Origin of the sequence: Paenibacillus sp. FSL R5-0490 (assembly GCF_001956215.1) — a bacterium.
Taxonomy (GTDB): Bacteria; Bacillota; Bacilli; order Bacillales; family Cytobacillaceae; genus Cytobacillus.
Window position 1 is genome coordinate 115,344 of the sequence record NZ_MRTQ01000006.1, and the last position, 91,660, is coordinate 207,003.

Here is a 91,660-nt window from a genome sequence, read left to right on the forward strand (position 1 = left end):
ACTTACCATATGAACGGTTGCCCGTCAGCTTTTTAAACAGAGTTAGCACCGGCTTATACTGAACATGGACAATGCCAATGATTTCAGCAAATACTTCTGTAACTACAAGCAGGCCGAAGATGATAAAGACAGATCCCCATAAAGTGGACTCTGACAGGATAACAGCACTAATACTGAACATAATCCCAAAGGCATATATCGCTAATACGGTATTCCTGTGGGAAAATCCAAGCGCAAGAAGTCTATGGTGCAAATGCGATTTATCAGGTGCCGAAATCGGCTTTTTATTGACAATCCGCCTGATAATGGCAAATGTCGTATCAAAGACCGGCACACCCAATATAATAATCGGTACAAGAAAACTGAACAGGGTTACACTTTTATATAGCCCCAGCAGAGAAAGAATGGAGATTGAATACCCAAGGAACAGAGCACCTGTATCTCCCATGAATATTTTCGCCGGGTGGAAATTGTAAAATAAAAACCCGATAATACTTCCCAGCAAAATAACTGAAATCATTAAAATCAGCATTTTGCCATTTAATCCAGCCATGATGGCAATAGTTGCAATTCCAATAGCTGAAATTCCGGCTGAAAGACCATCCAGGCCATCAATCAGATTGATTGCATTGGTAATCGCCACAATCCAGAACACTGTAATAGGATAGCTCCACATTCCAAGCTCAAAGTTTCCTATATAAGGGATCGAAAGCAAATCGATTGTTAGACCGCTGGCAACAATTAAACCGGCCACAACTAATTGTCCGGCGAATTTCACCTTTGCGGATAATTCATATTTGTCATCCAGAATCCCGATTGCAACAATCAAAAGAGCACCAACGCTAATGGCTGTGACCTTCTGGTCGTATAACCCGCCCGCAAAATAACCGGCGACGACTCCGATGAAAATCGCAAGACCACCCAATCGGGGCATCACATTTTTATGAACCTTTCTGTGGTTCGGTTTATCAATCGCACCGATTTTTATGGCGAACTTTATGACAAGCGGCGTAATGACTAAGACAGTTACAAGAGATACTAGAAAAGCTATAGCAGCTTGAATATACATTCATCATCACCTTTTGCAGAGGTTAGTTTTATTGTTAGCTTAATCATGAATATCGTAACACATATCTTTAAATACGCAATGTTTTTTTAATTGGAAGGTATATTTCATACCTTTAAAGGAAAGAATATTAATTTGATTCGCATTCCCTCTATTCCCGATTTGCCAGTTATTACTCCACCTTCCTTTCCACATAATAAACAGACGTGTCTATTTACAGGAAAGTTACAAAGACTGTCCTATTATTCTACAATTATACTAGAAATTTCTTCCACTTCAACAAAAATATGCCCAATATGATATAATTCGACTAGGTCAATTTTTACTGGAAATAGAGGCGAAAAGTATGCTAACAAAGGTTAAAATGATGCTCAGTGACTCCACCCGCGAAATTAAAAGGCTGTCAAAATTATCCGATGCTGTAAACAGTAGGGAAAAAGAGATCCAAAAGCTATCCGACGGTGAACTAAGGCAAAAGACTGCCATGTTCATGGAAGATATTAAGCAGGGCAAATCACTTGAAGACATAAAGATAGAAGCATTCAGTGTTGTCAGAGAGGCAGCAATACGTGTATTGGGACTTAGGCATTATGATGTTCAGCTGATTGGCGGTTTTGTCCTTCATGAAGGAAGCATTGCCGAAATGCAGACAGGAGAAGGGAAAACACTGGTGTCCACTCTTCCAAGCTACCTTCATGCTCTGGAAGGCAAAGGAGTTCATATTATTACTGCCAATGAATACCTGGCAAAACGTGATTTTGAGCAAATGGGAAGGGTACATGAATTCCTCGGACTCAAAGTCGGTTTGAACATCTCGCAAATGTCTCCTGAAGAAAAGAAAGAAGCCTACTCTGCTCACATTACATATGGAACCGGAAATGAATTTGGCTTTGATTATCTCAGAGATAATATGGTTTATGACATCAATCAAAAAGTGCAAAGAAAGCTTCATTATGCCATCGTCGATGAAATCGACAGCATCTTAATTGATGAAGCCCGCACTCCGCTGATCATCGCCAATAAATCCAGTCTTGGAGCTGAATTATTCTATATTACTGCCGACCTGATGAAGTCATTCAAGGCCGACGCAGAATATGAATTTTACCCAGAAACCAAGCAGATTTATCTAAAAGATGAAGGCGCTTATAAGATTGAAGCAGCTTTTGGCATTGATAATTTATATGATGCCGAGCATCAGGATCTCCTTCATAATGTTATGCAGTCTTTACGGGCATATGTGGTAATGAAGAAGGATGTTGATTATATCGTAAAAGACGGAAAGATTATCCTGATAGATAAATTCACTGGAAGAATAATGGAAGGCAGAACCTTCAGTGAAGGCCTTCACCAGGCACTGGAAGCTAAGGAAGGCCTTGAGGTTACGGAAGAGAATGAAACACAGGCGACCATTACCATTCAAAATTATTTTCGGATGTACGGAAGCCTTGCCGGAATGACCGGGAGCGCAACCCCTTCCAAACAGGAATTTTTGGAAACGTATAATTTAAAAGTGGTAACCATTCCTACAAATAAACCAATACAGCGTTCAGACGAAGATGATTTAATCTTTAAAGATTACCAATCCAAGATTAATAGAATCATAAAAGAAGTTAAAACTCTTCATGAATTAGGCAGACCTATTTTAATAGGAACAACTTCGATTGAGCAGTCCGAAAAACTGTCTGATCAGCTTAAAAAACATAGCATTAAGCATCATATCCTAAATGCCAAGACTGAAGAAGATGAAGCGCGCATCATTTCACTTGCAGGTCAAAAAGGCCAGGTTATGATCGCGACCAACATGGCCGGCCGGGGCACGGATATTCTGCTTGGCGAAGGCGTCAAAGAATTGGGCGGACTTCATATTATCGGAACAGAGCGCCACGAAAGCATGAGGATCGATATGCAGCTGCGGGGACGGTCCGGAAGACAGGGTGACCCGGGCTCTTCCCAGTTCATTGTTTCATTAGAGGACGATCTTTTTATCAACTATGATCCAGATGAAATGGAAAAATATCTGAAAAAGATTAAAACGAATGAAGCGGGACTTATTCTATCTCCTGACCCAAATAAATTCGTGCGCCGCGTCCAGGAAACGGTTGAACACTCACATCATTCATCAAGAAGCCATCTGCTGAAACTGGATGATGTAATCGACCGCCAAAGCAAAGTCATCTATTCAATGAGAGACAGGCTATTAAAGGCTGAGGCAAGTGAGACATTCCCTGAAGTAACAAGCTATATCAAAAAATATCTATTGCAGATCATTGATAAATACTGTACTGAAGACATCGCGAGCGGAGAATGGAATCTAAATGGCCTTTTAGAAGAGCTTAGCTTTGTATTTATTCAGTTTAATATCAGCCTGTATGATCTTCAGGACAAAGAAAAAGAAGAGATAACTGATTTAGTCATGAAGGAATATGCAGAGCTTGAGAATCAGATTCTTTCCCTTCAGGAAGAGGAAGAGCTGGGAAATCAGCTGCAGAGATTTATGCTTCAGCTGATTGACGCGAACTGGATTCAGCACCTGGAAGTCATGACGATCATTAAAGATGGCATCCACCTGCGAGGCTATGGACAGGAAGACCCTTACCGCCTTCTTGAAAACGAGGCACTAGCCGAATTCAATCGACTGATGTTCGAAATTGAATCAGGGATCAGCCTCCGATTTATCGAATATCTAAAAAGTCAATTCCAGGCTTCAGAAGAGTAACTCGAGGGGGAACTTATAGAATGGCTTTATTTAAAAGAAAAGCAAAAAAAGAGAAAACACCTGAACAGGATCAGCAGCAAGAACTGCAGCAGAACGAAATTAATGCTGATCAGGATGATCTTGTAAAAACAACATTATCATTTCATCCTGACTGGGAGCTAACCAGCCAGGAGAAATATGTATATCAATTCAAACACCAGCAGCTTCCTCTGCTTAAGCCAAACCAAATTGCCATAAACGGCATTAAGCTCATTAATTTTGATGAAGGATTTGTGGTTGTCGCCATTCTGAGGAATACACTGCCTAAAGCTATTCGTTTCGAGGCAGTAGACCTTCTTTTATTGGACGAAAATGGCCAGGCCATTGCGAAAAAGCAATTTGAGCTTGATGGCATGGATGAGCTTCCATCTATGACATCACGCCCATGGCGCTTCCTCTTCTCATCAGAAGATAAGCTTGTTGATAAGATCCCTGAAGAAGGCTGGAAGATCGCTTTTGAATTGAAAAAATCAGCGGCTGTCCATCAGCTGGATCTTGAAGAAAGCTGGGAAAATCAGATTTCCCCTTCCCAAAAAGAACATCTGGAGAAAATGGTTTCTTCCTTGCCTGCTCTATCCCCTGGCGAAGTAAACTTCATGGGAATAGAAGCCAAGCATGGAAGCGAGGGAAACCTGGCTGTTACGGTCCTAATTCGAAATGGCAGCGAAAAAAATATCCAGCTGGAACAAATCCCTCTCATCGTAGAAGACGCTGCGGGAGATATCATCTGCCAGGGCGGCTTCAAGCTTGAGAAATTTGAAGTAAAAGCCAACACAAGCAAGCCTTGGACTTTTATCTTTCCAAAAGAGCTTGTTCAAAAACAGCAGCCGGATTTATCCAAGTGGAAAGTTTACCCGCCTCAGAAAAAATAAGAATAAAGTCCCCGTTCCGGAAGTGATATGCTCCCCTTTAGGTAGACAGATTAAAAAATAAAAATCTGGCTGCTTATGGGGGAGTATTTATTATGTCTAAAAGATCTTACTCTGCAGAAGAAAAATACGAGATATTAAAGGAATTAGACGAGCATTATTCAACATATAAACTTGAGTCAAAATATAACGTACACCCTTCAACGATTTTGGAGTGGAAACACAAGTATGATAAGTGTGGTTTTGAAGGTCTAAAAGAGTCTTCCACTTGGAAAAAGTATTCCAAGGAATTGAAGCTAGCTGCCATTAGAGATTGTCTGTCTGGGGAGTATTCTATACGTGAGGTTGCTAGATTGTATGAAATATCAGATGCTTCTGTCCTTAGAGGTTGGATAAAGAAGTATAATAGTCATAGAGATTTAAAAGATACGTCACCAGGAAGGGCGAGCTCTATGACTAAAGGAAGAAAAACGACTTGGAAAGAACGAATACAAATTGTAATTGATTGCTTGGGGAACGGAAAAAATTATCAAGAAGCAGCTAATACTAATAATGTTTCTTACCAACAAGTCTATCAATGGGTTAAGAAGTATGAAGATGGAGGAGATGAAGCGCTAAAAGATAAACGTGGTAATAAGAAAGAAGAAACTAACTTGACTCCAGAAGAGAAAATGAACCTTCAAATGAAAAAATTAGAAAGAGAAAATGAACGGTTACGTGCAGAGAATTTATTTTTAAAAAAGTTAGAGGAGATCGAAAGGAGGCGAAAATAAGCCAAATCCGATTTGAGGATAAGTATGTCGCTATTCAAGAGCTTCACCTGAATGAAAGTTTAAGTATTAGTTTACTTTGTGAAATTGCTGGTATTGCACGATCTGCATACTATAAGTGGCTAAATCGTACTCCTTCATCCAGAGAAATATTGAATAAAGAAATCATCAAAGAGATGAAAATTCTCCATGAAAAAGTTGACGGCATATTCGGTTATCGTCAGATGACCCTTCACATGAATAGAAAGTTTGAGGAGAAACTTAATCATAAAAGAATCGATCGGTTGATGAAAGTGGCTGGATTACGTTCTGTCATTCGTGTCAAGAAGAAGCAATATAAACGCTCTACACCTCAACATGTGGCAGACAATATATTAAATCGTGAATTTACAGCCGAAAAACCAAATGAAAAGTGGGTAACGGACGTTACAGAACTTAAGTATGGCCAATCAAAAAAGGCCTATTTAAGTGTGATTCGTGATCTTTATGACGGATCCATTATAAGTTATGTTCTAGGACACTCCAATAATAACCAACTTGTATTCAAGACACTTGATCAAGCCACAGCACTATTGAATGGAGAACACCCTCTTATCCATAGTGACCGTGGATTTCAATACACCTCTAAAGGGTTCAAACGTAAAATAGATGCGGCGGAGATGACACATAGCATGTCACGAGTGGGTCGGTGTATTGATAATGGGCCAATGGAGTCTTTTTTTGGGACACTGAAATGTGAGAAGTATTATTTACATAAATATAAGACATTTGAGGAACTTACTACTGCGATGGATGAGTACATACATTTTTATAATCATGAAAGATATCAAAAAAGATTAAACGGCCTTAGCCCTATGGAATATAGAACTAAAGCCGCTTAAATCATTTTTATTATTTCTACTGTCTACTTGACAGGGGGCAGTTCAAAGTGGAGCGGGGTTTTTGTATTTGTAACTCTATTTTTTGTGGAGCTGCAGAGGATTCGGTCGTTTATCTTTCTTGTGTTACCTTCTTATTGGAGTGATGAGGGATTCTATTTGCAGGTTTTGCCGGTCTATTTGCAGGTTTTCAATTCTATTTGCAGAAGCACACATTCTATTTGCAGATTGCCTCTTTATATGCAGAACTCGGGATTCTATTTGCAGGGTGGCACTGTCTATTTGCAGAACAGAGGATCTATTTGCAGATCCCCCCGCTCTATTTGCAAATTTACCATTCTATTTGCAGAATGGCACCGTCTATTTGCAGGTTTTCAATTCTATTTGCAGAATGGCACCGTCTATTTGCAGGTTTTCAATTCTATTTGCAGAAGCACACATTCTATTTGCAGATTGCCTCTTTATATGCAGAACTCGGGATTCTATTTACAGATTGCCTTTCTATTTGGAGAACAGAGGATTCTATTTGCAGATCCCCCCGCTCTATTTGCAAACTTACCCATTCTATTTGCACAATACAACATTCTATTAGCAACCGCCCGCCCCCCTCCAATTTGCACACTTCACATACTTACTGCTCTCACCCCATCAAAAAGAGGCTCCCCAAAGGGAACCTCTAATTAAATAATTATTTCAGCCCAACAGATGCTGCATAGCCTTCTTTTCCATTAACTGAGACTTTGTACCAGCTGAATAGGTTGTATTTATTGTTATCTTCAATAGGGCCATCCAGAATTGTGATGCGCGTGCCCTTTGCAAGCGACGTTCCAGATCCTGCAGTTGAAGGTTTATCCCGGAATGTTGCAGCTCCAGAAATAACGATGCTGTCCCCTTTTTTAAACAGCTGAGTGGATGGGGTTTGTTTGCCAGTTGTATATTTCATTTTGCTGCTGAAGATAGCCTGTCCAGTTGAAGGATTATAAGAGATTTCCAAGTCATCCTTATTAATTGCCTCAGCATCTACTTGTGCCCACTTGCTGATATTGCTGTATACTTTCAGCTGATAAGGCTCTTCCGAGAAATTAGGATCATTGAACTTAGAAAGTCCATTGTATGCCATTATGGCAAAATACCAATTTTCCAATACCTCTTTATCCCCGTCATTTACAACAGGAATTCTGGAACCTGAATACTTCCATTTTTCTAATAGGATTTGAATTCCGGTTTCAATGTTTATGCCAATATCATATTTGGCTTTTTCCCAATTATAGCGGTCATCATGCTCATCCAGCGGAGTTACCTGCATGATTCCATAACCGTTATCCGGGCTTTTAAATACTTCTCCACGCTCAGTGAATTGCTGAAATGCGCCATTTTCGGTTAAAGCGATTGCTTTCACTAATTCTGGAGGAATGCCGGCTGCAGCTGCTTTTGTTGTCAGCAGATGTTTTAGATCTTCGATTGGCATTTGCACCTGTTTCATTTCACTTTTAATGGCGTCTGTAAACATCTGCTTAGATGCAGGGTTTTTAATTTCCTGGCTCAGTTTCACAGCTGAATCGTATAAGGCTGGAACCTTTGCATCGGAAATACCAGGCTTTACTAGTTCACGGAGCTCAAGGACCTGGTCGTTAAGAAGGGATAGATCCTTATATTCCGCATCTTTAATGCTCTCGGGAATCTTCCCTTTAAGAGTTTCCCATTCGGTGCGCAGCTGCTTTTTATATGTTTCCTGCGGAGTTACCTCTAAGAACATTAAGATTTTCTTGGCTTCTTTTAGAACGGTGTCATTCTGCCCTTTTGCCAGTGAAGATGATACCTGATCAAGAGCCATTTTAACGGTGACAGGATAACTTAGTTCATCCCTTAATGCTTCTGCAGATTCTTTAAAATTAGCACGAATGGCTTCCCTTGTGGTTTTGCCATAGACAGGATCCAGCAGAGCGGCTTGTTTCTTAATTTCATATGAAAGCTCATGGTAGGCCTTTACTGTTTCACTTGAGAGGATACCCTGTTCCAGCTGACTTTGCAAAAAGTGCTTCTTTTCTTCTATTTTCTTCCCAGCGGAAATTGCATCAATATAATAAACGGCCCGCTTGATCTGAAGCTGGCTTTCATCCAGTTTCGCCAAGTATGTCTGCTTTTTGCTGGAACTCAAAGTATTTACCAGCTTGATAGCTTCACTATAAGCTTTTTTTGCGGCGTTATACTCTGCATACGGTCTGGTTACACCATCGCCTGACCATTCAATGGAACATGCCCTTCTTAATATTTGAGAAGCTGACACAGACTTTTGAACAGCATTTTCAATTTGAGTGATAGAAGCTGCTTCTGTATTGCTGACATTTACAACAGCGGCAGCCGGAAAAATAAGAGATGCAGATAATAATACTTTCAAACCTTTTCTATTAGACAAAATTATATCCTCCTACAAAATAAAAACTCTTGCTATTTTAATTATAACAAGAGTTTAATAGATTATTAACCGTATTTTGGAAATTTATTGTCCAACAGGAACATATTCAATATACGATTCCATATTTGTTATATAAAGTTGAGATCCGAGGTTATATTGCCCTCCAAACAGGGTATCATAATTGTAAACACGGTACTTTTCGCCTGGATTTAAAATTCGAACCATCTTTAGCTTATTATTTTCCGTGCGCTGCCAGAGATTGATTTTCTTTTTAACATAAACCATGCCGATTTGACCTTGTTTAACTGGAACGGCAGCAGCCATTCCCTTTACACTTTCCTGTGGGACAACTCTCTTAGCACCTATGTATCTGCTCTTATAGTAGCTCATATCCATGCTGTTGATCATGATTCCGTCATCACTATCTGCATGTATAAATTTGTTGTCTCCCGTGTAGATGCCTGCATGTGATGCACCAGGCTTATAAGTAGTGAAAAAGACAATATCTCCAGGAAGAAGTTCGCCTTTGCTGACAGATTCTCCTGTTTTATATTGATCAGCCGTTGTTCTTGGAAGCTTTACACCATGCTCACTGTATACATAGGTTAAAAATCCTGAGCAGTCAAACCCTTTCGGTGTTGTTCCTCCCCATTTATAAGGAACGCCCTGCATCTGTTTTGCCAGTTTAACAATACTGTCCGGAGTTGCTTCTGCAGCACTTGCAGACTGATGAGTAAAAACCAATGGCAATGCCAGCAATAACACCAGCGCCTTAAGTAAGACTTTTTTCATAGTATGTATCCCCCTGTGAAACTTTTGGTATATATTAATTATCAAAAAATTATGTAATTAGTACTGATAATTAGATTTTATCCTATTATTAGACAAGATTCTATTTCATTTTCATAACAATATCGCGATAATATTACAAAGTTATTACAATAAACAGTGAATTATACCGAAAGATGTAGAATTTCACTTAATACGCAAAAAAAAACAGACCATCTTTAAGATAGTCTGCAGACTTTTAGCTAAATAGCGGCCATTGTCTCTGGTATTCGTCGCCCTCTATTTTTTCTAACGTTCTATATTTCAGAGGCAAAAGTGCATCTTCTGATATTTTCAAAAAACTTTTCCCGATTTCGAATGGAATGAGATCAAACTGATCTTCGTTCTCAGCAATAAAGTAGATTCCAGCCACCTTGCCTTTTTGTGACAAATCTATGTTCAGGAAAGATGGATAATAGGTATTATTATTTGCTTCCAGAATAGCCTTAGCCGTTATAGTGCCATCTTCTTCTTTTTCGATTGGATCATTGCTGATCTTCTCCAGAACCTTCGATGCCCACCCCTGCTTCTTATAACCGCCGATAATTTTAGGAGGATTCTCCTTTAATTGATTTACTAAATCCTGCATTTCTTTTGACTGTTCCATTGGTTAACAATACTCCCTCCAATGTTACGATGTTATTATACAGCTGCATTTGTATATATGAAACTAGTGTTTCATTATACCCCAATTATATAATTATGGACAATTTCAGTAATTAGAGTAGCATAATTACTAATTTTCTGCAATTTACACCCTATATTTCCATAACAAGCCTATAATATATTAAACGTATAAACAATATTAAATTTATGGTAACCCGCTTGTAAAAACAGAGAAAAGACTGAGTTTATGCACTCAGCCTTCTAAAATCATTCATACACTGCCTGAATTTGATCGATAAAAATTTGACCTCTATTTTTAAGTTCATCACTAACCTGCATATATCTTACAGGGATTTCCAAGGAATAAGGAGCTGTCAGCCCTGCCGGAATGTCTGCTTCAACATATTTCCAGCCAGTCCAATCAAGGTTCTTTGTGTAATCAAGCTGAACCTCTTTGCCTGCCGCATCCTTTAACTGACTGCGAAGCCAATGTCCTTTATTATCGCCATAAACCCACATGCCAATTTTTTTAGGTGATCCCATGATTGGGATAGGTTCTTTCTTTAAGGCATAAACACCGGAAGTTCCTGTTGTTCCAATAAAGTTATACGCCAATTTCAGTGATTTCTTTCCTTCTTTAACATATACCGATTCAGGGGCAGCCATAACTGACTCATATCTTGCTCCGGATGCCTGCCATCCGCTTGTATCGCCTTCAAAATCCTCAATGATAACAGGACCCGGATTTCCGGCGATCACTTTAATTTCAGCAGATACTTTGCCATGTGAAACAGTAATTGTGCCTATTCCGTCCTTGCCGGAAGCTTTAAAGATTCCGTTTTCAACTGTTCCTAAATCATCTGATACCGTGTAAGTAAAGGCTGATGGATCTGTTACGACTTCCATGCCTGCATGGTAGCCGGCAGCGGGAACTGCTGCTGTTCCGTTTTTATCCACGATGATTGTATCCTTTGTCACTTTGATTGAATCCAATTCGTTCGTAATGCTGACAGAAACATTGCCTGAGACTTTACCAGAGGCCGCCGTAATCGTACCTTTTCCAGGCATTTCTGAAGCTGTAAAGGATCCATCAGAATTAAATTGGCCACTATTCGATGTCCAAATAATAGGATCTTTTAAGCTGACAGGATTATTATTCTTGTCGACACCTTTAGCAGCAATCTTCAAGTCTTTATAAGATGCACCAGCAAATAATGTGATTTCCTCAGGGTTAAGCAGCAGTCTATAAAGCTCACCAGCTTGCTTGCGTGCAATGATCAGCAGGGAGTTCGAGACATTCCTCTCTCTGCCGTCGGAAGGGTTATTAACCACACTTGTTGTTGTTTCCCCCTGCTTTCTTGTCACCATTGTCGATGATCCGCCGCCATCAAAGGTAATGGCCTCAACAGCTCCAAAGTCTTTCATAACCTTAGCCAGATCTGTAAGAGTGACTCCTTTGCTTTGAGTTCTTCTTCCGTCAATTACAACTGCAAATACAGATCCATCTTCCTTAATTCCGATCGCTGTTCTTGGGTGGGCGCCTGCAATATTAAAGACTTTTGCCTCTCCGCCTTTAACCAGGTGGTAGCGCCCGCCTATTGCCTGCTGTACCCGGTCCCATTCAGGATTATCATAGCTTGCGTTAATCGTAATGGAGTCACCGGCTTTGAGTGATTTTAAATAATCACTGCCGGCAGCATGGCCTGACAGGATGAACTCACCAGGATTAAGCGCTGCACTTCCTTTTCCGATTATCACTTCTTTTACGGTAGCAGTGACCTGGCCATTTCCATTCAGCTGCCCTGTCAGATTCGAAAGCACCACTTCAGTACCTAATTCATTCGTCATTGTATTGCTTGCGAAATAAGGTGTATAAAGAACCAAGTGGCCCGCAAATCTCCGTTTATTAACAGAATTAATCAAGTACGGCTTCTGGCCATTTGCAGACACACTAAGCAAAACTTCCGGGTTGCCGATCATCGCTTTTCCGCTGAAGCTGACACCGAAAATCGTTCTTTCATTGACTGGAGTTGTATTCGTGGTAACCAATTCACCATTATGTACAGTTAAATCAGTTGGAGCACCATTTGAATCGAAATAGTCCCCATTTACCCCGGCAATTACATACTTTCCTTCTTCTTCTTCACGGTGTGCCATACTGTTAACCGTTTCGAATCCGATCATTTGGTCTTTAGCCAGGGAAGTCTCAAAAGAAATCTGGCTCGTTTTCTGGTCAACATCCAGCTTGTAGATTTCCTGATTCCCTTTAGAACCTTCTACAGAAAGCTTGGACTGTGTGACACCAGGTGCAAGCACAGCTGTCTGCTCCTGGGTAACTGTTCCTAAAGTTAGTTTGGTTCCATATAATTCAGGATTCACAAGCTTAAGCTTTAGCTTTGATGGCGTTTTGTATTGAACATAGCCTTTCATGTTGGTCACAAAGTACTGGCCCCCAACACCATATTGACCGCCAAAAGCTGAATCATATCGGTAAACCCTATATGCTTCACCAGGATTTAGAACCCTGACAAACTTCAATTTATTATTTTCCCTTTTCCATAGGTTAATAGGCTTAAGGATATCCACCTTGCCTATTTGGCCTTTAACCAGCTGCATTCCTTCCCAATATACGGCAGGCGCTGAGGCTGAAGCCTTCTTTGCAACATACGAAAAAGGGGACATGATCCCGGACAAAAACAAAAGACAACACAATAAAATTTTCTTCTTCATTACTCTCTCCCTCTGATGTACTATTTTCACAATAAGTCTATTATACGACAAAATACCAATTATTTTCCTATGATTCTACAAAAAAGATAGAATGGTATATATTACCTTAATAAAAATAGTCCACATAAAAAGCCTTGCCCGTCAGGACAAGACTACATTAATGCAGGTTTTCAAAAAACACCGCCGTTAATGGTGCTTTCTTTTTAAGTAATTTTCTCGTTTCTTCATTTAGATAGTACATAGCAAAGGTTTCTGCAAAATATTCTTCGGGATAATTTTTATAGTAGGAATTATCTCCAAAGAGAAGGACTCTCTCTTTCCCCCAGATTTCATTAAAACCTTGCGCAGACGATAGATTATTATATACCAGGCTGTCAATCGTATGTGCGATCTCATGCAGTTCAAGGTTGCTGGAGCTATGGCCGTTGCCTGGCTCGCTGTAACCAATCCGTATTGCCACTACAGAAGATCCGCCAATGCCGGGAACATCATCCCAGGTTCTATTTGTTCCTTCCCATCCTCTTGGCACTTGCCCTTTCAGATAAGCGTATTCAGGAAGATTGGTGATTGGGGCAGCAGTCAGTTTAATCTTAACCCCTTTTTCCTTTAATTTTCCTAATAGAGAAATAGGTATTTTGCTGATTCTGTTTTTTATATTTGAAACCTCCGGGGACTGCTCATAGCCTTTATCAGCAATAATAAGCTGATTCACAAGTCCCTCCTGTTCAGAATAGGACTTATGCAAGTCTGCCAGCTTAGACTTTGAAGGGGTCTCATATATAACTCTGTCTTTCATATTGGTAATATAATAGGATCCGCCAACCCTGAATTGCTGACGTTCCGGAACATAGCCATATACCCTGTATTGGTCTTTGGGATATAAGATGCGCACAAACTTAAGACTGCTGCCTTCCAGACGCCATAAGTTGATAGGCTTTGTGACAGTTACCCGGCCTATTTGCCCCTTAACCAACTCTGCTCCATCCCAATAGACCTTAGCAAAACTGTCTTTCGGGAATGCAAACATAAACAAAGCAGAAAATAGAAGGAACACTATAAATCTTCTATTTCGCATGTGCTGGCACATCCTTTATTTTAATAAGGTGTAAAGAAATTTTGTGTATAGTAAGGAATCGCTGTTTCCTTTTGGAACTGTACCCCTGCACCTAAATGAGTGTATTGAGCATTCAGGATGTTTTTACGGTGACCGGCCGAGTTCATGAGAGCTTCATGAGCAAAAATGCTGCTTGAATAGCCCATTGCAATATTTTCACCGGCATATAAATAATGAATCCCTTCCTTTTCCATCCTTTGAAAAGGGCTTTCGTTTCTAAGATTCATGTGATCAAAGAAATCATTTTCGGCCATATCCAAACTATGTTTCCGCGCCGAATTTTGGGCAGCTGAATTCCAGGTGACAGCTGCCAGTCCATTATCCGCCCTTGCAGCATTAACCAAATCAAACATTTGCATTTCCAGGCTCTTCTGAAGGCTGGAGCCAGGCGCGCCATAATGGCTTGCCTTCCGGTTTTCCAGCTTCCTTGAAATGAGCTGAATGCCAGTAACATTGCCTTTCTTATGAATATCATAGAACACAGTAATGTATGAATCTCTCTTATAATATGTCTGCTGCTTATCATTATTGACCATTACATAATTTACATTATTTTTATTGATGTAATTTATTGGCGTGCCCAATGCTGAAGTTACCCCTGATCTGGACGAGCCCTTAAAAATGCCAAAACTGTATAGTCTTTGGCTATTTGAATAAATGAATTCTGCTTTATTATCCACATACCCTATCATATAAAAATTCCGGTATTGATTATGATAAGTGTGCCAGGAAACGCCATACTCACCGAGAGATATCCGCTTTTCCTTTCCCAATTTTGCTTCAATAGATGATTTGCTGTCGCCTAGTTTAATGGAAGCACCGATGATTTCCAAGGATTCCTTCTTACAGGCAAGAGCTTTCTTTTTTGCTGCAGAAGGGGTTTCGTATTTTATTTTGGAATCCCGATTCAAGTACATGCCGCCTCCAACACTGAGCATGTCAGGCTTAAAAGCATATATTCGGTAAGTTCCCCCTGCTTTCAAAGTCTTCTGCTGAACCTTTGTGCTGCCTGATAATTTATAAAGAGGTGTATCCTTCAATACTGTTAATCTGCCAATTTGTCCAACTTTCAGTTCAGCCCCATCCCACCAGACCGGCTGGGTCCCTCTTGAACCTTCACACCTTTCCGCTGCATCTGCGGAAGAAAATGGAGGAATACTGATGAATATGGCAATCATAAAAAACAGGGCTGCCAAAACCTTTTTTTTACCCAAGATACACCCTCCAATTCGAAATATTCTTATTCCTATTCTAGTAGATTTAAGGTAAACAGTATAGTAAAAGTTGGGGTCCTTCCACCAGCTTCTTTCCATGATATAATGGGGACTGCACGAACATTTTGGAACAGGTGGAGAATACGTTGATTTTTAATTCCTATGAATTTATTTTTGCTTTTTTGCCTGCTGTTTGGATTGTCTATTTTTTACTGAATAGATGGCAGCTTTTCTTTATAAGAAATATCTGGCTTGTGATCAGCTCTTTATTTTTTTACAGCTGGTGGAATCCTGTCTATCTCCCATTAATTTTTATTTCCATGCTGCTGAACTACTATATTGGCACATTGCTTGGAAAGGCCGGGAGCCGGCGGGGAGCCAAACTGCTTTTGACTGCCGGCGTAACTGCCAATCTTGCAGCTTTAGGTTATTATAAATATTATGACTTTTTCATAGACAACCTTAATGCTTTATTTAGCACAAATTTTGATTTATTACACCTTGCTTTGCCGCTTGCCATCAGCTTTTTTACTTTCCAGCAGATTGCCTATCTTGTTGATGCTTACCGGAAAGAAACGAAAGAGTATGATTTTTGGAAATATGCATTGTTTGTCAGCTTTTTTCCGCAATTGATTGCAGGGCCAATTGTGCACCATAACGAAATGATGCCCCAGTTCTCCAGGGAAAAAGCACATAGAAGATTTCATTACGAGAATTTCGCAAAAGGAATTTTCATTTTTTCAATTGGGCTGTTTAAGAAGGCTGTTATTGCAGATACTTTTGCTGTCTGGGCTACAGCTGGTTTTGACCAGGCAGAGGTGCTGACTTTTATCGAAGCCTGGATCGTATCTTTATCCTACACCTTCCAGCTCTATTTTGATTTCAGCGGCTATACTGATATGGCCATGGGGGCAGCGCTTCTATTTAATATCCGGCTTCCGGTTAACTTTAACTCACCGTATAAGGCAGTTAATATTCAGGACTTCTGGAAGAGATGGCATATGACGCTGACGCGTTTTTTAACCCAATACTTATACATTCCCCTTGGCGGAAATCGCAAGGGAATCCCCAGAACCTACGTGAATGTTTTTCTTGTTTTTTTCGTCAGCGGTTTATGGCATGGTGCCGGCTGGACATTCGTACTATGGGGAACACTGCATGGAGCTGCTTCACTTCTGAACCGTTTGTGGCATCAGCTCGGCTTTAAAATGAACAAGTTTCTTGGCTGGTTTATCACCTTTCAGTTTGTCAATTTTGCCTGGGTATTTTTCAGAGCTCAAACATGGGAAGATGCAGAAAAAGTGTTAAAAGGCATGGCTGGAATGAGCGGGTTCACTTGGCCCGAACAGCTCACATCCCTTTTTGCGCCTTCAGCCGTTCAGGCGGTGGAAATACTCTCTATTAACGCCGCAACTGATACATCCCTTTTATACATGCTTTTCATCCTGGCAGGTGCCTTCGCGGTCACTTTATGGGCTAAGAACTCAGTAAGATTGATGGATCAGCTTAAGCCTTCCTGGTTTTCTGCGTTCTTCATCTGTGCCTTGCTTCTGATTTCTTTCTTTAGCATGACAAGAGTCAGCGAGTTCTTATATTTTAATTTTTAGGTGGTTAATCATGAATGTTTATAAAAAATGGCTGTTAAAAGTCCTGGCTGCTTTTATGATTTTAGGCTGTCTCTTCGCCATGCCGATTGCTGTATTTAACTATACGACAGATCCATTATGGATTTTCCCGCATAAAAATGAATGGAATGATGTGCAGCAGGGTTTTAATGAAAGACAGCAGAAAGTAAACAAATTTAAATATGGGAAAGAACAGTATGATGCCCTTTTATTGGGAAGCAGCCGCTCTACTTATATAAACCAGCATGATTTTAAAGATTTGAAGGTGTTCAATTTTGCTGTAAGCTCTATGTACGCAGAGGAGTATAAAGGATATATTGACTACGCCAGGGAACTCAACGGAAAACCGTTTGAATATATTTTCCTGGGTCTGGACTTTTTCGCTACAAATAAATACCGCGAGCTTGCCGAAGAAAAACCGGAATTCTATACAGGACAGGCTGACAGCTATCTATACAGAATCAAGTCGACTGCGTCCTTTGATACTTTGAAAAAATCTATATCTGTTTATCAATCATCGAAAAAGAATCAACCTGTATTCATAGATCATAGGTATTATAATCGTAATAATGTGGCTATGCCTTTCCCTGTGGATGATCAATTAAGACAAGCCAGAATTGAAACGAATATCTATCAATTTTTCCAAAATAATGAACCCTATGAGTATGACCCTAAAGTAATGGAGATGCTGAAACAGCTTAAGGCTGAAAACCCGAAAACTAAATTTATTGTCTATACAACACCAGTTACCCTTCCGCGTTTTGTCATTGAAATGCAGAATGAGGAATACCTGAAAGGTTATGAGCGCTGGCTTATGGACCTGACGGAAACCTTTGGCACCGTGCATCACTTTATGGATATAAACGAAATGACAAGGCACTTGCCAAACTTTATAGACTCCCATCACTTCACTCCTGATGCAGGGACAAAAATAGTTCAGGCTATTTGGAATGACAGAAACGATTTCGGCGTTACCCTGAATAAAGATAATGCAGAAGCCGAAATTGCAAAGATTAAGAAGGAAATCAAAAAATCAGAAACAGAAGCTTATGACTACCTCATACCCATCGGTTCGAAGAGTCCGTCTTATTCTTTTGTCCCGCCAAATTTCGAAGCATTTTCAGCTGAAGACTGGCTTAGCCAGCTGATGCCGATGAAATTGCTCGGAATGGATGGTGATTTTCAGGTAACGGAAGGAAACACCGGCGGCATGGTATTAAAACCCATGAGTGAAAGCCAGAATGCAATTCAAGCAGGCTTCAGCCTGACGGACATGAACATCTCTGCTTCTGAAGAGCTTACTTTTATCGTTTCTCTGAAAGGAAAAACAGCCAATCCAGGTGACGTGCAATTATTTATCCAGGATCAGGTGAACGGCCAATGGGAAAGAAAAGCATATAATACCATTCCTGCTGAAGATGTTTCCCGCTCCTTTAAAGTATCGAAAAAAATCAGAAAAGGCGCCGAAAATGTTATGGTTGGAATCCATTGGAAGAATGCAGATTCAGAGGATCAATGGATACAGATAGATACCGCTGATATTTACTAGTGAGAAGAGCCATGCTCCAACAAAGGAGATGGCTCTTTTCATTATTGGATAATTATAGTAATGTAGGAACTGATTACTATAAAGTCTTTGGGGGAAAATATGAATCTATCCAAGTTAAAAGTCAATTACATTCTAGCCGCATCTCTCATTGCTGCACCCGTTTTCTTTTCCAGTGCAGCATACGCAGAAGATTTAACAGATCAGGAGGAGAGTATTGAATTGGATGACAGCCAGACACCTTCTCAAGAAGAAGCAGATCCATCACAATTGCTAAAAGAAGAAATAGACCCGGCAATCGAAAAGATTGGGCCCCAGGTATTCCACGGAACTGCCCTTGCAGCAGCCTACGGGGAATCACCTGAAAACAAGCCCTATATGTACATCATTCAGCACGGGACTCCATCCGCTTTATCTATCGTCAACCTGACCACAGGAAAAACAGAAAAGACTTACACACTTGAAAATTCCACAAGTGCTTGGGGAATTGATGTGGATGCAGATCAAAATGTCTGGATCGGAGGAACATCAGGCGGGCATATTTACAAGTACGATCCTGCCTCTAAAAAGCTGACTGATTATGGAAATAAACTTAAGCATAGCCGGGATACCTCTATCCAGGACCTGCACGCCGCCGGAGGAAGAATATACGGATCCACAGCTTATAATGGAACGGTATTTTCCTATATACCTGAAACAGGTGAAAGAAAAGACTATGGTCAAATTATAAGAGGCAAAGAATTTGCAAAAAGTGTTTACTTTGATGAAGAACAAGAGAGCATTTTCATGGGAATCGGATCGAAGGCTGAGCTTATCCGCTATAATATCCGCACAAAAATCAGGGATCGTTTCCTGCCTTGGGAATACCGGATGGAGAAATACGTATCAGATATTCAAGTGGCAGGCGAGTATTTATTTGCCAAATTGGATCCAAGCCCCAAAGTGCTGGTTTTTAACAAGAACACATTAGAATGGCTTGATGAGTTTGATTCAACGTCTAAAACCGTGTCTGTGAAGTCACCATTAGAAGAAGCTGTGTATTATACAAACAATGAAGAGCTGTACGCTTATTATTTTAAAACTCAGGAAACGGTAAAAATGAATGTTCCCCTTGAAGGAATGAACGTAATAAATATAGATTTTGTGGAAATGGGAACAGAGGATTACCCCGGGTACACACTGACGGGATTGTTAAGCAATAACGGGGATTATTTTACCTATAATTTAGAGACCCGGGAATTTAAGATTCATCAGGCAAAACTTGCTCCACTTCCAGTCACTTTATATACAATGGGAGTGACACCTGATAGAGATAAGATCATTATTAATGGCTATATGTCAGGCGGACTCGGCCTCTTTAACATTGCAAGCGGTGAAACAGAAGAAGTGAAGGGCATCAGCCAGGTTGAATCTATGGCATACTTAAATGACAAGCTATATTTTGGAGCCTATCCAAAAGCGAGAATCCTGGAATACGATCTGACAAAACCGTTTGAAGGCCAAAATATAAATGAAATTGCCCGTTATAAAGACGTGGGCCAAGAAAGGCCAACTGCCATGCTTGGGATTAATGAGACCAACCAGCTGTTCATAGGCACTTATCCTGAAACAAGCACGGGCGGCGGACTGCTGTCTGTTTATAATCCTGAAACAAAAGAAACCATTAATTATGAAAACTATATAGAAAACCAAAGCATCATTTCACTTGTAAAAGCCGGGGATCATATTTATGGGGGAACATCGGTGTATGCCAACCATGAGCGTGCAAAGAGTGATGCAGTGTTATTCCGCTTTCCATCTGATTCACCTTCAGATAAAGAGGAGCTAAACTTCCCAATAAAAGCTGCCATGATTAATGCGTTAACTCCTTACGAAGAAAACTATATCTTCGGTATGGCAGACGGAAAACTGTTTAAATACGATATCGAATCCGGTCAAACCAAGCAGGTAATGATTGTACCAGCCATTTCCGGCCGCTTTAAAAATGCGAATCTGCAATTCGGAAAGGACCATTACCTATATGGAACAGTAGAAGGCGTATTATTTAAAGCAAATCCGAAAACAATGGAAGTCACACTGATCAAAAAAGAAGGTGCCCATGACTTAGCCATCGATCAGAATGGCCATATATATTTCAGAAACGAAGCAGACATGTGGAAATACGAACCTAAATAGAAATAAAAATTCCCTGCCTCAATTAGACAGGGAATTTTTATTTCTATTGCAAGTTAACTTTCAAACTATAAGAATCCAATGTAGAACCGCCGAATGTATCACGGACTTTGATATGGTAGACTCCTTTTTTCAGGTTAAAGTACAGCACTTCCCCATCTCCTTCAGAGTAGTAGTCTGCTTTAGCCAGTAGTTTGCCATCTTTATAAAGAGTCACAACACCATCAATTTCAGTTCCGGCATTAAATTCGATATAGCCTTTCGTTTGTTTATCTATTTTCAATTCATACCAATCTTCGTCACCGTTCGGTACACCGGCATTAAGATGTCCGGAGGCAGTCAAGAGCTTGCTGCCTGACTTCTTCATCATCAGCGGCTTAGAAGGTTTGTTATTCTTCACTACAGAACCCTTATCTTCGTCATTTTGGTTAACCGGCGCCACAGCCAATTCATAAGGAAGCAGGGACAATGGAGTATTGCCATCAAAATAACCGGAGGCAATAATAATATAGTTTTTATTTTTCTCAGCTTTAAATGATCCATAGGTTGCTCCGCTGTCAATTCCCTTTTCAATATACTGAATTCGATCGAATTCCTCCGGATCCAGCTTGCGGTTCTTGTTTACATCTTCTGCGATGACCACAATTCCATAGAACGGGCTCAGCAATTCCTTAGGATATTTCGCTTTCCATTTGGCATCAGCATTTTTCCTCTTCATGGATACCCCATAAATGTTTGCTGTTTTGCTTTCAAGATAGAAAACATCCTGATCGAAAGGCATCGCGAGGTTCCCTTCGATTTTTGCTGAAGGAAGATTCTTTATTTTCTCCAGGCTATCGTTATCTTCATAAGGATCCTGAGGATCTTTAATCACCATTTTGGCACTAAAGATGTATGGATCAAAAGATGTTGAACCAGTATAGTAATCTGCACCAGCCTTAATATAGTAGCTCTCTCCAGCTTTCAGACCCGTTAGCATGGAGGCATCCAGCTTCATGCTTACCCAGTCAAATTGCATATTGGTTCCAATCTGCTCCAAAAAGGCATACGTGTTTCCTTCCACGTCTGTCTCTTCCTTAATGCGGTAAATCTCCATTAAAGGAACCTGGCCTTTTTTATCGTCAAACTTAAATTCATAGATTCCCGTTTCATCCGGCACAACACTAAACCAGTCTTCATCTTCTAATGTCTGGATATAGCCTTCACCTTTTTCATCCATTTTAAAAGGCTGGGCACCCTCTTTAAGGATTTCAGTGAAATCAGGCTCAGTTTCAGCTTCTTCTTCAGATGCTTCTTCTGTTTCTTCTTCCAAATCCTCAAATGCACTGCGCTGTTTTTCAAGGCCATTGCCGGCCATTTCTTTCTCAGCGGCTTCCTCATCCATCATATAAGGGAATATATCTTCATCTGCCGGCAATGTTTTTCCATTAACCTGCAGTTTGTATGGAATCAGAGAAGGTTCAGGAGTCTGCTCTTCTTCAAGCAAGTCGAAGTTTAACATGAAATCATACATGCCAAAGAAATATTGATCGATTTTATTAGATATTTTTATGATATACGGCATTTCCGGCATAGCTGTAAAAGAGAGAGTTTCCCCTTCACTTTTGCCGCCCCTGTTTGCATAGAATGCCGGCTCAATCGGGTATTTGCCGTAAAACATTTCTTCAAGAAGCGCCTCTTTCTCTTCTTCCGTAATCTCTTCCATATCAGGAGGGAAAATCTGATCCCCCATATAAACACTGATGCTTGTATCAACACCCGGCAGTTTAGCTAAATCAATTTTCACTGCCTGTTCCTCTTTAACAGTGAATTGATAGAAATCATCATCGCCATCTTTCCCGGTTAAAAGCTCCTTGCCATATGAGTATGGCAATTCAATAGAACTCATATTGTGAATAGAATTGCCATCTTCTTCGATGCCAGATGCCTTTTCAGCGGAAAGGCTGAATTTTGATTGCCCTCTGCCCGAATCATCAAAGCTGCCATTGACATCCTTAACGCCGAATGCAAGCGTTCCTGAAAATGGAACTTCAAACAGCTTTCCTTCCTCATAGCCTTCTCTGACTTTGTTTACATCCAGCTCTACTTTCCCTTCATCGGAAACCAAAAATAATTTGAGCTTGTAATCAAATTGCTTGGCTCCGTTAAGAACAAATTGAACTAAATCGCCTTTCTCGACATCTGTTTTATACCATTTCTCCTGGAACGGGGCTGTAATCGCTCCTTTAACTGTCTGCTTCTTCTCAAGACTTACCGCTTCTGCCTTTTCCAGAATTTCTTTTTCAGACAATTGGTGTTTTGTCAGCGCAGGCAGCTTCTTAATATCATATTGCATAGCTGCAGCCGGATTAAGCAGGCCATTTCCATATACTACATCAAATCCCTTATCACCCAGATCCTCCGCTGTATGCTCCAATATATATTCGATCTGAATCGGAGTCAGGCCAGGGTGCTTGGACAGAAGCAAGGATGCTGCTCCAGCTGCCATAGGCGAGGCCATGGACGTTCCGCTCATTTTAAGGAAGCTCGATTTTTTTTCGTAGTCATACATAGTGCTGTATACATCTTCACCAGGAGCTACAATATCAACGGACGTGCCACATGTAGATAAAATCCCCAGCTTTTTGCTGCTGTTTATATTCCCAACACTGATGACACCTTCATAGGCAGCAGGATAGCTAAGTGAATCATCCCCTGTATTTCCTGCCGCGGCCACCACTACAACATTCTTTTCAGCAGCCTTTTTGAGCGCTTCTTCAATCAGAGGAGATTTCATAGGACCGCCAAGACTCATATTGATTACTTTTGCACCTTTTTCTACTGCATAGAGAATCCCCTGGGCAATCACATAATCTGAAGCGCCCCATCCTCTGTCAAAAACATCAATCGGAAGAATTTTAGCATTTGGATTAACACCATAGCCGCCAATGCCGTTATTCTTATTGGCTGCAACAATTCCAGCCACATGGGTGCCATGATAATCAGGTGTGCCGGGGCTCATTGGATTGACTGCATTATAGCTCGGGAGCAGCTTTCCCTTTAAATCAGGATGGTTCATGTCCACACCCTGGTCGATTACTGCAACCGTTACAGGGTTTTTTCCAGCCAGTTTTTGAGCCTTTTCCAGCTGAAGAAGTTCGTTCTGATATTGTTCTTTTGCTTTAGGATCCGGCAGCGAAAGCGGTTTGTAATTGACGCTTGGATAGGCGGATATAACTCCGTTCAGCTTTTTGTAATTGGTTAATACTTTGCTGAACTGATTTTTATTCCTCACTTTAACAACAGCATAATTTAAATTGGAGAACTGCTTAATCAATGTTCCCCCTGCCATTTTGTGCTGCGATTGGGTGAGCGGCTTTTTAAATTTAACCACCAGAGTATCTCCGCTTAACGCAGATTCTTTTGACTGCTCCAGTTTCTTTTGCAATGACGGCTGGTCAATTTGCACCGCCGAAATGCCCGGCACCTCTTTTCCGCTTTCTGCAGATACACCAGATGCTCCAAGCAGAGACCCGGCAGCAATGCCAATTCCTGCTGCAAGATTAATAGATTTTTTCAGCCAGCGTTCCATTCCCTTCCTCCTCATAAAAGTAAATAAATAGTGCTATTATAATATTACTATCATTTTCAATTAATAGAAAGTTTTACCAAATTAAATTATTCGACAAAAAAAAGCGGAAGGCGCCCGCCTATAAAGGTACGCAGACTAAAACCGCCACGTCCTGTGGCAACGTCTGCATGACCCGCATCCTCCCAAAAGCTGTCGCTTTTGGTCGTGCGATGTTTATGCCGACGAAGCCTTCCTTGTCCTGCGGGCCTCAAGCATAAGACGAGCCGGCTGAAAGGTTGTTCTTTAACCTTTTGGCCGGATTGGCTTAGACCCGAGAGCCGATGGCGCCTGGAGCTAGACAGTTATCTAACTTCAAGATTTAAACATTCTTATATTAGAAAAAGAGCCGGGTTTTATAAACCCAGCTCTAATTATTAACTTATGGCTGCTCTTCTGAAACAGCTTCTTCATCTGTTTGAGAGGCATCAACTTCGAGTTCTTCTGTTGCACTGGTGTCTGCCTGTTCTGATGGCACTTCACTTTCAGTATTAACAGCAGGGTCCACTTCTTGTGAACTGTCTTCCTGCTCCTGAACCGGCTCTGCTTCCGGCTGTTCTTCTGAAGGCTTTAAGGCTTCATACTCTTTCACAATTTCCTGCTTCATTTTTGCAAGCACTGCTTCAAAGCCAGGCAATTCACGGTATCTGCCAGGATAAAGCTTGTTGCCTGCCTCTTTGATTTCCGCAGAACGTCTTTCAAGTCTGTTTAACTCCGCCAATTGGCTCTCAACTGCATCGAGTTTATCGGCACTAAGGTTAACCTGAATTTCTTTCATTAGCATGTATCTGGAAATCTCATAAATAACTGTTTCTTTCGTAATCTTTGCAGGCAATACATACTTTTCAGCTGCAATGTCACGAACATGAGGACCATAAAGCTTATTAATAAACAGCTCCGTTTTCTTAATCTGGTATGAAAACTTATGGTAAGCTTCCACTGTTTGTTCATCCAGAGTACCAGCATCTATCAATTTAATTAACTGTGAATTCATTGTTGTCAGCTGCGCTCCGGTTTTTTCTGTATCGATAAAGACTGCTGCCCGGGCTTTATGATCATAAGCCTCCTTCAGCACTGCCATTAACCGGTTTTGATCGTTTTGAGGCAGGCCTTTCAGCAATGTTTCAGCTGAAGCAATACTTTTACTTGCATTCTGGTAGGCTTTTGCAAAGTCTGCACTTACTTTGAAATCACTTGTACTTTTTATGTTTCCGGAATAATAGGATCGGAGCTTTCTTGATTTTGCAACAGCATCATTTGTCTGGTTTGCTGCCTGGGTTACCTTTGAACTTGTTTTTGCCCCGCTTAAGCTATAGCCGATGCCTGCTACATAAAGTCCTACACCCTGGTTTTGCTTCCATATGCTTTGAAACTCTGAAAGCGGCAAGCTGGTTTCACCTGCATATCTGCCGATTTCCGGAGTAAACCCTGGAAGCTTATGGGTTGAAGTAAACCAATCCGTAAAGCCGCCTCCCGATGGTCTTGCACCCGGGTACACCAGACTATATCCTGTCATTTTCCCTATGGTTTTGGCATATTGATGATCCCGGTCGTATAAAGCACCTGTCTGATGGAATTTCCAGTAAAGAATCTGTCCGCTTGAATGGTAAGCAAGAGCAGATGCAGGCTTAATCTCATTCACAAAGTTTATAATCGCCTTCACTTCAGAAGCCGATTGCGGCTGGGATCCTTTATAATTCTTGTAATAGGGCTTTCCCGGATTGCTTTTAATATTTGCCCAATCAGCAGGATACTGGCGATTCAAATCGACTCCCTTTCCATTTGCTTTCCAGCGTTTAAAATCCTTGCTTCCCGCATTCATTTTGATTAATCCCGCATGTGTGCTCGAAGGAAATGCTTTTAATCCAAATTGCTGCAGTGTCACACCATCCGGATTAACCATCGGCACAAACCACATGGTGGTTCTGTTCAGGTGAGTCCGCACATCCGCACCCGCTATTGTCCGTCCGCTCTTATAGGCTGAAGCGTACTGTTCAAGCATATACATGTTCAGCGTAGTCGACATCCATTCCCTGGCATGGTGGGATCCATTGATAAATATATTTGTTCCGCCTTTTCCAAGTGATACGGCATAAATATTTCTTCCATATTCACTTTTTCCAATAACTTTATATGTAATAAGGTCTGGGTATTGCTTGGCAAGCTCCACAATGTCAGCCTGCATTTTTTCATAAGTATAAACTTCGGCTGGATTCACCGCTGCAGCTTCGGCACGATGTTCCAAATGGACGAAGCCGGCAAGAACTAACAATATTGTAAATATGAATCTCATTAAAATTTTCATCTTTTCCTCCTAAAATTTTGTACATCTATTAATATACTATGCAGAAGGACAAATTTGGGGAAAATTCAGCAATTTTTTCAAAATCGCCCATCAAAAAAAGCCTGTCTAATCAGGACAGGCTTATGCAAAGGTATGCCATTTTTGAATTTTGCTATTGATAAAGTTTACGTACTTCTCATCTTCCTGAAGTTCAAAAATAATCAGAGATTTTTGCATGCATTCTCTTGCTTTCTGGAACTTGCCTTGAATTTCATAGTTGTAGCCAATATGATAATGAAGCTCCCCAAGAAGATAAAGATTATCTTTTTCAATGCACCACCTGACGGCTTCCCTGCAGTATTTAATTGAATCACTATACTTCTCAAGACGAGTCAGTGATCTCGCAATATTATAATAAAGTCTGCACAATAAAGTATGGTCATTAATGAATGGCAGCTGATGGAGATATTCTTTTGCTTCAAAATAGACTTTCAGCGATTTTTTATAATCCATTTCTTCAAAATAGACAGAACCGATACTCAGCAAAACTTCTATTTCACGTTCAGACCAGACCTTGTCGGTATAATGAGTTAAAGCTATGGCTTTAGAAAGGATGTCAATCGCTGCTTTAGAATCCTTATGAAGCATATACTGGCAAATTCCTTTATGCCATAATAGAACCTGAAAATTTTTATTGTTTTGCTGGAATAATGGATTCTTCTCTTCTGTTTTTACAATTTGTTCCATCTCTCTGTAATCTGAGTTCCTTCTGGCCAAGGTTAATTGCCTTAAGACTTCCTGTACATAATCCAGCCGGGGCGTTGTGCCAATGTCGAAGAAATAGTTCACATCCACACCAAGGCGTTCGGATATTAAATATAAAGTAGATGCATAGGGATATACATCCCCCTTTTCAATTTTGCTGATCTGCGCCTGCGTACAAATCCCTTTTGCAAGCTCTCCCTGTGATAAGTTCATCAGTTTTCTTAGTTCCCTGATTCTTTGGCCAATCGCGGAGAAATTCACCCTTTTCACCCCTTTCATGTAAATATGCCTAGAGTTATATTTTTATTGTTGATAAACAGGAAAAAGGATATAAGACAAAGTATACTGGTAAAATTAAATAAATATACAAAAAACGCTTCTGAATTATTTATGGTTTAATATAGATAGTTCCTTAATTTTAAAAAGCAAGGAGGAATTTTCATGAAAAAACGTTTATTAGTTATGATGGCCGTATTCACTTTTGTATTTGGAGCTGCAGGCATTACCTTTGCTGCTGGAAATAACGGCGGCGGCGGTGTTACAACTCAAGAGCTTCCGACTATATTCTAATTTTGACTGTATATCTGTTAGGATTTCAAAGGGGTTGACCCTTGTCTTATTAATCTCCAATTGAGGCACTTCATCTGAAGTGCCTATTTTTTTTGTAATTAAAACTTAATTACTGCTCAAATTCAACACGCCATGATAAATTCCCTTCTTTTACAGAGCAGTGATGCTGATTATATTCTTTCAGGAATATTCCTATAGTTATAATTTTATATGAAAACCTCACTTTTTCATATTAAATATTCATTCCATTATCTAAATCACCTTCTGATTTCAATCAGCAAAAGGAACCATTTTTGTTATGATAAGGGCATAAAGATGCAGGGAGGGTGAAAGGGTATGAATCTTGATATGAAAATTCAGCCGAAGTTTATCGAGAACGAAAGCGCGATCATTTTTTCATTCTACTTTAGAAACGCATCAATGAAAGTTGGAGAAGCGGTTATCTATACGTGTGAAGAAGAACAAAATGAAGAATTGGCAAGAAAGGTTTACAGTATCCATGAAGAATTGACGGAACTAAACGAGAACTCAAAAAGAAAAATGGCTTATGTAACGGAGCTGACTATACCAGAAGGATTTAAAAACCAGTCATTCACTAAAATAAAAGAGTTTCTAAAAATCATCGGCATCAACACATGCGTATACCAGCATTGATGTCACAGGATACCTGATGTTCGGGATTGGCATCAGGTATTTTTCATTAATTCATCCTCCTGCCACTTCATTAACTTGCCATTAATATAATCCGAATATTTATGATCCTTCTGCAGGTCAAAAATCAGCAATGCCTTTTTCATATAATCTTGAGCAGAACGATAATCTTCCGCCAGTTCGAAATTGTAGCCAATGTGATAGTGAAGTTCTCCCAATAAAAAGAGGTTATCTTTTTCAATCCCCCAGTCGATTCCTTCTATGCACGTTTCAGTTGATTTTTCATATAATCCTTTCCGGGTAAAAGCTCTGGCCATATTATAGAGCAGTTTAGTTTTTAATATATAATCCCGCAATTGGGGTAGATTTTTCATCTCTGTATATACACTTTCATAAACCTGAATAGCTTCATCCAGCAGATTATTTTCAAAGAAAACGATGCCTTTGCTTAAGAGAATTTCCAGCTCCTGTTCCGTCCGGAATTTTTCATTAGTCAATTCCAAAGCTTCATCAAGAGTTTGCAGAGACCGTTCAAAGTCCGAATGGACGTGATAGAGGCATATGCCTTTGTGCCAAATAAGAAGCTGAAGATATTTCTGATTTTGATAAAAAAGCGGATTCCTTTCCTCCATCTCCACGATCTCTTCCATCTCCCGATATTTAAAATTCCGACGTGCAATTTTGAGCTGTCTGGCCACTTCTTCGACATAGTCCAGCCTTGGCGTTAAACCAATATTGAAGAAATAATTCACATCAATGCCCAGTTTTTGAGATATTAAAAAAAGGGTTGATGCACACGGAATTACTTCCCCATTCTCCAGCTTACTGATTTGCGCCTGCGTGCAAATGTCCTCTGCCAGTTCCTTTTGAGTAATTCTTTGTATTCTGCGCAGTTCTTTTATCTTGTCTCCTATAACAGAAAAATCCAAAGTTTCCACTCTCCAAAAAATATTCCAATTATTATATTATTATTATAAATGCTTCTATAACCTAGTAAAAGCTATATTCTATTAAAATAACCGGCATTCAGCAGGAATCCAGACTTTTAGGTAATATGTTTTAATTAGTTCATAAGTATTTAATACTTTCGGAAGTTCGTCACTTTACGAACATCATCCAATTCTCCAATTTATTGCCGCCCGGACTGACCGGGCGGCCCTTTTTTTGTGCTTGGAACTTGTTATTCGGGTTTCTTTTTGCAGAAATGTGCTTGCCGGGTGCAGGAGTTTGTTTCTATTTGAAGGGAATCCGGTTCTATTTGCAAGTTCTCCCAGCCTATTTGCGGGATCCGGTTCTATTTGCAAGTTTCACCTTTCTATTTGCAAGTTCCCTCTTCCTATTTGCAGAATCCCCACTCTATTTGCAAGTTTCCTCTTCCTATTTGCAGAATCCCCTAACTATTTGCAAGTTCCCCTAACTATTTGCGGGATCCGGTTCTATTTGTAAGTTCTCCCAGCTTATTTGCGGGATCCGGTTCTATTTGCAAGTTCCTCCGGCCTATTTGCGGGATCCGGTTCTATTTGCAAGTTCTCCCAGCCTATTTGCAGGATCCCGGTTCTATTTGCAAGTTTCATCGGCCATTTTGCGGGAACCGCTTCTATTTGCAAGTTCCATCGGCCTATTTGCAGAATCCCCCTTCTATTTGCAAGTTCTCCCAGCCTATTTGCAGGATCACGGTTCTATTTACAAATTCACACCGCCTATTTGCAGGATCCCGGTTCTATTTGCAAGTTTCATCGGCCTTTTTGCGGGAACCGCTTCTATTTGCAAGTTCCATCGGCCTATTTGCAGAATCCCCCTTCTATTTGCAAGTTCTCCATGCCTATTTGCAGAATCCCGGTTCTATTTGCAAGTTCCCCAATTCTATTTGCATAGTCCATATTTCATCTCCATGCCGCACAGTCTCAGCCAAAAATTCCATAATAAAACCCCGGGCTATTCAGCCCAGGGGTTGTCCAATTATCGGGATACAAATCCTTTTAATATATATTTCCATTTTGTCTTATTTTTCAGGCTGCTGATCTGCTTTTTACTTAAATGTTTTGTTTTGAAGGAGGTTGCTGCTTCTGTTCCATCAAAATCTTTATGAATGCCTTTATCCATTACAATCCATTCGCCCTTTTCGAGGCCATCTTTAATTTCGGTTCTCCCATTTACCTGCAGTCCGGTCTCTATATTTCTTCTCTCAAGCTTCCCGGTATTTGAGATCACCCACAAAGAGGAAGCATTTTTGTCTTTTTTTATCACTTTGGAGGGTACTGTTACTGCCCCTTCAATCTCATCTGTAACAATTTCGATCTGAACCGGGGTCCCCTTTAAGATCTCTGATGCGTCCTCATTTAACTGAACCGAGAACGGATAAGTGCTTTCCTTATTCAGAGAAACTCCGCTCTTTGGAAGGGATGCCAGGTTAATAATGGTTCCTTCTCCTTTAAAGTCCTTTGCTGAGACAAGTACTTTAAGGCCAACAGAAGTTTCCATTCTCTCATCTAATGTTAGTTCACCATTAATTAGTGAAGCATCTGAAGTAATCGTAATAATAGGATTTTCAAGGGAGCGGTCAATCTCACTGATTGTTCCTGAGAAATTGCTCTGAACGGTTACACTGCCTGGCTGATCTTCCAGGTAATCCAGCTGGTTTTCAGTCATTTCAAGCTCCCGTTCCAGCAGGCTGACCTGAAGCTCCTTTTCATAGATGTCTCTATCAAGGCTGGAAGTCACCGCTGTTTCGCTGTCTTTCTCTTCTTGAGCAAAAATAAGCGTTCTTTTATATGTTTCCATATCATCAATATGACCTTCTAAGTCCTCTATTTGGTTTTCAAGCTTTTCTGCTTCTGCATTCAGTCTTTCTTTTTCGGCATCAAGGTCTTCAGGCTGATATTCAAACAAACCCGTTCCAGGTGTAATCGCATCTCCCTCTTTAACCAAAAACTGATTAAAAACCCCCTGCCGCTCATCGTAATAGACCTGGTATTCTTCCGCAGGTGATACCACACCTTTTTTCGAAAAGGAATCTATAAGGTTCTCCTTCGAAACGGCCTGCCATTTATCTATGTATGCTGTCTTATCCACTTTGCTTCCTGGCTTTAAGGCCAAATAAAGATTTGCAGCAATAAAGATTCCTATACACACAACCAGGATTCTAAGCACCCAAGCTCTTTTCACAATAACACCGCCATTATATAAGTTTCTCAAATTCAAGATAGTAAATGGTAGATGTCATGATCCATCCAACCAGATTAACGATTATCACAATCAGCAGGATCCATTTGGGGCTTCGCGGCGAAAATGCTTTAAGATTCATATATTGGAAGAAAATTACCCAAATTTGAAAAAGTGTGATGGTGCCGGCCAGTTGAATAAGCAAACGGTTATCTGTCAAATATTGTACCATTACGCCCAAACTGAAAGGCGAGGACACTCTCTCAAGACCAAAGCTAATCTGAAGAACTAGCGTTAACGCTTTTTCTATTAGTAAAACAGCTAACACAAATAGCTGCATAACCAGCAGTTTCGCAAATTCCGTATCCATTATAGTCCAATAAAAAATGGCTGGGACAAAAAAGATCAGCAGAGAAAAAACGATTCCCCATACTACTTTCCCAATGCCTAAAAATAGCTTTTTCGTTTCCAATTCCTGCTGGGATACATTTGATATTTCATTCGATATAATATCCATGCCATATCCTGTATATGCTGCCGCCAGATATAGAATGGCTCCGGCAGCCATGAGCAGCAGGAATCTTATATAAAGCCCGGTAATTTTCTCTGCTTTTGTCAATTGATAAAGGTATGTATTTGGACTTAGAATTCCTTTTATAAGCTGAACATGATAAAACATGGCTGTTTCTTCCCCCGTTAATGAACTTTCTTTTATTATATAAGAGATTGTAATAATTGCCAGTATAGAGTCGAAATTTCTAGAAATTAGTCAATTGCTCACAAGCAAAAAGAAAAAGTGCCGCTGATGGCACTTTTCCCATTCGAACTAATTCTGCTTCAGCAGGTTTATATATATTAGTCTTTCTCTGCCCGTCTCTACACCGAAAACAAAGTATACAAGGTTGTCTCCCATTTTATAGATGATTTTCCAGGTCTGGTCATCTTCAAAAAATCCTTCTCTTATAAGGGAGCCGGTACCGAGCCTATTTAGTACATAAAGAGGCGAGATATCGGTTACAGAGTCAACTAAATACTTGGAAGTGAATATTTCTTTTCCGTCCGGCAGTTCAGTAAAATAAACATATTTCTTTCCGTACTGATAATATCTTGAGCCTTCGAACAGTCCTTCATCAGTTGGCTCTCCCAGCTTGCTCTTTACATCGTCGATCGTATTCTTGTTAATAATGAAATCCTGCCCTTTCAGCTTTCCGTCCGCCGCATCTGTAAGGATGTCTGGTTTTATCATGACCAGATCAGCCATTTGCCGTTTCTTTAGAACCGATGGAGTTTTGTAAAAGACATCAGAAGAGTTCATTACATAAACGCCTGCACCTACGCCATAAAAATAGACGCCATTGATTTTTTCATAGGAATATACCCTATATGTATTTCCATTTTTGAACGTGCCGGATGGCTTGAAACTGCCATTGCTTTCTTTAATCAGCCTGCTTGTATCTTTCAGAATAGTCACCTTGCCAATTTGACCTTCTACTAATCTCGCATCATCCCAAATCACTGATGGTCTTGTATCCTTAGAGGCTGCTGAGGCTGTCTCAGAATCCCCCATAATACCAAAAAAACCAGCGGCCATAATCATGCCTGAAATCAAAGTCTTTTTCATAACCCCACTCCTTTATTACTTATGTTTCAATAATATTACAAAAATATTACAAGCGGAACCCTTATTTTGTAAAATAGGTATATACTACTATAAAAAAAGAAACTGCCTTATTTGGCAGCTTCCTCATCGTTTATTTTCCATTCAATTCTTCGAGTTTCTTTTTAGATGGAGTTTCGTACTTCACAAACCCTTTCATATTGGTAATGTAATGTCCGGACCCGACTCCGTACTGGCCGAAGAAATTGTAGTCATAGTTGTAGACACGGTAAACCTGACCAGGCTTTAGCACACGTACAAACTGAAGCTTGTTGTCAGCTGTACGTTTCCATAGGTTAATAGGCTTTTGAACGGTAATGCGGCCGATTTGGCCTTTGTTCATCAGTACGCCATCCCAATAAACCTTAGGTGCAGGCTTATTGTCATCTTCTTTAGGATCTTCAGGAGCTTTTGCTGTAATACGGCCTTCAACTTTTGTATTTACAGTGCCGATTTTTTGAATATAGGCAATAAGCGCTTCATCGAGTGCAGGAAATTCATTGACAATCGCACTGTCTTTGAATGAGGTATACTCATCACCGCCGCTTGCCATGAAGTCATTTGTGGCAACGAGGTATTCTTTGTTCATATCGACAGGCACACCTTTGATCTTCATGTCCTGTACCCGATTTCCAGCTGCTTTAGATGCATCAATAACAAAAGTCAAACCTGAAACATGCGGGAAGGCTCCTTTAGCGTCAGGATATGAATTCACACCATTCTCAATTCCTGCTTTAATTTGGGAACCTGACAGCTTTTTTGTGACAATATAGTTACCAAAAGGCAGTACTGTAATAACATCGCCTTTTGTAATTTCCCCTTCAGCGATTGAGGCACGAATTCCGCCGCCGTTGGTGATAGCCATATCTGCACCCGTCATGTCCACCATCGCATCGGTAATCAAGTTGCCGAGATTTGTCTCTCCTGCACGGACTTGTTCACGTTCTCCATCAAGTTTTACAGCCGTTTCACCAATGACTTCAGACAGAATCTCTTCTTGAGCTGTCTGAATTTCATCGATTACTTCTTTAACAGCCGGATCTTCTTCAACGGCTGCAGTTTGTTCTTTTGTAATTAAACCGGCTGTTTTGCCCTTCAGTTCATTATTCTCAAAGGTCAGTTCCACCACGCCAAGATTTTTTGTGTACTCCCCAGCACTTACAATCAGTGTATCATTTTCACCCTCCAGGCCTTCAACGAGCTTAGAGTGGCTGTGCCCATCAACAATCAGATCAATCCCAGGGGCACCCTTTGCCACTTTAATGGAAGTATCTGTACTGGACTCATCAATTCCCAAATGTGTTACCGCAATTATCATATCAACGTTTTGAGCTTTCAATTCCGCCACCATCGCCTGTGCCTCTTTTACCGGATCAGTGAAAGATAAGCCTTCAACATTTTTTGGATGTGTTTTATAATGAGTCTCTGGTGTCGACAATCCAAAGATCCCCAGTTTCAAACCGTCAACCTCTTTTATTTCATAAGGCTTCAGAAGGAGATTCCCATCCTGCTTGCGAACATTCGCGCTTAAGAGCGGAAACAGCATTTTGTCTTTCAGCTCTATTAATCTTTCATAGCCATAGTTGAAATCATGGTTTCCCGCAGCCATGCCATCATAGCCAACTTTATTCATCACATTAACAATGCTTTCTCCCTTGCTCAGCGTGGCAAAAGTGGTCCCGTGCAGGGTATCACCAGCATCTAAAAGCAATGTATTGGGATTTTTACTTTCATATTGCTTTACTAGAGTGGATAGTTTGGCAAATCCCATCCCATCATATTCGCCTTCAACAGCACGGCCATGAGAATCATTGGTATGAAGAATAGTGATTTTTTTGGTATTTGCGTCTGTATTCCCTTCTGCCTTAACCGCAAATGACCCGCTGAACCCGGATGAAATAACCATGGCGGATACCACGGCAATACAGCCCTTTTTCCAAATCCTCATTATAAACCTCCTGAATTTAAAGTTTATCATTACAAAAATATTATATATTAAAACTATTAAGATTTGTTTGATAGTTTGTAAAAGACGTTTAAAATTCCCATTCGACAAACTCCGCACGAACGCTGTCAGATTATTTTTATTAATTTTCTGTTAATTAAGTGTTAAGATTTTGTAAAAAGCGTTTGAGGGTGGGGAACATGAAGTTAATAAAGAAGCATTATCCGGCTCTCCTGTCTTTAGCTTTGCTGACAGGTTTTTTCAGCTTATGCTGGGCGTTTAAAACCTTTTATTTTATCTATGAATTGGAGCTTAACCCGCATAAGAAACTGATATTATTATCTTCTGGCGGTCTCGGGGCTGCAGTGTCAGGATTGATTTTTTTCAGAAAAAAAAGAGTCCAGACCGTTCTGGCCTTTATTGTTTACCTGCTTCTCTCGTTTCTTTTATATGCAGATGTACTGTACGAACGTTATTATGATGCCATTCTTCATATCCAGTTGATGCAGCAGGCCAATCAGCTCGGAGATGTAAAGGACTCGATTGCATCGCTTGTTTACGTTAGTGATATCGTGTATTGGATAGACATCCCTGCCATTCTTCTGGCTCTTTATGTTTTTTCACGGAAAGAAAGAAACCTGAGGCACCCTCTCATTGGATCAGCCATGTTTGCTGCAGGCGCTGCTTTTATCTTATTTGCGGCCTTTTATCCGCTGAAGGATACCTTTTCTGATCAATATAAAGTTTCCCTCACAGGTATCCTGCCAGCCCATATCTATGATCTTTCGAGAACTTACCATAACCATGCTGCAGCCAAAGAAATAACTGCTGAAGAAAAGACAGAATTGGAGATTTTAAAGGACTATTTCAAAGGGAAACAGGATCTTTTAAAATCATCTCCCTATTTCGGAAAGTTTAAAGGGAAGAATATTATTGTGGTGCAGGCTGAATCACTGAATGACTTTCCAATCGGCTTAAAAGTAAATGGTGAGGAAATAACCCCGCATCTGAATGAACTCATCAGCACCAGCCACTATTATCCGAATATTTACCTTCAAATTGGGAGAGGCAATACGTCAGATGCTGAATTTGCTGCAAATAATTCTTTATATCCCATTGCAGATATGGGTGTTTATAAAACTTATCCAAAAAATAACTTCCTCTCGCTTCCGCAAGTACTAAAAAAAGAAGGATACGCAACGAGCGCTGCCCATGGAAATTCACCGGAATTCTGGAACCGGAGATTGGCCTATCCTAACCAGGGCTTCGATAACTTCTACAGTACTGAACATCTAAAAATTAAAGAAGATGAAGTAATCGGAATGGGCGTCTCGGATCGAAGCATGTTTAAACAAATGATAGATATCTATAAGGAAGAAGAAAAGCCGTTTTACAGTTTTATAGTCAGTCTGACGAATCATCGGCCATTTGACTTGCCTGGTAAATATCAATCTTTGGATCTCCCTGCAGAATTTGCAGATACCTTAACAGGGAACTATCTGCAGGCTACGCATTATTTTGACCAGTCAATCGGTTACTTTATTGAAAAATTAAAAGAAGAACAAATATGGGATGATACGATCTTTGTCGTCTATGGAGATCATTACGGGCCTATTCCAAAAGATAAGGATGAGATTGACCAGCTTCTCGGCATCAGCTTCAACCAGAAAGAGCAATTCAATGTCCCGCTGATCATTCACCATCCAGGACAGACCGCAGCTGTTAAAAATGAGGTTATTGGAAGCCAGCTGGACATCTTCCCTACTCTTGCATCTCTGATTGGCACCGAACAGCCGCTTGCACATCTCGGGGCATCGCTTGATATCAAAAAAGAAGGCTTTGCCGGTTTTGCTTATGAAACGACCCCATACTCGTACTATTCGGGGCCATATGATTATGCTGCTTCACATAATGGAGTTTTCCAGGATGGTATTTGCACAGATAACAAAACCGGGGAAAAAGTGTCCGTTAATGCCTGTAAAAAAACGTATGATCAGCTTGTAAAGGATGTTCAGCTTTCTGAATTTCTGCTGAAAAATAATTTAATTGGGGAATTGTTTAAATAATTTCGAGGGATTCCAACAAAACCTGTGTATGACAGCGCAGAATTTGTTGGAATTTTTGTTGTTTTAATCAAATAAAAAGGCGGTATATACGTAATAACTAAAAATTGGGATTGAAAATATATAAAAAGGAGTTGTTTTTCAAATGAAAATTAAAGCAGGCAGCTGGAGTTTATTAACCCCCCAGGACAAATTGTTTATTTTGGAGGCAGTGAGCAGCCGCTCGAAAAACCGGAAACAGGAAGAGCAAGCTCCATCTCAAGAATCATACATTCAATTATCATTTGATATATAAGTGTCTGTAAATTTTTTAACTATTTCCCTATCTTTGGATGCATTATTAACAAATCGATACTTTATGGTTAAAGTACGATAACATTCCGGACGGGCCCCTGTATTTCATATACGATGTAGTGGTAAATGAATTCTGTTACTACTGCAAGGATGTGAAAGTCATGGGCAAATCAAAAGCACATATCCAAGAGATTCATTATTTGCGGGCTATTGCCTGCATATGGGTACTATTGGTTCACGTTTCAGCCTCCTTCTACTTTGAGAACGGCGAAACGTATAATGAACTTACTCTTTTCATCAATCAAATTAGCCGATTCGGTACACCTATTTTTGCTCTGATCAGCGGATTTCTGCTCTTCTACCAGACCCGGACAAGAGGCTTTACTCTAAAAAAATTTGCTGTGAGCCGTTTTACGAAAATTGGTGTACCTTTTATATTTTGGAGCATTTTCTATCTACTATTTATGTATTTCGTTCAAGGTGCCAATCCGTTTGAATCAGGGAAAAGACTGTTCCTGATCAACTTTGCTTTCGGCAATAGCTTTTACCATCTATATTTTATGTCAATTGTTTTTCAGTTTTACCTGCTGTTTCCGCTCCTGCAGCTGTTCCGTTCAAAAAAGAGCTGGATTTTCTTATTAGCAGGATCAACCCTAGTTAATTTATATTCATTAAAAGCCTATAACCCGGGACAGTTCGAAGGAATCTGGCAGGTCATTCTCAGCCAGCGCGCCTTTTTGCCAAGCTGGATCTTCTTCTTTATTTTTGGGGGATTCTTAGCTTATTATTGGGAGCCGCTTAGCCAGTTCTCGAAGAAAAACAAGAAAATCTTAGGTGCGGGTGCCGCGATTATAACTGTAATGGCTGTGGTGGAATATAAAATCATCGGATCCATCCCATCAAACCGGGCGACTAATATGATTAATATCCCCATTATCACTCTTTTTATGATGGGTATTGGGGAAGATATAAGGAAGATCAGCTGGCTGGAAATATTCCTTTCAAAAGTTGGAAGCCTTTCAATGGCCATTTATCTCGTCCATCCGTTTGTTCTTTTAACATTCCAATCACTGGCACCGAAAAGCATTTGGAGTACAGTTAATTTTCCATTTGTTTTTGCTCTGATCCTGTCAGGAACAATTGGAGTGGTTAAGGTTATACAGCTTCTGCCTTATAATCAGTATTTGCTTACAGTGCCTAAAGTTAAGGACAAAAAGCCTGAAAAGGTAAAACGACTGAAGAAACTGGAAGCAGAATCGAATACGGCATGATCATAAAAGCCCTAATTCACAACTTGAATTAGGGCTTTTGCTTATCTGAAAATTTTATTTGGCACTTTTACTTCCGGCATACCGGCAGCATATGGCGCGACTTCATATTCAAAGAATTTGATGGCAATACCGCTTCCTGTGAAATAGAAAGGACGCTCATTATTGATTGTGATTTCCTCCAAATACTCAGGGAAAATCATTTCCCCTCTGGCAGCCCGATTTTTCAAATCAGTGATGGCATAATTCTTAATCTTGCCTCTTGCGGCGCTGGTTTTTGCCACATCAGTTAACTGCAGCTCAACACCCTTGATCAGGTCAAAATTATACGAGGTTACCGTTGACATTCCATGAACGCCGCCTGTGTACATGTAATCGTAAACTAAAATGCTCAGAAGGTTATTTTCGTTATATTTCACCTTATAAGATACATCATAATCGTAGCTGTACATCCATTCTTCATCTTCTGGCACGTGGTAGCCATTGTCATAGTAATAATCCCATCGATGCTCTTCCTCTTCATCCTCGAGATTTTGAGCACTTTCATAAGACTGTTCAAAATGGCTCTTAATAATTGCATTAATACGCTCTTTTGCGGCATTATCCACTAAACTGCTTATTTGCGGATAAGTGAAATCCCCAATTTTCTTGTTCGTGAAGTTAACACCCAATGCCTGAAGCTTCACCTTGGATGGTGTTTCATATTTCACTTTGTTATTGCGGTCTATATAATAGCCGCCGCCTAAACCAAGCTTGCCTGGAAGAAACGTATAAATTCTATAATTTTCTCCTGCCTTCAGTGTTCTGGACGGAGTTTTTTTAGATCCATCCCACTTGTATAACTCCGTGTTCTTTAAAACTGTTAATCTTCCAATCTGGCCTTTTTTCAGCTCTGCTCCATCCCACATTACCTTGGCGCTTGCGCCAGTGGGAATGGAGACGAAAAAAAGTAAGAAGGAAGCTAATACCATAACAGCTATTTTGGCTTTTTTCATCGGATACCTCCAGAAATTAGAAATGAATTCTTTTTTAGGATATCACACGCGATAGGTAAATAGAACTATACAAAAAAAATATATTTACTGAATATAAATTAGATAAAGAATGAAAGATCTAAAGGGACTAAAAACTAAACAGTAATAATAATTACGAGTTTTCTATTCTTTTTTGAAATATAGAAAGGGACACTCCAATATTTAAAAGTGTCCCTTAATCTATTAATATTAGCTGTTAAATACTATTTCATAACCATTTGCACTAAATGATTTTCCCTTTAATTGCCCCAGCTTGATGTCCTTTAAAGCAGTGTTGGCAAACTTCTTCAGTATTTGCTGTTCTAAAGTATTTGCTGCATCTGAAGTCTGAGATGAGCTAAATGAAAGTAACAGTTGAGTAAAACTGACGTTTGTTGTTTTTTCAATGTCTCCTATTGTAACGTCTGTTTTATTGATTGTTACCGTTGCAGTATTATTACCTTGTTTAGTTATTGTTCCGTAAGCATTATTAAAAGTCGTTAATGCTGCTTTTCCAATACCCAAGTTAATGGTGATGGTAACAGGTGCACTTTCCTCACTGGTTACTTTATTTACTAATACTCCAGTAAGAGTAATTGGATCACTTCCAAATACCGCTCTCGCATTGGCCATATTAACTCCTTCTACTCCAGTATCTAGATTACCAAACAAATGCTTTGTGGTTACAGTTGTACCAGAAAGTACTATTGGTGTATCGATCCAATCTTCAGATGTGCCCATTGCTTTCAATGATGTAATTTTCAAATTGGAAGGTACATTTGTTCCTAGTGATACACTATAAAATATTTCATCATCATCAACATTAACCAGATCCACATTGATATTACTTGGATTGCTATCATCTACTGATTCTTTATCTAAGCCGGAAGTAAGACTATTATCCACATAAACAGGAGCATTCGAAGGTGGTGTCACAACTCCGCCACCGCCGCCAGCAGGAGGAGGTGTTACAGTGCCTTCACCCGGCTTCGTAACTTCACCCGGTTTATTTCCGCCAACTTCAATTCCTTCATCAGCTTTCTCGACTGTACCTTTGTTGTCGATTTCCACTTCGCCTTTTACTGAGGAATCTTTCTTCACTTCTTTAACAACTGCACCTTTTGCTACTGAGATCTGGGCAGCTGCTTTGATGTTGATTTCTTTAACTTCAGTGCCTTCGCCAATTGCAACGGCTGCGTTTTCACCTGTTACTTCGATGGCTGTTTCTGAGAAGTTGCCCTTAAGTGCAATTCCTTCAGAATTTTCTCCGCCTTTTGCTGCAATTGTAACTGTTTCAAAAGAGCCGCTTTCCTTAGACTCTAAGTTTACTTTCCCTTTTGCTCCAGCTTTTTCTGACACGACAAGGTTCTTCACTTTTACACCTGTGTCAGCAACAAGATTGGATCCATTGGCGTCATTTACAACAAGGCTGTCCGCTTCTACGCCTTTCATGTATAGACTGTGATCAGCAATGTCCTCAACAATAATAGCTCCGCCTTTGCTGTTCACTTTATTAACCTTTACATTTTCAAGGTGAACCGTACCTGCTCCATTAGGTGAACCCAGTACTGTAAGGTTACCGTTAATTGAAACATTTTGAAGTTTGATATGTTCATTTTCTCCTGCATATAAGAAAATAGATTTGCTGGATTCGCTTCCTGATGCAGGACCAAATACGGAAGGTTTGTCAGCCGCTTTAGAATGAGCAACATATAGAGTTCCATGTTTGCTGAATTCTTTTTCTGTTTTTTCAAGGTCACTTAAAGAACTTTTGATTAATGGATTAGATTCTTTAAGGCCATTCTTTGCAGCTTCTTTAATAAGGAATTCTACATTGCCTAAATACTGTGCTGCCTGCTCAGCATTATTATCTTTTAATGCTTTTTCAGCACGGTCGATTTGCATTTTAATAGAGACTGGATATAAAAGGTCTTTCAGCTGTTTCTCAGCAGAATGTTTATAGAAATCACGGAATTCTGTACGAGTTGTCACGCCATATACGCGATCAAGCATAAACGCATTTTTCTTAATCTCCCATGAAACTTCATGGTAAAGTTTTTCAGTCTGATCATCCACTTCGCCTTTTGCCGCTTTAGCTTTAAGCTCATTATATTTCTTCTGGATCTTCAAACCGGAACTTACAGCATCAATGTAAGCAACAGAACGGTTAAGATATGTAGCAACATTTGCATCAAGTCTTGCTGAAAGGACTTCTTTCTCTTTTCCTTTCAATCCCGCTACTTGCTTTCTGGCATCTGCCAAAAGGGCTTTCACCTCATTGTGCATCTTCATGTTTGGATATCCTACTAAATTGTTAGGATATTTTGTTTTGCGGTACTCGATAGATACTTCCCATTTTAGTGCACCAGCTAACTTTTCAGCTTTTACAACCGCTTTTTCTGCAGAAGCATATGATGCCGCAGAAGCAGGATTCGACACAGCCATCACTGAAGCAGCAACCGTCGCAGCCATTAATGTTTTAGTCATTTTTTTCTTTTTACCCATATGAACACCTCTTCATTAAATTCCTACTGTACTAAAACGCACAAAAATAGGTATATTTTCATAGTTCCTTATATAAATATTACCATTTGAGTAAAATCAAAACAATATGTTTATAAAAATTTACCATTTTAATATAATAATAGATGGATATTGCCGATATACACTAAAGGTGGAAATCTGTCGTATGATGGCATATAAAAATAATAGTAAAGAGGGTATGACATGAAAAAAATCATAGTTTGGAGCATATCGATACTGGCTTTCATAGCTATAATGGCTGGAGGATGGAAGTGGAATCAGCAGGTAGAAGAAACAGCTGCAGATGCGAAAGAGTCTCTGGAAATGCCTGCCGGCAAGAAAACTACTTCAAATAAATCCGGCCTGACAAACGAGCAGGGTGAAGCAGAAAATACTGAGAAGGCTGAGTCTGATAAATCAAATAAGAGTTCTGACAAAGAAACTTCTTCCTCCCAATCAGACGGCGAAACTAAGCAGGGCGGCAAGAAAGAGAATGGTCAAAAAAGTGCTGATAATGAAAAATCGGATGATTCAAATGAGGCAGAATCAGCTTCTGCAGGAAATTCATCTGATCAGGGCACAGCAAAAACAAATGAAAAGAAGAACAAGTCCCTTGCAGAAATAAAAACGTATTACAATAGCCTATTCTCAGAGCTTGAAGCACAGGAAACCAGTAAAATCGATCAGCTTGTTGTGGAAGCCAAAGCAGAAATAATCAGCAAAAAAACGCCAATGAGCGAGCTCATCGGCAAATATCAATCTTATGCGGGACTCATGGAGAGGAATGCAGACAGCACATTTAATACGCTTTATCAGCAGCTGCAATTTGACCTGGAATCCAATGGATATAGTTTAAATGAAGCACAGGAATTTCAGCAAACATACAATGCGAAAAAACAAGAACGAAAAAGCCGGGTTATAAGTCAGTTGAAAAACATGTAACAATCCGCAAAAAGGCAGGGGAATCAGTTCACCTGCCTTTTTCATTAATTTCCAAATTCAAACTTCTGTACAAAGTTACAAGATGGGCAGGCTCTGCCCAGACTTCTATGGGTAAAGGGATCTCTGTAATAGGTTTCATCCAATCCGCATACAGAGCATTCCATTTCATGAAGTATCTCTCTTGGACCAAATAAAGCATCCAATAAAGCTTCAAAATGCATTTTCATCACTCCCAAACAACTTCTTATGTTGTTTATAGCAAAACCGGAGTGAGAAAATAGACGAAAATTGCGGTCTTTTTATGATTTATTAACGACAGATTTTAACATTATCTGCCCGGCATTAGATAACCTTTTTCAGCTGATCTGTTATCTCCTTCAGCAAATCTGTCAGTGTCAGGTCTTTTTCCAGCTGGCCTCTTTGAAGAGCTGTTTGGAGAATCAATGCAAATTCTTCAGATTTATTCATAGTTTCACCTTATGGTTTTTAATTTTGATTAGTAAGTTATTATTCAATGCCCAAATCACTGTATTTATTCATCAAAGCATGTTCCAAAACAGGATCAGATACCTTTGACAGATTTGACTCAAAATATAGGATCCCTTTTTCAGCACCTGATTGATTTTGCGCAGTAAGATCCTTTTTTATCTGATTCAGGACCATATTCAATGTGACAGCCATCCTGGTTTCCTCAAGTGTTTTTTCCGATGGGTCTTTATACTGCTTAAGAACCGCGTCTCTAGTTGTCTTTCCATGCACTTTATATAAATACTGAGCCTGCCTCTTAATGAGTGAAGATAATAAGTGATAAGAGGCTTCCATCTTATCCAGGTCCCCTGCCCTCTTGTAAGATTCCAGTTCCCGCTGCTTCACGGTAAGTTTTTCTCCTGCAGTTATGCCATCGATAAAATTCATAGCACGCTCTCTGGTAAGTTCTATATTCTTAAGTTTTGGCGAATAAGCTTTTTTATAGGTTTGCGATAAATCAGCATAAGCTTTCTTTGCTTGAATCAGGCTATTTCCGGTTTGGTTATAGGCCACATAGGGTTTAACAGTTGCTTTTCCTTCATAGTCCACATAGATCTGTCTATGAAGGACCGAGCTTGCTCTTTCCGCATCAGCAAGGTGCTTTAAAAATAGATTGACAGATGAATTGATATGATAGGTATGCACTTTGCCTGCCAGCGCAGATATGAACTTAACATCTTTTTTTACTGGAATTCCTGTTGTCATGACAACGAGGATATATGGCTGATCATCCATAATAATAGCAGCATCATTATAGATTAAGTCCTTCGGAATGTAGCCTACCTTATGGGCGACTTTCTTTGAAGCAAGGCCGGGAGCAATTGTTTCTTTATACACTGTATTTGCAAGCAGATTCAATAGCTCATTTCCATACTGCGGGTTCTTTTCAGCAAAATTCCACACACGCTTTAGATAGACAGACAAATCGTTGGCAGTAGTGACATTCATTCCTGCAGGATAAACCGTTTTACCTCCCAATGACTTTGCATAATTAATAAAATTGCTTTTACCAACTTTTTCGCGCAGCATAATGAAAGCAATATTATCAGAGTATACGATACACTTTTTCAGCAAATCACGGATGGTATATGAAGTCCCCACCCGGTCCTTTTGAATGACACCGCTTCCCCCGTAATAGTGATGAGAACGGTATGTAAGCTTTTCACTTAAGTTAATTTTGCCTTTTGAAGCCAGATCATAAACAAACAAGGCTAACGGAAGCTTTATTGTACTCGCTGCAGGCCTTATTTTAGAAGAATTATAGGAATACGCCTCTCCGGTGCTCAAGTTCTCATAATAGATTGAAATATTGGGATACGTTTTAATTGACGGCTTAACATAAGAATCAAGCGTGCCTGCGGCTTTTGCCTCGAAAGCACCCATACTTTGAAAAAACAGCATGAATGCCAGTAAAAAACAAGCTGACTTCTTCATTTCCTCTCTCCGCTCTATACTTTTTAGTTCTATTAAACTATAAAATGGAAAAGTTTTCTATAATTAATTTAGTTAGGCAGGAGCTGTCACGGCCTATTTGCAAGTTACTTGTGTCTATTTGCAAATTATTAATTCCCGCTTGCAAATATATTGATCTATTTGCAAATCATCTTATCCTATTTGCAGAATACCCCGTTCTATTTGCAAATCACCATCTAAACTGCAAAAAACCGCCGATGAAAACACCGGCGGTCCGCTATAACATTTCCATTAATGATCAGCCCTGGTTATTCACATTTCATCCAGATTCTCCAGCTCCATAATCGCCTGGTCAAGCCGATTTAAGGTTTGATTAAAGGCATTTAGAACTTCATGTTTTTCCATACGGAAGGTCTGCTGCATTTTTAATAGGGGAAAGTAAGCCGCTATATATTCCTCTTTTGTAAATGACTTTAAAAAAGCTTTGAAAAGATCTTCCACCTGGGAGGCAATTTCCGTTCGCCTTTTTTCAAATTTCTGTTCTTTCACATAATCAGCAATTCCAGTTATGGAATCAAGCGCGATCGACAGGACCGCCCCAAATGTCTTGAGCGCTTTCGCCCATTTGATGGCTCCCCACGGTTTAAACTTGATGGGCAGTTTCGCCATATCCCGAACTTTTAAGATTGTCTGCGAAATGGCTTTAGTGGAAGTGCCTGATAATGCCTTAATTAATTTTCCTCCGGCCTTGTTTCCCATCTGAAGGAGCTGGTCCTGAATTTTATCATGAAAATGTATAGATGCTTCAATATTGTGGATGATTTCCTTTTGAGTTTCCATTAAATTTTCGGTATGCTTTTCGATGATTGTTTCAATCTTTTTATTTAAAATATATCCTTCATCCCCTAATTTGGCGGTTACCTTTGCCTGCAGATCTTCCATATTTGATGAAGATGCGATGTATGCGAGAATGTCCTCTCGCATATTAATCACCTCATCGGTTATGTTAAGATGCTTTTTCGTTATTTCCTTCTCAAATTTGCTGAGCTCTCCTTCAATCTCCAAGAGCTGATTTTTCAGCAGTTCTCTGTTTTTTTTCACATGTTCTCTCGCTTGAGAGAGTTCAGTGACAGAATGATTAATGGCATCTTTAATGACACTCATTCCGGATTTTATCAGAAGCTGCTCTTTTGAATCATGAACAAATTGATCAATGGCAGAGGTCAGATTATTCATTCTGGACAGTTTCTGATAGTTTTCTTCCTGTTCAGCCCAAAAATCCAATCCCTGCTCAAAGGGATCAGCAGCCACGCAGACTATAGCCGGGTCTCCTTCTACGGAAACTACATCTCTGATTATTTGTTTGACAACGTCATTCTTAATTTGGGAGTGATGCAAATAGTCTGCTTCATCCTCCAAGTCTGCAATTGCGTCCATTTTGTTCACGACAAAAATGGTGGAATCGAGCTTGCCCAGGTCTTTAAGGAGCCACTTAATGGTCGGGTGATGGCTGGCTTTCAAAGGATTGACTGAGTCAACGGTATAAATGATAACATTGGCTTCTGATATATACTTTTTCGTTTTTTCTGTGTGAAGCATATGTTCAGAAAATAGACCAGGTGTATCGACAATGGAGAATCCTTTCCCGAATTTTTCCTCATCTAATTGATATAACGTGACTTCATTTGTCAGAGGTTCAGGTGAAATTTCAATATTGTCCAATTTTGCAATGGATTTGAGAATAGTGGATTTCCCATCTGTAAAAGCACCAAACATAGCGATTACAAAGGTATCTTGTTCAATATTCTGGATCGATTGATCAATTTTCAGCACAAGGCTTCCAAAATCCAGTTCCATGTCATTAAAACTCAAAAGCTTTTGTTTCAATCCGGAAAGATTCTTTAAAACTGCCTGTTTCTCATTTAAGTAACCTGTAATGGTCATGATCTCAGTCTCCTTACACCTCTTATTGGCAATGAGATGCCCTTTTGCCTGCAATCATCAAATAATGCAGATGCTGCACGATACAAAAATTCCTCATTCTGTGGTATTAAAAGATATCCTTCCTTTACCTGAAATCCCTCAATGAATGACTCTAATGTTTCATAAACATTTATTTCCTGAAGTCTATAAATGGGAAGATTCTTCAGGGGAGGACCAATTAGAAGAGCCCGTTTCAGCTTTAAATCAAAATAGCTGAATTCACGGTCCGCTCCCTCGATGAAGGATGCCAGTTCACGTGACATGTCCGTCTTGCTAATCAATAAATCCCGTATTTTCTCATCCATTGCACGGCTAAGCTGTTTTATATGGTGTATAAACTGATGAAAGCCTCCTGCCTGCTTTGCCATACTTCGCTCTAGAAGCTTCATTTCCCTGTTAAGGGTACTGGTAATCTCAGCTTTAATTTTTTTCATGGTCTTATTTATCTCTTTATACGCTTCAGTCTTAGCTTCCCTTTTCCTCTTCGTCTTATCTGCAAAAAACCAGTTCCAGGCTTTTCGGACAACCGTTACCAGAGCACCTATAGCCAACAGAATCGGGTTAATAGCCATTGCGATCAGTCCAATGGCTGATAGCCCGACATCCAGAACTTCCTTCATAATATAGCGGGCATTGACCTCCAATTTTTTTACGATTTCTTTCATATTGAATTCAGTGCTTCCCATGCCTCTAAATTGAAATTCAAGGTCTACCCTTTTTTGCAATTCAGTGAAAATGGCTTCTATTTCTTCGTGCAGTTCCCGCAGCTGCCCGTCAAGCAATTGCCGTATTTCTGTTTCTGCAGTACGCTGCTTTAATTCAAGCATTTGTTTCGTAACCGATTCGCTATATTCATAGTCAATGCTTTCATAGATTGTATTCTGAATCTCACTTTTCAATAAATCCAATCTCAGATGGACACTTGTCAGGATATTTTCACGGAATCTCTCTATTGATAATTCTGCTTTACTAACAGCGTCATCTGTTTTTTCCTGCATGGATCTGATCTCACGGTCAAATTCTTTTTTGCCTCTTAAAATACGTCCCATAATAGATTCAACCGTACTCATGTATTTATAAGTATTAGAAATAGCCATTTCCTGCAGACTGTTGTGAGACAGTTTGGATAATAATTGCTCCAGCTCGGGAAGATTGCTGAATTCATATCCCTTTTCGAGGCACCCAAACACTTCTTCGAGCTTTTGCTGATCCCGGATAAAATCCTCCCTTTTTGGCGTCCCTGCAGAAATATATCCTAAATGAGCATTGATAATTAAATTGTTAACATATTGATCCCCAAGAATATCCTGGAACTTCTCTCTTGTCCTTTTCTCAACTGTTCTGACAGATTCAGACTCCAGCTCTTTCTGATAGCGGTAGGCACTTGGTTTTCCCCTGGCGTTAATGATGGAATATACCTTTGCCTGATCACGCAGAAAAGAAGAAATCTTTTTTAACGTCTCAGACTCAGGCTCTTTATTGGTTCCTATTACATAAAAGACAACATGAGCTTTCTCCAAACCCCGCTTGATTTCAGAAATAAACTTGCGTTCGTCCCCTTCAATCCCGGGCAAATCCATTAACTGCAGCGAATCAAACGAAGAATTGGATCTAACCTTTGTAAAGTCTTTGCGGCCATCACCGATGAAAGATCCGTCTCCTCTTGTCAGCGCCTCTATCAGAGTACTCTTTCCTGCATTTGTTTCACCAAAAAAAGCTATATTAAAAGTATCCCATTCTACATTTTTCAATAAAAAATTCAAGTTCATCTGAATGCGATCAATTCCCGAGGCCACCTCCCGGCTGATGCCAGATAAGCTTTCACGCAGCCTGTCGTCATCGAGATCCGCTTGAGACATTTCATGAAATTCCTGAAGGGAAGTTAGGAGCATACTGGAATTTGATTGAAAAATGTCTTTGTATTGAATTAATGTGCTGTCTCTCATGCTCACCGCCTCCTCACTTTGAATTATACACATTTTTCAGATTATTAACTTTATTGAAGATTCTAGAAAACCAAAAAAAATCAATCAAACGTTTGATTGATTTTTTATTATTCATTCCTTCTTATTAAAAACCAGACCGATCCTTGTACCTTTGGCATCACTTTTAATATACACTCTATCGCTAAAGCGCGACATTAAGTGAAAGCCCTGGCCCAGCGTGGAAGTGGTGGAAAATCCCTGAATTAATGTGGCTTTGGGCAGGTCATTCAATTGGATTCCGGATCCTCGGTCATCTATTAAAAAGATAATATGCTGGTCTGAGCACCACGTTTCCATTGTTCCTTTTGCTGCATGTTTGAGGGCATTTGTAGCAGCTTCCTGGATCGCGAGTGTAATCTGGAGATGCCTGTCTTCTGATATTCCTTCTTCTATTAAATCTCTTTTAATATCCTGTCTCATATACTGCAGCTGTTTCAATTCAACCAGTTCAAAGACACTCTTCTTCCGGTAGTTATGTAAAAGCTCATTAATTTCCTGGTCGTTTGTTAAGATCATTTTTCCTTTTGTGATAGAGCGGATTACTTCTTTGTAGGTTTCCCATTGTTTCTGAAGGAGCTGTTTTTCTCTTTGGACGATTTCCGTTACATCAAAGGAAAGAAATCCGCCTGTCTGAAAGCCCAGGGGAATGGAGTGAATATCGATATATTTTTCGTTGTCTGCATCTATAATCAGTTCTCTTTCAGGTTTGTTGGCCTTAATGGCTTTTTCCATTAAAGAAATCATTTCCTGTTCTTTCAGATAGGTAAATGGCCCGCCGCTCATCTGTTTCAGGCGGCCTTTTTCATATTTAAATGTGGAGCCGACCATTAATCGGTCCAAAAGCTCCGATTTTAACAGTTCATTATGGAGGTCTTCCCTCAGCTTTTCTTTAATATCGTCCTGTAAATGTTCTGTCAGGCTATTGATGACATCCTTTTTATCCATATATAAAAATTCATATTCATCTTTTGAAAGCCGATTATCCGATTCTGCCTCTCTGACAACTTTAATAATGTCAAAAGCAATCAGGTTTTCGAAACCTTTATGATACACAGGAGAAACGTGGACCTTTACGTCTCCAATTTCCAGAGAATATTCACGGCGGGGGGCAGAAGTTTCAACGAGCAATCCTACACGGCTGATTCCGCAAAGCAAACCTGAGTATTCTTCGTTATTTTTCAAGTCAATAAGTTGAACCCTTGTGGGCGGATTTAACTTCCGCCGCAGGGATCCGCCTTCAATCAGCTCTAAACAATTATTACAATCTGCATTAATTGGACATGTATCGCATTGAATCATCTAATCACCACCAGCATAGTAAAAAATACTACTATTAATTTAGAAGTTGCTCCAAATGATTTGGTAATATTTTGATATATTTATTATATCAAAAGAACTATTTAAATGTTTCGCCTTGGTGCTTCCCACAATCCAGTTTAAGGACATTTAAAATAAGAATTAAGACATATCAGACAGGATTTAAAGCCTTTTAAGACTTTACAATCTTCTTTGCTGTTTAACCATTTATTATTAGTTTATCGGGAAGAGATTTTGGGTAAATATACCCATCTGTCTTTGTATAATAAAATTTCAAAATCTGCATAGAGAAGGTAAAAAAATGAAGATATATCGTAATGCCCTGTTTGGTTTTGTAGTTTTATCCCTATTGGCATCAAGCATTTGGAATTATTATGCATTTCAAAGTCTGGAGAACCAGTCTGATCGATTCATTAATCGTTTAATCCCTTTAGAAATGACGATCGGAAGTATATTCAAAAATCTATTAAACCAGGAAACAGGAATGAGAGGATACATTTATTCAGAGGATAAAAAATTTCTTGATCCGTATAATGCAGGGAGGGAAAGGCTTGACTGGAACATAGCTCAAATAAAAGTCCTAAGCAGGGACTACCCGGCTATTGCAGATTATTTCCATACCCATTCTTTGCCGCAGATCAAAAGGATACAATCTGCTTTTGAAGAAGAAATCAATGCAGTCAGTGCCGCTCCCTCAGATTATGGGATCAGCATTCTGGCATCCAAGAGAGAAATGGACATTTATCGCATTCAGCATGAAGAGCTGCTAGATCTGGTGACCAGGGAAATGGAACTTGCAATGGAACATCAGAAAAGTGCGAGCCAAAGAGCGAAATACTTTTTAATTTTTGCTATCATTATTGCCGGCGTATCGGTAATCCTTCTGATGTCCACATACCGCAAATCTTCAAAAGCTGAACATTTTATGAAGCTGGCATCCCTGGATGGACTTACAAAGATCCCAAATCGGCGGTCTTTGGATCATCAGTTTCAAAAACAATGGACAAAGCACCTGGCAAGTAAAGGAGAACTTGGCATCATCCTTTTGGATATTGATTTTTTTAAAAAGTACAATGATGAATATGGACATATTCTTGGAGATGACGTGCTTGCAAAAGTTGCGGAAACCTTACATAAAACAGCAAAGAAGCAAAAGTGCTTTGCCGGCAGATATGGCGGAGAAGAATTTATGATCATCATACCAAAAGCAACTATAGCCCGAATGGAATCACTTGGTCAAACATTAAATGACGAAATAATGGCCCTGTCAATTGAACACAGCCAGTCTCCTTTTAAGGTGCTAACCATCAGTCTTGGAGGAGCAATCGGGAAGCCGGCCGCAGATATGCAGCCGCAGAATCTCACACAAAAGGCCGATGATATGCTATACAAAAGCAAGGAAAATGGCCGGAATCAATGCCATATACAACAGATTTAGGGGCAGGCAAGTTTATTTCCTGCCCTTATATTTTTTATCGGAGGATAAATGCAAAATAATTGAAAGCCCTTTTTTCTTTTAGTATGATAAAAAACGGTTTTGTTTTTATTACTCCCTAGAGATGCACAAGATGAATACAAAAACAATAACAGTAAAGTAGAAAAGGGAGAAAGATAGATGACAAATGAATTAGCAGATCATTACAAAGAGTGGATTGAACAAAATGAAGTGCTGGTCGTCAAAAGCACTGAGAACCAAACCTTAGTTGGCAGACTCATTAACTACGATGAAAAGGAACAATGTATATCCTTATATATAGATGAAGAAAAACGAATTGAAATCATGAAAATTTCGGAAACCTCTTCTATTAAGACCCTTTTATAGCATGCTCCATACCACTTCATTAAGCACCGGTAATCCGCCGATTATCCTTTTCACGGGACAGGGACTTCTGTCTGTCCCGTTGAATTCACTCTATTTTAGAGCTTTGGCTCATAATATTTGTAGATTTCCCTGTCTATTTGCAGATTTCCCTGGGCTATTTGCAGTTTCCCTATCTATTTGCAGATCCCACTGGGCTATTTGCAGGTTCACCCGGCCTATTTGCAGTTTCCCACTGGGCTATTTGCAGGTTCACCCTGCCTATTTGCAAATTTCCCCTATCTATTTGCAGATCCCCCTAGTCTATTTGCAGGTCCACCCACTCTATTTGCAGATTCCCTATCTATTTTCAGATCCCACTGGGCTATTGCAGGTCCACCCGCTCTATTTGCAGTTTCCCTATCTATTTCAAGATCCCACTGGGCTATTTGCAGGTTCACCCGCTCTATTTGCAGATTTCCCCTATCTATTTGCAGATCTCACTGGTCTATTTGCAGGTTCACCCGCTCTATTTGCAGATTTCCCCTATCTATTTGCAGGTCCCACTGGGCTATTTGCAGGTTCACCCGGTCTATTTGCAGATTTCCCTGGTCTATTTGCAGTTTCCCTATCTATTTGCAGGTACCACTGGGCTATTTGCAGGTTTCCCCTATCTATTTGCAGTTCCACCCGGTCTATTTGCAGATTCCCTATCTATTTGCAGATCCACTGGTCTATTGCAGTTTCACCCGTTCTATTTGCAGGTCCACCCGGTCCATTTGCAGATTTCCCCTATCTATTTGCAGGTCCCACTGGGCTATTTGCAGGTTCACCCGGTCTATTTGCAGATTTCCCCTATCTATTTGCAGATCCCCCTGGTCTATTTGCAGATTCCCTATCTATTTGCAGGTCCACCCGTTCTATTTGCAGATTTCCCCAATCTATTTCCAGTTCACAAAAATTCAATCAAACGTTTGATTGATTTCCCGCACAAAGCACGGATCTACTATATTCGCCTCATAATATTCAGATTTTATTTCCTTATAACCCAATAACTACTAAAAAGATAGGCAATTCCTCCGATAACAATAGTAAGACCATAGTACTGATTTAAAGCTCAAACCGAAAGGAGGCAAGGAGATTAATAGGGCCATAGATTTTTAATCTCCCAAATCAGGGGCCATTTAACCTGCTCTGATTTACTGGGAGAATTACTTTGCATATCCAAACGTCATCATTATGAAGCACGAGGTTTATCAACAAGGACAGGGAGTTGTCTACATGAGAAAAATACGCATCTGCTCATTTGCAGTGATCGCCCTGCTGATCACAGCCTTCTTTTTCATGCCAAGCACGCAGGCAGCAAGTAAAGTTCATACAGTTTCGTCAAGTGATACGGTTAAATCCATTGCAGCCAAATATAAGGTATCGCCTGCTCAGCTTTTGAAGCATAATGGATTGCCAGATGAAAAACTATTTCCTGGCCAGAAGCTGCAAATCAATTCTGCCACTTATAAAAGCGCCCAATACCAATGGTATGAGCGAGGCAGGCAAATAGCGAGCTATGCCAAAACGTTTGACGGGTTTAAGAAGGAAATGGGAGAAGAGTCTCCTCAGAAAGGGTTTGATTCCAGCGGGCTTATTTATTGGACCCTGTCACAGCAAGGAATTCCTCTGGATCGCACGACCATTGACGGATTTTATAAGCTGGGGATGGAAACGGACTCACCAAAAGCCGGGGATCTGATTTTCTTTGTAAAAAAAGATAAAGCTGGTAAGGTAACGGAGTTGCTGACGGGCGGAATTTACCTCGGAGATAAGCAATTTGTCCATTCAGGATACGGATCTTCTGCCGTTAAAGTAAAGTCAGTAACCGACAAATGGTTCAAAGATTATAGTTATGTCTTTAAAACCTTTACTCCTAAAGGAGAGCATGTGATCCAAAAGGGTGATACCCTAAAAAGTGTTGCCGCGACATACAATAAAACACCATCTGCACTAAAAAACCTAAACGGACTTCCGTCTGACACCATCCTTGAAGGACAATTTTTACAGGTATACAATGAACCGTTATTTCCTTTCTATTCTGAAAAAGATGCTGTTTATGATAAGGCCATTGATGTTATCAGATTTGCCTATACATTCAGAGGCTACGAATATGTATGGAGCGAAGAAAGTCCTGAAGAAGGCTTTGATTGCAGCGGACTCGTTTATTATGTAATGAAACAGCATGATCTGCCAATCAGCCGTAAATCTGCGGCATCCTATTCAAATTTGCTGGATGTTATTTCAGAGCCTAAAACCGGAGACCTGGTATTTTTTGAAAATACAGGCACCCGAACAGGCGTTACTCATATGGGAATCTATCTCGGAAATGGCTATTTCATTAATACGACAGAAAGAGCCGGCGTGCATATCTCTCATCTATCATCATCCTTCTTCACAAAAAAGTTTCACAGCTACGGAGACAGCGCCTCTCTTTTTCAATAAAGTGAAACTTCAATCAGTGTGGGGGGCCTTATCCCCCACTGATTGTTAGTCGCGTTCTAGTGTCGCTAAGATCTCCGCTAGCGCTTCGATCAACCGACACTACGAACCCGATTGGTTCAACTAAGCCTCTGCCTGCGCCTCGGCAAGTTTCACTGTATCTCACCAATCGGGCCTTTACGGGCAGTTTGACCCCCACTTATCCTCCTTTGATTTCTCTGAGTCTTGAAGTGGAGGTCTTACTGCCCGTTAGACTGCGATAAAAGCCAAAGAAGACTGCCTATACTCACCAGGCAGTCTTCTTTAATCCAACTCTTTTTCTTTATATTTCTCTGTCGCTTTTTCCAATGCTCTTAAAAAATCTTTATAGTTGTCTGTCTGCTGCTTTCGGTTGTTCATGGCAAAATCACGGTCTTTAAAGAAGCTTTTCCTCAGCTTGGTTGAAAGCTCCAGCTGAACTCCCCCGCCTTTTTTGCCGCGGTTCACAATATTTTCCCTGCCTGTCCCGCCAAGGCGGTCAGGAGCATTTTCTACATCAAATCCTGCATCTTCCAAGGCATCCTTTACAAGCCGCTTATACTTCTTATTTCTGCCGCCAACATAGACTTTTTCGTCATTCACATCACGGTAACCATGGATGGACAGGCTTGTTATCGCTTCCTCGGCCATTTGAACAGCAGCCGGTTCGTCATAAAGAGTGGATGTTATATGGAGGATACTATTATCCTTCGGCTTCAGGCCCTCAAAGATATAGGTGCTGGCATCAAGCCTTTCACCGAGATCTTCAGCCAATTCGCCGGTTCCGATCTCAATATTGCCTCCATGTATCGCAAAAATGGCAATTTCCGGTTTACGTTCGTTGATCTTGATCCGGTAATCGATATTCTCTTTTTCATATTTTTTCAATTCAGCAAAGCTGCGATATTCTTCAGGTCCCGTATTGCCGGGCAGCAATGATTTGATGATTAGAACCAGTAATATGATAACGATGCTAAAAAGACTTATTCGCAACATGGAAAAACTCCTTATTATAAGAAGAAGCAAGCAGATGGTTTCCGCTTACTTCTATGACTTTTTATGCTTTTACATTTTCATACTGCTCAATTTTTTTCTGTTCATCAGGTGTTAAAGTATCTGTACGTTTTAAAGTGTTAAGCGTTGTTAATAGAGCTCCTACTAGTACGATTGGCAGAATCCATCCTGTTACTTTTTTTACTGTGTTCATTTTTCTATTTCCCCTTTTCTTGTTGTGTTCTCCAAATGCCGCTTCTCCGCGGGTCGCCCGCTCCGGACATTGTTTTCTCTTTTTTGCTCATAATGAGCGCCTGAACTCCCCCATAAAACATAGGGGAAACTTTATGATTGACCTGATAATTTCTGGCCTCTAACTCTGACAATACATCTTTCGGGAATGGAGATTCCGTTTGGATTATGCTGTTTTCAAATGTAAAACGATCACGATTTACAATTTCCTGAAGATCTCCTTCTCCTTTTGTATAGGAATAAATCACCTGCATAAGGATCTGCGGAATTCTGTTTCCTCCAGGTGAACCGATGCCGATGACTTCTTCAGGACTTATCATGACGGTGGGTGCCGTAAAAGTTCTGGACCTCTTATTGGGTGCTTGCCCATTGATTCCGCCATCTGCAAAATTCTTCAGCTGGTCATTTAAAAAGAAACCATTCGTATAGGCTCCGGAACCGAAGTAATTGCTTAAGGTGTTGGTCGCGGAAATCACAGTTCCCTCTTTATCCATGACAACAAAGTGGGTAGTGCTTTCGTGCTCTTCCTCTTCCGCCTGCAGATTCCCGCTATCTTTAGCCAGTTCTTTTTGAAGAAGTGAAATATGATCATCGCTGATATAATTGGAGATTTCCTCAGCTGTCACACCGTCTCCAATATGAACTCTGCGGTCTTCATAGGATGTTTTTGCGATCTTGCCCATCATATCGATATAGTCTGCCTGATTCCGCGAATCCAAACCGGTCTCCTCTGCCAGCTTCAGCATTTGAAGCAGGGTTGTTCCGGAAAAAGGCGGGGGAGCTGTGAATACTTCATACCCGGCAAATGATCCTTGAACCGGCTCCGAATGCCTCACCTTATATCGCTTAAAATCATTAAGCGGAATGCCGGTCTTCGCTTTGACCGCTTTCGCAATTTCTCCCTGATAAAAGCCTGCACTGCCTTCTGTCTGAATCGTTCTCAGCGTTTTTGCCAGATCCTTTTGAACAAGAATTTCACCGGGCAGTATCGCTTTACCGTTAGGGTAGAAGCTGCTGGTACTGTCTGAATACACCCTGTACCGGGCCGTCTCCAGCCGATGGGAAAATCCCCGGTCAACCGCAAACCCTTTTTCCGCATATTCAACGGCCGGCTCCATAAGTCTTTTCATATCCATAGTGGCGTATTTTTGATGGATGGCCTCCATCCCGGCAACCAGTCCGGGAACACCGGAAACCCCGGTGCCGTTATAATTCGAAGGAGAGGTTTCCCTATAATCGATAAAATCAGGTTCACCTTCAGGAGGAATGACCAGCATTCCGCCGCCGCCTCCGATTCCTGACGCGAACGGTTCAACAACGCCCAATATGTAGGAAATGGCAATGGCAGCATCTGCTGCATTGCCTCCATTTTTCATGATTTCCATCCCTGCATCCACCGCAATGGGATGTGAGGCGCTGACACCATAGAATGCGTCAGTTTGTTTTTTAAAAGGTGCAAGAAGATTTTTTTCAGGGGACACATTCGAACAACCGGTTAACAGGCAAACGGAAACAATCAGCTGCCAAAAAGTTCGGTTTCTCATCTGCTGCCCCCTTAAAAAAGTGATTAGTTTTCTTTATTTTGACGTTTTTTCATGTGATCAATTACATGCTTATGATTTGCAATAATTTCAATCTTATTATCCTGCTTGGACCAATAAACATTTTCAGCAGTTTCTTTTGTTAATTGCCTGTACACGCGAAGCTGGTCGAAATAGCCGGTGGCCAGTCTTGGTGTGGCTTCTTCTATTTGAAGAGGAATCACATCGATCGTTGCTTTTCCATCTTCCGTCAGGTTATATTGAACCATTGCGGAATCCTTTGTCCGGGTCCACCCCTGGTCAAATACGAAATTGCCTAAGCTGTAAAAAATAATTCCATCTTTGTAGACGTCAAACGATTGAAGCACATGGGGATGATGCCCGATAATGATGTCAGCCCCGGCATCGACCATTGCTTTAGCCAGTGCTTTTTGGCGGGGAGTAGCTTCCGTGTCATACTCCTGTCCCCAGTGGACATTAACCACAACCAAATCGGCATTTCCATGGTCTTCATTTTTCGCTTTTTCAATCATGTCAAATAACACATCAGGATTTGCGCTCAACAAACCGTTTCGATCTTTTGTAGCGATTGTGCCTTCCACAAATGCATCAGTGAATCCAAGCGTTGCCACACGAACGCCGTTGACATCCTGATAGTTAATATGTTCTTTGGCTTCTTTGCGGTTTTCTCCTCCGCCGACATAATCCATGTTGTAGCGGTCAAACACATCCAGGGTGTCGCGAAGCCCTTCTTCCCCGTAATCCATCAAGTGATTATTGGCAAGGTTCATAACGGTAAAGCCGGCATTTTTAACCGCATGGATGGCATCCATGTCTGTATACAGATGAATGCTTTTATCCGTTTGTTCATATTTAGACGCATCTTCTTTTAAGATTGGGTGTTCAAAGTTCCCGCTCACATAGTCAGAGGCATCAAAATACGGCTTTACATGACGGAATAAATAATCGGCTCCATGCCGTTTTGTCACTTCTCCAACATGGCGGCCCATCATCACATCCCCGACCATCGTCATCGTAAGCTTCTGGTTCTTCCTTGGCTCAACATCTTTCACTTCATCTGTTCTCCCGATCCAGGTGGATGCGACCAGAAAGATGACCAGAATCGGCAAAATAACAGCTATATAGCGAAGATTTTTATACTTCGTCCGTTTGATAAAAATAAGCAGTTTTTCCTGAAAATTTAAGGTTCGCTTCATTCCATTCACTTCCCTAGAACAAGTAGTACACGTTCATGATTCCGAACGTTAAACCGGATAACAGAAGCGTACTGCCAAGTGTTAATGGCATTCCTTGTTTTTGAATTGTGTTGGCGATTAATCCCGGAACAATGACACCGATTCCGCGGAATTCAAAGATTTCAAATGGCATAACCGGGTAAAAGTAATCGAGGATCAGCTTTAGGCAAATCCCTGTAATCAGCATGGCAGCAAATTTTCTTCTGCCGTACAAAATCACCCATCTGCCAATACCGTGTGTAACAATTAAATAAGTTAAGATACTAATCAATAAGACCACAACCATAAATACAGGCTGGTTAAAAACCAGTGCTAAATATCCAGGCACGACAAGGCCTGCAGGCAAGACACCTGTTTTTTCTGTAAAAATAAGACTTAGCGTTACACCCAATACAAGGGCAACATATAAATCGGCACCAAACATTTGTATCCCTCCCCCTTAACTTGCTTTTCTTTTAATGACCATTTCTTTAATGGCATCGATCAGCGGCTCTGCCGAACCATGGATATTTCCGACTCCATAAACAATTCTGTTTTCCAAATAAGGTTCAAGTTCAGCCATAATTTCTTCTGTGGTATAATCTTCCAGATCCAAATACACTTTGGTATCCAGCTTACCTTCCTCATGAGCATCTGAAATGGGGTCAGTCGTCTGACCAATTGCTACGACCACTTCTGCTTTAATATAAGGAAGAACATCGCGGGCAAACTGTTCCGTGCGATCCACTCTGTCTGCACGGCAGTTCATAATAACGATTGGCGATTCTGTGCTGTAACCGAGTGTGCTCACACGTTCCCAGATTCTCAATGTGGAAGACGCATCATTGGCTGCAAAACCATTCACAAAGAATGAAGGATTTGCATCGTCGCCAAAACGGGTAATCCTCATAGCCCCAGGGTCAGGATGAGCATTCAGCATACCCCGGAATGCCGTTTCTTCATCAATTCCAAGCGCCTCTGCAACTGCCAGTGCAAGGGATGCATTATCAGGGAACACCATGTAATCAAATTCACGCAGAAATTCCTCTGTAATTCTGGAGTTGTCAGCTACAATCACTTCCGTGTTCCGTTCCGCTGCGATTTTCCTGAAAAGGTCCAGATACTCACTCTCGATCGTAACCAGGTGGCCGTTATAAGGAATGGTTGCTGTAAAAGCTTCCGCCACCTCATCCATAGTAGGACCCATCACATCCATATGGTCCTCAAGCACATTCACAATAACACCGATATTCGCCTGGATCATTTTGTTTTGAAATGTCAGCTGATAATCCGGCTGTACAGCCATACATTCGCACACAAGCGCTTCTGCACCAAGCTCGGCCACCTCTTTGACGACCCGGCGCTGTTCGCCGATATTGGGACCTTCCGGCCGGCGTTTAATCGGTTTTTCTTCATCTGTATGCCAGTAGATCATGCGGGCTGAAGTACCAGTCGTTTTGCCGACTGTTTTATATTCCGCCTCTTGGATCACACCAGTGATCAGACGGGTAACTGTCGACTTTCCGCGTATGCCGTTCACATTTACGCGGACAGGAATTGAGTCAAGCCTCTTCTGGTGCTTTCCCTGCTCCACAATTCCATAGATAACGAGAAACAATGCACATATAATGATGAGAGCCATTTGAACAACCTCTCTTAAGATATTTTTTTAACACTGTACAAGGCTACAATGTTTCAAACCTTCATACAACCGGAAAATTATACTAAAATATCATATAGGTCTTCTTTAACAGCTTGCGAATTCCCATATGGGTTCTAAACCCTTTTGCGTTAGTACTTTTAGAGGGGTTCGCATTGGCTTTTCATGTGTATATTTCAATTATTGTAAGCAATATTACTATTTTTATATAATTTGGTTTTTATGTTTTAATATGTATTTATTTAAAGATTTATCCATTTTTTGTTCACCAGGCTTGTTGCTCAGCAACATTTTCTCTTAAAAGCAACATGGAAATGTGGTAAATTTATACTATATACAGAAAGGAGGTAATAGGATAATAGACTCAGTTACCCGAGTGTAAGCTGAGCGGAGGAAATTGCAAACCACTTGAAGCATTAAATCATTTATTAGGAGGTTTTATCAGAAAATGAAAAAGATTTTAGGTACTGGGTTTTTCGTGTTTATTTTTGCGTTCTTTTTCGGCCAGTTAACCTTTGCGCAAAGCTCCGGCATTTCTTCAGGGGTTCCGGTGAAGGGAACTTTATCATCAGAGGAAGCTGAGAATACATATTATTTCTCAACGGATAAAGATGGGGAAGTTTATATAACGCTTGATGAAAGTACTGGCGGATTTTATTTGTATCTCTACAATGAGAATGGAAATAGAGTATCTTCGGATTATTTCAGCTCCCGCGGCGGAAAAGCGGTTATTGATAAAAAAATTCAAAAAGGGAGTTATTATATAGTAGTAAAGCCTTATAACTGGAATGGCATTTCCAGTGCCAGCTATAAACTGAAAGCCACTTATTCTTCCAATATTAACCGCGATGCTTCCTCTTTCGAGCCAAATGATACGGTTGAAACAAGCCTGCCCGTAAAGTCAGGTGAGATTTATCAGTCAACCAGCGAATCAAATATTGACCAGGATGTATACCAATTTACAACCAATAAAGACGGTGAGGTTTATCTAACTTTAGACGAAGCCGGCGGCGGATACTATATGTATCTTTATGATGAGAATGGAAATAGAGAAACTTCGGATTATTTTAGCTCCAGCGGCGGTAAGAGCGTAATTAATAAGAAAGTCCAGCAGGGTACCTATTATGTGAAAATAATGCCGTATAACTGGAATGGCATCACTAGTGCCAAATATAGATTTAAAGCCACTTACCCTGGTTCCATTAACCGTAATAAATCTTCCTTTGAACCAAATGAAACCTTTGAGACGGCAATGCCGATCAATTCCGGGCAGAGCTACAGCTCCAGCAGTTATTCCAGCATTGATCAGGATACCTACCAATTCACAACAAATCGTGATGGGAATGTCCGAATTGCCCTGGATAATGCAAAAGGCGGATTTTATATGTATCTTTATGATGTTAATGGAACCAGAGTAACCTCTGATTATTTCAGTTCTGCCGGCGGCACATCCGTTATCGATAGAGACCTGAAAAAAGGCACATACTATGTAAAGATATACCCTTATAACTGGAACGGCATTACAAGTGCTTCCTATCGTTTGCATGCTTCGTTCCCGGCACCGGCAAATGCCTGTGACCGTTATAAAGGCGTTTCAAAGATCTGGTGGGATGGCATTGAGCTGAAGCCTGGCCAAATCGGACGGTTAATCGTAAAGAAAGACACAACATTATTTAAATTAAACGGTGAACAAAAGTCGCCTTCCCGCATCTTAAAAGCAGGCGAATTCTACCGCATTTATGCTTTTAAACCTGGAATGCTGAGCGTCGGCGGCGGATATTACGTGGACCGCGATTCAAAAGTTACGTATGAAACTCCAAGCAAGGCAAAACTTGAAGCGGTTAGATGTATTCAGAACCGATAAAGCGGTGTAAGCAAAGAAAGTCCTGCAGATTAAACTCTGCAGGACTTTCTTTTTGGAAACATGGGCCGGTTCTTGTGTTTTGGAAACACGGGGACGGTTCTCGTGTTTTGTATTTTACTTGAAACACAAGAACCGTCCCTCTGTTTTTTTTACTTGAAACACAGGAACCGTCCCTCTGTTTTCCACTGTTTTCCACTGTTTTTTTAAATCTTAAATTTACTAATAGACTGCTGAAGTTCATCCGCCATATCCGATAAGGAAGCGGCAGTTGCAGACATTTCCTCCATTGTTGCCAGCTGTTCCTGTGTGGCAGCAGAGATATCGTGTGTACCCGAAGCGGCCGCTTTTGTCGCTTCTTCTATCACATTGGATGACTGAACCATCTGAGCTGTCCCGGCAGAGATTTGCTGCGCTGCAATGGATACTTCATGAATCTGATTGGATGCATTTTCAGTAGAGTTCTGGATGTTTTCAAACGATTGGCCGGCAGTCGATACGATGTCGATGCCTTTCAGCACTTCCTTCTTAACAGAATCCATTGAACTGATCATCATTCTGGTTTCTTCCTGAATCGTCTTAATGAGCTCCTCAATCTGCTTGGCTGAAGAGGAAGATTGATCAGCAAGTTTTCCTACCTCGCCTGCCACTACTGCAAAGCCTCTTCCCTGCTCTCCGGCTCTTGCTGCTTCTATTGCGGCATTTAATGATAACAGGTTCGTCTGGGAAGCAATTGCAGTGATCACTTCAATAATGCTGCCGATTTCGTCAGAACGGCGGCCTAACTGATTAGCGGAATGGACTAATTCTTCAGCGATTTTATTAATTGAATTCATTTGATATACTGCCTCTTTTACCGTAACACTTCCATCGTTTGCATTAGTTGCAGCCAGGATTGAAATGGAAGAAGCTTCTTGTGCACCCGCAGCCACCTGCTGGATGGCAGCCGTCATTTCCTCTATAACCTGTGTCATTTTTTCAACACTGACCAGTTGATCCTCAGCACCGGATGACACTTCTTGTATGCTTGCCACAATATGCTCTGCTGCTTTACTTGTATGTGTGGCACTAGCTGTCATTTCTTCTGAGGAAGATGCAAGCAATTCGGAGCTTTCCTGGATTTTGGCAATAACACTTCTAAGCCCCTTCATCATACTGTTAAAAGAAGCGCCCAGCTGACCGATCTCATCTTTTGAAAAGGCGGTATATTCAGCCGTCAAATCTCCTTCTTCAGCTGCCTTCATTAATTCCTGCAAGTTCTTCACTTTAGGGACAATCAATTTATAAATAAAGAATCCAGTAAGGCCGCATATCAGAATGGCTAACCCAAGCAATCCCAGCATAATGTAAGAAGCAGCCTTAAATCCCTCTGTATTTGCTTCGTTTAAATCCTGTGCACGCTGATCATTATAGGCAGTCAATTCATCTATAATTGCCCCTATTTCACTGCGGAGAGGCTTGACACTATTGGTAAACATGGCATATGCCTCTTCATTCTTGCTGGATATGGCCAATTCTGAAGTTTCTCTTAGAGCTGCCGAATATTGTTCATTGAGTTCATGATAATTCTGCAGCTTCCCCATCACATAATCACTTCTGTTTTTTCCATAGTCTTCAATAATAATATTATTATCAGTCTGATTCGTTTCGATATTTTCCACTAGTTTCTTTGTGCGTTCCGGATCGTTTGTTACCATCATTTCCATAATATATGTATCGATCTTCCGGTTATTGATCTGGACTGTCTCCATCTGCTTTATGGGAATGAGCCTCTCTTTATACATTGTTTCAGTATTTCCGGCCATACGTTCCATATAAAGGAAGCCTGTTAATCCAACTCCGGCTATGAAGAGCATTGAAACAAATATTAAGACTAAAAGTTTATTGCCAATTCTGATATTTTTCACATGTAAACCTCCCTGTGTGTCATAAAATTAGTCCTTTATCCCTATATATACTTTACAATATTAATCATTTTTCGTTTTTTACATTCAGGCATGAGAGGTACAAAAACAGGCTATTTAGCCCAAAATCTCGGCATAATATGCCATATTTCGTACATTAGGCAACTCTCCGGATTTACTGAAAAAGGATACATTTATCAGGTAAAAGAAAACAAAAAGAGAATGGACACAGCCATTCTCTTTGAGATTATTAACAAAATTTCATCCATAAACTCCGCATACCTTCACACCATTCCGTCCACACCTCTTCGCCTCATAAAGGGCAGAATCCGCGCTTTTCAGAAGCTCTCTGTAAGAAGCACCATCATGAGGATAAAGAGATATGCCAATGCTTGAAGTGGTATGGAATTCATATTCGCCGATGACCCAAGGATCCTGCAGCTTCATAAGAATCCGTTCGGCAATCATGGCGGCATCTCCCACATCATTCAATTCCGGCAGCAGAATGGTAAATTCATCTCCGCCTTGGCGGGCAAGCGTATCACTTTCCCGCAGGCAGCTTTTCACTCTTTCAGAAAATTGCTGAAGCAGTGCGTCCCCTACATCATGGCCCAGTGTATCATTGATGTGTTTAAATTTATCCAGGTCCAGGTACATGATCGCCAGTTTCCGTCCGTAGCGCTTTGCTTCTTTCAGGGCTTGTTCAGCCCGCTCCTGGAACAGACTTCTGTTTGGCAGGCCGGTAAGCGTATCATGGAACGCCATATAACTTAGTTTTTCTTCAAGCATTCTTCTTTCAGACACATCCCTGGAAACCACCTGGAGGTACAGTACTTGTCCTCCCTCGTTTACGACTGGTTTTCCATGCGCTTCCACCCAAATCCAATATCCAGTGGCATGTTTGAATCGGAACTCTGCCACCTGGCTTTCCTTTGTCGTGATTGCTTTGACAAATTGGTTTTCCACATTCATGCGGTCTTCAGGGTGAACAAGGTCAAAGGCCAGCTGATTCACCAACGATTGCGGCGGAAAGCCGAGAATCGTTTCATACGATGGCGAAGCATATGTTATCCTGCCTCCCGTATCGATTGTAGTCACTAAATCGGTCATATTGTCTGCTATGAGCCTGTACTGCTCCTCACTTTTTTTCATGGCCAATTCCGCTCTTTTTCTTCTGGAAATATCCTGCACCATCATGAGCACAGCAGGATCGCCCTCATGCTCCAGGAATATTCCTGTCACCTGAACATCAATCACCTCTCCGTCGAACCTGATGACTTTCTCCTCTGCCGGAGGAATGGGTTCGCCCGATTCCCTGAGTTCTTCAATACGCTTCCGGACCATATCAGCTGATTCCTTATGCGCAAAGTCAAGGACAGATCTCCCCATTAATTCATCAAGTGAAGAAGCGCCCAGCAATTCGATGCAGGCCGGATTGGCATACTGAATCTTCCCTTGTTTATGGACCACAATGCCTTCAGGAGAATGTTCAACCAGCCGGCGATATCTTTTTTCACTACTTTTCAATTCATTCAGTATTCTTTTACGGTTGGTTATATCTTTGAATTCTGTCAATGTGGCCCATTTGCCATCATATTTAAGGGAGACAGAACCGACTTCAGCGTCGAAGACCGATCCGTCCCTGCGGAGCAGCTGAATTTCTGTAAAAGGAATCGTCCGGCCTTTGGCTGCCGTTAAAATCCTTCCCTTTGTTTCATCATGAAAATCGGGATGAATATAGGAAAAAATAGACTGTCCCATGAAATCATCAGTCATCAGCGAATCTGCAGCAGCCTGATTGGCATAAAGAATCTCCCCCTCATGATGAATGACAATTCCGAGCGGAGACAGTTCGACAATCTTTCTGTTTCTTTCTTCGCTTTCGATCAGGGCTTTCTGAGCTTTCTGTTCTTCCGTTAAATCCAGAGCAATCCCATAAACCCCAAGGATCTTTCCGCCTGCAATGATTGGCACTTTTGTCACCAGCAAAGGGACTCGGTCTCCTGTCTTTTGAATGACTGCGCACCTGTACTGCAGCGTGTTCCCCTTCACAGCTTCTGCAAATTTCGCTTTACTTTGCACCAGGCAATCCGGAGCAACCAGTTCCTCAAAAGAGATGCCGCGAAGCTCATCCTGTGAATATCCGGTCACCCTTTCGAAGGCAGGATTCGCCTTGATAAAGGCACCATTTACATCCATTGAAAAAATAGAATCATGATTATACTTAAATAAAGATTTATATTTTTCCTGGCTGATTTTCAAGGCTTCCTCAGCCTGTTTTTGTTCAGTAATATCATTCCGGATGGAAACATACCGATAAGGCTTCCCCTGCTTATTCAGAAAAGGAACAATCGTTGTATGCACCCAATAATGGCTGCCATCCTTTGCACGGTTGAGCACCTCTCCGCGCCAGGTGTTCCCCATTCCGATCGTCTTCCACATCTCTTTGAAAAAGTCTTTGGAATGATAACTGGAATTTAAGATGCGGTGGTCCTGACCAATCAGATCTTCCCTTGCATACCCGGAAATTTCACAGAATGTATCATTTACGAATTGAATGATGCCTCTTTGGTCAGTGATGGCGATGATCGAAGAATCATTCAGCGCCCGGTTAACATCACTTAACTCTTCAAGTGACTCCTGCAGAGCCCTCTCACTCTCAGCTAAGGCATTTTTTATCATTCTCTTATCCTTATTATTGCCTCTTGACGCAATAAAAAAGATCAGAATGGATGTTACAAAAACATATATGGTTTTCTTTACGGTCAGAAGAACGGGAAGCATGTCAGAGTGGGCAAACAGACTTTCAATAATTGAATCGGAGAATACTATCCATATAATAACGAACAAGGAGTAAAAACTGGTCATCATGAATGGAAATCGGTTAGCAGCAATAAACAGCCTGAACTGTTCTTTGATTATAGACATCTTTCAGAATGCCTCCTTTTAAATAGGAAAATCGACACAAATATTCTAATGAGACATTATATCAAACCAGCCTAAAGGATCTATTAAAATTCAGCTTCTATCAGTTCAATAATAGAACATATAAAGTCTAAATCTCCGCATTTCAAACTCAAAATCTGCCATTCTAAGCAAATGGACCCGTTTCAACCCCTTCAAATTTTCAACAAGGTGAAAACTTGGCACTTCACACACCATTAAAATATAGTAATATATTCATATACTAGTATTTTTTACTAAATTACTTCTACACGAAAGGTAGATTCCCTATGTCAGCAGGACAGGCAATTGAGGTATTAAATCACGCGGCCTTCAGTGATGAACTTCCCCCTTCGCAAAACCTTATGAAGCAGTATGAAAAGATGATTGTCACAACACTGCTGCGTTCTTTTGCACTGGATTTTTTAATCAAAGATCAGAATGGCGGGAATGTGGACACACCATTGACAGCGAGAAAATACGGTTTGAAGGATGAAGAGGCACAAAAGCGCTACGATTCCAAAAATCGCGGCGATTATTCGGACAAGAACGTAAAAAAGCAATACCACAGCAATAACTTCATAGACCGAAACAGGGAAGCTTCCGAATTAAAAAAGCAAGGGAAACTTTTTGACGCCTATACAGGACAGAAGATTGCCCCAAACGGAAAATATGACCTGGATCATACCATTTCTGCAAAAGAAATTCATGATGATCGAGCCGTATACCTGGCAAATTTAAACGGTGCGGATTTAGCGGTTGCGGATACAAACCTAAATCATACAAACCAGTCCATTAACCGCGCAAAAGGCAAAAAAACAATGGATCAGTTTTTAGATGATTTGAACAAGAAACAAGGCGAATACGAATCCCGGATCAGCCAGCTAAAAAAGCAGGAGAGCTTAACAGATAAAGAGCGAAAAGAATTAAACAAGCTGACGAATTTAAGCCAGGCTAATGCAGAAAAAATGAAGGAAGCCGATGCAAATTCCCGGAAAGAGTACAATAAAACCATTACGAAAGCATATTTAAGCGACAAAAAGACCTATATTAATGCCGGAAAAGATGCACTGAATACCGGATGGAAAATGGGCGCCCGCCAAACGCTTGGTCTGATCCTGGCTGAAGTTTGGATCATTGCCCGCCAGCGGTTCCCTCTAATCATGGAGAAAATGAAAGAGAAATTTTCACTAAAGGAATTCCTATTGGAAGCGGCCGGGACTTTTAAGGAAGCTTTTCAGGCAGTGAAGGAGAAGTTCAAAGAGCTGATTGCTGCTTTTGCAAACGGCATGTTGGCAGGAATTCTTTCCTCTATATCAACATTTATCATCAATTTCTTCACGGGAACAGCCAAGCACGCAGTGAAAATGATCAGGGAGTTCTGGGGCAGTATTACCCAAATTTTTGACCTCCTGGTATTTAACCGCCAAAACCTTTCCCCGGGAGAATTAGCACGGGAAATTTCAAAGGTGATCGGCTTAGCGGCAGCCGTGCTTGCCGGAACACTTGTGGCAGAAAGGCTTGAAAGCACAGGCATCGGCGATCTTCCTGTCATAGGAGAAGCATTGACCATTTTCTTAAGCGGTCTCACAACCGGCGTCATCAGCATTTCACTTGTGTACTTCATTGACCATTCAAAAGAAATTCAGAAACTGGTAAAATTCCTGGATGGATTTGCTGACCAGCTGGAATTAAAAAGGCAGTACTATGCAGAGCTCAATGAACAAATAAAACAAAAAGTAAGCGAGTTATCCAGCCTCCCGATCGATCAGCTGAATAAACAATTAGCAAATGTTCAGATGCTGACACAGCAAATGAAGCTGGCTGACACTGATGATGAGCTGAACGAGATTGTGACTAAAACAATAAGAACGATGGGCCTTGATTTGCCATATCAGGACCGTGAAGGCTTAAAGCAATTCATGCAGGATAAACAGGCTGTATTACATTTTGAATAGGAGTTTCAGCTATGGGGTTATTTGATAAGTTACGGGATTTAAAATTGGATGTAGAAATTAAAGCATCAGAGATTCGTTATTCTGTCGGTGATAAATTTGATGATGTCAAATACTATGTTGGGGATAAAGTCGACGATGTGAAATACTTTGTTGAAGACAAAGCAGATGATGTGAAGTATTTTGTTGAAGATAAAGTGGATGATGTCAAATATTTTGTTGGAGACAAAGTGGATGATGTCAAATTCTTTGTTGAGGATAAAGTCGATGATGTAAAGTATTTTGTTGGGGATAAAACCGATGACCTGAAGTACTTCGTCGCTGACAAAGCCGAAGATCTAAAAGATCTCGCGGAGGATAAACTGAAAATCAAATCAAAAGGCGATGTGGCTGAAGCTGTATCTTATGTGCTGTTCCCGCAGCAGATCCCTTTAAAATTGATCATGAGTTCTTTCGGAAAAAATGCAGCCGCTAATATCCAGTCAAAAAATGATCAGTTAGCCGGACGGGTTAAAATACTCGAAGACCTGCAAAGCCACGGTGCGGAACTGGAGAAAAAAATACAGCATCAATTTTCCGAGATTCAATCTGTCAGCGCCCAGCTCCAGGACCAGCTGAAATTTTTTGCGGAATGCTTTGAGCGGATACATAATCGGCCAACTTACGGAATTAAGGAATCAAATGGCCTGATTTCGTTTGACAAGGGCTTCGATACACCTGTATTAATGGCGGACTTCGCCAGGTTTGATGAATATTTGGTGAATCTTTATGAGGAAAATGCCGGCATCCTGCAAGGCTTGCTGCGCACCCCTGTATTTGCGGCCATATTGAAATTCCGAGAAAAAACGCTGATGAACAAAATCGATAATGTTCGCTCAGAAGTAAATGAGTGCATTAAAAGCATGAGACCCCTGGTACAATACTTAAACCAGCTGAACCTGACATCAGCCAAAATGGGCATAGAACTGAAGGCACTCGATTCCACCTTTAGCCAGCAGGTTCAAAAGCTTTCTGCCATAGTGGATGAAAAAACGGATTTTAAACAATTCAGCCAAAACGACATGACTGTTCTGGACACTGCTATTAAGCTGGTCCAAATCATTGTATCGCTTCTCAACACACACCTATTTAATGTTAAGGAAGTGTCAGAACAAGGACTTGCTAAAGTAAATTCAGCTGAAGTTCTTATGCTCGTAGCAGAATCTGAAAAAATGAGACAGCAGGGAAACTAGGGGACGGTTCCCGCGTTTCCCTCTGACTCCCAAGAACCTCAGCTGTAATCTTCAGATAGGCGGCGCAAGGAAAACACGGTCTCTGCAACTGACGCTCCCACTTTCAATCAAACGTTTGATTGAATTCAAGAATATAATACTTTAAGCCTGCAGAAAGAGTATTAAGGATTTATTAATTTGATGGTTCTAATCGTATTTTGGCAAATAAACGCTGCTGTCAGGTTCTTTTTTGGGGAAAACATGAGAACCGTCCCCGTGTTTCCCCCGAATAGCCTTTTTCAGTGTGGGAAAATCGATCGGCTTTGTAATGTAGTCTTTGCATCCCAGCTGAAAAGCCTGCTCAGCGCTTGAGGCTAGAGCATCCGCACTCAGGACGATCACAGGAATTTCTTTGGTCGCTTCATTTTCGCCAAGCTTATTCAGGACTTCAAGTCCATTCATATCCCGGAGGCCGAGATCCAATAGGATGATGTCAGGCTTCATTTCCACTGCTCGCTGGTAGCCGCTTTCTCCATTTCTCTCGGCCATAAACTTAATGTCTCCGATCAGATTGAGCATTTCTCTGACCAATTCAATGTTTCCATGATGATCTTCAATATATAGCACGGTTTTTTCAAATTCATTCACATTGTTTGCAGATGGCTCATGAACAGAGGTTTTCTCCGGCCCTTCATTTGCTTTAAAGCTCACCCAGAACGTGGTCCCGATACCTTCTTTACTGCGAACCCCATAAGTCCCGTTCATTTTTTCAACAAGATTGGCGACAATGGAAAGACCCAGACCGCTGCCTTTCCATTTATCCACATCTTTATTGGCACGGTAAAAAGGTTCAAAAATCACCCCAAGCTGGTCAGGGGCGATGCCGACGCCAGTGTCCGTGATATTTATCCTAACATCAGCACCTTCCACCTCAGTATACACACGCACATACCCGCCAGGCCGGTTATATTTCAGAGCATTTGCAAGCAAATTATTCAGAATCTGTCTTAAACGCATCGAATCAGCTGTAACGGATATCTTTTCATCAATCGGCCCGATTTCAATGATAACCTGGGGATTCACTGCGAGCGAACCGATGCAGTCCTCAATAAACGGTTTTAACTGAATTCTTTCCTGCTTCATATTAATATTGCCTGTCTCTATTGCTGTAAAATCCAGCAGTTCATCGATTAACTCTAAAAGATGATGGGACGCATCCAAAATACGCTGCAGCCGCCTGCTTTCTTTTTCTTCCTGATTCTCCATGAGCATAATCTGAGTGAACCCCTGAATCGAATTTAACGGAGTCCTGAGATCATGGCTGATTTGTGACAGAAAAACCGTTTTCAGATGATTGGATTTTTCAGCATTCAACTTTGCTTCCTTCAGGTCCTTTTCCATTTTTTTTCGGCAGGTGATATCCCGGACCAGTGATATCACAGCTTTTTTGTCCACGTTCTCGAAGACAAATGGAAAACTCATAACCTCAACATTTATTTTTTGACCTGATTTATGCTGAGTCTTTGTTTCAGTTAACAGCCTGCTTTCTCCCAGGCGGTTTTCACTTACATCCTGATCCCAATCAAAAAGATCATACATATCCCTTCCTGTAAGATCATCAGGAGTACAGCCCAGCAGGATGCCTGCGGCTTTGTTGGAATATACAATCTCCCCTGAAGCAGAAACAAATACAGCATCCGGCATTTCTTCTATCAAATTCTTATAATGAGTATGAATATGCTGAAATTCTTCTTTCAAGGATTTAATTGTTTCTGCTTGCTTTTCCTCCATAAAAAAAGAAGGAATCAGGATATCCTTCTGATAGAGGCTGGAAGGAAACAGCTCCAGGTCTGTCATCACATAAGGATGGCTTTTCATAAGTTCAAGCTGAATATTCGCCGGCAAAGCCCCGCCATCATAGGCACAGACCGAAAAAGCCTTCACACTGCCCACAAAAGTATCCGCTTCCAATTCAAACCTCCGCAAATTCTCGAGCAGACAGCACTGATTTTTCCTCCACTTAACTTTCGCCCACGTTCTGAGCGGTATGCCATTGCTGATATAGGGATCGACTAAACCCGAGAATGTGCTGACAATGTTGTTTATATTTAAGTCCGCATTCACTCCGTAAAAGCGGTCACTTTCAGCGAACACAATTCCATCCAGCATTTCCTCTGAAAAACCCTTTTCACGCAAACACTCCAGCACAGCAGCAAGTGTCTCCTTTTCCTCTATGAAAATAACACCATGGCCAAGATCCAGCCCTGCAGATAAAAAAGAGACAATGTTATGAATATATTTTTCACGATCCGAGTAGGTGTATAAAATATGTGAACCATTGGCGATCTCCACGTTATTCGACAATGCCACTCTCGGATGAAAAGTATGATTGGATAAGGTCTCCATAGGAACATACCCCCTCGGCTTTTTATTGTAATTATAGCATAGCTGTTTGGTATGGTTTAGATGCCTTTATTTTCCTGTTTTTGGATGAAACCACTGTAAAACCGCAGGTCTAATAGACAATTTTATCCAATTGGAAATTTACAAACTATCCCCAGTAAAAATCTAGTATATTAATCTAGGGTAATAGCCCTAGATTAAAGATACATACTGCAGGGGGAGACAGCATTGAAAAAGCTATTAATTTTATCATTCATTTTATTCCTATCTGCCTGTTCACCGGATGAACAAAGGGTCGAAGAAATGATCGATCGTATGGCAGCTTCAGAAGAGCTCAGTGAAATCGTATCCTTTGGGTTCGTAACTGAAATTGAAAATGACGGGACTAATGTACTTTATGATCTCCATTTAACAGTGGAAGACAGCTACGATGATATGACTTATACAGAGCAAAAGGAAGTCTTCGAACAAATCATCTCATTCCTCGAAACAGAATCCGGTAATGCAGCCGGGGATCTGGATTGCGGTGAAGATTATACTTGCGACATCCGTAGCCTTGAACTTTCTGCCTACACGAGCGAGAATGAATATTCAATCGAGTATGGCCCTTCTGTCTCTGCCATTTCAAAAAACGGAGAGCCTCACAAAGTTGAAGCCGAAATTGCGGCAGAAGAGGCAGCTGAACAGGATACTGATGCTGTGACAGAATCGAGTACTGAAGAAGCAGCCAATACTTCCGGCAGCACAGAGACCGAAAGCACAGATACTGAAACATTCGCGGAAACCGCCTCCTACCCGGACACTGATTTTTCAACAGCAGACGGGGAAGACTGGGTTCAGTTATCAGATGATGAGAAATATTTGATGGTGTCCCAGGCAATTGATACCTTCAATTCATCCGGCAAATTCGTCATTACGGAAGGACCCGAATGGTTTTTGGATGCACTAAACGCCTTTTATGGAGATGGAACTACCGCAGAGGATCAAGCCGTCTCAGCTGAAAAAGTATCCGATGTAATGCTCCTGTCCGGTCTGGCCGGCGGCGTGTTTGTTGAGTAAAAATTAGAGAGTATCTCTGAACAGGTATTTAATAAACGGAAAGGGGAACGGAAGAACCGTCCCCTTGTTTCATTCCAAGACCCTTAGATACTCAGGATGGTAAGTAATAATCCAGATGGCAGCTCCTAAAGAAAACACTATTCCAAAATTTAATACATACATCAAGATAATGATGAATTCGTATTGTCTCTTGTTTGGCATACTGCCTGCCTCCTATCTGGCTGCTTTTTGCAGCTCCAGTAGTCATTTATACCTACTCCGAAGACATAAACTGACGGTCTGAACGGAAGAACCGTCCCCTTGTTTCATTCATATTTCTATGCTTTTAAACATTTTCTTTAGTTTATATTTCTCTATGTCTGCAACTCCCCTCCGGCTATGTAATTCTTCCAGCTCATCCTGTTCTTTATTGAATTCTCTAATACTATATATTTCATCTGCTCTGTTTGTTAAGCTTTCATTGACGGCATATCTTATGGTTTCCATTGTATCTTCATCAGCATTCTTAAAAAATTCTTCATTATATTTAACCCATTTCTTTAAGATGGGCTTTTTAATAAAATCCTTATGGCTGGTTTTATCCGTTTCGACTGGATATGCCTTCGTAGCGTCTACTGCTTTGCATAATGATTCAAGAATCAGCTGCAGCTCAGACGCTCTGATGATTTCCGGTGCCTGAAGATGTACAAGCTTGTTGTATCTAATGACCCGCATTAGTAACTGCTCAGCATTTAGCTTTAATAGAAAATCCTCATTAGACATGATTTGTCACTCCTAATAGATAATAAGTACAATTTGATCACGCCCCGTTATCTTTTTTCTCTAAGATTAATCTGACTTTCAACTGGGGATTACATCCCTTTTTCCAGTTCACGCAATTCGGCCAGCTCTTCCTGCTGCTCCTGTGTAAATACAGGCTCGATCCCAAGAGATACCATTCTCATGTGATCAAGCATGACGGATAGCCAGACGAATTCGAGGTTAAGGATTAACAAAGGTGCTCCCAGATCTACAAGCCTTTGAGAGCGGTGATATCTCGTCTCCGCCTGCCTCCAGGCAAGGAGTTTTCGGTCAAAATTGGATTCATCCTCTGAAAAAGTTTCTCTAAAAAAATCAAGCTTGACCCTAATCTTATTCAGCAAATCTGTTATATCCGGCATGCTGGCGGTATGGATTAATTCAGAAGATATTGCTGCAGTTCCTTCAAGCAGTTCAAAACCTGCTTATTTAAAATATCCATATAAATCCTCCTTTCATATTCGGAGATTAAGTACGAGGGTCTTTATACCTATTTATATAAATATTATACCAAATGGACTCTATGAATCTTCCAGTATATTCAACTTTGACACCTCTTATGGAACATCTAATACAGGAATATTGCCATTTGAGACCTGAATAGGGACTTTTCGAGGCTTTATATATACCTTTTAGTCAGCCAGTCTGGGTAGTGCTTTATTCCTGATTGAACACTTACACAAATATGAAATCCTGTTTTTTGAGTCTTTGAAATAGACATTGGATTTGCTGTGGAATAGAGAAAGGTTCGAAGCGGAGTTTTTATCCAGCGTGTATCAATTTGCGTAAACACAAGTACCGCCCCGTGTTTCTTTCAACAGAGAAAAGCACTGTAAATGCCGTCATCTACAGTGCTTCACCTTATGTTTGAAAATGTTAGTGGGGTGTTTAGCAAACCAAGTAAAAAGTGAGTCTTTACCAACGAAGAGAAGAAAGGGGAAAATATAGACTAGGGTGTGTGGGGGGTTAATTTTCAAAGGAGCTTAATTGCTCACGTAAGCTGTCTTTTGATATTGCCAATATCTCTTTCATTTCTTGCTGTCTTCTCCCATATAAAATCCTGGTCTCTTTCAAGGATTTTGAAGTGCTCTAAGACCTCTTGATGACGCTGATCACTTTTAGTTTCCAGCTCCTGCAGCTTTTTATTCATTTCTTGCTGTTCTTGTTTCATCTCTTGCTGTTCTCTTTTCATCTCTTGTTGTTCTTTTTTAACTTCCTGCATATCAGATTGAAGACTTCCAACCATTTTTATTAATTGGTCAAGCATACTCTCCATTTTAGCTTCGTTCATTGTTCACACCTCCTTTTCTATAGTATATAACAAATTCCTTAAGATATATGTGACAATTTCAGGGGGGGACATGGGATTGGTTTTCCATTTTCGAAACAGAGGGACGGTTCTCCTGTTTCACCTACCCGGCATTTATTCTTTATGATGAGCAGCTGTATTCTTATAGCACTGCCAAGACAGCCCCTGATATTTTCAATCAAACGTTTGATTGAAATCTAAAATAGATGGCATCAGTTGTTCATTCGATAGCAAAAGTCTTTTAGAATACTATCTCCTGCATGGTGACAGTGCTGAACAGTAATAAAAGTCAATGAGTAATTTCTCTTCACTTAAGAAGGGAACAGCAGAGGCATCCTTTAACCACATGGGTAAGGTAACCCATAGGCTCAATAACTGCCGCTCCCATTTTCAAACTCAATTAGATTAATTAAGGAACATATCATTACGAGCGGCCAGGTTTAACTTCTTGCATATATACTTCTAATATATCCTCTTATTTCTTTATTGTTGACCTTAAATACTACCTCATACCAATCATCATTTCCTGAATAAACATCAACTCTTGTTCCATATGGAACTACAGCTAAGACTTTAGAATTTGAGTTGGGTGATTTCATTAGTTCCAATCCACTTGTTTTAGCTATAATTGTGTAATCGAAAGCATTAATGTTAGCTTTTATGTCTTTTACCTGGACATAACCTGAAATTAATTTGCCTTCTTCATTTTTATGAGTTATTTGAACCCAGTTATCAGCAAAAAACTTTTTCACAATTAAAGAGTTGTGGACATATTCCCATTCAGTTTCAAATCCCCGTTCTATCTCTGCAATTTTATTGCCGTTTGGCTTATCATATACATTAATAAAATCAGGTTTTATGAAAACAACATAATTAGAAATAGGGCTATTTGCATTAGCTTGTATACATGCAACTGCTTCTAATTTCTTTTTGCTCGGGGTCTGATACGTTACTTTAGAATCCCGTTCCACATAATATCCTCCGCCAACACTTAATAAGCCTGGTTTAAATGCATAGATTCGATAGAATTCCCCAGCTCTTAATGTGCGGGAAGTTGTCCTTTTATCCCCATCAAGTTTAAATAATGGTGTATTTTCCTTGATAATCAGACGGCCAATTTGGCCTGGTTTGAGCTCTGCTCCATCCCACCAAATTTTTGTTTGGCCTTCAAATTGATAGCACAAATTAGTGTCTGGCTCTGCTGCATTTACAGGAGTGTACACTCCAAACAGAAGTATAAATACTAGTAAAAAACTTAAACTTTTCTTCAAATTGTTCCCTCCCCAGGAATGTTTTAAAAGGAATTTCTTGTTATAAATTTCTTCTTGCTTGCTTCACTTAATGTGCTTCTTTTAAAAAAACTGTCAATTCTTTATTGGTGATTAAATCTCCTATTTCGTCCGTGAGGTGAAATTTCAAAAGATGCCATGTTTTATCACCATTTTTTTCGTTCTCTTTAAGAATCGCATAGCCGCTTTCACTCGTAGAAAAATCAGCCTTTTCTTCCTCAGTCCACGTAGTCATTGGACGCTTGAGTTTTTCCATGATTGTTTCGATTTCTCCAGTCAGAACGGCAGAAGAATAACCCATCTTTAAATCCGCATAATATGTGCCATTCCCTAAATCATAAAGCGAATCAATTTGAATAGACTCTCCTAAGTCCAGCGTCATCTCAGAATCTGTATTGATAATATAAAAATAATCCTGGTCAAACTGTGCAATTTTCTGGTACTCAGTTTCATAATTCTGACGGGCAACTGTTACACCGAACAACTCTTTAGTGAGCTCGTCCACCTGGGCAGCAGCATACGGTATAAAGCTCATGTATTCTTCTTCAATCGGGTCTAAATCTGGCTCTGGTACAAGTTCAGAAAAAGCCCCTTCCCCGTTTCCAAATGCGAGCAGTTCCATTATTTGTGAATCTGTATAGTTTTCAATATCAAAATCTGTGAGATTCGTAAAATGGTACATAAAAGAGGTTAACGCCTTCTGTTCATCCAGCGTCCAATTGTGATACAATTCCTCAGAAAAATTGCTGCTAATAGCCATCAACTCTTGCAAAAATGTGTTTATCTTCTCAGCATTATTGGACACGTCAAATGCTAACGATTTTGAGCCCGCATCACTATTGATAATCATTTTTCGATTTTCATAATGATAAGACTTTAAAATATTTTCATATTCTTCTTTAGTAATAGGCTGTGGGTCGCTGCCACTTTCTGCAAGCTCATACTCAACCTTTTCTTCACCTGTTTCAACATGCCCTTTCCACGTGACCAGAAGACTTTTTTCTTCCGTTAACTCCCCATCATGAAGAGCAGAGAAGTTTATCCAGGAAAGATATTCATTCCAGTCGGGATCCTCTCCCCTTGAACCAGCAGAGTATTCCCCTGTATCTACTAGATAAGATTGATTGTCTGCTGTAGCGATTGAACGCCCAGAATCATCAACCAATCCGTTGCTGGCAAAGGTTTTCGTATAAAGCTGAAGCCGTTCCCCGTCTTGATAGCCCCAGATTTCCTCCGTATATCCATCTGAGTCTGCTGTATCATATACGAGATATAATTCAAATATTCCATCACGATCAAAATCAAGCAGTTCCGCATATTGCAATCCATTACAGCTATCTGGCCCTGCATCCTCGGTGCAAATTCCGTAGTTGTTTATAATCATCTTGACAATCGGATAAAACGCTGAAGCTGCAAGCTGCTCCTCTGTTACTTTCGTATCTTCTGCTACTCCCTTTTCCTTTTCTATTGTTGACGTTTGTTCCTCCACCTGCTTTTCAGGTTCCTTTTTAGACTCCTCATTATTCTCAGCCACCTCTGTGCTGCTGCATCCGAATAACATAAGCAATAACATAATGGATGAAAGCAATCTCCCCATAACAATCTCACCAGCCTTAGCTTTATTCACTTACTATTTTTCAGTAAATCCAAAAGATAGAATTATAGTAAGTTTATACCATTACATTTTACCTATTCATTGGCATTCTGTCACTTCCGCAGGGAACATGGGGACGGTTCTTCCGTTTTTTTGGGTGAACATGGAAACGGTTATCACTATTCCAACAAAAACCGAAGCAGGTCTTCTGTCTACCTACACATAAAAATGTTTGAAATAAATAAAGTTATCTTATTACAATTTCACAATAAATGGAGAGGAGACTCATTTGAGCTTCAAGTACTGAGGAGAAAGCTAAAGTTCTTACTGAATAAGACTACAAGGGAATCCATGTATTAAAGTTTGAAAAGGCCACATATAACTGTTTCGCATATTGGAAAATACAAAACATTATGAGAATATACAAACTGACCCCGTGTTTTGGTTTCTTTCTCCGTTTAATCGAGTTACATAATTACCCATAAAAAGTCAAAAACAGCCACACAAGTATGCGAACCAATATACCCGGCACCTCCGGTTACAAGTATGTTCATCAACACACACTCCTTTCGGATCGAACGACAAATAACCCCGCCGATCTATCAGCTAGGGTTAATACTCCCACTTACTCCTTAATAAAATTGTTATTATATTATTCCACTTTAGCACTTCACCGTATCCGGGGTCAGACCCCTTTTTTCCTATTCTGAAAAATCAAAAATATGTACTTTTACCCATAACCTTAATAGAGTTGTGATATTATTTATTAACAAAAGAATCTATGAGGTGTAAAATGTTAGGTTATGAAAAAATCGTTCTAAACAATGAAGCAGATTGGATTGTTTTTTTACATGGGCTGGGAGGAAATAGTTCTCTCTTCTATAAACAAAAGGACTTTTTTTCCGCGCATTATAACTTGCTGCTTATTAATTTGCCAGGTCACGGAGACTCACCAGGATTAAGTGCAGATCGTTATTCAGCTGAAGAGGCTGCTACTGAAGTTGTAAAAATATTAAACCAGCTAGATATTCCAAAAGCACACATCATGGCTTTTTCATTAGGCACTATCATTGCGAACTCCCTGATGATAATAGCTCCCGAAAAAATTAAAACCTTAATTCTTGCAGGTCCAGTCTTAAACTGGAGCTGGTGGGCAAATATTTTAGTAAAGGGATCATATAGAATTAGACATATTGCACCGTATATGGCCTTTTATAAAATTTTTGCATACCTAATGATGCCCAGAAAAAACCATCAAAAGTCGCGAGGATACTTTATAAGAGAAGCAGCCAAACTGGGGAGAAGAGAATTCATGAAATGGATTTACATGGTGACAATTCCCGAAAAGGCATACATGAAAACTCTTCTTTTTAAGATTGAAATCCCAAAGCTATATATTATTGGAGGAGAAGACCACATGTTTCTCAGTGAGACCATAAAGGCTGCACATCATGATCAGAGTATTACCCTGCATATTATCAACGGATGCGGCCATGTATGTATTCTTGAAAATAGTACAGAGACAAACAATACCATGCATAAATTTTTGTTACATAATCAACTGGAGAAGGAACAAAGGGGCGGGTCTCCTGTTTCACCCTACCCGGCAGTTATACTTTAAGCATGCTAAAACAACTTCCTGATATTTCAATCAAACGTTTGATTGAAATATCAGAGCAGAAAAAATCAGAAAGCCTCGCCTCCTGCACACTTGGCAGGGAGATTAGATATTTCAGTAAGTATAAAACTTTATATGATCCTTACGAAATTCTGATTCAGTCATGTCAAAATAGATTTTATATCCATTACCACTTGACCATGTAGTATCCATATTAACCCATCTATTGTTAACATATGCCTCGTTCCAGGCATGTCTTGAATCATCAAATGCAGAGTCGTGAATATTTATTCCAGGACTATCCTCAAACTGTTCGTAACCAGGACTACGGAATGCTCCCAGACCTGCAACTACTTTAGTTTTGATACCTAAAGAACGGAGTAAGGAGGCTGTTAAATTTGAATAACCTTCACAGACTGCTATCCTTGTGTTTAACACTGTTAGTGCAGATTGATAAGGAGCTGCAGTTTTATTCTGAAATCTTTCATAATCGTAACTAATATTTTGACTAACCCAATCATGAATGGCTTTTACCTTTTGATAATCATCAGTTATCCCTTTTGTAATATCTTTTGCAAGGTTTACAATTTCTTTATTCTCACTAGGTATATCCTTTCCATTAGGCAAAAGATACACTTTTTCGCTTGTCTGAGTAGTTGTACTAAACACCTGTTTTGGGACTCTGGTTTCTGTATCAACATTGTAAATATCAATCTTATAATGACCTTCTCCCAAAGACAAATCTATTTTCTTGCTGTATTTTCTTTCAAGTCCGAAAAAATTTGAGACCCAAGCCTTATTCTCGCTATTACATTTTGGCTTATTAAACGGCAGCCATGGATCGGGTCTGCATTCACCTAAATAACTGGGTGTCCATAAGTACTTAACAGTCTTATTATCCTTGCTGGCGACTATTTCCATCCTTTTGAATGAGCCATTATAACCTGTAATATTAATTGTGCTGCTGGTACTATTCTTCTGTACTTCAAACAGCGGCTTAACAATGACTGGAGCTTTTCTCCGGCACTTACCATCATTGGAAGTAATGACAATATTTGTTTTTCCCTCAGAAATACCTTTTAACAATCCATCTTTAGTAATTTGGGCAATTTTAGGATTTTCACTTGCAAACTGAACATCTACATTGTAGGGAGTATCAATTTCAATAACAGCAGGCAGTTGCCCCTGTTTTGGCTTATCTAAATAATAAGCTTTAAGTTGTTCTTCATCATCTGCACTAATTACTGTTGTTTTATCCGTATAACGAGGGGTCAGGACGATCGACTTATTCTGGCAATCATCATTTTCAGTATTTACTTCGTTACTAACCTTCCCTTTGCTAATGCATTTAACAGCATTTAACTTTGTTTTACTGGGAGTCTCGTATTTTACTTTTGTATCGCGTTCAACGAAAAAGCCCCCGCCAACACTTAAAATCCCTGGTTTGAAGGCGTAAATACGGTAAAACTCTCCAGCCTTTAAAGTGCGTTCAATTACTCGTTTTTCCCCATTAAGCTTAAATAAAGGAGTATCTTTAACAATGACTAATCTCCCGATCTGCCCAGACTTAAGCTCAATTCCATCCCACCATATTTTCTTAACACCTTTATACTGTTCGCAAAAAACAGCATCATTCTCTGCAGCTCCTGTTGGTTGAGACAGGCTAATAATAAATGAAAATAGTATTGCAAAAATTAGTAAAGTCTTCTTCACAATTATAACCCCCTGGGTAGAATCACTATGTTATGAAATAAACTCATTAAGTTAATTTCCTCCTCACACATTCGGTCATTCACCCAAACACCTGACTTGTGCCAGTTTCGCCTTAGAAGGAGTTTCATATTTCACTTTTTGGTCCCGGTCCACATAATAACCTCCACCGACGCTTAATTTCTCGGGTTTGAAGGCATATATGCGATAATGCGAGCCTTTCTTTAGTGTCTTAGAAAGTACCTTTTGGTCGCCGTCCAGTTTATACAGGGGTGTATCCTGCAATATAGTTAATCGGCCAATTTGACCTTTTTTCAACTCTACTCCATCCCAATAAACCTTTTTTATATTTTTACAAGTATTGGGTTCTGCTTTAACAGGCGGTTGAGCATATGGGTCTTGTTTTGTTGTAAAAGACCAAGTCTTGCTTCCTGTTGTCCCTTCTTCACTATTGGCATAATATATAGATGCTGTATAAGTTTCATCATACTTTAATTTTTCTTTAGGATAATAGTAAACGGTAGCGCCATAGGGATTTTCATCCTTAAATACCGGCACTTCTTGACCCTTGCTATTCTTTAATGTGAAATCCCAGGTGTCTGCCCAGAAATTTTGGGGCTGATCAATAGAAATCGCGTATCCTAAGACATGATCGACCTTGAAATAGGCAGATGGACTGTATGAGCCCAATTGCTCTTCATGAACAATATCTACATTTGTTTGTCCGTCATACGGATAGACAATTTCTCTATTAAATATTTCATTTTCATCTGAATAAAATCCACTTACAAGGAGAAACGATCCTCCATTATAAGCGACACCCACTTTTCTTAAATTAGGACTTATCAGCTGATCTCTGGAAGAAACACTATTGATAAATGTGTCGACTCCATCCGAAGACTTGTATAAACTTGCAGTTACTGCTACTTCAGAATAGTAATAATCCTTAGTTTCGAAACCTCCGGCAGAGCGAATTCGAGCAGTGGTCGTTTCCCCTGTAAAACCCTCTTCCCCGGGTTTTTCGCTAAGGCCAACATAAGTTCCATGCAAACGAATATAATTCAAATGGTTATTAGCTGCTTTAGTTAGAGCAGGATCAAGTTTGACAGACTGCAAACCCATTTTCGAACGAATTGCATTCAAATAATCTACCGCCTGCTGCTCCTCCTTCGTAAAACTATTGTTTGCTGCTTCTGTTTTAACATTGGAAAAGGAAAGCATCCCAAACACCATTAGTAACACAAGTGCACTTGTCATAAATTTGTTCATATTCATCCCCTCTTTTCTTCTGCTATTTGCAGATATCTTCGCATCATAATTGGGTAATAAGTACTATTATATTATAAAGGATAAAAGTGGAGTTTTTTTGTTTTTTGATGAAATGCAAACAGGAATTTACGAATTACTACTGAGAACATCTGGAAAATAAAAAAACAGGGAACATACGAACCGTCCCCGTGTTTCTTTATTTTTTTATATTCATATTAATTACTAAGCCTTCTTGTTCTAACCGTATCTTATTTCTTAATAAAACTTCGATTAACTTATGCCATAAATTATAATTATCATCATTTAACAGTGCAGTTAGTTTATTTGCGTACTCAGGTGAAAACCGCATGCCATATTTAAGGTATTTATTATATGTGTACTCGTCCATAAATAAAGGCTTTAGATTTGAGAAATAATTTCTTCGAAGATGTTCAAATATTAATATTCCTCCGTAATCTATGTCTCCCCAGTGATAGACCTCAACAAAATTGTTTGATTGTTGTATGAAATCCTTAAGCTTATACAGTAACTTACGTAAAGCATGATGAGGAAACCCGCCTGTATATATGGTTAATACTTGATCAGGGTTTTTAAAATTATTAGAAGTTAGAGGACCTTCTGCTATCTTCCCATTTAAAAATTCATGATAAGCAGTTAAGTTTTCAATAAAGAGGATGGCCTTAGCATTAAGTTCTTTGATTTCTAACTCTTTAATAGTTTCAAATGAAAGGCCAATTCCCCCTGGCAACTCAGCAACATCTGTACATATGTTTCCGCTACTAAATATCAAAGGACCTGAAACTAAAGTTATTTGAGGGTTTTCCACAATACCTATTGAGTCCAGATATTCGATATCAGTGTCCAGTTCTATGTTACCAAAACGCTTATATATAGAAACTAATCTATTCTGTACATGTTTTTCTAAATACTTTGTATCGTTAAACAACTGATGACTAAGCACTCTCTTCATCGTTCCCTCATCTATCGCTGGAAGAAAAAGAAGGGTTTTGACTAAATCCTCATAACCTTTTAGGTTATTAATTTCCAAACCTGCTGTTTGACTCTTCGATAGTGCCTTATTATAGTAATTCCAGAAATCCCTTACCCATTGCCATGGATGTTCTGATAATGGGCAAAGGATTAATTTGAGATCTTCCAATTTCTTTTGTTTAGGTGTAATTCCAGCCATTTCATATGCAATGCCAATAGCATCAAAATTAAGATATACTTTGTCTATCTCTTCGCCCTCTTTATATTTTGGCCATCTGACTTCAATGATCCCATTCTCTTGAAGTTCAGCGAGTGCTTGATGAATCCATTCCCTTTTCCTATAATTCATATCATCATAGTAATCTTTTAAAAGTGAATTACTCAATTTCTTTATCGCAAACTGAGGTCGCTGTAAACTTGCTTCTCCTGTTTTAAACGCCTTACTTGCTTCATACTTCTTCAGTAGCAAAGAGAGAAGCTTGCTCTTGTACTCCTTGACTTTCTCTTGTTCCTTTGTCAAATCCGTCATTATCACTCATCTCTCTATGTATCATATCTGTAAAGCATTCATAGCCTTCTTTATGAACTACGATGACTGTTGAAACTTCTGTTGCCATGTTTGAAAGTTTCTCATCCGGTACAGCAGCTATTAATTGAAAGTTCATATTTTTAATTAAGCGTAAGCTTGTTTGTATTCTTTCTTCGTCCATTTTATTAAACGCTTCATCAAAAACAACCAGGCGCATCGTTTTATCAGAACTATATAACTGATTAAATGATGATAATATGGCAATGTAAAATGGTGTCTGCGTTTCTCCACCTGATTTTTCTTTAAGCACTTGAGAAAATCGGATTCTGCTATTTGCAGTAGTAATTATGATGTCAAAGTCAAGATAACGGCGATAATCCGAGAATTCCTCCTGATCACCAATCTCGCCTTTAATTAAAATCTCAAATAGTTCGTGTAACGACTGATCTTTTGCATCATCTGGAAAATCAAATAAGGAGCCTTTTTCTACAACTTGAGGATCCATTATAATTTCATAGAACCTTCTATATTTCTCACTTGGTTTAAATTCAAATTGATAACTTTCTTGATGGAAAGGAAATCTTTTTAGAGCATCATTAAGTTGTTGAAACTGTCTTTTTGCACCTTCAATTGCTTCTTTCATTTTATAGATAAAGTGAGATTTAAACTCTTCTTCAGATTGCTTAAGGGCTTCATTTAGCTTTTCCTGATAGGAATCAATGTCAATATCGATTTGCTCTAAGAGCATTTGATATTCATCATTTTGCGGAGCCCCTTCTTCTCCATTAAAATTATGCTTAACATTATAATCATGTCTATCATTTCTTAATTTTAGGAACCGATTTTCTGACTGAGTAATATTTCCTTTTTTATTTCCAATCCAGTTTTCAATTTTTTTGTCCAGCGGAACATCTTGTTTTTCAGCTTCTCTTAATCTTTCTGTAGCCATAATCAACATGTCTGATGAGTACTCAGCCGCCCATTCAGCGAGGTGCTGCTCTAAGACTTGAAGCTCATCATGATATCGCTCCATAGACTGTTTCATAGAGGTTAAGTTATTATTTTCCCTTTCAATATCCCCAATTAATTTTCTAACCCTCTTCTCTAATTCAGTTTCCCGATTCTTCCAATATTCAAAATCTGCTTTTAACTGTTTTATTCCACTAAGGTCTAACTGAGATAACTCTATCCTAAACTGATCGAGACTCTCTTGTAGTGTTTGGATCAATTCTGGGAGGTCTAAAGCGTTACTTAGACGTGAGTAGTAGCTTCTTTTTTCAGTCAGCTGCTGCTCCCAAACATTATACATTTTACTTAAGAATTCTACTTGTTGGATGTCTGTATCGGTTTGAAGAAGCTCTTTTTTCTTTAACTCTAACTGCCTTGGTATAGCCTTAGAACCTATATAAGGAATTTGATATCTTTCTTTCTTTATTTGTCTAGCTACTAAGTTTTGATAAACCATACAACTATTTGTTATAGCTGCTTGATGTTGACTTAACTCTTTTTCTGAGCTTGCTTTCATAACTCTACCTAACAAATGTTCAATTCTTGCCTGAATTACCGTGTTGGTTGTTTCTAACTCTTCAGCCAGTGATCCTTGCTTTAGATTACCTAAATATTTACGTTCTTTTTGTGTATTTACTAAACCCACTCCCTCTATATTGTGATTCCATTTTTCAGCTTCGTATATAGAAAGGGCTTGTTCAAAATAATCAGGGTCTACCAATAGATCAAACTTTTGTGTATGGAGGTACCCCTCAATTGCATTACGCCATTCCTCATCTAAAACTTCCATCTCCTCACAGAAAACCCATACTTTTGATTTTCCGTTTAATTGGAGTTCTAACAATTCTTTTAACTTACTAATTGAGGAAGGGTAGGTTCTCTTCTTGTTCTCTAGATCTTTGATTTCTTTACATAGTATAGACCTTTTCTCTTTTAATTCTTTTATCTTCTTGTCCGTATCACTTTTGGCAATAACGAAGCGATTATACAGTTTTGACAGTTCTTCTCCACATTTATTTAACTTCTGTTGAAAGTCTAATGTTGGTTTGACAGATGAAGACTCTAACATATCAATTACTGAATCTATTAAATTTATACCTTCATGCAAGTTGCTTTGCTCTTCTTTCTCCCAAATCCAGTATTCACTATCCGATACGGTAATTAGCTCTTGAATCATATCTTTTTCTTTATATAAATTGCTAGAAAGCTCTACTAATTGTTTTCTTTTACTTTCTAGTTCTTCGGTTGTTCCTTGAATTTGACTATGTAGTTCTTCCTCTCTCTTTTTCTCTTGGTTATTTTGCCATTTTTGAAATGATTCAAGACTTTTATCTTTCGCTTCTTTATGCTGCTCTTCAGCAAGATCCTTCTCATTAGATACCTGAGTTATTAGTTCTTGTATCTCTTGCAATTTACTTTCTAATCTTTTATTCTCTTCCTGTTGTTTATCATATTTTAATCGTCTAATTACATATTCCTGTTGCTTTACAGTATCTATTAATTTCTTATATTGAACAAAATGATCTTTAATTTTAGTTAACTTGATTTTCCGAACCCTTAAATCTTCTAATTCCCGCTTATATCTTTGGTGGACTTCAAAGTTCTCTTTCATGATGTCCAGCTGTAATTCTTTCTTATCAAGAATATAGTCATAAACAAAATCTCTTACATTATGTATTGGTTTAAACGATAATGCTTTGGAAAAAGAAGAGAAAAAACGATGATTTACTTGGCCCATTCTATTTAATAGAGCCTTCTGATAACCATCTTTTGTTCTCTCTAACACCGAACGATTTTTCAAATTGTTTACATAACGATGAAATTCATCTCTGTTTTTTAATTGGCCTGTTTCTCTTAAATAATCAACATCTTTCAACTTACAATTATTAATTATAAAATACTCTTGATCGATTGAATCATCGCGATAAACATCTATAACAACTCCAACCACAAAATAATCAAATTTCTTTTCATCAAAGAACTCTGCCATGAGATAGGTGGTAAAATCACCTTCCCGGACATATCTTTGTTCGTCACTCCCTATTTTTCCTCTTAAATAGCTAATTAGAGAGCGTTTTGCATCATCGTGGGCAGAGGAATTGAAACGAATCATTTTTAAGTTTGCAATAAATATGACCTGTAGGGCATCAATAATTGTTGATTTACCTGCAGCATTTCTACCTGTTATCATCGTTTGACGTCCAAACGAAATCTCTTCATCTTTAAAATAATGCCAATTAATCAGCTTCAGTTTCTTCATCCATTTCATTGTCATCCTCCTCTCCAGTTCCCATTTCATAACGCAATATCTTTTGATTTAATTGTTGAATGGATTCCCCATCAATCATATGTAACCAGGTATGAAACATACGAAATCTACAATCATCTGAATGCCAGTCAGAGTCAATTGGATCCAACAATTGATAGCTAGTACATAAACGTATATGATCACTTACTTTTGTTTTTGTGAAGCTCGGTAAGCAAAACGCCTCATATTTTGCCCTTATTTCATATAATGTTGTGATCGGGAACTCCGATAATGATAGCCCTTCTCTTTTTTCCTGATAAATAACTCTCAGGACTAGCATCCATATACTTTCTTCCCGACTGAGCCTTTTTCGATGACTCCCCTTTGGAGAAAACACAAACATTGTTTCATGCCTATCATCAATAACAAAGTCCCACCCTAAAAACTGAAAGAACTCCTCCAATTTCTCCTTATGACGATTTGCTAAATAATACGAGGCACGATCCAACTCTTTAACAAGAAAGTTGGTAGAAATTAATTTATTCATAACATCTTGTAACTCTTTTTGCTCCGTCTCACTTATGCCTGTGAACATGGGTAACACCTCTTTCTCTTTAGCTATTGCGTATAACCTTACGATCATCAAAACGATATTCGCCAATATGAAGAATTCGCTGTTCTTTGTTACGCATTAGCCTATACTCCGAATGCTGGTCATACCCATATAAGTACACGTATGGTAAATATATATACCCCTCAACTGTTTTGGGTGCTAACTCACTCATCCCCATTTCGTCCCGGCTACCTAATCGTTCTAAAACAAACGCATTAATTTTTTGCTTAGTAATGGCATTTTCAAGTCTTTTAATATTACTTTCTCTGATTTTCTTTTTTACTTCCTGAGAAATAGGAACGACTATATGCTGTTGTGCTTGATGAACAGCCTTCTTTTTACGAGGGGTAAGCAATGACTTTTCTGACAATTGATTTACGTTATGTAAGCGAAAAATGTCACCTAAAAGCTCTTCCCAATAATCTTGTGTTCTTTCATAACTTTCTAAGACGGTAGCAATTTGATGGTCCAGTCCTTGATTATGCTGTGTTAAATATCTAGCTCGGTCATAAGATGACTTAATGTATTGATGATGCCTAATATCAATTTGTTCATATAGTTCATCTAGACTGTCATAGGTTTCCTCAATGAAATGTAGAGCTGCCCTAATTTTAAGCTCCGCTTCATCTTCGTTATTATATAGCTCTGAATTCATAGCATCCTCTATTGCTATATTTAGTAAATCCGGGTCCAGAGACCACCTCTGCACTGTTTCTAATATCTTACTCCTGTACCTCGCTACATGATCAGATGTTTTTAATCGATGATAGCTTTTATCTACTATTTTTTTCATATACACATCAAAATGATGGTCTAATACTTCTTGAAGAGACTGCTTGCTTATTACTTGTTCCATATGATTTTTCATATTGTTAATCAGCAGACGCAACTCTTCTAATAACTGCTCTGTAATCCGTTCCGCTTCTATAATAGCAATACTAGGTTGTTTTTCCATCCCTTCGTTACTTAAAAGCTGATACGTACTTAACGCATAGCTCTGGTATTCTATCGATCTCACCTGGCAAAGGTCATGCAAAACACTTAACATACGAATAGAATAATGCGGTAATATGATATAATGCTTAAAGTTATTCCTGGTTTCTACATCAATCCATTTTAAAGATAATAGTTTTCTTAATAGCGCATTCGCTTTAGCCCGATGCATATTTTCCATCTCATTAGTGTCTAAACTGCTATCTTCTTCTAACTCGAATTGAACTCCAGATTCCTCTTTAACTTCTATCAGCTCTTGCAGCAAATCTCTCATAATACCGTAGTCAATTCCGATGCGGCTAATCTTATATTGCTCATACAATTCTAGAATTGCTTCAGCATATATTTCTTTATTTCTCCCCGTAAACAAGGAAAAAAATCGGTCTGGTAACACATCAAAAAGCTTCATTTTTCCAATCCCCATACTAATTAAAATAATAGTTAAATTATACCATAAACAAAACGTCTCCGTGTTTCTAACGATATATTATTCCCATTAAAAATTTCTTGAAATTGGAAACTATATGGGTATATAATACTATTTGCATGATAAAAAAATGTGGGTTTTATTATAATCTCATAGGTAATTGTCCACTTCTTCACTTAACCTAAGAGCTCTCTCTGAGGTAAGTTCATTTATATTAACACTGTCAATCATTTCCTTGCGTATATATAAATTTAATGCAAAGAAAGTTTTCAAGTCAGGATTTCCGTATGGATTGTATAGATAAGGGAAAGGAAGTGATACTGACCTTAAAAGGACAACTTGACTATTTATCAGCAGAACAGATAGATTATTTTTTATCGTCATTTATCACAAGATTTAAGGATGCAAATTGTTTGAGCATCGATTTGGCACATCTATCATTTATTGACTCAGCTGGTGCAAATGGACTTTGCAAACTAATAGTAAGTGCAGCAGAACTTGGGTTAAAAAAAGAACTAATAACAGATAAAGGAACTGTATATGAAATACTGGAGATCCTCGGGTTCGTTAAATTCATTAACCATATGAACGAGATAAATTAATGAGTTATTTTATTAGTTGAATACCGGCCGTTGTATACTAGAATCCCTCCACACCCCATTAGCAGGACATGGGGTCACTTTTTTTTAGGTCAATAAAGTCAAGCATTTTCTTAAACATGTTTTCACGTTAGAATCTTTCTTTAAAACCTTCTAAAAGCTTTAATAAACTTGGCAGCCTTATCACTGATGGCCTATTTTTGTTTTATTTATATAACACCCTTCATAAACACGCCGGGTAAATTTAATCAAATGTTTGTTCCACTTTCCTTAAGTGGCGGAGTGCAGCTGTAAGGGCCTATGCTGACCTGTCATTTTGAGCATGTCAGTTAATCAGCTCATTCTTTTTGCTTATACCACCAGCTTTTCTCTCCCCCAGGCTGTTCAACTTCACCGCTTCCCAAATGCTTTGATCAGTGATGCTCACGCTTCCTTTCAGATCAGAAATCGTTCGAGCCAAACGGATCACTTTGATCTGTGTGCGATTGCTCCAGTTTTTCTTATAGGAGAATTGCTGGAGCGTCCGTTGCTGTTCAGCTGTTAAGGGACTGGTTTTCAGCAGGGTGTCATAGGAGACTCGGCTATTGCAGATTTCTCTGCCATACCGCTCGTACTGCCTTTTCCTTGCTTCTTCTACTCTCTTTCTTATAGTTGAAGATGATTCCTCACTTCTGGTTTTTACAGTTTTTAAATGGATGTAGACGTCAAGTCGAATTTTACACTTTTTGCTCATTTCCTTTTTACACTTCGGCTGAAAATATGCTTTTCCGATTTCTCATACGATGAC

The 91,660-nt window shown here is 39.8% G+C and carries 67 protein-coding genes (1 of these 67 running past the window's edge); 21 read left to right on the top strand and 46 right to left on the bottom strand.

The features are described 5' to 3' along the window. A protein-coding gene (locus BK139_RS06615; RefSeq protein ID WP_076257562.1) for a glycosyltransferase family 4 protein crosses the window boundary here: on the bottom strand, positions 1 to 1,069 show its 5' portion. The gene continues 2 nt to the left of window position 1, outside the view; the window shows 1,069 of its 1,071 coding nt (coding positions 1-1,069); it begins with the start codon at positions 1,067 to 1,069; only part of the stop codon is in view: it crosses the left edge, with 1 base visible at position 1. Positions 1,070 to 1,412: 343 nt separating this feature from the next. On the opposite strand from BK139_RS06615, the gene secA2 reads away from it, so the two are divergent. From secA2 to BK139_RS23550, 3 genes are all read left to right on the top strand, one after another. Further along, a complete protein-coding gene (gene secA2 / locus BK139_RS06620) occupies positions 1,413 to 3,782 on the top strand; it encodes an accessory Sec system translocase SecA2 (RefSeq protein WP_076257563.1) in 2,370 nt (789 codons plus the stop codon). Between the two features lie 20 nt (positions 3,783 to 3,802). Next, on the top strand, positions 3,803 to 4,693 hold the full coding sequence (locus tag BK139_RS06625) for an accessory Sec system S-layer assembly protein (RefSeq protein WP_076257564.1): 891 nt from the start codon (positions 3,803 to 3,805) through the stop codon (positions 4,691 to 4,693). A gap of 92 nt (positions 4,694 to 4,785) precedes the next feature. Continuing rightward, positions 4,786 to 6,341, top strand: a protein-coding gene (locus BK139_RS23550) for an IS3 family transposase (protein ID WP_139325605.1) whose coding sequence is annotated in 2 segments (ribosomal slippage) — positions 4,786 to 5,425 and positions 5,425 to 6,341 — 1,557 coding nt in all. Because the reading frame shifts where the segments join, the coding sequence is not laid out codon by codon here. A gap of 685 nt (positions 6,342 to 7,026) precedes the next feature. On the opposite strand, the gene BK139_RS06640 is transcribed toward BK139_RS23550, so the two are convergent. The 6 genes from BK139_RS06640 to BK139_RS06665 all read right to left on the bottom strand — a co-directional run bounded on the left by BK139_RS06640 (position 7,027) and on the right by BK139_RS06665 (position 15,246). Beyond that, positions 7,027 to 8,754, bottom strand: a complete 1,728-nt coding sequence (locus tag BK139_RS06640; RefSeq protein WP_076257567.1) for a transglycosylase SLT domain-containing protein — start codon at positions 8,752 to 8,754, stop codon at positions 7,027 to 7,029. A gap of 84 nt (positions 8,755 to 8,838) precedes the next feature. Continuing rightward, positions 8,839 to 9,546 carry a C40 family peptidase gene (locus tag BK139_RS06645; protein ID WP_076257568.1) on the bottom strand — a complete coding sequence of 236 codons (708 nt, stop codon included), beginning with the start codon at positions 9,544 to 9,546 and terminating at the stop codon, positions 8,839 to 8,841. Between the two features lie 235 nt (positions 9,547 to 9,781). Further along, a complete protein-coding gene (locus BK139_RS06650) occupies positions 9,782 to 10,189 on the bottom strand; it encodes a hypothetical protein (RefSeq protein WP_076257569.1) in 408 nt (135 codons plus the stop codon). A 266-nt stretch (positions 10,190 to 10,455) separates the two neighbouring features. After that, positions 10,456 to 12,918 carry a phosphodiester glycosidase family protein gene (locus BK139_RS06655; RefSeq protein ID WP_076257570.1) on the bottom strand — a complete coding sequence of 821 codons (2,463 nt, stop codon included), beginning with the start codon at positions 12,916 to 12,918 and terminating at the stop codon, positions 10,456 to 10,458. 157 nt (positions 12,919 to 13,075) lie between these two features. After that, entirely contained in the window at positions 13,076 to 13,993 is a 918-nt protein-coding gene (locus BK139_RS06660; protein ID WP_076257571.1) for an anthrax toxin lethal factor-related metalloendopeptidase, read from the bottom strand. Positions 13,994 to 14,013: 20 nt separating this feature from the next. Beyond that, positions 14,014 to 15,246, bottom strand: a complete 1,233-nt coding sequence (locus BK139_RS06665) for a CAP domain-containing protein (protein ID WP_274574798.1) — start codon at positions 15,244 to 15,246, stop codon at positions 14,014 to 14,016. A gap of 146 nt (positions 15,247 to 15,392) precedes the next feature. Here BK139_RS06665 and BK139_RS06670 point away from each other — a divergent pair, with 146 nt between their 5' ends. The 3 genes from BK139_RS06670 to BK139_RS06680 all read left to right on the top strand — a co-directional run bounded on the left by BK139_RS06670 (position 15,393) and on the right by BK139_RS06680 (position 20,592). After that, the gene (locus BK139_RS06670) at positions 15,393 to 16,853 is read left to right on the top strand and encodes an MBOAT family O-acyltransferase (protein ID WP_076257572.1); all 1,461 of its coding nucleotides are present in this window, start codon (positions 15,393 to 15,395) and stop codon (positions 16,851 to 16,853) included. 10 nt (positions 16,854 to 16,863) lie between these two features. Then, a complete protein-coding gene (locus BK139_RS06675; RefSeq protein ID WP_076257573.1) occupies positions 16,864 to 18,420 on the top strand; it encodes a hypothetical protein in 1,557 nt (518 codons plus the stop codon). A gap of 99 nt (positions 18,421 to 18,519) precedes the next feature. Then, entirely contained in the window at positions 18,520 to 20,592 is a 2,073-nt protein-coding gene (locus tag BK139_RS06680; RefSeq protein ID WP_076257574.1) for an NHL repeat-containing protein, read from the top strand. Positions 20,593 to 20,635: 43 nt separating this feature from the next. Here BK139_RS06680 and BK139_RS06685 read toward each other — a convergent pair whose 3' ends face one another. The 3 genes from BK139_RS06685 to BK139_RS06695 form a co-directional block, all read right to left on the bottom strand. Continuing rightward, positions 20,636 to 24,160: a S8 family peptidase gene (locus tag BK139_RS06685; protein WP_076257575.1), complete on the bottom strand. Its 3,525-nt coding sequence runs from the start codon at positions 24,158 to 24,160 to the stop codon at positions 20,636 to 20,638. Between the two features lie 418 nt (positions 24,161 to 24,578). Continuing rightward, entirely contained in the window at positions 24,579 to 26,501 is a 1,923-nt protein-coding gene (locus BK139_RS06690) for a M14 family zinc carboxypeptidase (RefSeq protein ID WP_076257576.1), read from the bottom strand. Between the two features lie 120 nt (positions 26,502 to 26,621). Further along, a complete protein-coding gene (locus tag BK139_RS06695) occupies positions 26,622 to 27,506 on the bottom strand; it encodes a helix-turn-helix domain-containing protein (RefSeq protein WP_083675305.1) in 885 nt (294 codons plus the stop codon). A gap of 180 nt (positions 27,507 to 27,686) precedes the next feature. Here BK139_RS06695 and BK139_RS24300 point away from each other — a divergent pair, with 180 nt between their 5' ends. Both BK139_RS24300 and BK139_RS06700 read left to right on the top strand, forming a co-directional pair. Continuing rightward, complete coding sequence (locus BK139_RS24300; RefSeq protein WP_256815608.1) at positions 27,687 to 27,815, top strand: hypothetical protein; 129 nt, start codon at positions 27,687 to 27,689, stop codon at positions 27,813 to 27,815. A 336-nt stretch (positions 27,816 to 28,151) separates the two neighbouring features. Further along, entirely contained in the window at positions 28,152 to 28,469 is a 318-nt protein-coding gene (locus BK139_RS06700) for a hypothetical protein (protein ID WP_076257578.1), read from the top strand. Positions 28,470 to 28,501: 32 nt separating this feature from the next. Here the strand turns inward: BK139_RS06700 and BK139_RS06705 are convergent, their stop codons facing one another. The 5 genes from BK139_RS06705 to BK139_RS06725 form a co-directional block, all read right to left on the bottom strand. Further along, complete coding sequence (locus BK139_RS06705) at positions 28,502 to 29,395, bottom strand: helix-turn-helix domain-containing protein (RefSeq protein WP_076257579.1); 894 nt, start codon at positions 29,393 to 29,395, stop codon at positions 28,502 to 28,504. Positions 29,396 to 30,425: 1,030 nt separating this feature from the next. Beyond that, positions 30,426 to 31,631 carry an efflux RND transporter periplasmic adaptor subunit gene (locus tag BK139_RS06710; protein ID WP_139325606.1) on the bottom strand — a complete coding sequence of 402 codons (1,206 nt, stop codon included), beginning with the start codon at positions 31,629 to 31,631 and terminating at the stop codon, positions 30,426 to 30,428. A 13-nt stretch (positions 31,632 to 31,644) separates the two neighbouring features. Then, positions 31,645 to 32,307 carry a hypothetical protein gene (locus BK139_RS06715; RefSeq protein ID WP_076257580.1) on the bottom strand — a complete coding sequence of 221 codons (663 nt, stop codon included), beginning with the start codon at positions 32,305 to 32,307 and terminating at the stop codon, positions 31,645 to 31,647. Positions 32,308 to 32,454: 147 nt separating this feature from the next. Further along, positions 32,455 to 33,249: a DUF4309 domain-containing protein gene (locus tag BK139_RS06720; RefSeq protein WP_076257581.1), complete on the bottom strand. Its 795-nt coding sequence runs from the start codon at positions 33,247 to 33,249 to the stop codon at positions 32,455 to 32,457. Between the two features lie 130 nt (positions 33,250 to 33,379). Then, positions 33,380 to 35,233 carry a bifunctional metallophosphatase/5'-nucleotidase gene (locus BK139_RS06725; protein ID WP_076257582.1) on the bottom strand — a complete coding sequence of 618 codons (1,854 nt, stop codon included), beginning with the start codon at positions 35,231 to 35,233 and terminating at the stop codon, positions 33,380 to 33,382. Between the two features lie 197 nt (positions 35,234 to 35,430). On the opposite strand from BK139_RS06725, the gene BK139_RS06730 reads away from it, so the two are divergent. The 3 genes from BK139_RS06730 (at position 35,431) to BK139_RS06735 (ending at position 38,858) form a co-directional block, all read left to right on the top strand. Next, entirely contained in the window at positions 35,431 to 37,296 is a 1,866-nt protein-coding gene (locus BK139_RS06730) for an LTA synthase family protein (RefSeq protein WP_076257583.1), read from the top strand. A 142-nt stretch (positions 37,297 to 37,438) separates the two neighbouring features. Then, complete coding sequence (locus BK139_RS23865; protein ID WP_160169263.1) at positions 37,439 to 37,588, top strand: hypothetical protein; 150 nt, start codon at positions 37,439 to 37,441, stop codon at positions 37,586 to 37,588. A 160-nt stretch (positions 37,589 to 37,748) separates the two neighbouring features. After that, on the top strand, positions 37,749 to 38,858 hold the full coding sequence (locus tag BK139_RS06735; RefSeq protein ID WP_076257584.1) for an acyltransferase: 1,110 nt from the start codon (positions 37,749 to 37,751) through the stop codon (positions 38,856 to 38,858). 41 nt (positions 38,859 to 38,899) lie between these two features. On the opposite strand, the gene BK139_RS06740 is transcribed toward BK139_RS06735, so the two are convergent. Continuing rightward, positions 38,900 to 39,850, bottom strand: a complete 951-nt coding sequence (locus tag BK139_RS06740) for a DUF3298 and DUF4163 domain-containing protein (RefSeq protein ID WP_286148125.1) — start codon at positions 39,848 to 39,850, stop codon at positions 38,900 to 38,902. Between the two features lie 228 nt (positions 39,851 to 40,078). Beyond that, the gene (locus tag BK139_RS06745) at positions 40,079 to 42,373 is read right to left on the bottom strand and encodes a hypothetical protein (protein ID WP_076257585.1); all 2,295 of its coding nucleotides are present in this window, start codon (positions 42,371 to 42,373) and stop codon (positions 40,079 to 40,081) included. 222 nt (positions 42,374 to 42,595) lie between these two features. Here BK139_RS06745 and BK139_RS06750 point away from each other — a divergent pair, with 222 nt between their 5' ends. Next, the gene (locus BK139_RS06750) at positions 42,596 to 43,333 is read left to right on the top strand and encodes a hypothetical protein (RefSeq protein WP_076257586.1); all 738 of its coding nucleotides are present in this window, start codon (positions 42,596 to 42,598) and stop codon (positions 43,331 to 43,333) included. Positions 43,334 to 43,377: 44 nt separating this feature from the next. Here the strand turns inward: BK139_RS06750 and BK139_RS06755 are convergent, their stop codons facing one another. From BK139_RS06755 to BK139_RS06775, 6 genes are all read right to left on the bottom strand, one after another. Beyond that, positions 43,378 to 43,554 (bottom strand): acyltransferase, encoded by a 177-nt coding sequence (locus tag BK139_RS06755; protein ID WP_076257587.1) that lies wholly within the window; start codon positions 43,552 to 43,554, stop codon positions 43,378 to 43,380. A 121-nt stretch (positions 43,555 to 43,675) separates the two neighbouring features. Continuing rightward, positions 43,676 to 43,801 (bottom strand): YwzD family small protein, encoded by a 126-nt coding sequence (locus tag BK139_RS24305; RefSeq protein ID WP_286148127.1) that lies wholly within the window; start codon positions 43,799 to 43,801, stop codon positions 43,676 to 43,678. 39 nt (positions 43,802 to 43,840) lie between these two features. Beyond that, on the bottom strand, positions 43,841 to 45,295 hold the full coding sequence (locus BK139_RS06760; protein ID WP_076257588.1) for a serine hydrolase: 1,455 nt from the start codon (positions 45,293 to 45,295) through the stop codon (positions 43,841 to 43,843). A gap of 291 nt (positions 45,296 to 45,586) precedes the next feature. Next, the gene (locus BK139_RS06765) at positions 45,587 to 47,218 is read right to left on the bottom strand and encodes a LeoA/HP0731 family dynamin-like GTPase (RefSeq protein ID WP_076257589.1); all 1,632 of its coding nucleotides are present in this window, start codon (positions 47,216 to 47,218) and stop codon (positions 45,587 to 45,589) included. Continuing rightward, positions 47,215 to 49,203, bottom strand: a complete 1,989-nt coding sequence (locus tag BK139_RS06770; protein WP_076257590.1) for a GTPase domain-containing protein — start codon at positions 49,201 to 49,203, stop codon at positions 47,215 to 47,217. The genes BK139_RS06765 and BK139_RS06770 overlap by 4 nt, the downstream gene beginning before the upstream one ends. A gap of 111 nt (positions 49,204 to 49,314) precedes the next feature. Beyond that, the gene (locus BK139_RS06775; protein WP_076257591.1) at positions 49,315 to 50,541 is read right to left on the bottom strand and encodes an ATP-binding protein; all 1,227 of its coding nucleotides are present in this window, start codon (positions 50,539 to 50,541) and stop codon (positions 49,315 to 49,317) included. Between the two features lie 319 nt (positions 50,542 to 50,860). Here BK139_RS06775 and BK139_RS06780 point away from each other — a divergent pair, with 319 nt between their 5' ends. The 3 genes from BK139_RS06780 (at position 50,861) to BK139_RS06790 (ending at position 54,847) form a co-directional block, all read left to right on the top strand. Then, a complete protein-coding gene (locus BK139_RS06780) occupies positions 50,861 to 51,997 on the top strand; it encodes a sensor domain-containing diguanylate cyclase (protein ID WP_076257592.1) in 1,137 nt (378 codons plus the stop codon). A 177-nt stretch (positions 51,998 to 52,174) separates the two neighbouring features. Next, a complete protein-coding gene (locus tag BK139_RS06785) occupies positions 52,175 to 52,381 on the top strand; it encodes a hypothetical protein (protein WP_076257593.1) in 207 nt (68 codons plus the stop codon). 1,257 nt (positions 52,382 to 53,638) lie between these two features. After that, positions 53,639 to 54,847, top strand: a complete 1,209-nt coding sequence (locus BK139_RS06790) for a C40 family peptidase (RefSeq protein ID WP_076257594.1) — start codon at positions 53,639 to 53,641, stop codon at positions 54,845 to 54,847. A gap of 300 nt (positions 54,848 to 55,147) precedes the next feature. Here the strand turns inward: BK139_RS06790 and BK139_RS06795 are convergent, their stop codons facing one another. From BK139_RS06795 to pgsB, 6 genes are all read right to left on the bottom strand, one after another. After that, positions 55,148 to 55,858, bottom strand: coding sequence for a poly-gamma-glutamate hydrolase family protein (locus tag BK139_RS06795; RefSeq protein ID WP_076257595.1), 711 nt, complete (start codon positions 55,856 to 55,858; stop codon positions 55,148 to 55,150). A gap of 61 nt (positions 55,859 to 55,919) precedes the next feature. Then, a complete protein-coding gene (locus tag BK139_RS23870; RefSeq protein ID WP_175609069.1) occupies positions 55,920 to 56,069 on the bottom strand; it encodes a CapE family protein in 150 nt (49 codons plus the stop codon). Between the two features lie 4 nt (positions 56,070 to 56,073). Beyond that, on the bottom strand, positions 56,074 to 57,651 hold the full coding sequence (locus BK139_RS06800; protein ID WP_076257596.1) for a gamma-glutamyltransferase family protein: 1,578 nt from the start codon (positions 57,649 to 57,651) through the stop codon (positions 56,074 to 56,076). A gap of 23 nt (positions 57,652 to 57,674) precedes the next feature. Then, positions 57,675 to 58,865 (bottom strand): CapA family protein, encoded by a 1,191-nt coding sequence (locus BK139_RS06805; protein WP_076257597.1) that lies wholly within the window; start codon positions 58,863 to 58,865, stop codon positions 57,675 to 57,677. A gap of 13 nt (positions 58,866 to 58,878) precedes the next feature. Then, positions 58,879 to 59,328 (bottom strand): poly-gamma-glutamate biosynthesis protein PgsC, encoded by a 450-nt coding sequence (gene pgsC, locus BK139_RS06810; protein WP_076257598.1) that lies wholly within the window; start codon positions 59,326 to 59,328, stop codon positions 58,879 to 58,881. 15 nt (positions 59,329 to 59,343) lie between these two features. Beyond that, positions 59,344 to 60,525: a poly-gamma-glutamate synthase PgsB gene (gene pgsB / locus BK139_RS06815; protein WP_076257599.1), complete on the bottom strand. Its 1,182-nt coding sequence runs from the start codon at positions 60,523 to 60,525 to the stop codon at positions 59,344 to 59,346. A 466-nt stretch (positions 60,526 to 60,991) separates the two neighbouring features. Here pgsB and BK139_RS23555 point away from each other — a divergent pair, with 466 nt between their 5' ends. Further along, the gene (locus BK139_RS23555; RefSeq protein ID WP_083675309.1) at positions 60,992 to 62,407 is read left to right on the top strand and encodes a PPC domain-containing protein; all 1,416 of its coding nucleotides are present in this window, start codon (positions 60,992 to 60,994) and stop codon (positions 62,405 to 62,407) included. A 203-nt stretch (positions 62,408 to 62,610) separates the two neighbouring features. Here the strand turns inward: BK139_RS23555 and BK139_RS06835 are convergent, their stop codons facing one another. Then, positions 62,611 to 64,311, bottom strand: coding sequence for a methyl-accepting chemotaxis protein (locus tag BK139_RS06835; protein ID WP_076257600.1), 1,701 nt, complete (start codon positions 64,309 to 64,311; stop codon positions 62,611 to 62,613). A gap of 258 nt (positions 64,312 to 64,569) precedes the next feature. Further along, positions 64,570 to 67,236 (bottom strand): sensor domain-containing protein, encoded by a 2,667-nt coding sequence (locus tag BK139_RS06840; protein WP_076257601.1) that lies wholly within the window; start codon positions 67,234 to 67,236, stop codon positions 64,570 to 64,572. Between the two features lie 305 nt (positions 67,237 to 67,541). Here BK139_RS06840 and BK139_RS06845 point away from each other — a divergent pair, with 305 nt between their 5' ends. Both BK139_RS06845 and BK139_RS06850 read left to right on the top strand, forming a co-directional pair. Beyond that, positions 67,542 to 69,209 (top strand): hypothetical protein, encoded by a 1,668-nt coding sequence (locus BK139_RS06845; protein WP_076257602.1) that lies wholly within the window; start codon positions 67,542 to 67,544, stop codon positions 69,207 to 69,209. Positions 69,210 to 69,220: 11 nt separating this feature from the next. Continuing rightward, complete coding sequence (locus BK139_RS06850) at positions 69,221 to 70,438, top strand: hypothetical protein (RefSeq protein WP_076257603.1); 1,218 nt, start codon at positions 69,221 to 69,223, stop codon at positions 70,436 to 70,438. A 186-nt stretch (positions 70,439 to 70,624) separates the two neighbouring features. Here BK139_RS06850 and BK139_RS06855 read toward each other — a convergent pair whose 3' ends face one another. After that, positions 70,625 to 72,823: an ATP-binding protein gene (locus BK139_RS06855; RefSeq protein WP_076257604.1), complete on the bottom strand. Its 2,199-nt coding sequence runs from the start codon at positions 72,821 to 72,823 to the stop codon at positions 70,625 to 70,627. 225 nt (positions 72,824 to 73,048) lie between these two features. On the opposite strand from BK139_RS06855, the gene BK139_RS06860 reads away from it, so the two are divergent. Further along, the gene (locus BK139_RS06860) at positions 73,049 to 73,879 is read left to right on the top strand and encodes a hypothetical protein (protein ID WP_076257605.1); all 831 of its coding nucleotides are present in this window, start codon (positions 73,049 to 73,051) and stop codon (positions 73,877 to 73,879) included. 69 nt (positions 73,880 to 73,948) lie between these two features. On the opposite strand, the gene BK139_RS24310 is transcribed toward BK139_RS06860, so the two are convergent. The 6 genes from BK139_RS24310 to BK139_RS06885 form a co-directional block, all read right to left on the bottom strand. Continuing rightward, a complete protein-coding gene (locus tag BK139_RS24310) occupies positions 73,949 to 74,080 on the bottom strand; it encodes a hypothetical protein (protein WP_286148134.1) in 132 nt (43 codons plus the stop codon). Positions 74,081 to 74,188: 108 nt separating this feature from the next. Then, positions 74,189 to 74,641: a hypothetical protein gene (locus BK139_RS06865; protein WP_076257606.1), complete on the bottom strand. Its 453-nt coding sequence runs from the start codon at positions 74,639 to 74,641 to the stop codon at positions 74,189 to 74,191. Positions 74,642 to 74,730: 89 nt separating this feature from the next. Then, positions 74,731 to 75,021, bottom strand: a complete 291-nt coding sequence (locus BK139_RS06870) for a hypothetical protein (protein WP_076257607.1) — start codon at positions 75,019 to 75,021, stop codon at positions 74,731 to 74,733. A 647-nt stretch (positions 75,022 to 75,668) separates the two neighbouring features. After that, on the bottom strand, positions 75,669 to 75,968 hold the full coding sequence (locus BK139_RS06875) for a hypothetical protein (protein WP_076257608.1): 300 nt from the start codon (positions 75,966 to 75,968) through the stop codon (positions 75,669 to 75,671). A gap of 458 nt (positions 75,969 to 76,426) precedes the next feature. Then, positions 76,427 to 77,257 carry an SH3 domain-containing protein gene (locus tag BK139_RS06880; RefSeq protein WP_076257609.1) on the bottom strand — a complete coding sequence of 277 codons (831 nt, stop codon included), beginning with the start codon at positions 77,255 to 77,257 and terminating at the stop codon, positions 76,427 to 76,429. 67 nt (positions 77,258 to 77,324) lie between these two features. Further along, complete coding sequence (locus BK139_RS06885) at positions 77,325 to 78,872, bottom strand: hypothetical protein (RefSeq protein WP_076257610.1); 1,548 nt, start codon at positions 78,870 to 78,872, stop codon at positions 77,325 to 77,327. A gap of 790 nt (positions 78,873 to 79,662) precedes the next feature. On the opposite strand from BK139_RS06885, the gene BK139_RS06890 reads away from it, so the two are divergent. After that, positions 79,663 to 80,490 carry an alpha/beta fold hydrolase gene (locus BK139_RS06890; RefSeq protein WP_076257611.1) on the top strand — a complete coding sequence of 276 codons (828 nt, stop codon included), beginning with the start codon at positions 79,663 to 79,665 and terminating at the stop codon, positions 80,488 to 80,490. 111 nt (positions 80,491 to 80,601) lie between these two features. Here the strand turns inward: BK139_RS06890 and BK139_RS06895 are convergent, their stop codons facing one another. The 7 genes from BK139_RS06895 to BK139_RS24580 form a co-directional block, all read right to left on the bottom strand. Beyond that, a complete protein-coding gene (locus BK139_RS06895) occupies positions 80,602 to 82,200 on the bottom strand; it encodes a transglutaminase domain-containing protein (protein ID WP_076257612.1) in 1,599 nt (532 codons plus the stop codon). Positions 82,201 to 82,275: 75 nt separating this feature from the next. Further along, complete coding sequence (locus tag BK139_RS06900) at positions 82,276 to 83,466, bottom strand: CAP domain-containing protein (RefSeq protein WP_076257613.1); 1,191 nt, start codon at positions 83,464 to 83,466, stop codon at positions 82,276 to 82,278. Positions 83,467 to 83,662: 196 nt separating this feature from the next. Then, a complete protein-coding gene (locus BK139_RS06905; protein WP_076257614.1) occupies positions 83,663 to 84,985 on the bottom strand; it encodes a Wadjet anti-phage system protein JetD domain-containing protein in 1,323 nt (440 codons plus the stop codon). Beyond that, positions 84,906 to 88,262: an ATP-binding protein gene (locus BK139_RS06910; RefSeq protein WP_076257615.1), complete on the bottom strand. Its 3,357-nt coding sequence runs from the start codon at positions 88,260 to 88,262 to the stop codon at positions 84,906 to 84,908. The genes BK139_RS06905 and BK139_RS06910 overlap by 80 nt, the downstream gene beginning before the upstream one ends. Further along, a complete protein-coding gene (locus BK139_RS06915; RefSeq protein ID WP_076257616.1) occupies positions 88,231 to 88,836 on the bottom strand; it encodes a DUF4194 domain-containing protein in 606 nt (201 codons plus the stop codon). The genes BK139_RS06910 and BK139_RS06915 overlap by 32 nt, the downstream gene beginning before the upstream one ends. A 19-nt stretch (positions 88,837 to 88,855) precedes the next feature. Further along, positions 88,856 to 90,256 carry a Wadjet anti-phage system protein JetA family protein gene (locus BK139_RS06920; RefSeq protein WP_076257617.1) on the bottom strand — a complete coding sequence of 467 codons (1,401 nt, stop codon included), beginning with the start codon at positions 90,254 to 90,256 and terminating at the stop codon, positions 88,856 to 88,858. 168 nt (positions 90,257 to 90,424) lie between these two features. Further along, positions 90,425 to 90,658 (bottom strand): Spo0E family sporulation regulatory protein-aspartic acid phosphatase, encoded by a 234-nt coding sequence (locus BK139_RS24580; protein WP_139325608.1) that lies wholly within the window; start codon positions 90,656 to 90,658, stop codon positions 90,425 to 90,427. On the opposite strand from BK139_RS24580, the gene BK139_RS06925 reads away from it, so the two are divergent. Then, a complete protein-coding gene (locus BK139_RS06925) occupies positions 90,562 to 90,876 on the top strand; it encodes an STAS domain-containing protein (RefSeq protein ID WP_076257618.1) in 315 nt (104 codons plus the stop codon). The two genes, BK139_RS24580 and BK139_RS06925, sit on opposite strands and share 97 nt — an antisense overlap. 322 nt (positions 90,877 to 91,198) lie before the next feature. On the opposite strand, the gene BK139_RS06930 is transcribed toward BK139_RS06925, so the two are convergent. Next, positions 91,199 to 91,606, bottom strand: a complete 408-nt coding sequence (locus BK139_RS06930; protein WP_076257619.1) for a magnesium chelatase subunit ChlI family protein — start codon at positions 91,604 to 91,606, stop codon at positions 91,199 to 91,201. Between the last annotated feature and the right edge of the window lie 54 nt (positions 91,607 to 91,660).

What these genes read in the sequence shown, in the direction of transcription:
- BK139_RS06795 (WP_076257595.1), bottom strand. Translation starts at nt 55,858, where the DNA reads ATGTTGCGAATAAGTCTTTTTAGCATCGTTATCATATTACTGGTTCTA.
- BK139_RS06680 (WP_076257574.1), top strand. Translation starts at nt 18,520, where the DNA reads ATGAATCTATCCAAGTTAAAAGTCAATTACATTCTAGCCGCATCTCTC.
- BK139_RS06790 (WP_076257594.1), top strand. Translation starts at nt 53,639, where the DNA reads ATGAGAAAAATACGCATCTGCTCATTTGCAGTGATCGCCCTGCTGATC.
- BK139_RS06685 (WP_076257575.1), bottom strand. Translation starts at nt 24,160, where the DNA reads ATGGAACGCTGGCTGAAAAAATCTATTAATCTTGCAGCAGGAATTGGC.
- BK139_RS06755 (WP_076257587.1), bottom strand. Translation starts at nt 43,554, where the DNA reads ATGCATTTTGAAGCTTTATTGGATGCTTTATTTGGTCCAAGAGAGATA.
- BK139_RS06715 (WP_076257580.1), bottom strand. Translation starts at nt 32,307, where the DNA reads ATGTTTTATCATGTTCAGCTTATAAAAGGAATTCTAAGTCCAAATACA.
- pgsB (WP_076257599.1), bottom strand. Translation starts at nt 60,525, where the DNA reads ATGGCTCTCATCATTATATGTGCATTGTTTCTCGTTATCTATGGAATT.
- BK139_RS24310 (WP_286148134.1), bottom strand. Translation starts at nt 74,080, where the DNA reads ATGCCAAACAAGAGACAATACGAATTCATCATTATCTTGATGTATGTA.
- BK139_RS06900 (WP_076257613.1), bottom strand. Translation starts at nt 83,466, where the DNA reads ATGAACAAATTTATGACAAGTGCACTTGTGTTACTAATGGTGTTTGGG.
- BK139_RS06660 (WP_076257571.1), bottom strand. Translation starts at nt 13,993, where the DNA reads ATGCGAAATAGAAGATTTATAGTGTTCCTTCTATTTTCTGCTTTGTTT.
- BK139_RS23865 (WP_160169263.1), top strand. Translation starts at nt 37,439, where the DNA reads ATGAAAATTAAAGCAGGCAGCTGGAGTTTATTAACCCCCCAGGACAAA.
- BK139_RS06770 (WP_076257590.1), bottom strand. Translation starts at nt 49,203, where the DNA reads ATGAGAGACAGCACATTAATTCAATACAAAGACATTTTTCAATCAAAT.
- BK139_RS06850 (WP_076257603.1), top strand. Translation starts at nt 69,221, where the DNA reads ATGGGGTTATTTGATAAGTTACGGGATTTAAAATTGGATGTAGAAATT.
- BK139_RS23555 (WP_083675309.1), top strand. Translation starts at nt 60,992, where the DNA reads ATGAAAAAGATTTTAGGTACTGGGTTTTTCGTGTTTATTTTTGCGTTC.
- BK139_RS06645 (WP_076257568.1), bottom strand. Translation starts at nt 9,546, where the DNA reads ATGAAAAAAGTCTTACTTAAGGCGCTGGTGTTATTGCTGGCATTGCCA.
- BK139_RS06775 (WP_076257591.1), bottom strand. Translation starts at nt 50,541, where the DNA reads ATGATTCAATGCGATACATGTCCAATTAATGCAGATTGTAATAATTGT.
- BK139_RS24305 (WP_286148127.1), bottom strand. Translation starts at nt 43,801, where the DNA reads ATGAATAAATCTGAAGAATTTGCATTGATTCTCCAAACAGCTCTTCAA.
- BK139_RS06840 (WP_076257601.1), bottom strand. Translation starts at nt 67,236, where the DNA reads ATGTCTATAATCAAAGAACAGTTCAGGCTGTTTATTGCTGCTAACCGA.
- BK139_RS06930 (WP_076257619.1), bottom strand. Translation starts at nt 91,606, where the DNA reads ATGAGCAAAAAGTGTAAAATTCGACTTGACGTCTACATCCATTTAAAA.
- BK139_RS06765 (WP_076257589.1), bottom strand. Translation starts at nt 47,218, where the DNA reads ATGACCATTACAGGTTACTTAAATGAGAAACAGGCAGTTTTAAAGAAT.
- BK139_RS06655 (WP_076257570.1), bottom strand. Translation starts at nt 12,918, where the DNA reads ATGAAGAAGAAAATTTTATTGTGTTGTCTTTTGTTTTTGTCCGGGATC.
- BK139_RS06780 (WP_076257592.1), top strand. Translation starts at nt 50,861, where the DNA reads ATGAAGATATATCGTAATGCCCTGTTTGGTTTTGTAGTTTTATCCCTA.
- BK139_RS06650 (WP_076257569.1), bottom strand. Translation starts at nt 10,189, where the DNA reads ATGGAACAGTCAAAAGAAATGCAGGATTTAGTAAATCAATTAAAGGAG.
- pgsC (WP_076257598.1), bottom strand. Translation starts at nt 59,328, where the DNA reads ATGTTTGGTGCCGATTTATATGTTGCCCTTGTATTGGGTGTAACGCTA.
- BK139_RS06750 (WP_076257586.1), top strand. Translation starts at nt 42,596, where the DNA reads ATGAAAAAAATCATAGTTTGGAGCATATCGATACTGGCTTTCATAGCT.
- BK139_RS06740 (WP_286148125.1), bottom strand. Translation starts at nt 39,850, where the DNA reads ATGAAAAAAGCCAAAATAGCTGTTATGGTATTAGCTTCCTTCTTACTT.
- BK139_RS06875 (WP_076257608.1), bottom strand. Translation starts at nt 75,968, where the DNA reads ATGAACGAAGCTAAAATGGAGAGTATGCTTGACCAATTAATAAAAATG.
- BK139_RS06725 (WP_076257582.1), bottom strand. Translation starts at nt 35,233, where the DNA reads ATGAGGATTTGGAAAAAGGGCTGTATTGCCGTGGTATCCGCCATGGTT.
- BK139_RS06885 (WP_076257610.1), bottom strand. Translation starts at nt 78,872, where the DNA reads ATGGGGAGATTGCTTTCATCCATTATGTTATTGCTTATGTTATTCGGA.
- BK139_RS06625 (WP_076257564.1), top strand. Translation starts at nt 3,803, where the DNA reads ATGGCTTTATTTAAAAGAAAAGCAAAAAAAGAGAAAACACCTGAACAG.
- BK139_RS24580 (WP_139325608.1), bottom strand. Translation starts at nt 90,658, where the DNA reads ATGACGATAAAAAATAATCTATCTGTTCTGCTGATAAATAGTCAAGTT.
- BK139_RS06865 (WP_076257606.1), bottom strand. Translation starts at nt 74,641, where the DNA reads ATGTCTAATGAGGATTTTCTATTAAAGCTAAATGCTGAGCAGTTACTA.
- BK139_RS06745 (WP_076257585.1), bottom strand. Translation starts at nt 42,373, where the DNA reads ATGGGTAAAAAGAAAAAAATGACTAAAACATTAATGGCTGCGACGGTT.
- BK139_RS06735 (WP_076257584.1), top strand. Translation starts at nt 37,749, where the DNA reads ATGGGCAAATCAAAAGCACATATCCAAGAGATTCATTATTTGCGGGCT.
- BK139_RS06720 (WP_076257581.1), bottom strand. Translation starts at nt 33,249, where the DNA reads ATGAAAAAGACTTTGATTTCAGGCATGATTATGGCCGCTGGTTTTTTT.
- BK139_RS24300 (WP_256815608.1), top strand. Translation starts at nt 27,687, where the DNA reads ATGAAAAAACGTTTATTAGTTATGATGGCCGTATTCACTTTTGTATTT.
- BK139_RS06690 (WP_076257576.1), bottom strand. Translation starts at nt 26,501, where the DNA reads ATGAAAATTTTAATGAGATTCATATTTACAATATTGTTAGTTCTTGCC.
- BK139_RS06845 (WP_076257602.1), top strand. Translation starts at nt 67,542, where the DNA reads ATGTCAGCAGGACAGGCAATTGAGGTATTAAATCACGCGGCCTTCAGT.
- BK139_RS06800 (WP_076257596.1), bottom strand. Translation starts at nt 57,651, where the DNA reads ATGAGAAACCGAACTTTTTGGCAGCTGATTGTTTCCGTTTGCCTGTTA.
- BK139_RS06675 (WP_076257573.1), top strand. Translation starts at nt 16,864, where the DNA reads ATGAATGTTTATAAAAAATGGCTGTTAAAAGTCCTGGCTGCTTTTATG.
- BK139_RS06760 (WP_076257588.1), bottom strand. Translation starts at nt 45,295, where the DNA reads ATGAAGAAGTCAGCTTGTTTTTTACTGGCATTCATGCTGTTTTTTCAA.
- BK139_RS06700 (WP_076257578.1), top strand. Translation starts at nt 28,152, where the DNA reads ATGAATCTTGATATGAAAATTCAGCCGAAGTTTATCGAGAACGAAAGC.
- secA2 (WP_076257563.1), top strand. Translation starts at nt 1,413, where the DNA reads ATGCTAACAAAGGTTAAAATGATGCTCAGTGACTCCACCCGCGAAATT.
- BK139_RS23870 (WP_175609069.1), bottom strand. Translation starts at nt 56,069, where the DNA reads ATGAACACAGTAAAAAAAGTAACAGGATGGATTCTGCCAATCGTACTA.
- BK139_RS06805 (WP_076257597.1), bottom strand. Translation starts at nt 58,865, where the DNA reads ATGAAGCGAACCTTAAATTTTCAGGAAAAACTGCTTATTTTTATCAAA.
- BK139_RS06905 (WP_076257614.1), bottom strand. Translation starts at nt 84,985, where the DNA reads ATGACGGATTTGACAAAGGAACAAGAGAAAGTCAAGGAGTACAAGAGC.
- BK139_RS06920 (WP_076257617.1), bottom strand. Translation starts at nt 90,256, where the DNA reads ATGAAGCTTTTTGATGTGTTACCAGACCGATTTTTTTCCTTGTTTACG.
- BK139_RS06785 (WP_076257593.1), top strand. Translation starts at nt 52,175, where the DNA reads ATGACAAATGAATTAGCAGATCATTACAAAGAGTGGATTGAACAAAAT.
- BK139_RS06915 (WP_076257616.1), bottom strand. Translation starts at nt 88,836, where the DNA reads ATGTTCACAGGCATAAGTGAGACGGAGCAAAAAGAGTTACAAGATGTT.
- BK139_RS06925 (WP_076257618.1), top strand. Translation starts at nt 90,562, where the DNA reads ATGGATTGTATAGATAAGGGAAAGGAAGTGATACTGACCTTAAAAGGA.
- BK139_RS06910 (WP_076257615.1), bottom strand. Translation starts at nt 88,262, where the DNA reads ATGAAATGGATGAAGAAACTGAAGCTGATTAATTGGCATTATTTTAAA.
- BK139_RS06890 (WP_076257611.1), top strand. Translation starts at nt 79,663, where the DNA reads ATGTTAGGTTATGAAAAAATCGTTCTAAACAATGAAGCAGATTGGATT.
- BK139_RS06855 (WP_076257604.1), bottom strand. Translation starts at nt 72,823, where the DNA reads ATGGAGACCTTATCCAATCATACTTTTCATCCGAGAGTGGCATTGTCG.
- BK139_RS06730 (WP_076257583.1), top strand. Translation starts at nt 35,431, where the DNA reads ATGAAGTTAATAAAGAAGCATTATCCGGCTCTCCTGTCTTTAGCTTTG.